This window comes from Streptomyces sp. NPDC086766 (genome assembly GCF_044746005.1).
Taxonomy (GTDB): domain Bacteria; phylum Actinomycetota; class Actinomycetes; order Streptomycetales; family Streptomycetaceae; genus Streptomyces.
Genome location: NZ_JBIVBI010000012.1, coordinates 169127 through 259319, shown reverse-complemented (window position 1 = coordinate 259319; position 90193 = coordinate 169127). Strand labels below are relative to the sequence as shown.

At 72.4% G+C, this 90193-nt stretch carries 91 protein-coding genes and 1 rRNA gene (1 of these 92 only partly in view); 61 read left to right on the top strand and 31 right to left on the bottom strand.

Translation table 11 applies throughout. From position 1 onward, the window contains the following. The 10 genes from rrf to ACIPM1_RS23065 all read left to right on the top strand — a co-directional run. A 5S ribosomal RNA gene (rrf, locus tag ACIPM1_RS23110) occupies nucleotides 1–87 on the top strand; the annotation flags it as partial. A 70-nt stretch (nucleotides 88–157) separates the two neighbouring features. Continuing rightward, the gene (locus tag ACIPM1_RS23105; RefSeq protein WP_402437501.1) at nucleotides 158–802 is read left to right on the top strand and encodes an HAD family hydrolase; all 645 of its coding nucleotides are present in this window, start codon (nucleotides 158–160) and stop codon (nucleotides 800–802) included. A gap of 92 nt (nucleotides 803–894) precedes the next feature. Further along, on the top strand, nucleotides 895–1671 hold the full coding sequence (locus tag ACIPM1_RS23100) for a VC0807 family protein (protein ID WP_402437499.1): 777 nt from the start codon (nucleotides 895–897) through the stop codon (nucleotides 1669–1671). 103 nt (nucleotides 1672–1774) lie between these two features. After that, nucleotides 1775–3004 carry an MFS transporter gene (locus tag ACIPM1_RS23095; RefSeq protein WP_402437497.1) on the top strand — a complete coding sequence of 410 codons (1230 nt, stop codon included), beginning with the start codon at nucleotides 1775–1777 and terminating at the stop codon, nucleotides 3002–3004. Beyond that, the gene (locus ACIPM1_RS23090; RefSeq protein ID WP_402437496.1) at nucleotides 2955–4127 is read left to right on the top strand and encodes an acetoin utilization protein AcuC; all 1173 of its coding nucleotides are present in this window, start codon (nucleotides 2955–2957) and stop codon (nucleotides 4125–4127) included. Before ACIPM1_RS23095 ends, ACIPM1_RS23090 begins: the two co-directional genes overlap by 50 nt. Nucleotides 4128–4329: 202 nt before the next feature. Next, nucleotides 4330–5145 carry a phosphatase gene (locus ACIPM1_RS23085; protein WP_356187245.1) on the top strand — a complete coding sequence of 272 codons (816 nt, stop codon included), beginning with the start codon at nucleotides 4330–4332 and terminating at the stop codon, nucleotides 5143–5145. Nucleotides 5146–5274: 129 nt separating this feature from the next. Then, nucleotides 5275–5487 carry a helix-turn-helix domain-containing protein gene (locus ACIPM1_RS23080; protein WP_004984898.1) on the top strand — a complete coding sequence of 71 codons (213 nt, stop codon included), beginning with the start codon at nucleotides 5275–5277 and terminating at the stop codon, nucleotides 5485–5487. A gap of 155 nt (nucleotides 5488–5642) precedes the next feature. After that, nucleotides 5643–5741 (top strand): 30S ribosomal protein bS22, encoded by a 99-nt coding sequence (locus ACIPM1_RS23075; protein ID WP_003948845.1) that lies wholly within the window; start codon nucleotides 5643–5645, stop codon nucleotides 5739–5741. 292 nt (nucleotides 5742–6033) lie between these two features. After that, complete coding sequence (locus tag ACIPM1_RS23070; RefSeq protein ID WP_402437493.1) at nucleotides 6034–7095, top strand: NAD-dependent epimerase/dehydratase family protein; 1062 nt, start codon at nucleotides 6034–6036, stop codon at nucleotides 7093–7095. A gap of 14 nt (nucleotides 7096–7109) precedes the next feature. Continuing rightward, a complete protein-coding gene (locus ACIPM1_RS23065; RefSeq protein ID WP_356187251.1) occupies nucleotides 7110–8171 on the top strand; it encodes a lysophospholipid acyltransferase family protein in 1062 nt (353 codons plus the stop codon). 82 nt (nucleotides 8172–8253) lie between these two features. On the opposite strand, the gene ACIPM1_RS23060 is transcribed toward ACIPM1_RS23065, so the two are convergent. The 3 genes from ACIPM1_RS23060 to ACIPM1_RS23050 all read right to left on the bottom strand — a co-directional run bounded on the left by ACIPM1_RS23060 (nucleotide 8254) and on the right by ACIPM1_RS23050 (nucleotide 11897). After that, nucleotides 8254–9489, bottom strand: coding sequence for a DUF5667 domain-containing protein (locus ACIPM1_RS23060; protein WP_402437491.1), 1236 nt, complete (start codon nucleotides 9487–9489; stop codon nucleotides 8254–8256). A 234-nt stretch (nucleotides 9490–9723) separates the two neighbouring features. Beyond that, nucleotides 9724–10548 carry an ECF subfamily RNA polymerase sigma factor, BldN family gene (locus ACIPM1_RS23055; protein ID WP_356187255.1) on the bottom strand — a complete coding sequence of 275 codons (825 nt, stop codon included), beginning with the start codon at nucleotides 10546–10548 and terminating at the stop codon, nucleotides 9724–9726. 425 nt (nucleotides 10549–10973) lie between these two features. After that, on the bottom strand, nucleotides 10974–11897 hold the full coding sequence (locus tag ACIPM1_RS23050; protein WP_356187257.1) for an HAD-IB family hydrolase: 924 nt from the start codon (nucleotides 11895–11897) through the stop codon (nucleotides 10974–10976). 184 nt (nucleotides 11898–12081) lie between these two features. On the opposite strand from ACIPM1_RS23050, the gene ACIPM1_RS23045 reads away from it, so the two are divergent. The 5 genes from ACIPM1_RS23045 to ACIPM1_RS23025 all read left to right on the top strand — a co-directional run bounded on the left by ACIPM1_RS23045 (nucleotide 12082) and on the right by ACIPM1_RS23025 (nucleotide 17884). Beyond that, nucleotides 12082–12366: a glutaredoxin family protein gene (locus ACIPM1_RS23045; RefSeq protein WP_356187260.1), complete on the top strand. Its 285-nt coding sequence runs from the start codon at nucleotides 12082–12084 to the stop codon at nucleotides 12364–12366. A gap of 280 nt (nucleotides 12367–12646) precedes the next feature. Beyond that, on the top strand, nucleotides 12647–13405 hold the full coding sequence (locus ACIPM1_RS23040) for a redox-sensing transcriptional repressor Rex (RefSeq protein WP_402437488.1): 759 nt from the start codon (nucleotides 12647–12649) through the stop codon (nucleotides 13403–13405). After that, nucleotides 13402–15216, top strand: coding sequence for a glutamyl-tRNA reductase (locus ACIPM1_RS23035; RefSeq protein ID WP_402437486.1), 1815 nt, complete (start codon nucleotides 13402–13404; stop codon nucleotides 15214–15216). Before ACIPM1_RS23040 ends, ACIPM1_RS23035 begins: the two co-directional genes overlap by 4 nt. Further along, nucleotides 15213–16181 carry a hydroxymethylbilane synthase gene (gene hemC, locus ACIPM1_RS23030; RefSeq protein WP_402437484.1) on the top strand — a complete coding sequence of 323 codons (969 nt, stop codon included), beginning with the start codon at nucleotides 15213–15215 and terminating at the stop codon, nucleotides 16179–16181. The genes ACIPM1_RS23035 and hemC overlap by 4 nt, the downstream gene beginning before the upstream one ends. Next, entirely contained in the window at nucleotides 16178–17884 is a 1707-nt protein-coding gene (locus ACIPM1_RS23025) for a uroporphyrinogen-III synthase (protein WP_402437482.1), read from the top strand. Before hemC ends, ACIPM1_RS23025 begins: the two co-directional genes overlap by 4 nt. Before the next feature lie 42 nt (nucleotides 17885–17926). Here the strand turns inward: ACIPM1_RS23025 and ACIPM1_RS23020 are convergent, their stop codons facing one another. Both ACIPM1_RS23020 and ACIPM1_RS23015 read right to left on the bottom strand, forming a co-directional pair. Continuing rightward, on the bottom strand, nucleotides 17927–18121 hold the full coding sequence (locus tag ACIPM1_RS23020; RefSeq protein ID WP_402437480.1) for a DUF397 domain-containing protein: 195 nt from the start codon (nucleotides 18119–18121) through the stop codon (nucleotides 17927–17929). Beyond that, nucleotides 18118–18951 (bottom strand): helix-turn-helix transcriptional regulator, encoded by an 834-nt coding sequence (locus ACIPM1_RS23015; protein WP_402437478.1) that lies wholly within the window; start codon nucleotides 18949–18951, stop codon nucleotides 18118–18120. The genes ACIPM1_RS23020 and ACIPM1_RS23015 overlap by 4 nt, the downstream gene beginning before the upstream one ends. A gap of 203 nt (nucleotides 18952–19154) precedes the next feature. On the opposite strand from ACIPM1_RS23015, the gene ACIPM1_RS23010 reads away from it, so the two are divergent. The 5 genes from ACIPM1_RS23010 to ACIPM1_RS22990 all read left to right on the top strand — a co-directional run bounded on the left by ACIPM1_RS23010 (nucleotide 19155) and on the right by ACIPM1_RS22990 (nucleotide 22989). Next, nucleotides 19155–19421 (top strand): putative ATP-grasp-modified RiPP, encoded by a 267-nt coding sequence (locus ACIPM1_RS23010; RefSeq protein WP_402437476.1) that lies wholly within the window; start codon nucleotides 19155–19157, stop codon nucleotides 19419–19421. Nucleotides 19422–19424: 3 nt separating this feature from the next. Continuing rightward, nucleotides 19425–20408 (top strand): ATP-grasp ribosomal peptide maturase, encoded by a 984-nt coding sequence (tgmB, locus tag ACIPM1_RS23005; protein WP_402437474.1) that lies wholly within the window; start codon nucleotides 19425–19427, stop codon nucleotides 20406–20408. Further along, nucleotides 20405–21607: an ATP-grasp peptide maturase system methyltransferase gene (gene tgmC / locus ACIPM1_RS23000; RefSeq protein ID WP_402437473.1), complete on the top strand. Its 1203-nt coding sequence runs from the start codon at nucleotides 20405–20407 to the stop codon at nucleotides 21605–21607. The genes tgmB and tgmC overlap by 4 nt, the downstream gene beginning before the upstream one ends. Before the next feature lie 166 nt (nucleotides 21608–21773). Then, the gene (locus tag ACIPM1_RS22995) at nucleotides 21774–22229 is read left to right on the top strand and encodes an ATP-binding protein (RefSeq protein ID WP_402437471.1); all 456 of its coding nucleotides are present in this window, start codon (nucleotides 21774–21776) and stop codon (nucleotides 22227–22229) included. 61 nt (nucleotides 22230–22290) lie between these two features. Continuing rightward, nucleotides 22291–22989 (top strand): hypothetical protein, encoded by a 699-nt coding sequence (locus ACIPM1_RS22990; protein ID WP_402437469.1) that lies wholly within the window; start codon nucleotides 22291–22293, stop codon nucleotides 22987–22989. A gap of 46 nt (nucleotides 22990–23035) precedes the next feature. On the opposite strand, the gene ACIPM1_RS22985 is transcribed toward ACIPM1_RS22990, so the two are convergent. Then, a complete protein-coding gene (locus ACIPM1_RS22985) occupies nucleotides 23036–24028 on the bottom strand; it encodes a phospholipase D-like domain-containing protein (protein WP_402437467.1) in 993 nt (330 codons plus the stop codon). Between the two features lie 208 nt (nucleotides 24029–24236). Here ACIPM1_RS22985 and hemB point away from each other — a divergent pair, with 208 nt between their 5' ends. Further along, nucleotides 24237–25229 (top strand): porphobilinogen synthase, encoded by a 993-nt coding sequence (hemB, locus tag ACIPM1_RS22980; protein ID WP_402437465.1) that lies wholly within the window; start codon nucleotides 24237–24239, stop codon nucleotides 25227–25229. Between the two features lie 163 nt (nucleotides 25230–25392). Then, nucleotides 25393–26295 carry an SAM-dependent methyltransferase gene (locus ACIPM1_RS22975; RefSeq protein ID WP_402437463.1) on the top strand — a complete coding sequence of 301 codons (903 nt, stop codon included), beginning with the start codon at nucleotides 25393–25395 and terminating at the stop codon, nucleotides 26293–26295. Nucleotides 26296–26382: 87 nt separating this feature from the next. Here the strand turns inward: ACIPM1_RS22975 and ACIPM1_RS22970 are convergent, their stop codons facing one another. The 4 genes from ACIPM1_RS22970 to argS all read right to left on the bottom strand — a co-directional run bounded on the left by ACIPM1_RS22970 (nucleotide 26383) and on the right by argS (nucleotide 30571). Beyond that, nucleotides 26383–27264 carry a DUF4253 domain-containing protein gene (locus ACIPM1_RS22970; protein ID WP_402437461.1) on the bottom strand — a complete coding sequence of 294 codons (882 nt, stop codon included), beginning with the start codon at nucleotides 27262–27264 and terminating at the stop codon, nucleotides 26383–26385. A 174-nt stretch (nucleotides 27265–27438) separates the two neighbouring features. Then, a complete protein-coding gene (locus tag ACIPM1_RS22965) occupies nucleotides 27439–27852 on the bottom strand; it encodes a hypothetical protein (protein ID WP_402437459.1) in 414 nt (137 codons plus the stop codon). 92 nt (nucleotides 27853–27944) lie between these two features. Further along, entirely contained in the window at nucleotides 27945–28457 is a 513-nt protein-coding gene (locus ACIPM1_RS22960; protein WP_402437457.1) for a hypothetical protein, read from the bottom strand. A 350-nt stretch (nucleotides 28458–28807) separates the two neighbouring features. Continuing rightward, a complete protein-coding gene (gene argS, locus ACIPM1_RS22955; protein ID WP_402437455.1) occupies nucleotides 28808–30571 on the bottom strand; it encodes an arginine--tRNA ligase in 1764 nt (587 codons plus the stop codon). Between the two features lie 290 nt (nucleotides 30572–30861). On the opposite strand from argS, the gene lysS reads away from it, so the two are divergent. Next, on the top strand, nucleotides 30862–32604 hold the full coding sequence (lysS, locus tag ACIPM1_RS22950; RefSeq protein WP_402437453.1) for a lysine--tRNA ligase: 1743 nt from the start codon (nucleotides 30862–30864) through the stop codon (nucleotides 32602–32604). A 68-nt stretch (nucleotides 32605–32672) separates the two neighbouring features. On the opposite strand, the gene ACIPM1_RS22945 is transcribed toward lysS, so the two are convergent. From ACIPM1_RS22945 to ACIPM1_RS22935, 3 genes are all read right to left on the bottom strand, one after another. After that, nucleotides 32673–34049 (bottom strand): DUF2637 domain-containing protein, encoded by a 1377-nt coding sequence (locus ACIPM1_RS22945; RefSeq protein ID WP_402437451.1) that lies wholly within the window; start codon nucleotides 34047–34049, stop codon nucleotides 32673–32675. A gap of 151 nt (nucleotides 34050–34200) precedes the next feature. Then, nucleotides 34201–35064, bottom strand: a complete 864-nt coding sequence (locus ACIPM1_RS22940) for a DUF3558 domain-containing protein (protein WP_402437449.1) — start codon at nucleotides 35062–35064, stop codon at nucleotides 34201–34203. Nucleotides 35065–35184: 120 nt separating this feature from the next. Next, nucleotides 35185–36066, bottom strand: a complete 882-nt coding sequence (locus tag ACIPM1_RS22935; RefSeq protein WP_402437447.1) for a DUF3558 domain-containing protein — start codon at nucleotides 36064–36066, stop codon at nucleotides 35185–35187. Between the two features lie 206 nt (nucleotides 36067–36272). Here ACIPM1_RS22935 and ACIPM1_RS22930 point away from each other — a divergent pair, with 206 nt between their 5' ends. Next, nucleotides 36273–37466: an RtcB family protein gene (locus ACIPM1_RS22930; protein ID WP_402437445.1), complete on the top strand. Its 1194-nt coding sequence runs from the start codon at nucleotides 36273–36275 to the stop codon at nucleotides 37464–37466. 72 nt (nucleotides 37467–37538) lie between these two features. Here the strand turns inward: ACIPM1_RS22930 and ACIPM1_RS22925 are convergent, their stop codons facing one another. From ACIPM1_RS22925 to ACIPM1_RS22915, 3 genes are all read right to left on the bottom strand, one after another. Then, nucleotides 37539–37691 carry a hypothetical protein gene (locus ACIPM1_RS22925; protein ID WP_402437443.1) on the bottom strand — a complete coding sequence of 51 codons (153 nt, stop codon included), beginning with the start codon at nucleotides 37689–37691 and terminating at the stop codon, nucleotides 37539–37541. Further along, a complete protein-coding gene (locus ACIPM1_RS22920; RefSeq protein ID WP_402437441.1) occupies nucleotides 37688–38467 on the bottom strand; it encodes an SDR family NAD(P)-dependent oxidoreductase in 780 nt (259 codons plus the stop codon). Before ACIPM1_RS22920 ends, ACIPM1_RS22925 begins: the two co-directional genes overlap by 4 nt. A gap of 98 nt (nucleotides 38468–38565) precedes the next feature. After that, nucleotides 38566–38904, bottom strand: coding sequence for a YnfA family protein (locus ACIPM1_RS22915; RefSeq protein ID WP_356187318.1), 339 nt, complete (start codon nucleotides 38902–38904; stop codon nucleotides 38566–38568). A 78-nt stretch (nucleotides 38905–38982) separates the two neighbouring features. On the opposite strand from ACIPM1_RS22915, the gene ACIPM1_RS22910 reads away from it, so the two are divergent. From ACIPM1_RS22910 to ACIPM1_RS22885, 6 genes are all read left to right on the top strand, one after another. Next, complete coding sequence (locus tag ACIPM1_RS22910) at nucleotides 38983–40308, top strand: MFS transporter (protein ID WP_402437438.1); 1326 nt, start codon at nucleotides 38983–38985, stop codon at nucleotides 40306–40308. 33 nt (nucleotides 40309–40341) lie between these two features. Beyond that, the gene (locus ACIPM1_RS22905; protein ID WP_402437437.1) at nucleotides 40342–41433 is read left to right on the top strand and encodes an LLM class flavin-dependent oxidoreductase; all 1092 of its coding nucleotides are present in this window, start codon (nucleotides 40342–40344) and stop codon (nucleotides 41431–41433) included. Continuing rightward, on the top strand, nucleotides 41430–42110 hold the full coding sequence (locus ACIPM1_RS22900) for a CE1759 family FMN reductase (protein WP_402437435.1): 681 nt from the start codon (nucleotides 41430–41432) through the stop codon (nucleotides 42108–42110). The genes ACIPM1_RS22905 and ACIPM1_RS22900 overlap by 4 nt, the downstream gene beginning before the upstream one ends. 201 nt (nucleotides 42111–42311) lie before the next feature. Next, nucleotides 42312–43025, top strand: a complete 714-nt coding sequence (locus ACIPM1_RS22895; RefSeq protein WP_402437518.1) for a response regulator transcription factor — start codon at nucleotides 42312–42314, stop codon at nucleotides 43023–43025. After that, nucleotides 43026–44501, top strand: coding sequence for an ATP-binding protein (locus ACIPM1_RS22890; protein ID WP_402437433.1), 1476 nt, complete (start codon nucleotides 43026–43028; stop codon nucleotides 44499–44501). Nucleotides 44502–44696: 195 nt separating this feature from the next. Then, complete coding sequence (locus tag ACIPM1_RS22885; protein ID WP_402437431.1) at nucleotides 44697–46100, top strand: ArgE/DapE family deacylase; 1404 nt, start codon at nucleotides 44697–44699, stop codon at nucleotides 46098–46100. Nucleotides 46101–46286: 186 nt separating this feature from the next. Here ACIPM1_RS22885 and ACIPM1_RS22880 read toward each other — a convergent pair whose 3' ends face one another. Together ACIPM1_RS22880 and ACIPM1_RS22875 are read right to left on the bottom strand one after the other, a co-directional pair. Next, nucleotides 46287–48104: a phosphatidylglycerol lysyltransferase domain-containing protein gene (locus tag ACIPM1_RS22880; protein ID WP_402437429.1), complete on the bottom strand. Its 1818-nt coding sequence runs from the start codon at nucleotides 48102–48104 to the stop codon at nucleotides 46287–46289. Nucleotides 48105–48325: 221 nt separating this feature from the next. Further along, entirely contained in the window at nucleotides 48326–48775 is a 450-nt protein-coding gene (locus ACIPM1_RS22875; RefSeq protein WP_402437427.1) for a hypothetical protein, read from the bottom strand. A gap of 239 nt (nucleotides 48776–49014) precedes the next feature. Between ACIPM1_RS22875 and ACIPM1_RS22870 the strand changes: the two genes are divergently transcribed. Then, complete coding sequence (locus tag ACIPM1_RS22870) at nucleotides 49015–50160, top strand: MFS transporter (RefSeq protein ID WP_402437516.1); 1146 nt, start codon at nucleotides 49015–49017, stop codon at nucleotides 50158–50160. Nucleotides 50161–50260: 100 nt separating this feature from the next. Here the strand turns inward: ACIPM1_RS22870 and ACIPM1_RS22865 are convergent, their stop codons facing one another. Next, complete coding sequence (locus tag ACIPM1_RS22865; protein WP_402437425.1) at nucleotides 50261–51631, bottom strand: ATP-binding protein; 1371 nt, start codon at nucleotides 51629–51631, stop codon at nucleotides 50261–50263. Next, nucleotides 51628–52299 carry a response regulator transcription factor gene (locus tag ACIPM1_RS22860; RefSeq protein ID WP_402437423.1) on the bottom strand — a complete coding sequence of 224 codons (672 nt, stop codon included), beginning with the start codon at nucleotides 52297–52299 and terminating at the stop codon, nucleotides 51628–51630. The genes ACIPM1_RS22865 and ACIPM1_RS22860 overlap by 4 nt, the downstream gene beginning before the upstream one ends. Nucleotides 52300–52534: 235 nt before the next feature. On the opposite strand from ACIPM1_RS22860, the gene ACIPM1_RS22855 reads away from it, so the two are divergent. Genes ACIPM1_RS22855 through ACIPM1_RS22845 form a run of 3 tightly spaced genes read left to right on the top strand, consistent with a single transcriptional unit; the run spans nucleotide 52535 to nucleotide 54959 of the window. Further along, nucleotides 52535–53203: a DUF4956 domain-containing protein gene (locus ACIPM1_RS22855; protein ID WP_402437421.1), complete on the top strand. Its 669-nt coding sequence runs from the start codon at nucleotides 52535–52537 to the stop codon at nucleotides 53201–53203. Further along, nucleotides 53200–54105 carry a polyphosphate polymerase domain-containing protein gene (locus ACIPM1_RS22850; RefSeq protein ID WP_402437419.1) on the top strand — a complete coding sequence of 302 codons (906 nt, stop codon included), beginning with the start codon at nucleotides 53200–53202 and terminating at the stop codon, nucleotides 54103–54105. Before ACIPM1_RS22855 ends, ACIPM1_RS22850 begins: the two co-directional genes overlap by 4 nt. Beyond that, nucleotides 54102–54959 (top strand): phosphatase PAP2 family protein, encoded by an 858-nt coding sequence (locus tag ACIPM1_RS22845; protein ID WP_402437417.1) that lies wholly within the window; start codon nucleotides 54102–54104, stop codon nucleotides 54957–54959. Before ACIPM1_RS22850 ends, ACIPM1_RS22845 begins: the two co-directional genes overlap by 4 nt. Before the next feature lie 131 nt (nucleotides 54960–55090). Here ACIPM1_RS22845 and ACIPM1_RS22840 read toward each other — a convergent pair whose 3' ends face one another. Both ACIPM1_RS22840 and ACIPM1_RS22835 read right to left on the bottom strand, forming a co-directional pair. Further along, complete coding sequence (locus tag ACIPM1_RS22840) at nucleotides 55091–56203, bottom strand: sensor histidine kinase (RefSeq protein ID WP_402437415.1); 1113 nt, start codon at nucleotides 56201–56203, stop codon at nucleotides 55091–55093. Continuing rightward, nucleotides 56200–56934 carry a response regulator gene (locus tag ACIPM1_RS22835; protein WP_402437413.1) on the bottom strand — a complete coding sequence of 245 codons (735 nt, stop codon included), beginning with the start codon at nucleotides 56932–56934 and terminating at the stop codon, nucleotides 56200–56202. Before ACIPM1_RS22835 ends, ACIPM1_RS22840 begins: the two co-directional genes overlap by 4 nt. Nucleotides 56935–57131: 197 nt before the next feature. Here ACIPM1_RS22835 and ACIPM1_RS22830 point away from each other — a divergent pair, with 197 nt between their 5' ends. Continuing rightward, nucleotides 57132–58556: a DUF418 domain-containing protein gene (locus tag ACIPM1_RS22830; RefSeq protein ID WP_402437411.1), complete on the top strand. Its 1425-nt coding sequence runs from the start codon at nucleotides 57132–57134 to the stop codon at nucleotides 58554–58556. Between the two features lie 9 nt (nucleotides 58557–58565). On the opposite strand, the gene ACIPM1_RS22825 is transcribed toward ACIPM1_RS22830, so the two are convergent. Continuing rightward, nucleotides 58566–59000, bottom strand: a complete 435-nt coding sequence (locus ACIPM1_RS22825; RefSeq protein WP_402437409.1) for an arsenate reductase ArsC — start codon at nucleotides 58998–59000, stop codon at nucleotides 58566–58568. A gap of 102 nt (nucleotides 59001–59102) precedes the next feature. Here ACIPM1_RS22825 and ACIPM1_RS22820 point away from each other — a divergent pair, with 102 nt between their 5' ends. Further along, entirely contained in the window at nucleotides 59103–59411 is a 309-nt protein-coding gene (locus ACIPM1_RS22820; RefSeq protein WP_402437407.1) for an ArsR/SmtB family transcription factor, read from the top strand. Then, nucleotides 59408–60517, top strand: coding sequence for an ACR3 family arsenite efflux transporter (gene arsB, locus ACIPM1_RS22815; RefSeq protein ID WP_402437405.1), 1110 nt, complete (start codon nucleotides 59408–59410; stop codon nucleotides 60515–60517). The genes ACIPM1_RS22820 and arsB overlap by 4 nt, the downstream gene beginning before the upstream one ends. A 33-nt stretch (nucleotides 60518–60550) precedes the next feature. On the opposite strand, the gene ACIPM1_RS22810 is transcribed toward arsB, so the two are convergent. Beyond that, nucleotides 60551–60931 carry an ArsR/SmtB family transcription factor gene (locus ACIPM1_RS22810; protein WP_402437403.1) on the bottom strand — a complete coding sequence of 127 codons (381 nt, stop codon included), beginning with the start codon at nucleotides 60929–60931 and terminating at the stop codon, nucleotides 60551–60553. A 154-nt stretch (nucleotides 60932–61085) separates the two neighbouring features. Between ACIPM1_RS22810 and ACIPM1_RS22805 the strand changes: the two genes are divergently transcribed. Together ACIPM1_RS22805 and ACIPM1_RS22800 are read left to right on the top strand one after the other, a co-directional pair. Then, nucleotides 61086–61607, top strand: coding sequence for a DinB family protein (locus ACIPM1_RS22805; protein ID WP_402437401.1), 522 nt, complete (start codon nucleotides 61086–61088; stop codon nucleotides 61605–61607). A 169-nt stretch (nucleotides 61608–61776) separates the two neighbouring features. Continuing rightward, nucleotides 61777–63138, top strand: a complete 1362-nt coding sequence (locus ACIPM1_RS22800; protein ID WP_402437399.1) for an FAD-dependent oxidoreductase — start codon at nucleotides 61777–61779, stop codon at nucleotides 63136–63138. A 135-nt stretch (nucleotides 63139–63273) separates the two neighbouring features. Here the strand turns inward: ACIPM1_RS22800 and ACIPM1_RS22795 are convergent, their stop codons facing one another. After that, nucleotides 63274–64227, bottom strand: coding sequence for an RNA polymerase sigma-70 factor (locus ACIPM1_RS22795; protein ID WP_402437397.1), 954 nt, complete (start codon nucleotides 64225–64227; stop codon nucleotides 63274–63276). A gap of 191 nt (nucleotides 64228–64418) precedes the next feature. Between ACIPM1_RS22795 and ACIPM1_RS22790 the strand changes: the two genes are divergently transcribed. Both ACIPM1_RS22790 and ACIPM1_RS22785 read left to right on the top strand, forming a co-directional pair. Beyond that, a complete protein-coding gene (locus ACIPM1_RS22790) occupies nucleotides 64419–64904 on the top strand; it encodes a carboxymuconolactone decarboxylase family protein (protein ID WP_402437395.1) in 486 nt (161 codons plus the stop codon). A 176-nt stretch (nucleotides 64905–65080) separates the two neighbouring features. Further along, nucleotides 65081–66025, top strand: a complete 945-nt coding sequence (locus tag ACIPM1_RS22785; RefSeq protein WP_402437393.1) for a hypothetical protein — start codon at nucleotides 65081–65083, stop codon at nucleotides 66023–66025. Here the strand turns inward: ACIPM1_RS22785 and ACIPM1_RS22780 are convergent. Continuing rightward, nucleotides 65970–66608 (bottom strand): hypothetical protein, encoded by a 639-nt coding sequence (locus tag ACIPM1_RS22780; protein WP_356187391.1) that lies wholly within the window; start codon nucleotides 66606–66608, stop codon nucleotides 65970–65972. The two genes, ACIPM1_RS22785 and ACIPM1_RS22780, sit on opposite strands and share 56 nt — an antisense overlap. Before the next feature lie 333 nt (nucleotides 66609–66941). Here ACIPM1_RS22780 and hemL point away from each other — a divergent pair, with 333 nt between their 5' ends. The 8 genes from hemL (at nucleotide 66942) to ACIPM1_RS22740 (ending at nucleotide 75296) form a co-directional block, all read left to right on the top strand. After that, entirely contained in the window at nucleotides 66942–68258 is a 1317-nt protein-coding gene (hemL, locus tag ACIPM1_RS22775; RefSeq protein ID WP_402437391.1) for a glutamate-1-semialdehyde 2,1-aminomutase, read from the top strand. A 56-nt stretch (nucleotides 68259–68314) separates the two neighbouring features. After that, complete coding sequence (locus ACIPM1_RS22770) at nucleotides 68315–69001, top strand: histidine phosphatase family protein (RefSeq protein ID WP_402437514.1); 687 nt, start codon at nucleotides 68315–68317, stop codon at nucleotides 68999–69001. Between the two features lie 110 nt (nucleotides 69002–69111). After that, complete coding sequence (locus ACIPM1_RS22765) at nucleotides 69112–70440, top strand: hypothetical protein (RefSeq protein ID WP_402437389.1); 1329 nt, start codon at nucleotides 69112–69114, stop codon at nucleotides 70438–70440. A 75-nt stretch (nucleotides 70441–70515) separates the two neighbouring features. Beyond that, nucleotides 70516–71145 carry a TlpA family protein disulfide reductase gene (locus ACIPM1_RS22760; protein WP_402437387.1) on the top strand — a complete coding sequence of 210 codons (630 nt, stop codon included), beginning with the start codon at nucleotides 70516–70518 and terminating at the stop codon, nucleotides 71143–71145. Nucleotide 71146: 1 nt separating this feature from the next. After that, nucleotides 71147–71920 carry a cytochrome c biogenesis CcdA family protein gene (locus tag ACIPM1_RS22755; RefSeq protein WP_402437385.1) on the top strand — a complete coding sequence of 258 codons (774 nt, stop codon included), beginning with the start codon at nucleotides 71147–71149 and terminating at the stop codon, nucleotides 71918–71920. 3 nt (nucleotides 71921–71923) lie between these two features. Beyond that, complete coding sequence (locus tag ACIPM1_RS22750) at nucleotides 71924–73702, top strand: cytochrome c biogenesis protein ResB (RefSeq protein WP_402437383.1); 1779 nt, start codon at nucleotides 71924–71926, stop codon at nucleotides 73700–73702. Beyond that, nucleotides 73699–74802 carry a c-type cytochrome biogenesis protein CcsB gene (gene ccsB / locus ACIPM1_RS22745; RefSeq protein WP_402437381.1) on the top strand — a complete coding sequence of 368 codons (1104 nt, stop codon included), beginning with the start codon at nucleotides 73699–73701 and terminating at the stop codon, nucleotides 74800–74802. Before ACIPM1_RS22750 ends, ccsB begins: the two co-directional genes overlap by 4 nt. Nucleotides 74803–74882: 80 nt before the next feature. Then, nucleotides 74883–75296: an SRPBCC domain-containing protein gene (locus ACIPM1_RS22740; RefSeq protein WP_402437379.1), complete on the top strand. Its 414-nt coding sequence runs from the start codon at nucleotides 74883–74885 to the stop codon at nucleotides 75294–75296. Here the strand turns inward: ACIPM1_RS22740 and ACIPM1_RS22735 are convergent. Next, the gene (locus ACIPM1_RS22735; RefSeq protein WP_402437377.1) at nucleotides 75293–75763 is read right to left on the bottom strand and encodes a nucleoside deaminase; all 471 of its coding nucleotides are present in this window, start codon (nucleotides 75761–75763) and stop codon (nucleotides 75293–75295) included. The genes ACIPM1_RS22740 and ACIPM1_RS22735 overlap by 4 nt on opposite strands. A gap of 154 nt (nucleotides 75764–75917) precedes the next feature. On the opposite strand from ACIPM1_RS22735, the gene ACIPM1_RS22730 reads away from it, so the two are divergent. Next, a complete protein-coding gene (locus tag ACIPM1_RS22730) occupies nucleotides 75918–76268 on the top strand; it encodes a hypothetical protein (RefSeq protein WP_356187416.1) in 351 nt (116 codons plus the stop codon). Between the two features lie 58 nt (nucleotides 76269–76326). Here ACIPM1_RS22730 and ACIPM1_RS22725 read toward each other — a convergent pair whose 3' ends face one another. Further along, on the bottom strand, nucleotides 76327–76719 hold the full coding sequence (locus ACIPM1_RS22725) for a PLD nuclease N-terminal domain-containing protein (RefSeq protein WP_392190594.1): 393 nt from the start codon (nucleotides 76717–76719) through the stop codon (nucleotides 76327–76329). Nucleotides 76720–76806: 87 nt separating this feature from the next. Here ACIPM1_RS22725 and ACIPM1_RS22720 point away from each other — a divergent pair, with 87 nt between their 5' ends. The 8 genes from ACIPM1_RS22720 to ACIPM1_RS22685 all read left to right on the top strand — a co-directional run bounded on the left by ACIPM1_RS22720 (nucleotide 76807) and on the right by ACIPM1_RS22685 (nucleotide 83539). Continuing rightward, nucleotides 76807–78264, top strand: coding sequence for a menaquinone biosynthesis decarboxylase (locus ACIPM1_RS22720; protein ID WP_402437374.1), 1458 nt, complete (start codon nucleotides 76807–76809; stop codon nucleotides 78262–78264). Then, nucleotides 78261–79163, top strand: coding sequence for a menaquinone biosynthesis prenyltransferase MqnP (mqnP, locus tag ACIPM1_RS22715; RefSeq protein ID WP_402437372.1), 903 nt, complete (start codon nucleotides 78261–78263; stop codon nucleotides 79161–79163). The genes ACIPM1_RS22720 and mqnP overlap by 4 nt, the downstream gene beginning before the upstream one ends. A 99-nt stretch (nucleotides 79164–79262) precedes the next feature. After that, the gene (locus ACIPM1_RS22710) at nucleotides 79263–79934 is read left to right on the top strand and encodes a UbiX family flavin prenyltransferase (RefSeq protein ID WP_356187426.1); all 672 of its coding nucleotides are present in this window, start codon (nucleotides 79263–79265) and stop codon (nucleotides 79932–79934) included. 115 nt (nucleotides 79935–80049) lie between these two features. After that, nucleotides 80050–80508, top strand: a complete 459-nt coding sequence (locus tag ACIPM1_RS22705) for an Lrp/AsnC family transcriptional regulator (RefSeq protein ID WP_356187536.1) — start codon at nucleotides 80050–80052, stop codon at nucleotides 80506–80508. A gap of 45 nt (nucleotides 80509–80553) precedes the next feature. Beyond that, complete coding sequence (gene mqnE / locus ACIPM1_RS22700) at nucleotides 80554–81717, top strand: aminofutalosine synthase MqnE (RefSeq protein ID WP_402437370.1); 1164 nt, start codon at nucleotides 80554–80556, stop codon at nucleotides 81715–81717. A 132-nt stretch (nucleotides 81718–81849) separates the two neighbouring features. Further along, entirely contained in the window at nucleotides 81850–82374 is a 525-nt protein-coding gene (locus tag ACIPM1_RS22695) for a GNAT family N-acetyltransferase (RefSeq protein WP_402437368.1), read from the top strand. 91 nt (nucleotides 82375–82465) lie between these two features. Next, on the top strand, nucleotides 82466–82765 hold the full coding sequence (locus tag ACIPM1_RS22690) for a DUF4229 domain-containing protein (protein ID WP_356187433.1): 300 nt from the start codon (nucleotides 82466–82468) through the stop codon (nucleotides 82763–82765). 72 nt (nucleotides 82766–82837) lie between these two features. Next, a complete protein-coding gene (locus tag ACIPM1_RS22685; RefSeq protein WP_402437365.1) occupies nucleotides 82838–83539 on the top strand; it encodes a TetR/AcrR family transcriptional regulator in 702 nt (233 codons plus the stop codon). Here the strand turns inward: ACIPM1_RS22685 and ACIPM1_RS22680 are convergent. Both ACIPM1_RS22680 and ACIPM1_RS22675 read right to left on the bottom strand, forming a co-directional pair. After that, the gene (locus ACIPM1_RS22680; protein WP_402437363.1) at nucleotides 83508–84383 is read right to left on the bottom strand and encodes a MaoC family dehydratase; all 876 of its coding nucleotides are present in this window, start codon (nucleotides 84381–84383) and stop codon (nucleotides 83508–83510) included. The genes ACIPM1_RS22685 and ACIPM1_RS22680 overlap by 32 nt on opposite strands. Before the next feature lie 2 nt (nucleotides 84384–84385). Next, complete coding sequence (locus ACIPM1_RS22675) at nucleotides 84386–85687, bottom strand: 3-oxoacyl-ACP reductase (protein WP_402437361.1); 1302 nt, start codon at nucleotides 85685–85687, stop codon at nucleotides 84386–84388. An 88-nt stretch (nucleotides 85688–85775) separates the two neighbouring features. Between ACIPM1_RS22675 and ACIPM1_RS22670 the strand changes: the two genes are divergently transcribed. Beyond that, nucleotides 85776–87062 (top strand): acetyl-CoA C-acetyltransferase, encoded by a 1287-nt coding sequence (locus ACIPM1_RS22670; protein ID WP_402437359.1) that lies wholly within the window; start codon nucleotides 85776–85778, stop codon nucleotides 87060–87062. Nucleotides 87063–87346: 284 nt separating this feature from the next. Continuing rightward, nucleotides 87347–89293 carry an AMP-dependent synthetase/ligase gene (locus ACIPM1_RS22665; protein ID WP_402437357.1) on the top strand — a complete coding sequence of 649 codons (1947 nt, stop codon included), beginning with the start codon at nucleotides 87347–87349 and terminating at the stop codon, nucleotides 89291–89293. A gap of 378 nt (nucleotides 89294–89671) precedes the next feature. Here ACIPM1_RS22665 and ACIPM1_RS22660 read toward each other — a convergent pair whose 3' ends face one another. Next, complete coding sequence (locus ACIPM1_RS22660; RefSeq protein WP_004984723.1) at nucleotides 89672–89875, bottom strand: cold-shock protein; 204 nt, start codon at nucleotides 89873–89875, stop codon at nucleotides 89672–89674. Between the two features lie 298 nt (nucleotides 89876–90173). On the opposite strand from ACIPM1_RS22660, the gene ACIPM1_RS22655 reads away from it, so the two are divergent. Further along, a protein-coding gene (locus ACIPM1_RS22655; RefSeq protein ID WP_356187449.1) for a menaquinone biosynthesis protein crosses the window boundary here: on the top strand, nucleotides 90174–90193 show its start. The gene runs 838 nt beyond the window's last position; the window shows 20 of its 858 coding nt (coding positions 1–20); the start codon lies at nucleotides 90174–90176; its stop codon lies beyond the right edge, outside the window.

The following is a 90193-nucleotide window of genomic DNA, read 5'->3' as shown; positions in this document are numbered from 1 at the left end:
GGTTACATTCCGAACCCGGAAGCTAAGCCTCACAGCGCCGATGGTACTGCAGGGGGGACCCTGTGGGAGAGTAGGACGCCGCCGAACAAATTTTGAAGAAAACCCCGCACCTCACGGTGCGGGGTTTTCTGCGTTGGGGATCGTCTAGGGTCGAGCCATGCGCTATGACCTCGTCATCTTCGACAACGACGGTGTCCTCGTCGACAGCGAGCCGATCTCGAACCGGCTGCTCGCCGCCCAGCTCACCGAGCTGGGTCACCCCACCTCGTACGAGGACTCCATCCGGGACTACATGGGCTCGGCGATGCACCGGATCCACGACCTCGTCCTGGAGCGCACGGGGAAGGCGCTGCCGGCCGACTTCGACGACGTCTTCCACGCCCGGGTCTTCGCCGCGTTCCAGCGGGAGTTGAAGCCGGTGGCAGGCGTCACCGGCGTACTGGAGAAGCTGACGGCGGACGGGACGCCGTACTGTGTCGCGTCCTCGGGCAGTCATGAGCGGATCCGGGTGGGGCACCGGACGACGGGGCTCGACCGGTGGTTCGACGAGACCCGGATCTTCAGCTCGCAGGACGTCGGGCGGGGCAAGCCGGCTCCCGACCTGTTCCTCTACGCGGCCGAGCGCATGGGAGTTCCGCCGGGGCGGTGCGTGGTGGTCGAGGACTCGCCGCTGGGCGTGCAGGCCGCCGTCGCGGCCGGGATGGACGTCTACGGGTTCACCGCCATGACGCCCGCGGACCGGCTGACGGGAGCCACGCAACTGTTCACCGGCTTCGACGAGTTGCTGGACCTGCTGATATGACACGGGCCGTCGTGCGGCACTGACATTTGTCATGCGGAGCTCCGGACGATCGTTTCTACTGCGGAGTGGGCGGCGGCCGCGAAGCTGAGGGCATGACGACGAACACGAGCAAGAGCCGGAGCAAGCTGAAGAACCTCGCGCCGCTGCTCATCGACGTCGCGGTGCCCGTCGGGGGCTACTACCTGCTCAAGAACGGGTTCGGCACGAGCACGCTCGCCGCCCTCGGCTGGAGCAGTGTGGTGCCGGCCCTGCGGACGGTGTGGGGCGCGGTCAAGGAGCGGCAGGTCAACGGGCTGGCCGCGCTCATCCTCTTCGTGAACGTCGTCGGGCTCCTGCTCACCTTCGTCTCCGGGGACCCGCGGCTGATGCTCGCGAAGGACAGCGGGGTGAGCAGCGCCATCGGGATCGGCATCCTGGTCTCGGTGGCGCTGGGCAAGCCGATGATGACCGTCGGCATGAAGCCGTGGCTGATCAAGGGACAGGCGAGCCGGGAGGCCGCCTGGGCCCGGCTGCGGCACGGGTCCGAGGCGTTCCGGCGGGCCGAGCGGCGCTTCTCGCTGGTGTGGGGCGTGGTGCTGCTCGGCGAGTGCGTGGCGCGGGTCGTGGGCGCCTTCACGCTGCCCGTCGACACGATGGTCTGGCTGGGCTCGGTGGTCATGGTGGCCGCGATGGTCCTCGGCTTCCTGGTCAGCGGCGCGGTGGCCGCCGGTCCGATGGCCCGCATGCTGATCGCCGAGGCGGAGGCCGGGACGAAGACCGGGACCGCGGCCACCGCGCCCACGGGTGCCGAAGCCGACTCTCCCGCCGCTCGCCCCACCCCCCTGGCGCCCCTGCCCGCCCCCGCGCCGGCCGTGACGCCCGCCCAGTGAGGCCCAGCCGCAGGACGGGCCGGGAACCCGGCCGAAAAACTGAGCCGAATTCATCTTTGGCCGGATCTACCCACAGGTAGCCCGGGGCCCTACGCTCGCCGCCATGACAGAAGTGCTGCGGCGCGGCAGGGCCTCGTTGGCGTTCAGCTTCTTCGCGCAGGGCGCCGCCTTCGCCCTTCTCGTGACGCGCATTCCCGCGATCCAGGACCGCTACGGCGTCTCGGACGCGCTGCTCCCCGCCTTCCTCGCGGCCGTTCCGGTCCTGGCGGGCGTCGGCAGCGTGACGACCGAGCACCTGGTGAAGCGGATCCGGCCCAGCCGGGTGCTGCGCTGGTCCCAGCCCGTCGTGCTGCTGGCCCTGCTCGGTGCCGGGGCCGGCGACCGGATCGCCGAACTGGCCGCCGCGCTGGCGGTCTTCGGGCTCGCCGTGGGGGCGCTGGACGCGTCGATGAACATGCTCGGGGTGAGCCTGCAGCGGACGTACGGCCGCAGCATCATGCTCGGCTTCCACGCGGCCTACAGCCTGGGCGGGATCGTGGGCGCCTCGCTGGCATGGGCGGGGGCGCACTGGCATCTGGCACTGGTCGTGTCGTACCTGCCGGTCGTGGTGGTGCTGCTGCCGGCGGCCTTCGTGGGGAGCCACTGGTACGTCGACGGCGACAGCACCGCCGTACCGGCCACGGGGGACGGGGCCGGGAGCCGCCCGGGCGGCGGGTCTCCCGTCTTCAGGCTGCTGCTGCCGCTGTGCCTGGTGATGACCTTCGCTTACATCGGCGACTCGACCGTCTCCAACTGGAGCGCGAAGTACCTCCAGGACGTGCTGGGCAGCTCGGAGCAGCTGGCGACCGTGCCGTACAACGTCTACATGGTCACCACGCTCCTGGGGCGGGCGATCGGGGACTTCGGGGTGCGGCGGTTCGGGGCCGTGGCCGTCGTACGGCTGGGCGCGCTGGTGGCGGCGGCGGGGTTCGCGGTCGTCGCCGGGGCGCCGGGCGCCTGGGCGGGGATGCTCGGGTTCACCCTGGTGGGCCTGGGACTGTGCGTGCTCGTGCCGCAGACCTTCGCGGCCGCCGGGCGGCTGTTCCCGGGGGCGTCGGACGCGGCCGTCGCCCGGCTGAACATCTTCAACTACGTGGGTTTCCTGGTCGGTTCGCCCTTGGTGGGGGCGCTCGGCGACGCCTGGAACTACCGCGGCGCCATGCTGGTGCCGATGGTGTTGGTGCTGGTGACGTTGGTGTACGCCCGGTCGTTCGCTCGTCAACCGGACCGATACGGTGACCACCATGAGCGGCCGCGCACAGCTGATGTGGGACGAGGCAGTAACGGGCTATGACTTCGGCCCGGACCATCCGATGGATCCGGTCCGGCTGGCCCTGACCCGGAAACTGGTCGACGCCCTCGGGCTCGACCGCGCGGCGCGGGTGGTCGCGGCCAAACCGGCCGGTGAGTCGACGTTGCGGCTCGTCCACCGGCAGGACTACATCGAGGCGGTGAAGGCCGCGTCGGCCGCCCCGCAGGCCTGCGACGGGTCGTACGGGCTCGGGACGCTGGACGACCCCGCCTTCGCCGGGATGCACGAGGTGTCCGCGCTGATCGCGGGGCAGTCGGTGGGGGCCGCGGAGGCCGTGTGGCGCGGGGAGGCGCTGCACGCGGTGAACTTCGCGGGCGGGCTGCACCACGCCATGCCGGGCAGCGCCTCCGGGTTCTGCGTCTACAACGACGCCGCGCTGGCGATCGCGCGCCTGCTGGAACTCGGGGCGGAGCGGGTCGCCTACGTCGACGTCGACGTGCACCACGGCGACGGCGTGCAGGCGGCGTTCTGGGAGGACCCCCGGGTGCTGACGATCTCGCTGCACGAGCATCCGCGGACGCTGTTCCCGCAGACCGGATGGCCGGAGGAGACCGGGGCGCCGTCCGCCGAGGGCTCGGCGGTGAACGTGGCGCTGCCGGCCGGCACCGGGGACGCGGGGTGGCTGCGGGCGTTCCACGCGGTGGTGCCGGAGCTGCTCGCCGGCTTCCGCCCGCAGGTCCTGGTGACCCAGCACGGCGCCGACACGCACTTCGAGGACCCGCTGGCGCACCTGGCGGTGTCGCTGGACGCGCAGCGGGCGGTACAGGTGGCCTGCCACGACCTGGCACACGAGCACGCCGACGGGCGCTGGGTGGCGCTGGGCGGGGGAGGGTACGCGGTGGTGGAGGTCGTCCCGCGGTCCTGGACGCACCTGGTGGGGATCGCGGCCGGGCGGCCGGTGGAGCCGGAGACGGTGATCCCGGAGAGCTGGCGGCAGGAAGTGTACGCCCGGACGCGGCAGTTGGGGCCGATGCGGATGACGGACGGGCGCTGGCCGGTGTCCTGGAGCGACTGGGAGGCGGGGTACGACCCGGCGGACCGGCTGGACCAGGCGGTCCTGGCGACCCGGCGGGCGGTGTTCCCGATGCGCGGGCTCCTGGCGTAGGCGGGGCGCTTCGACACGGCGCCGGGCCCGACGCCGTTCAGGTGCAAGCCTGTTCAGGCGCAACGCCTCTCGGGCTCAAAGCTCTTCATGCGCAACGCTCCTCGGGCCCACCGCTCTTCAGGCTCGCCGTTCTTTAGGCCAACTGTGCGGTGTTCCCCTGTTTTCGGGACGCCTGTGTCCGTGGTCCGTCACCATCGCTGGGGTGTTGAGCACCGCGGCGCTGCGCGCCCATCTGGTGGCGGCCCGTCTGGCCGGGACCGTGGCCACCTCGCGGGAGGAGAGTCTGCGGAGGTACCGCTTGTTCGCGGCTCGCGACCCCCGCGCGTTGATCGGCATCGATCCCGAACGCGTCTGGGCGCAGGGGGACTTGATCGCGTTGATGGCGGAGAAGTGCGGGGTCTCGGCGGATCCGGATCACATCTCCGGCCATGATGTGATCGACCCGGAGCTGACCCTCGCCGCCCTGGAGGCCTTCGCCGAGCGGCTCGCCACGGCCGCCCGGCGCGGCGCGCCGGTGCTGCTCGGCACCGGCCACCCTCATCGGCTGCTCGGTTTCTACGCCGCCTTGGCCGATGCCCTGTCGGCGGCCGGATGTACCGTCCTCACCCCGGCGCAGGGTCGCTGTGTCGACATAACGACCCGGTTCGGTCTACGCACGTACAACCTCGCCTACGTACGGGGAGTCGCCCTGGTCCGGCCGCCCGGGGCGGAACACCCCGGTTGTGAGCCCGGCGCGCACACGCACTCGCCGCTGCCGGTTCGGCTCGCCCTGGCGGCGGCCGCCGACGCCGGCGGTCCGCTGCCCGAGCTGGTGATCGGTGACCATGGATGGGTCTGCGGAGCAGGTCAGCTGGGGTTCGAGGCCATCGGCCTGGCCGACACGGACGACCCGGCGCCGTTCGTCGGGGAGGCGGAGGGGCGCGTGTCCGTCGTCGTTCCGCTCGACGACGCCGTTCGGCCCGCTTACTACCGCCCGCTCACCCGCTACGTGCTCAATCGAGCGTGTCTGTCACAGTAGGCCGCCGATGGGTGCACCTCTTCCCCACTCGCATCACACGCCCCTACATTGGGGAGTGAGCACGCAGCGACGAAGAGTCACCGGAAGGGGAAGCCGGTGGCCGTCGAGTGCGGAAGGTTCAGGTGTGTCATGGCTGCAGCTGGCGAGAGGCCTCTGAACGAGGTTCAGTTCCTTACCGTGGCGGAGGTCGCCTCGGTGATGCGAGTGTCGAAGATGACCGTGTACCGGCTGGTGCACAGCGGTCATCTGCCCGCGATTCGGGTGGGGCGGTCCTTCCGCGTCCCCGAGCAAGCGGTTCACGAGTACCTTCGCGAGAGCTATGTGGGGGTGGAAACCGCCTGACGGCGAACCGGCGGGATCCGGCACAGGGCACTTCCCGGGTCCCCCGGTCACCTCGATTACGACCTCAGCGCTCGGACGGGTAGGCTGGCCCCTCGTAGGTCGTATGGGCCCATGGCGCCCAAACACCGAGTGATGAGAAGTGAGCGAGGGTAGTCGTGGGCTCTGTAATCAAGAAGCGGCGCAAGCGGATGGCCAAGAAGAAGCACCGCAAGCTGCTCAAGCGCACCCGCGTCCAGCGTCGCAACAAGAAGTAGTGACGCCAGTCGCTACGAGGTAGCGCGACATCGCGAGAGCGTGTCCGTGGCCCCCCACCGGATCCGGTGGGGGGCCACGCGTTTGTCGGGGCCCGTCCGGAACGCCGCCCCGTCCGGCGCCCCGGTCCCGCCGCCGGCCGGCCCTCGTTCGGCGGCCGGGTCTGTTCGTATGTTCGTGCGTATCGTTACGTCACGCATCGGGTGGTCATCACAGCGCAACATCGACCCGATAGGTTGGCCGCAGACGGGGAACGCGGCGGGATACGGGGTCCTGGAGAGGAAGGCGCTGATCTTGGGACAGATCGTGCTCGTGACCGGAGTGGCCCGTCAGCTCGCGGGCCGGTTCGTACGGCGGATCCAGCGTGACCCGCAGGTGGACCGGGTCATCGGCGTGGACGCGGTCCCGCCCGAGCACCATCTGGGCGGTGCCGAGTTCATTCAGGCGGACATCCGGCAGCCCGGCATCGCGCGCGTGCTCGCCGAGACCTCCGCCGACACGGTGGTCCACATGGACGTCTCGGGCACCGCGCTCGGCAGCGGCAACCGGGCCACGGTCAAGGAGACCAACGTCATCGGGACCATGCAGCTGCTCGGCGCCTGCCAGAAGTCCCCGGGCGTCCAGCGGCTGGTGGTGAAGTCCAGCACCAACGTCTACGGGTCCGCGCCCCGGGACCCGGCCGTGTTCACCGAGAACACCCCGGCCAAGTCGCTGCCCAGCGGCGGCTTCGCCAAGGACGCGGTCGAGGTCGAGGGATACGTCCGGGGTTTCGCGCGACGGCGTCCTGACGTCGCCGTGTGCGTGCTCAGGTTCGCCAACATCCTCGGCCCGACAGCGGACGCGCCGCTGGCCTCGTACTTCTCGCTGCCGCTCCTGCCGACCGTGTTCGGCTACGACCCGCGGCTTCAGTTCGCGCACGAGGACGACGTGATCGAGGTGCTGCGGCTCGCCTCGCACGAGCCCCGCCGCGGCACGCTCAACAGCGGCACCTTCAACATCGCCGGGGAGGGCGTGCTGCTGCTCTCCCAGTGCGCGCGACGGCTCGGCCGCCCCACCGTGCCGCTGCTGCTGCCCGCGGTCACCTGGGCGGGCTCGCTGGTGCGTACTCTGGGCATGACGGACTTCTCACCCGAGCAGATCCGACTGCTCACTCACGGCCGGGTCGTGGCGACGGACCAGATGCGCGAGACCCTGGGTTTTGTGCCGAGGTACACGACCGCGGAGACCTTCGCGGACTTCGCCCGTAGCCGCGGTCCCGGACTCCTGCCGCCGGAGGTCCTCGCAAGGGCCGTCGACCGGATCGTCGCGCTGTCCCCCGGGGACAGCGGCCACCCCCCGACGCACAGCGCCAACTGAGGAGCGCAGCAACGATGGCGGACGCCAAGGTCATTCCGTTCGACGACGACCGGTCCCGCGGGGGCGCCGCGCAGCGGCCGCAGCGGCGCCGGAGCGCGGGGAGCCGGCGCACCGGGGGCGAACCGGCCCTGGTCCGGGAGGTCCAGCCCCTGCCCACCAGGGACGTTCCGCAGGATGATGTCCCGGTGACCCCGGAGGAAGAGCAGCCCCAGGAGCCCCACCCGCCGCAGTGGCACGGCGGGCTCGAACGGCGCATCGCGAGCGGCCTGTCGTTCCTGCGCCGCCGCCTCACCGGGGACTACGAGGTCGACGACTTCGGCTACGACGCCGAACTCACCGACCAGGTTCTGATGTCCCTGCTCCGGCCGGTGTACGAGAAGTACTTCCGGGTGGACGTGAAGGGCGTGGAGAACATCCCGGACAAGGGCGGGGCGCTGATCGTCGCCAACCACTCCGGGACACTCCCGCTGGACGGCCTGATGATGCAGGTCGCCGTGCACGACCACCATCCCGCCGGCCGGCATCTGCGGCTGCTGGCGGCCGACCTGGTCTTCGTGCTGCCGGTGGTCAACGAGCTGGCCCGCAAGCTCGGCCACACCCTCGCCTGCGCCGAGGACGCCGAACGGCTCCTGCGGCAGGGCGAACTGGTCGGGGTGATGCCGGAGGGCTTCAAGGGCATCGGCAAGCCCTTCGGCGAGCGCTACAAGCTCCAGCGGTTCGGCCGCGGCGGCTTCGTCTCCACCGCGCTGCGCCAGGGCACCCCGATCATCCCCTGCTCGATCGTCGGGGCCGAGGAGATCTACCCGATGATCGGCAACGCCAAGACGGTCGCGCGGCTGCTGGGCTTCCCGTACTTCCCGCTCACGCCGACCTTCCCGTGGCTGGGCCCGCTGGGCGCGATCCCGCTGCCGACGAAGTGGACCATCCAGTTCGGGGAGCCGATCCCGACGGACGGCTATCCGCCGGAGGCGGCCGAGGACCCGATGCTGATGTTCAACCTGACCGACCAGGTCCGGGAGCAGATCCAGCACACGCTCTACAAGCTGCTGGTGCAGCGCCGGTCGGTCTTCTTCTGACCTCTACGCGCCCTGTACGGCCCGCCACGACGACGGGGGCGCCCTCTGGGGAAAGAGGGCGCCCCCGTCGTCGTACGCCTGTCTACGGCGCGCTCTCCCCCTCGATGCCGAGGCCGGGCAGCAGGCCCGGGAGCAGCGGCGGGATGGTGACGTCCGGGGCGCTGCTGGGCGACGTGCCGGTGGACGGCGAGGCGCTGCCGGTCTTCGGCGGGTCGAGCAGGCCGCCGGTGCTGCCGCCGATCAGTCCGTCGCTCTCGCTGCCGGAGCCGGCCGACTTGCTGGGGCTGCCGCTGCCGGACTGCCGGCCGCCCGCGGTGGGGCCGGTGGTGGGCCGCGCGGAGTGGCCGGAGCCGGACGAGGCACCGCCGGACGAGGACGGGGCGGTGCCCTGCCGCCGGCCGTCGCTTCCCCCCTGGCTCGGGGACGGGGGGAGCAGCGACTGCAGCGGGGCCACCTCTTCGTCTATGGCGGCGAACACCGACGACACCTGCTGACTGACGTCCCCGAGCTGCACGGGCAGCCGGTCGCGCAGTGCCCCCCAGGCCTCGCGGTGGGACCGGGAGAAGGCGGAGAGGGCCTGGATGGGGCCCAGGGAGTCGGGGTCGCGCTCGTACGCCTCGTGCAGCAGGCGGTGGCCCTCCGCCGCGTCGTGCTGCATGCCCAGCAGGGTGCGCCGGATCTCGCCGAGGGACTCGTGGTCGAGCGCGCCGCTGCGGCCGCGCTCCATCAGCCGGCGGGCCTCGTTCAGCCGGGTGGAGGCCAGGTCGAGGTAGGCCTGGCCCTGCTCGTCGGCGTTCTCGGTCAGGTAGTTGAGCTTGAAGTCCTCGATGCCGCGTTTGAGGCCGTAGAGCGAGTCACCGGGCAGGGCGTCGGAGCTGGCGGCGGCCACTCCGCCGAAGGCGCTCGCCGCCACACCCATACTGAGCCCGCCCGCTGCCAGGCCCTTGGTCAGCCGGGTACGCGGCCGCAGTTTCCCCAGGCCGCTCGCCCGGTGGGCACCCCGCGCCCGATGACCTCGCTGCTCGGGGACCAGCTCGCCCGCTTCGCCGTTCGCGGTGCCCTCCTGCAGCATGGCCTCCATCGCGGCCACCAGTTGGGCCCGCTGGACGACCTTGACCTCAGGGTCCAGCTCCGGCCGGGGCAGTGCGCCGAGACCGGTGGCGAGGGCCAGCAGACGGCCCCGCTCGGTCTGTTCCGCATCAGCCGGGGCCGGTGCCGGTCCTTCGGACTGCTCGGCCGCTGTGCCCTGGTCGGACAGCTCCTCCAGGGCCTGGGCGAAGGCGTTCGCCCGCCGGTGCGCCGATACGTTCGCGATCACTGGCGGCACCTCCTCTCGTCATGACGGTCGACTCCCCAGGGGACCTGAGGGTTGCACGTCCACACCCGCGCCCACACGATCGGGTGACCAGCGTGGGCCAGGACGTGACCACAGGGAGCCTGTATCCCGCACAACGAGCGGCTCGGCACTTGGGTTACGGACGAACGAGGATCAGGTCGGGAAGTCAACAGGGTGCAACAGAACGTGAGTTGAACGTCGCTGAGCGTGTGCGGCTCAGCGGGCGTCTTCGGGCAGGAGGCGGGCGAGGGTGCGCACGGCCCGGTACTGGAGGGTCTTGATGGCGCCCTCGTTCTTTCCCATCACGCGCGCGGTCTCCGCTACGGACAGGCCCTGCAGGAAGCGGAGCGTCACGCACTCCTGCTGCTGGGGGTTGAGCCGTCGTACGGCGTCCAGCAGGGCGGCGTTGGACAGGGACTCCAGGACGGAGTCCTCCGGGGAGCGCTCGACCTCGTTGGCGTCGAGCATCTCGCCGGTGGTGACCTCCAGCCGGAAGCGGCTGGACTTGAAGTGGTCGGCGACGAGGTTGCGCGCGATGGTGACCAGCCAGGCGCCGAAGTCGCGGCCCTGCCAGGTGAAGGTGCCGATGCGGCGCAGGGCCCGCAGAAAGGTCTCACTGGTGAGGTCCTCGGCCGTGGCCTTCCCGCCCACCCGGTAGTAGATGTAGCGGTACACCGTGTCGCTGTACTGGTCGTAGAGGCGGCCGAAGGCCTCGGCCTCGCCGGCCTGGGCGCGCTCCACGAGGTCCATCATCCGGGCGCTGTCGCTGTCCGCGGCCGGGCGGCGGACGGTGGTCGCGCCGGCCGGGCGCCCTCGCCTGCCGGGCGCACGCCCGTCCCCCGAGCGGCGTCCGTCGACCACGGCGCTGCGCGCCTGAGCCTGCTCCATGCCGTCGGCCAGCGCGTAGCGCGGGCCCACGGGGGCGGCAGTGGCGAATGCGGGACCGGCGTACGCGGTGGGGACGAGACCGCGCAGCAGGTCCAGGACCGTAGCGCGGAGCGTTGCCAGGCCCGAGGCGTCAACCCCGACGTTTGCGTACACGGGACTCCCAGAGGCAGAGCTTCCATCACGTGCAGTGCGGAACCGTTCACCCGTCGTAGCGACGGAGGGGTACCGGTTTGCGTCTGAGGAGAATAACGCTTCGTATAGGTGCTGCTACACCGAGTTGCTCAAATCGTCGATTACGTCGCTTCCGTAACCGATTGACGCCCGATCAAGTGCAACAGAGTGACCGTTTGTTGATCGATCGAGTTCGCGTTCCGGTGACTCCGGGGCATGTTGTGGCGGTGTACGGCCAACAGGAATGGCCAGGCCAGTGCGTGGGTACGTTCGACAGCTTGCCCCGGGATCCGGGTGTGGCGCGGCCCGATCAGAGGCGTCGCCCGGGAAAACTCCGTCAACGGAGCCATCCGGCCACCTGGGGGACGGCAGTGGTCCCGGCGGCGGGGTGCCGGCGGCCGTGCCGGTTACCGGCGTCGCCGGTGCAGGGCGATCGCGGCCGCCGTGCCGCCGGCCACCGCGCCCACGCCCGCCGCCGCGGGGATGCCGACCTTGGCCGCCTTGCGGCCCGTGCGGTAGTCGCGCAGCCGCCAGTCCATCTCGCGGGCGTGCCGGCGGAGCTTGCTGTCGGGGTTGATGGCGTAGGGGTGGCCGACCAGGGACAGCATGGGGATGTCGTTGTGGGAGTCGCTGTACGCGGCGCACCGGGACAGGTGCAGCCCCTCCGCCGCCGCCAGGGCGCGTACCGCCTCCGCCTTCGCCGGGCCGTGCAGGGGCTCGCCGACCAGTCGGCCGGTGTAGACGCCGTCGATCGACTCGGCCACCGTGCCGAGCGCGCCGGTCAGTCCCAGGCGGCGGGCGATCACCTGGGCGATCTCCACCGGCGCGGCCGTGACGAGCCACACCTTCTGGCCCGCGTCCAGGTGGGCCTGCGCCAGCGCGCGCGTGCCGGGCCAGATCCGCTCGGCCATGTACTCGTCGTAGATCTCCTCGCCGATCGACTGCAGTTCGGCGACGCGGTGGCCCTGGACGATGGACAGCGCCGAGTCGCGCGCCTCCTGCATGTGCTCGGGGTCCTCGACGCCGGCCAGCCGGAACCACGCCTGCTGCCAGGCGAACCGGGCCAGCTCGCGGGTCTCGAAGAACTTCCGCTTGTACAGGCCCCGGCCGAAGTGGAACAGCGCGGCGCCCTGCATGACGGTGTTGTCCAGGTCGAAGAAGGCGGCTGCCTTGTCGTCCCCCTGGACCGGGAACGGCGTGTCCTCCGGCGTGGAGGGCACGCCCTGTTCTTGGGTGGACTTGCGCGCTGCCTCCGCCGAGGCCTCGCCTGCCAACACGCTCCGCGCCGTGGCGGAGCGCCTACGGGGAGTGAGCCATCCGAGAGCGGCCATGGCGTGAGCATAGCCAGTACGCGGGGTGGTTCCGGACGCGAGAGGTTCGCGGCTCGTGAACTCTCTGCGACGGTGTCGTTAAAGAAGTCGCGCGCCCGGCGCGTCGGCGCGCGGATCGGGCAGGCCGGGCGCTCGCGGCCCGGCTCGCGCGGGCGGGGTTCCGCACCGCCGCGACGGCGCGAGAATGGCCGACATGAGTCCCATCTTCCGCCGCAAGTCCCCGGCCCCCCGGGACCGGCTCGTCACGCTGATCCGCAAGCCGGGCTGCCATCTGTGCGACGACGCGCAGGCCGTCGTGGAGAAGGTCTGCGCCGACCTCGGCGTCCCCTGGGAGGCGAAGGACATCACCCAGGACCAGCGGTTGCACGACGCGTACTGGGAGCAGATCCCGGTGGTCCTCGTCGACGGCGCCCAGCACACCTTCTGGCGCGTGAACGAGGAGCGTCTGCGCAAGGCACTGACCGACTAGTACAAACGGCGGGAAATTCGCTTAGGATCGACGGCGTCTTGGTCTCGGGGGCGGGGATCGTAGAGGAGAGTGTGCGGTTTTGCCCCCAACAACGAAGGAGCGCGGGTGCGTGTGCGCCGGTTCCTCACCGGTGCGCCGGGGGCGCGTGACCCCGGTCACGTTGGCCGGGCAAATCGGACACCATCTTTGTGCACGCGTTCACAAAGACATAGCCTGCATTCGACGGGGCGGTCCGGGGACGTACGACCGCCCACAGCCCCGCTCTACCCGCAGGAGCACCGTGGCAACTGGCCGAACTCACCGACCGGCGACCCGCAGCCGAGGGATTCCCGAGGCCACCGTCGCCAGGCTTCCGCTGTACCTCCGAGCCCTGACCGCGCTGTCGGAGCGCTCGGTCCCCACGGTCTCCTCCGAGGAGCTCGCGGCGGCGGCGGGAGTCAACTCCGCCAAGCTGCGCAAGGACTTCTCCTACCTCGGCTCCTACGGGACGCGCGGCGTGGGCTACGACGTCGAGTATCTCGTGTACCAGATCTCCCGCGAACTGGGCCTGACCCAGGACTGGCCGGTTGTGATCGTCGGTATCGGTAACCTCGGCGCCGCACTCGCCAACTACGGCGGCTTCGCCTCCCGCGGTTTCCGGGTCGCCGCCCTCATCGACGCCGACCCCGCGATGGCCGGAAAGCCGGTCGCCGGCATCCCGGTCCAGCACACCGACGAGCTCGAGAAGATCATCCAGGACAACGGCGTGTCGATCGGCGTGATCGCGACCCCCGCGGGTGCCGCCCAGCAGGTCTGCGACCGCCTGGTGGCCGCCGGGGTCACCTCCATCCTGAACTTCGCCCCGACCGTGCTGTCCGTCCCCGACGGCGTCGACGTGCGCAAGGTCGACCTCTCCATCGAGCTGCAGATCCTCGCCTTCCACGAGCAGCGCAAGGCCGGCGAGGAGGCCGCCGCCGGCGCGCTGCCCGCCACCGCCGCCCGCGGCGAGTCCGCCGACCAGGGACCCGACGGGGACGTGCCCGCCGTGATGCCGGCATGAGTCTCCTCGTCGTCGGGCTGAGCCACCGCAGCGCCCCGGTCAGCGTCCTGGAGCGGGCCTCGCTGAACCAGGACGCGCAGTTCAAGCTGTTGCAGGACACCGTCGCCGCCGAGCCGGCCGCCGAGGCCGCCCTGCTGGCCACCTGCAACCGCATCGAGCTGTACGCCGACGTGGACAAGTTCCACGCCGGTGTCGCCGAGCTGTCCACGCTGCTCGCCCAGCACAGCGGGGTCGGCCTGGAGGAGCTCACGCCCTACCTGTACGTGCACTACGAGGACCGGGCCGTCCACCACCTGTTCTCGGTGGCCTGCGGCCTGGACTCGATGGTCGTCGGCGAGGGCCAGATCCTCGGCCAGATAAAGGACTCGCTGGCCAGGGCGCAGGAGCTGCACACCGCCGGACGCCTGCTGAACGACCTGTTCCAGCAGGCGCTCAGGGTCGGCAAGCGGGCCCACTCCGAGACCGGCATCGACCGCGCCGGACAGTCCCTGGTCACCTTCGGACTGGAGCAGCTGTCCGCGGGCGCGGACGTGCAGACCTGGGCCGCCGGCAAGAAGGCCCTGGTCATCGGCGCCGGGTCGATGTCCTCGCTGGCCGCCGCGACGCTCGCGCGCGCCGGGGTCGCCGAGATCGTCGTCGCCAACCGCACCCCCGACCGCGCCGAGCGTCTCGCCCGGATCCTCACCGAGGGCGACGACACGGACGTGCTGGCCCGCGCGGTACCGATGGACGCGGTGCCGTTCGAGCTGACACGTGCCGATGTCGCCGTCTCCTGCACCGGCGCGACCGGGCTGGTCCTGCCGGCCGGGACGATCGCCGCCGCGGTCGAGGGCCGCACCGGACGGCCGGTCGCGGACGTCGGCGGCCGGCACCGGGCCGAGGTCGCCGAGGACCGCCGTACGCCGGCCGGGAAGGACGTCCGGGACACGCCGCTGCCGCCCACCGGCGTGGGCGGCGAGGAGAACTGCCCCCTGGACCTGACCGCCGTGCAGGCAGGTTTCTCCGTGGCCGGTGAGGCCGCCGTGGCCGGCATGGACGCGGCCACCCTGGAGCAGCACGCCACCTGGGTGGACAACGGCACCGTGGACCGCCGGGAGTCCGCCCGCCGCAGCGCCGAGGCCGACGCCGAGCTGATCACCGCGCTCGCCGCGACCGTCGCGACCGTCGGCCGCATCCCCGAGCGTCGCAAGCCCGAGCAGGTCACCGAGGCCCCGCGGCCGGAGCCGGTGCTGTTCCTCCTCGACCTCGCCATGCCGCGCGACGTCGACGCGGCCGTGCACCGGCTGACCGGGGTGCGCCTGGTCGACATCGAGTCCCTCGCCGAGGCCTCCGCGGACGCGCCGATGGCGGCCGACGTCGACGCCGTACGGCGCATCGTCTCCGACGAGGTCGCGGCCTTCGGCGCGGCGCTGCGGGCGGCGCACATCACGCCCACCGTGGTCGCGCTGCGCAGCATGGCCGCCGACGTGGTGGCCGGTGAGATCGCCCGCCTGGAAGGGCGGCTGCCCGGCCTCGACGACAAGCACCGCGCGGAGATCACCCAGACCGTGCGGCGCGTCGTGGACAAGCTGCTGCACGCGCCGACCGTCCGGGTCAAGCAGCTCGCGGCCGAGCCCGGCGGCGCCGGGTACGCGGACGCGCTGCGCACCCTGTTCGACCTCGATGCCGAGACGGTTGCCTCCGTCTCCCGGGCGGACGGCGAAAAGAACATCGACGACAAAGTCGACACGAGCGTCAAGAGCGTCGACTCGAGCGTCAGGAACGTCGGCGCGAACGTCGACACGAACGGCAGGAACCGAGGGCCGGCATGAGTGACAAGGCACGTGAGGCCCTGCGGCTGGGGACGAGGCGGAGCAAGCTCGCCATGGCCCAGTCCGGGCAGGTGGCGGACGCCGTGAGCCAGGTGACCGGACGGCCCGTCGAGCTCGTCGAGATCACCACCTACGGTGACACCTCGCGCGAGCACCTCGCGCAGATCGGCGGCACGGGCGTGTTCGTCACGGCGCTGCGTGACGCGCTGCTGCGGGGCGAGGTCGACTTCGCGGTTCATTCGCTCAAGGACCTGCCGACCGCGCAGCCCGAGGACCTGGCCCTGGCCGCCATACCGGAGCGCGAGGACCCGCGCGACGTGATCGTCGCCCGGGACGCGCTGAAGTTCACCGACCTGCCCCGCGGGGCGCGCATAGGCACCGGCTCGCCGCGCCGCATGGCGCAGCTGAACGCGTACGCGCGCAGCCACGGGCTGGACATCGAGACGGTCCCGATACGCGGCAACGTCGACACGCGCATCGGCTTCGTCCGCGGCGGCGAGCTGGACGCGGTCGTGCTGGCCGCGGCCGGCCTGAACCGCATCGGCCGCGGCGACGAGGTGACCGACTTCCTGTCGGTCGACACGGTTCTGCCCGCCCCCGGCCAGGGGGCACTGGCGATCGAGTGCGCCGCGGACAACGCGGACCTGATCGCCGCGCTCGCCGAGCTCGACGACCCGTTCACCCGGGCCGCCGTGACCGCCGAGCGGTCACTGCTCGCCGCCCTGGAGGCCGGTTGCAGCGCCCCTGTGGGCGCGCTGGCCGACCTTCTGGCCGACGGGCAGATTGTCAAGGAAATGCGCCTGCGCGGCGTCGTCGGCACGACCGACGGCACCTCGCTGGTGCAGCTGTCCACCACCGGTCCCGTACCCCGGACGCATGAGCAGGCGATGGCGCTCGGTCGCGAACTCGCCACCGAGATGCTTGCCCAGGGCGCGGCCGGTCTGATGGGGGAGCGAGCACATTGAGCCCCACCACCCTTCCCGCCGGTCCTGAACACGGGCACGTCACCTTCCTCGGTGCCGGACCCGGAGATCCGGGACTGCTCACACTGCGCGCCGTCGAGGCGCTGGCGAACGCGGACGTCCTCGTCGCCGAGCACGAGGTGCTCGACGTCGTGCGCACGCACGCCAGGCAGGGCGTCACCGTCGTGCACACGGACGGCGGTCCTTCCTCGGACCAGTCTCCGGGCACGGGCACGCCCCAGCTGACGGTCGTTGACGGCACGTCAACATCCGCTGGGATTCCCGCAGTGCGGGATGCCGCACATCTTGTCATGGAGGCCGCGCGGGGCGGCAGGCGGGTCGTCCGTGCGGTGTCCGGGGACCCGGGACTCGATACGTACGCCGCCGAGGAAATGCTCGCCTGCGCCGCCGCGGGTGTGCCCTTCGAGGTCGTCCCCGGCATCGCCAGCGCCGTCGGCGTGCCCGCGTACGCCGGTGTACCGCTGCGCGACGCGCAGGGTGCCGACGTGCGGTTCGTGGACGCCCGTACGGCCTCCGACCGCTGCTGGACCGAGGTCGGCGCCTCGGACGGCACGGTCGTGGTGTCGACCACGCTCGACTCGGTCGCCGCGGCGGCCGGGGAGCTGGTGTCGGCGGGCCGCAAGCCGGACACCCCGCTGAGCGTCACGGTCGCCGGTACGACCACCCGCCAGCGCACCTGGACGGCGACCCTCGGCACCATCGCGCAGACCCTGAAGCAGGCGAAGGTCCTGCCGTCCCCGGACGGCGGGCGGCCGGTGATAGCCGTGGTCGGTGAGCGTTCCGCCGCCGCGCAGCGCGACCAGCTCTCGTGGTTCGAGTCCAAGCCGCTGTTCGGCTGGAAGGTGCTCGTGCCGCGCACCAAGGAGCAGGCGGCCTCGCTCTCCGACCAGCTGGTGTCCTACGGGGCGGTGCCGCACGAGGTCCCGACCATCGCCGTGGAGCCGCCGCGCACGCCGCAGCAGATGGAGCGCGCGGTCAAGGGCCTGGTGACGGGCCGCTACGAGTGGATCGCGTTCACGTCGGTCAACGCGGTCAAGGCGGTCCGCGAGAAGTTCGAGGAGTACGGCCTCGACGCCCGCGCCTTCGCCGGCATCAAGGTCGCGGCGGTGGGCGAGCAGACCGCGAAGGCGCTGATCGCCTTCGGCGTGAAGCCGGACCTGGTGCCGAGCGGGGAGCAGTCCGCCGCCGGTCTGCTCGAGGACTGGCCGCCGTACGACCCGGTCTTCGACCCGATCGACCGTGTCTTCCTGCCGCGCGCGGACATCGCCACCGAGACGCTCGTCGCCGGGCTGATCGAGCTGGGCTGGGAGGTCGACGACGTCACGGCCTACCGGACCGTGCGCGCCTCGCCGCCCCCGGCGGAGACCCGTGAGGCGATCAAGGGCGGCGGCTTCGACGCCGTGCTGTTCACCTCCTCCTCCACGGTGCGCAACCTGGTGGGTATCGCGGGCAAGCCGCACAACGTGACGGTGATCGCGTGCATCGGCCCCGCCACGGCCAAGACCGCCGAGGAGCACGGGCTGCGGGTCGACGTCATGGCCCCGGAGCCGTCGGTGCTCAAGCTGGCCGAGGCCCTGGCCGACTTCGGCGCCCGGCGCCGCGCGGCCGCGCTGGAGGCCGGGGACCCGGTGACCCGTCCGAGCGAGCGCCGTCCGGGGGCGCGCAGGCGCCGGTCGACGACCTGATCCGAGGCGGAGCACCCCTGACGGGTGCTCCGCCTCGCCCGTTCACCGCCCGCAGGCGTACGGCAGGAAGGTCGCCCAGGCGGCGGGGGTGAAGGTGAGGCGGGGGCCGGTCGGGTTCTTGGAGTCGCGGACGAGGATGTGGGTCTCGTCCGGGGTTGCCACTTCGACGCAGTCGGGGCCTTCGTCCGTGCTGTAGCTGCTCTTTATCCACTCCGCGTCGTGGGACTTGAGGGTCATGTCTCTCCCAGCACGTTCTCGATGAGGGCCGTCGACTCCCGTGGGCTGAGAGCCTGCGCCCGGATGATTCCATAACGCATGTCGAGGAGTTGCACCTCTTTCGGGTCGGAGATCACACGGCTGATGTGCTGCACTTCGACGTGCCCGACCGTGGTGCCGTCCTTGAGCCTGAGCAACCTGAACGAACCGGCGAGGCCGGAGTTCTCCACGCGTCCCAGCGGGAGCACTTGGAGGTCGACGTTGAGGAACTCGGCGACCTCCAGCAGCCGTTCGAGTTGAGCGCGCATGACCATCTTGCCTCCGATGGGGCGGCGCAGCGTCGACTCGCACTGGACAAAGCTGAAGACAGGTCGGGCATTCGCAGCGTCGACGATCTCCTGACGGGCGACGCGAGCGGCTACCCGCTGCTCCATCTCGTCCCCGGTGAACGGCGGCCGACGAGCGCTGAAGACGGCTTTGGCGTACTCCATGGTCTGCAACAACCCATGGATGACGGAGTTGTTGTAGGCGCACAGCTCGACCGCTTCCGCCTCCAGCCTCTTCAGATCCCGCACCTTCTTCGGGTACCGGACCTCCGCCACGTCCTGCTTGAGCGCCGCGATCTTCCCGCCCGCGCCCAAAACCTCATCCGCCGCGTCCAGATACTCCGGTCGGGGAATCCGTCGCCCCCTCTCCACCGAGGACACCAGCTCCTCCCCGTACCCGATGGCCGCCCCGAACTCGGCCTGGGTGAGGCCGGCCGCCTCCCGCCACAGCTTCAGTTGCCGTACGACGGTCCGCATCACGGCCCCGGCCTCGTCGTCGTCCGGCCCCGCTTCCCACTCGCTCACGTCCGCCGCCCTCCTGCCGCGCGCCCTTCCCCGGACCAACTCCCTGCGCCCGCGTCCGGTCACCCCGGGCAGCCCGGACAGAACCGGACCCCGCACGTACAGCCACCGGCCGTACGAGCCCTCCGCCTTCGCTAAGTGCTCGCGAGTGGACACAGTGTGTGACGGGAATGGAGAACGCCCCCACCGCAGAGAAGGGATGTCGCATGACGCCGATCGCACCCGAGGCCCCCTGGGCGATGCGCCTGGTCACTGACCGGCTTCCGGCCGGGTTGCCGCCGTACGCGGCGGTGACGCTCGACCCCGTCACGCAGACCGCCCGCTACACCGACACCGCCGGGCGGCCGGTCGAGATGGGCAAGCACGGGACGTCTAAGACGACCAGCACGGCCTCCGTGTCCGGGGGCGGTGACGGGAACGGTCCGCAGCCCCAGACGCAGGACGACAGCACCACCGACTACGAGTCGGACTGACCGATGGCCTCCACCGTCCTGGTCGTCACCGCGCTGGAGGACGTCACCGCGGACTGGGTCGTCAGCGCGCTGAACGAGCGTGGGGTGCCTGTCGTGCGCGTCGATCCCGCCGACATCGGGGCCGCCCTGACGTTCGGCTTCCGTATCGACGGGGGCCGTCCGGTGTGGAGCGGGCGGTTGCGTACGGCGAGCCGGGAGGTGGAACCGGGGGAGGTGGCGGCGGTCTACCACCGCCGCCCCACTCCGTACGGCGCCCGGTTCGCGCACCTGCCCCGGCAGCAGGGGGACTTCGCCGCCACCGAGGCGAGGCACGGGCTCGGCGGCGTCCTGAACGACCTGCCCGGTGCCCTGTACGTCAACCACCCGGCCGCCGTGGCTCGTGCGGATTTCAAGCCCGCCCAGCTCCGCAAGTTCGCCCGACTCGGCCTGAAGATCCCTCCGACGCTGATCACCAACGACGTGAGGGCCGCGCAGGAGTCCGCCGCCGAGCACGGCCCCGTCGTCTGCAAGACGTTCCGCGGCCTCCCCGCCGCCGACGACGGGCACACCGGGGCGATCTGGACCCAGCGGTTGGACCCGCAGACCTTCGACGAGACGCTCGCCGTGACCGCGCACCTCTTCCAGGCCGAGATCCCCAAGACCGGTGACGTGCGGGTGACCGTGATCGGCCGCCGTGTGTTCGCCCAGCAGGTCGCCGCACCGGACGGCGCGCTGGACTGGCGCCGGGGCGACTGGGATGCCCTGCTCCACGCCTCCATCACCGTGCCGCCGCGCGAGGCGGCGCTGCACGCCTATCTGGCTTCGTTCGGCCTGGTCTTCGGCTGTTTCGACTTCGCGCTCACCGGCGACGGTGACGACCCGGAACACTGGACCGCGATCGAGTGCAACCCGAACGGACAGTGGGGCTGGCTTCCCGACGCCCCGGCCATCACCGAGGCGTTCGCCGACGTCCTGACCATGGAAACGGAAGGAAAGGGCAGGCCATGACGATGCCCCTCGACCCCGAGGCCGACGCCGCGCGGCTGCGCGGGGCGATGGCGGAGGACCTCACCGCACGCGGGTTCCTGGACGATCCGGCCTGGCGTGCGCCGGTGGAGACGGTGCCCCGGCACCGGTTCGTGCCCGGCTTCTACCTGCCCGGCGGCGAACGGGGCGGGCGGGGGCTGACCGTATGGCAGCCCGTCACTGCCGCGCTCGATTACGGGCGTTGGCTGGCGGCCGCGTACTCCGACACCACGCTCATCACCCAGTTCGACGGTAACGAACCCGACTGGAAGGTCCCGGCCGAGCGCCACGGTGGTGCCCCGACCTCGTCCTCCACCCTGCCGTCGCTCGTGCTGCGGATGTGGGCCGACGCCGATGTCCGGGAGGGGCACACCGTGCTGGAGATCGGCACGGGGACGGGCTACTCGACCGCGCTGGCCTGCGAACGTCTCGGTTCCGGCGGCGTCACGAGCATCGAGGTGGACGGGCGCCGGCTCGAACAGGCCGCGAGTGCGCTGCACGCCTGTGGTTACACGCCGACGCTCGCGGTCGCGGACGGACTGTACGGGTACTGGCCCGAGGCCCCGTTCGACCGGATCGTGTCCGCCTGCTCCTTCCGGGCCGTGCCGCCGGCCCTGGTCGCCCAGACCCGGCCGGGCGGAAAGATTCTGCTGACGCTCTCGGGCTGGCTCTACGGGTGCGCCCGTGTGCTGCTCACAGTCGCCGAGGACGGCACCGCCGAGGGCCGCCTGCTGGGCGGTACGGTCTCCTTCATGTCGGCGCGTACACACGCGGCGCCGGCCTTCGGCAACCCCGCCCACTGGGCCGCTGAGCTGACGGGGGAGCCGCGGGCCGCTCGACATGCCCCTGAGCGGATCACTGCCGCCACCGAGGAGGCCTTCCACCTGCGCTTTCTCGCGCAGAGCGCCGTACGCGACGCGCAACTGGTCACCGTCGGCGATGTCGTGCACCTGGTCGACGTGGTGAGCGGGTCGGCCGCCACGCTGACCCCGGACGGCGACGGTGGCCGGGAGGTGCGGGAGGGTGGGCCGGTGAGGCTGTGGGAAGGCGTCGAGCGGGTTCTCGACGCCTACGACGCGGCCGGAGGGCCGGGACCGGAGACCTTCACCCTGTGCGTCCACGAAGACGGACAGCATCTGCGGCACCCGCGGCTGCCCTGTCTGTCGCTGCCGTCGCCCTGACGGGTCCAGACCCCGCCGCTCGCGGCGCCCTCCCCGGGGCCTACCCGAACGCCCGCGCCAGGTCACCCCGTACAGCCCGGACGGAACCGGACCCGCTACGGACAGCCACCGGTCGCACGGGGTCATTGTCTTCACGGAATAGGCGTACGCGAACACGCTGAGTGATGTGAACCAGGAAATCGCCGCACCGAGCACCCCGCTGCACCAGTTCTCCGTGCCGTTGTCCGCCACTCGTCGAGGCGCCCGTCTTGCCCGCCTGCTCGCCACCGAGCAACTGAAAGCCTGGGGGATGCCGTTGGACCCCGCCCGGTTGATCGTTTCCGAACTGGCGGCGAACGCCGCACTGCACGGCCGCGTCCCCGGCCGCAGCTTCCGCCTCACCCTCTCCGTGTTCCGGTCCGCCGTACTCCGCATCGAGTTGGCGGACACGCGAGGTGACCGACTGCCCGTCAGCCCTCGGGCGACCGTCGGCACGCCCGCCGAGTCGGGGTACGGGCTGCTGCTCGTCGAGGAACTGTCGGACCGCTGGGGCGTGCAGTGCGGGCCGGTTCCCTGCAAGACGGTGTGGGCGGAACTGGATCTCCCCGCCGTCGCTGTCTGCGATGCTGACCCGCATGGGTGAGGGAGATCGCGAACGGCGCGTGGGTGGGGCTCACTGGTTACGGCGTCGTGCAGGTGCCGTGGTGTTGACGTGCGTCGGTACGGGACTCGCCGTCGTGCACGTGCCGGCGCCGGACCTGCGGATCGACGGTGTGACGGTGATGCTGCTCGTGGTGGCCGTCGTGCCGTGGCTCGGGGAACTGTTCCGCAGCATCGAGGTGCCGGGTATCGGGAGGATCGAGTTCCGGGACATCGAGCGCAGGATCGAGGCCGTCCAGCGGACCGCGAACGCGGCGCTCGTCGGTGACGGTCCCGAGGGCGGGGGCGTGGACGACACCGCCGCCATGGGAGCCGTCCGGGAACTGGCCGCCGAGTACGTGAACGTACGGCTGCAGCAGCGCAGCGGCCCGGCGCGGAACCACCGGATGGACCAGGTCTTCACCCGCATGGTGCGCGCGACGCAGCGGGTGCGGGTCTTCGACGCCGGTGAGTGGCTCGGTTCCGAGAACGCCGGCCTGCGTCTGGCGGCCTACGCGCGCCTGTACGCGATGCCCGAGCCGGAGGCGCTGGAGGCGCTGGTGGTAGCGGTGACCGGCGAGCCGCTTCCCTTCAGCCAGTACTGGGGGCTTCAGGCGGTCGGCCGGTGCGTGGACGACATGGCGGCGGAGCAGGTGCCGCTCAGTGTGGTCCGCCGCCTGGAGGAGTTCCGGTCCGGGCTGTTCCGGGCCAACGACCGCAAGGAGATCGTCGATCGGGTGCTCGCTGGGTTCGGCCGGCGCTGAGCGTGAGGGGCGGGTGCCGGGTCGGCACCCGCCCGCCGCGCTTCGGTTACGCCGCCGTGCCGCCCGCGTAGTCACCGTTGAACGTCGTTTCGACCGTCTGTGCCACCGGCTGGGCCACGCCCGTGCCGGTGAGGATGATGCCCAGTTCCCGGTTGTTGCTGAGCGAGTTGCTGCTGATGTTCATCGAGCCCGCCTCGACCTCCTGGGTCGCCAGGCCGTAGTCGCCGACCATGGCCTTGGCGTGGATGTAGAAGCCGTTGGGGTCGGAGTAGCCGACGACGGTGCCGCCGGCGGCTTTGACGGCGGAGACCTCGCTGGCGTAGTTGGAGGGGTTCTCCAGAACGACCCGCACCTTCACGCCGGCCTTCGCGCGGGCCACGATGGCGTTGACCACCGTGCTGTCGCTGAACTCCAGTTCCTCCACGTCGAGGGTCTTGGTGGCGGCGTTGACGAAGGAGACCAGGCGGTTGCGGGAGTCGGTCGGGGACCACAGGAGGTGGTCGCCGTCGGTGGGGGTGATCGAGGTGGCCGTGTAGTCGGCGTCGAAGACCTTCTCGATGGAGGCGACGTCGCGGGTGTCGTCGGTGAACACGCCGTAGTCCCTGCTGGTCGTGTAGTACTGGGAGGTCAGGTTCCCCGTCATGACCAGGGATTTCACGCCGTCCACCGTGATCGTCTTCTGGTGGGTGTAGACGAAGGCGGAGGAGGACCAGACGACGCCTATCCCCGCGTTCGTCAGGGACGTGTACGCCGAGTTGTTGGCGCTCTGGTGCTGTCTGTCCAGGATGACGCGGACGGTGACGCCCTTGTTCTTCAGGGCTATGAGGTCGTTGACGGCCGTCGTGTCCTCCAGCTCGTACATGGTCATGTCGAGCTTGCTGGTGGCCGAGTTGATGAAGTCGTAGATGGTGGGCTGGCTGCCGCTCTGGGAGAAGGCGAACGCGGAGTAGCTCGCGGCGTTCGCGGGGACGGCGGTGGCGATGATCGCGGCGCCGGCGGCCAGGGCGACGCCCGCCCGGCCGAGGACCTTCCACAGCATGCGTGACTCCTGTAGGGAGGAGGGGAAGTGCTAGTGGCGCGTGCATGACACCACGCGCGTAGAACGCTGGGGAGGCCTGCGGCTCCAGGGACGGCCAGGGGAGCGCAAAGACTTGGTATCGGCGTACCGCTATGCCGGGCTTGGGGCCTCTCGTGCGGCCGACAGGGCGTCGGCAAAGGCACGGGAGTGACGGGCGTAGCTTAGAGGTATGACGAAGTACGGATCCTTTCCCGGTACGCGTCCTCGTCGGCTGCGGACCTCGCCCGTCATGCGGCGAATGGTCGCCGAGACACGACTGCACCCCGCCGACTTCATCCTCCCGGCGTTCATCAGGGAGGGCGTGAGCGAGCCGGTGCCGATCTCGGCGATGCCCGGGGTCGTGCAGCACACGCGGGACAGCCTGAAGAAGGCGGCCGCGGAGGCCGTCGAGGCCGGGGTCTCCGGGATCATGCTCTTCGGGGTGCCGGAGGACGCGAAGAAGGACGCGGCCGGGACGTGCGGGACCGATCCGGACGGGATCCTCCAGGTCGCCCTGCGGGACGTGCGCGCCGAGGTGGGGGACGACCTGCTCGTCATGTCCGACCTGTGCCTGGACGAGTTCACCGACCACGGGCACTGCGGCGTCCTCGACACCGAGGGGCGGGTCGACAACGACGCCACCCTCGAGCGGTACGCCGAGATGGCGCAGGTGCAGGCCGACGCGGGCGCCCACGTCGTCGGGCCCAGCGGGATGATGGACGGCCAGATCGGCGTCGTCCGGGACGCGCTCGACCAGATCGGGCGTGAGGACGTCGCCATCCTCGCCTACACCGCCAAGTACTCCTCCGCCTTCTACGGGCCCTTCCGCGAGGCGGTCGGTTCCTCGCTGCAGGGCGACCGGAAGACCTACCAGCAGGACCCGGCGAACCTGCGCGAGTCGCTGCGGGAGCTGGCGCTCGACCTGGAGGAGGGCGCGGACATGGTCATGGTCAAGCCGGCCGGGCCCTACCTGGACATCGTGGCCCGCGTCGCCGACGCCGTGGACGTGCCCGTCGCCGCCTACCAGATCTCCGGCGAGTACTCGATGATCGAGGCCGCCGCCGAGAAGGGCTGGCTCGACCGCGACCGGGCGATCCTGGAGACCCTGACCGGCATCAAGCGGGCCGGCGCGCGCACCATCCTCACCTACTGGGCGACGGAGGCCGCGCGGAAGCTGCGCTGAGCCCCCGCCGCCCCGGCGGCCACCGTCGTCCGGCGGTGGCCGCCGGGGCTCGCGCGCGAATGTGGGTCACCGGGGTGTGGAAAGCATCAAGTCCCCCCGGAACTTGGGTGGTTGACTAGTAGTTGCTCGTTGAAGAGACTGACCACCTCACCAGGAGACCCCCATGTCCGGTGACGCTCTCAGCCAGGATCCCGTCGCGCTCCAAAGAAGAATCGACACCACGAAGGCGCATCCGGCCCGGGTGTACGACGTCTTCCTCGGCGGCAAGGACCACTACCCCGTCGACCGCCGGGCGGCCGCCGCCGCGCTCGCCGCCAACCCGCGCGGCTATCTCGACGTACGACACAACCGCGACTTCCTGCGCCGCGCCGTGACCGAACTGGCGGCCGGCGACGGCATCCGGCAGTTCCTCGACATCGGCACCGGTCTGCCCACGGCCGAGAACGTCCACCAGATCGCCCAGCGGATCCACCCGGACTCCCGGGTGGTCTACGTCGACAACGACCCCGTCGTCCTCGCCCACGCCCGCGCCCTGCTCACCAGCGGCCCCGAGGGCCGTACCGACTACCTCGACGCCGACCTGACGGACCCGGCACGCATCCTCCAAGAGGCCGCCGGGCTCCTCGACTTCGACCGGCCGATCGCCCTCTGCCTGGTCGCCGTGCTGCACTTCGTCGAGGACGCGGAGGCGCACGCCATCGTGCGCGAGCTGCTCGACGCCCTGCCCTCCGGCAGCCGTCTGGTCGTCAGCCACCTCACCGAGGACCTCAACCCGGAGAACGTCCGCGCCGTCCAACGCACCTACACCGAGCGCGGCTTCACCTTCGTGCTGCGCTCGAAGGCGGAGGTGGAGCGCTTCTTCACGGACAACGCCCTCGACCTCGCCGACCCCGGCGTCGTCCCCGCCCACCGCTGGCGCCCCGACCACGCGGCCCCCGTCCCGGAGCAGCCGGACGCGACGTACCTCGCGACCCTCGACGACATCGACAAGGTCCGCTACCGCGACATCGACGACGCGACCGACGCCGACATCAACGTGTACGCGGCGCTGGGCGCCAAGCCCTGACGGCGGGAACCCCGGACCCGCCCCGCCCGGCTCCGGTCGGCCGGCGCTCGCCCCGCCCGGCCGGAGCCGCGGTCAAGCGGTCAGCGGTCAGTCCCACCAGAACGACCACACCCGCTCCCCGACCAGCTCCTCGGCATAGGCGCGCAGGGTCTCCGCCGCGCCCTGGGCGACGTTGTCCGGGCAGAACGCGAAGTGCTCCGCCGCCACCGCCTCCGCCTCCGCGAGGGTGGTCGGCGGGGCCGCCACGGAGACGACGAGGATGTCGAAGCCGAGCGCCACGACCCGTATCCCGAAGCGGTCCTCCCAGGAGCGGAGCACCGCGCACAGCCGGGCCACGTCGTTCTCGTGGTTGACCGGGCCGCTCCAGCCGATCGCGGCGGGGATGTCGGCGGAGCGACGGGCCGGGACCAGGGCCAGACGGGGCTGCTTGAACCAGTCGCCGCGGCCGTCGCTGAGCGCGTCGGCGACGTCGGCGGCCCTGACGTCGGGGTCGGCGGCGAGCACGGCGGCGGGGGCGAGGCCGGGCCAGTCCGGGCCGAAGGGGGCGGCCTTCTCCTCGTACGTCGCCGGCTCACCGAACAGCTCCACGACCTTGTCCCGGCCGGGGTGGTCCTCACCGGCGCCGGCCTCGTACGCCGCGTACTCGTCCCAGTAGGAGGCCAGTACCTCCTCGGCGTCGTGGTCCCCCGGATACGACGTCTGACGGGGCCGCAGGTGCCAGTGCTCCAACCCGCCCTGGGTGCTCCCCACGTCCACGAGGAGCGGCAGCAGGCCCACGCGCGCCGCCGGAGCGCCGAGCGCCGCCCAGTTGCCGGGCGACGCGTCCCGGCCCGCGTGCCACAGCAGCGGTTCGTCCGCCGGGCCGTCGTACGTCGTGTCGAGCAGGACACCGGGCGGGAGTTGCAGTCCGAGGGAACGCCCGCTCGGGTCGGACGCCAGCTTGGGCAGCGGGTTCGGAAGAGTCGCCATGCCGGTGACTGTAGGGGCGGCCACTGACAACCGGCCTCGGCAGGGGAGCGGTTGCCCCTCCGTGGGCACGGCCGCCCGCCTGGGGTTCAGCGGGAGGCGTGCGAGCCGGAAGGCGGACGTCCGCGCGAGACGCTCATCCGCAACCGGCTCGCACCTCCGCCGTCCGCCCCGGGCTCAGGAGCTGCTCTGGGGGGCTCCGCCGGAGCCCCGGCGGTTGCGGCCCGTCGGACCCGTCGCACCGACGGACTGATGCGTCCCGCCGGTGTGCGGGACTCCGTGGTGGGTCAGGACCTTCATGATCTCCGAGGCCAGAGACTCCGCCAGGGCGGGGGCGAGGGACTCGGCCAGTGCCTTCGCGAGGGTCTGCGCGAACAGCACCCTCTCCAGTTCCGAGGACCGGGAGGACGGCGGTTGGGACAGTGACGCCATGGCCGCTTCCACCAGGGCGGCCGCCATCGGGTCCCTTCCGTACCTCATACCGGTGGTGCCGTGCGGGCCTCCGGCCTCGCGCACCATTTCCTCGAAGACCTCGTCGATGAAGGTCTCCAGGGGATCCCGTTCCGATTCTCCGCCGGACTCAGCTGCCATTGTGTGGTTCCTTCGATTCCTCGGTTGCCGTACGGGGCCTGCCCTCCGAAGGCGACGCTCGCCGCCTTCGGAGGGCAGGGTGTTGCCATGTCCTAGCGGCGCATCAGCGCGGCGAGGAGCAGCGGGTGCTCGACCAGGGGCTCGCCCCCGCGCTCCTCGCGGCGGCGGCGCATCAGCGCGGCGAGGAGGAGGGGGTGCTCGATGATCGATTCCTCCCCGCGCTCTTCGCGGCGGCGGCGCATCAGCGCGGCGAGGAGGAGGGGGTGCTCGATGATCGATTCCTCCCCGCGCTCTTCGCGGCGGCGGCGCATCAGCATGGCGAGGAGGAGGGGGTGCTCGATCCCCGGCTCTTCGCGCTCCTCGCGGCGGCGCATCAGCGAGGCGAGGAGGAGAGGGTGCTGGATCAGCGCTTCGCCGCGCTCCTCGCGGCCGCGCATGAGCGCGGCGAGGAGGAGCGGGTGCTCGACGATCGACTCTTCCCCGCGCTCCTCACGACGGGCCAGCATGGCCGCCAGCAGGATGGGGCCGATGCCGGTTTCCTCTCCGACCTCTTCCGCGCCGACCTCTGTCTTCTCCCGCGTGGGGGTCTCCGTCGTTGCCGTCATGTTTTCCTCTTTCCGTGGCGCATGACTCGGCGGAGTGCTCGGCCTTCAGCGGCCGGCCGCTCCGCCCTTCACCGTCATCGTGGAGGGGGGCGGGGCCGGTCGCATTTCGATCTTGCGCCTCAGGTCCAAGGCCGTCGCGGGGGCGCGGGGGAGCCGACCCACCTGTTCGCCAAGGGGGCCAAGGCCGCCCCCTTGCCCCGGAGATATGCCCGTACCCTCCCCCAAGCGGGTGACGAACTCACCGTCGCCGGGTCGCCGAGGAGGGCCCCCGCACGAGGAAGACCCGAGCACGAGGAAGGCCCCGGCCTGTTGTGATCAACAGGCCGGGGCCTTCCGGCGGAGCGAGCCGGTCAGAGCCGCTCGGGTGTCCTGATGCCCAGCAGGGCCATGCCCTGGTGCAGGGTGCGGGCCGTGACGTCGCACAGGAACAGGCGGTTCCGCACCTGCTCCGGCGTCTCGGCCTTCAGCACCGGGCACTTGTCGTAGAACGTCGTGTACAGCGACGCCAACTGGTACAGGTACGCGGCCAGCTTGTGCGGGGCGTACTCCGCGGCCGCCTCCGCGACCGTCTCCGCGAAGGCGTCGGCGTGCAGGCCCAGCGCCCGCTCCGCCTCCGTCAGCTCCAGCTCCGGGTGGGCCGCCGGACGGACCTCCCCGGCCTTGCGGAGGATCGACTGGATACGGGCGTACGCGTACTGGAGGTAGACGGACGTGTCGCCGTTCAGCGAGACCATCTGGTCCAGGTCGAACTTGTAGTCCCGGTTCGCCGACGTCGACAGGTCCGCGTACTTCACCGCGCCGATGCCCACCTGGGCACCCCGCTCGGCGATCTCCTCCTCGGACAGGTCCTGGGCCTTCTCCCGCACCACGGCCGACGCCCGGTCGATCGCCTCGTCGAGCAGATCGACCAGCTTGACCGTCTCGCCCTCACGCGTCTTGAACGGCTTGCCGTCCTTGCCGAGGACCGTGCCGAAGGCGAGGTGGAGCGCCTTCACGCCGTCGTTCAGCCAGCCGGCCCGGCGCGCGGTCTCGAAGACCATCCGGAAGTGCAGGGCCTGGCGGGCGTCCACGACGTAGAGCAGCGTGTCCGCCTTCAGGTTGAAGACGCGGTCGCGGATCGCGGACAGGTCGGTGGCCGCGTAGCCGAAGCCGCCGTCGGACTTCTGCACGATCAGCGGGACCGGCCGGCCGTCCGCGCCCTTGATGTCGTCGAAGAAGACGCACAGCGCGCCCTCGGAGCGGACCGCGACGCCGGACTCCTCCAGAAGGCGGCAGGTCTCGGTCAGCATGTCGTTGTAACCGGACTCGCCGACGATGTCCGTGTCCTGGATCTCCATGTCCAGCTTCTCGAAGACGGAGAAGAAGTAGATCTTCGACTCGTCGACGAACTTCTGCCACATGGCGAGCGTGTGCGGGTCCCCGGCCTGGAGGTCCACCACCCGGCGCCGCGCCCGCGTCTTGAACTCCTCGTCGGAGTCGAAGAGCCTGCGCGCCGCCTTGTAGAGGCGGTCGAGGTTCGACATCGCCTCCTCGCCGCTGATCTCGGCGGCCTTGTGGTCCAGCTCGTGCGGGTGCTCGTCCAGGTACTGGATGAGCATGCCGAACTGGGTGCCCCAGTCGCCGATGTGGTGCCGGCGGACCACGTTCTCCCCGGTGAACTCCAGGAGCCGGGTCACCGAGTCGCCGATCACGGCGGACCGCAGGTGGCCGACGTGCATCTCCTTCGCCACGTTCGGCTGGGCGTAGTCGATGACCGTCGTGCCGGGGTGCTCCGCGTACGGCACGCCCAGCCGGCCCTCGGGGTCGGCGGCGCGCGCGGCGAGGTTCCCGGTGATCGCCCGGTCGGCGACCGTGATGTTGAGGAAGCCCGGCCCGGAGACCTCGATGTCCTCGATCAGGTCACCCGTGGTCACCTGGGAGACGACCTGCGTGGCCAGCTCCCGGGGGTTCGCCTTGGTCCTCTTCGCCAGCGCCAGGATGCCGTTGGCCTGGAAGTCAGCCCGGTCGCTTCGTCGCAGCAGCGGGTCCGCGCCGGCGGCCTCCGGCAGGGTGGCCGAGAGGGCGGACGCGAGGTGCTGGTGGACGGAGGCGGTGAGGGACGTGACCGAGGCCATAGGAGTGGGTGCCGTTCTCCTCGACGAATGGATAGACCCGGCCAGTATCCCATGCGGGGTAAAGCGAATTTTCCGGTCGGCGGGTGAACGCCGGGCCTCTCCCACCCGTCCCACGGGGTGGGCGCGGCGGCACGGCGGCGGACGCGGCGACACGACGGGGGCGGGCGCGGCACGGCCCCGAAAAGGCGTTTTCGTGGAAGTGGTCCCGCCTGGGACAATGGAGCGGTCAGCCGTGCGACCGTACCGGCTGCTCGCGGAGAAACCTCCAGAGAACTCTTCAGAAAGAGGACGTGCCGATCGTGGCTCAGAGCACCGAGACCACCGACTGGGTCTCCCGTTTCGCGGATGAGGTCATCGAGGAGTCGGAGCGTCGGGCCCCGGGCAAACCGGTCGTCGTCGCGTCCGGGCTGTCGCCGTCCGGGCCCATCCACCTGGGGAACCTGCGCGAGGTCATGACCCCGCACCTCGTCGCCGACGAGATCCGCCGCCGTGGGCACCAGGTACGGCACCTGATCTCCTGGGACGACTACGACCGGTACCGCAAGGTGCCGGCCGGCGTCGCCGGCGTGGACGAGTCGTGGGCCGAGCACATCGGCAAGCCACTGACCTCGGTCCCCGCCCCCAAGGGCTCGCCGCACCCGAACTGGGCGGAGCACTTCAAGGCGGCCATGGTCGCCTCGCTCGCCGAACTGGGCGTGGAGTTCGACGGCATCAGCCAGACCGAGCAGTACACCACCGGCGTCTACCGCGAGCAGATCCTGCACGCGATGCGGCACCGCGGCGACATCGACGCGATCCTCGCCCAGTACCGGACCAAGAAGGCCCCCGCCAAGAAGCAGCAGCAGAAGGCGGTCGACGAGGCCGAGCTGGAGGCCGAGGAGGGCTCGGGCGCCGCGTCCGAGGACGACGGCAGCTCCGGCTCCGCCGGGTACTTCCCGTACAAGCCGTACTGCGGCAACTGCGAGAAGGACCTCACCACCGTCACCGTCTACGACGACGAGTCGACGGAGCTGACGTACGGCTGCACGGCGTGCGGCTTCTCCGAGACGGTCCGGCTCAGCGAGTTCAACCGCGGCAAGCTGGTCTGGAAGGTCGACTGGCCGATGCGCTGGGCCTACGAGGGCGTGATCTTCGAGCCGAGCGGTGTCGACCACTCGTCCCCGGGGTCCTCCTTCCAGGTCGGCGGGCAGATCGTCGGGATCTTCGGCGGCAAGCAGCCCATCGGTCCCATGTACGCCTTCGTCGGCATCTCCGGCATGGCGAAGATGTCGTCGTCCCGCGGTGGCGTGCCCACCCCGGCCGACGCGCTGCAGATCATGGAGCCGCAGCTGCTGCGCTGGCTGTACGCCCGGCGCCGGCCGAACCAGTCCTTCAAGATCGCCTTCGACCAGGAGATCCAGCGGCTCTACGACGAGTGGGACAAGCTCGCCGCCAAGGTCGCCGAGGGCTCCGCGCTTCCGGCCGACGTCGCCGCGTACACCCGCGCGGTGGGCACCGCCGCCGGTGACCTGCCGAAGACGCCCCACCCGCTGCCGTACCGCACGCTGGCGTCCGTCGCCGACATCACCGCCGGCCACCAGGACCAGGCCCTGCGCATCCTGTCCGAGCTGGACCCGGCCGACCCGCTCGCCTCGCTCGACGAGGCCCGGCCCCGGTACGACAGGGCCGAGGCGTGGATCAACACCCACGTCCCCGCCGACCAGCGCACCATCGTCCGCGAGGAGCCCGACGCCGAGCTGCTGAAGTCGCTCGACGAGCAGGCCCAGCAGTCGCTGCGCCTGCTGCTCGACGGACTGGAGGAGCACTGGTCCCTCGACGGCCTGACCCACCTCGTCTACGGCGTGCCCAAGGTCCAGGCCGGGTTCGCCGCCGACGCGACGCCCAAGGAGCTGCCCCCGGAGATCAAGACCGCCCAGCGGACCTTCTTCGCGCTCCTCTACCACCTGCTCGTGGGCCGCGACACCGGCCCCCGGCTGCCCACCCTGCTCCTGGCGGTCGGCCAGGAGCGGGTGCGGGCCCTGCTGGGCGAGTAGCACCGCTGCACGACGAAGGGGGCTCCCGGCGCACACCGGGAGCCCCCTTCGTCGTACCGCGTGGTCGTCTACGCGATGTGGTCGTCCTCCAGCTCCGCGGTGTGGCGGTTCTGGAAGCGCATGACCATCTTCTTGGCCTCGGCGTCCAGGACGGGCACGCCGTACGTCGCCTCGACGTTGTCGCTGAACTCGCGCGGCGTCGGGTAGCCGCTGCCGTTGATCGACTGCTTGAACACCTGGTAGTACCCCTCCTCGTCCGGCTCGACGGGCGGGGTGCCGCCGCCCTCACCGAGCTGGCGGGTGCGGTTCGGGCCGGACGGGATCGGGAAGCTGCCGGTCTCCTCCGGGCCCGGCTCCGCGAACTCCCGGGCGGAGGGGTCCTCGTACCGGACGGCGGCCTGGTACTGGTCGGCCCGGTACTGGTCGGCCTGGTACTGCTCGGCCTGCTGCTGCTCCGCGTACCACTGGGCGTACCGCTCCGGGTCGTACGTGGGGTCGTAGTCGCCCTGGTAGTCGACCGCCGCCGGGGTCTGGAACCAGGGACTCTGGTCGTCCGGCGGCTGCTGCGCGTACTCCGGCTCCGGCTCGGGGCCGGCGGGCTGCCGCTGCTGCGGCTGCTGCTGGGCGAACAGCTCCGGGCGCGACGACTCGCCCGCCCGCGCCGGCCGCTGCGCCGCGGACGCGGGACCGGCCGTGCGCGCGTCCGCGGCCACGGCGTCGAGCTCCTGCCGCGGCGCCGGGGGTATCAGCGCCGGCTCGATGCCCGCCGCCGCCAGGCCCGACGGAGCCGTCTCCGCCAGCGGAACGCCGTAGCGGGCCAGCCGCAGCGGCATCAGGGACTCCACCGGAGCCTTACGGCGCCAGGCCCGGCCGAAGCGCGAGCGCAGCCGCGCCTGGTAGACCAGACGCTCCTGCTCCAGCTTGATGACCTGCTCGTAGGAGCGCAGCTCCCACAGCTTCATACGGCGCCACAGCAGGAAGGTCGGGACCGGGGAGAGCAGCCAGCGGGTGAGCCGGACGCCCTCCATGTGCTTGTCGGCGGTGATGTCGGCGATCCGCCCGATCGCGTGGCGGGCCGCCTCCACCGAGACCACGAACAGGATGGGGATCACCGCGTGCATGCCGACGCCCAGCGGGTCGGGCCACGCGGCGGCGCCGTTGAACGCGATCGTCGCCGCCGTCAGCAGCCACGCGGTCTGGCGCAGCAGCGGGAAGGGGATGCGGATCCAGGTCAGGAGCAGATCGAGGGCGAGCAGGACGCAGATGCCCGCGTCGATGCCCACCGGCAGGACGTAACTGAAGTTCCCGAAGCCCTTTTTGAAGGCGAGTTCGCGGACGGCCGCGTACGAACCGGCGAAGCCGATCCCGGCGATGATCACGGCACCGGTCACGACCACGCCGATGAGAACGCGGTGCATCCGAGTCAGCTGCAGTGGCGCGGCCACCCGTACTCCCTCCCCATTGCGTGTTGTTGCGCGCAACAGGGTGGCACATCCGTACGAGGAACGGGTGGCCGGATCCGATTGCTCGGCTCTGTCCGCCTGCCGACCTGTCAGTTCATCGCGCGCTGACCCCCGGTTCCCGGAGGGCGACGTCTCAGTTCTTCGAGGCCGACGGGGACGCCGACTTGGCGGGCGACTTCGAGGCCGACGGGGACGCCTGCTTCGAGGGCGACCCGGACGCCGAGCCGGACGGGGACTTGCCCGGCTTCGAGGCACCGGAGTGGCCGTTGGCTTCGGCCACCGCGGCCACCACTTCCCGGGCCGCCTTCTCCGCGTCCTTGGCCAGTTCGGCGGCGTCCGGCGCCCCGTCCCCGGCCAGACCCGCGCCGTTGTAGTCGAGGGTGACGACCACGTTCTCCACCCGCGCCACGACCGTCTGCTGCTTGAAGGTGCCTTCCTTCTTCTTCAGGTCGTAGCGGATCGCCGTCGCCTCGTCGCCCGTTCCGGACAGCGGCTGCGACTTGCTGTTCTTCGCGCCCGTCACCGACCCCGCGTCACGCACCTGCTTCTGGTAGTACGCTCCCGCCTGCTTGTCGCCCGCGCCGCGCGAGGGGTCGGACTCGAAGCGCAGCAGGGAGACATTCAGCCAGCGGAACTGCGAACCCTTCACGCCGTTGTTGTCCAGGCTGTTCCAGGAGCAGCTGCCACGCGTGGAGACGTCGCTCGACGTGCCCCCCTTGCCCGATTTCGCACCCTTCGGAACCAGTTCGCCCAGTGTCTTCCCCGACAGGGCCTTGCACGCCTCCGGGAGCTTGCCGTACGCGGCCGCCTGCACCGTCGGCGAGGCGCTCGCGCTCGTGGACCCCTTCGCGTCCCCCGCCGGGGTCTCCGCGGCCCCGTCGGAGGAGCCGGAGCCGGAGGAGCAGGCCGCGGCCAGGAACATCACGGGGACGGCGGCCGCGCAGACGACGGCACGGTTCAGACGCTTCACTGCTCGCTGCATGGTTCCTTCACTCATGACGCTCGGTGATTCCTTGCGGTCGGATCGGTTCCGAGGGGCCACGGTACGCGGTGAGACAGCCGGGCGTTCTCGGTTCGCGTGCGGTGCGCCGGGGCGTGAAGGCGTGCGGAACGGCGGTCAGCCGCCGAGTGAATCGGCCAGTTGCGCCGCCAGTTTCCGGGCCCTGTCCTGCATTTCCTTGCTGTCCGGGACCATCCCGACGGTCGCCGGCTGCTCCTCGTACTCGATGGTCACCACCACGTTGGACGTGCGGAACACCACAGTCACCGTCCGCTGTTTCGCCGTCGAGCCGGAGCTGCTGAGCGCGTCGTCGAGGAACGCCTCGTCGCCGAGGTCGCTCAGGACGCGGGGCTGGAGGTCGGCCGACGCGGCGCTGCCGGAAGGGGACGCCGACGCGGAGGACGAGGAGGCGGGGGAGGAGGACGGGGCGGAGGCGGCGGGCGAGGACGGGGCGGCGGAGGACGAGGGCGGGCCGCCGGCGGCGCCGGTGCCGCTGCTCGGGCTGCCGGTGCCGGTGCCGGTGCTGGTGCCGGATGTGGTGGCGGTGGGCTCGGGGAGGTCGGCGGCCGCCTGCTTCGCCGCGAAGACCGACTGGGCCTGGCTGTCGTCGCTCACGCTGTTGTCGTAGGAGACGACCCGCTCGAAGTCGACCGACAGATGGTCGGTGGCGTCCGGGCCGTCGACCTTCCAGCGGCAGCCCACCCTGCGGTCGGTGTCGTAGGTGAGCGCGGCCTCGCCCTCGTACGCCTTGGTGCGCTGGTCCAGGTCCGTGAGCTGCTTGATGCCGGGCAGCATCGCGTCGAGGGTGCCGTGGCCGACCGCGCCGCAGGGCTCCGGCAGCGTGCGGTACTTGCCCGGCTGGGCCGCCACCGTCGCCGTCCCGGCGTCACCCTGGTTGGCGTCGTCCGTGTTGGCGCTGCCCGGCGAGCCCGAGGTGCAGCCGGCCAGCAGCGCCACGAGAAGCGCGGCCGACCCGGATAGGTACGCCTTCCGCAGCACGGGCGGGCTCCTCTCGACGATGTCCGTCCACTGGGTGGTCTCGGCGGTCCCCGCTGCTTATTCGCTTGCCGGGCGGGGGCGCCCCCTGGAGACAATGTGTATCGCACGCACTGCCGTGGACGCCGGTCCGTAGTCCTGTTTCATCGACCTTGGCGCCGGTATTGCGATTCAAGGCTTCTGTAGTCATCCGGGGGAATGAGGACGATATGTCGTACGTGGAAATGCCGGGCGCGAAGGTGCCCATCCGTATGTGGGCCGACCCCGCGACGGTCGAGGGCGCGGCGATGCAGCAGCTCCAGAACGTGGCGACCCTGCCGTGGATCAAGGGCCTCGCGGTCATGCCGGACGTCCACTACGGCAAGGGCGCAACGGTCGGTTCGGTGATCGCGATGCGGGGCGCGGTGTGCCCGGCGGCGGTCGGGGTCGACATCGGCTGCGGGATGTCCGCGGTCCGCACCTCCCTGACGGCGAACGACCTTCCGGGCGACCTCTCCCGGCTGCGCTCGAAGATCGAGCAGGCGATCCCGGTGGGCCGCGGGATGCACGACAGCCCGGTGGACCCGGGCCACTTCCACGGCTTCGCCACCTCGGGGTGGGGGGACTTCTGGGGGCGGTTCGACGGGGTGGCCGACTCGGTCAAGTTCCGTCAGGAACGGGCGACAAAGCAGATGGGAACGCTCGGTAGCGGCAACCACTTCGTTGAAGTTTGCACTGATTCGACCGGTTTCGTTTGGCTGATGCTCCACTCCGGTTCCCGGAACATCGGCAAGGAGCTGGCCGAGCACCACATCGGCGTCGCGCAGAAGCTCCCGCACAACCAGGGTCTGGTCGACCGTGACCTCGCGGTCTTCGTCGCGGACACCCCGCAGATGGCCGCGTACGAGCACGACCTCTACTGGGCCCAGGAATACGCCAGGTACAACCGGTCGATCATGATGGCGCTTCTCAAGGACGTGGTCCGCAAGGAGTTCAAGAAGGCCAAGGTCGCCTTCGAGCCCGAGGTGAGCTGCCATCACAACTACGTCAGCCGTGAGCGGTACGAGGGCATGGACCTGCTCGTCACCCGCAAGGGCGCGATCCGCGCGGGCTCGGGCGAGTACGGGATCATCCCGGGTTCGATGGGCACCGGCTCGTACATCGTGAAGGGCCTCGGCAACGACAAGTCCTTCAACTCCGCGTCGCACGGCGCCGGTCGGCGCATGAGCCGCAACGCCGCCAAGCGGCGCTTCTCCACCAAGGACCTCGAGGAGCAGACCCGGGGTGTGGAGTGCCGCAAGGACTCCGGCGTCGTCGACGAGATCCCCGGCGCCTACAAGCCGATCGAGCAGGTCATCGACCAGCAGCGCGACCTGGTGGAGGTCGTGGCGAAGCTGAAGCAGGTCGTGTGCGTGAAGGGCTGACGCACCTGGCTCCCGGCGCCGGCCGGGAGCCGCGCGGCGCGTGCGGCCGGGTCGCTTTCGTGGGGGCTGGGGCTACTTCGCGTGGCGGACGGCGTAGATCATGACGAAGGCCACGATGTGGATGCCGAAGAGGAAGTAGGCGAGGTAGTACCAGACCTGGCGTTCGCGCCTGGTCTCCAGGGCCAGGCGTTCGCGCTCCGCCTCGCGGTCGGGGGTGTCGGTCACGACCGCTCCCGGTACACCTTGGTGTTGGACGCCTGGGCACGCGGGCGCACGATCAGCAGGTCGATGTTGACGTGGCTGGGGCGGGTCACCGCCCAGGTGATGGTCTCGGCGACGTCGTCGGCGGTGAGCGGTTCGGCGACGCCCTCGTAGACCTTCTCCGCCTTCTCCTTGTCGCCGCCGAAGCGGGTCAGCGCGAACTCCTCCGTCTTCACCATGCCGGGCGCGATCTCGATGACGCGGACGGGTGTGCCGAGGATCTCCAGGCGGAGGGTCTCGGCGAGGACGTGGGCGCCGTGCTTGGCGGCGACGTAGCCCGCGCCGCCCTCGTAGGTGGCGTGTCCCGCGGTGGAGGACACCACGACGACGGTGCCGTCGCCGCCGGCCTCCAGCTTGGGCAGCAGGGCCTGGGTGAGGTTCAGGGTGCCGAGGACGTTCGTCTCGTACATCGCGCGCCAGTCGGCCGGGTCGCCGGTGGCGACCGGGTCGGCGCCGAGCGCGCCGCCCGCGTTGTTGACCAGGACGGCGACCGTCTTGAACGCGGTGGCGAACTCGTCGACCGCGGTGCGGTCGGTGACGTCCAGCTGGTACGCCGTCGCCGCGTGGCCGGCGGCCTTGATCTCCTCGGCGAGCGCCTCGATGCGGTCCTTGCGGCGGGCGGTCAGCACGACGCGGTAGCCGGCCGCGGCGAGCTGCCGGGCCGTGGCGGCGCCGATGCCGCTGCTCGCACCGGTGACGACGGCGATGCGGGAGGCGGCGGACGGTGCGGCGGTGGCCATGGACTGCTCCTCGGGCTGCGGCGGTTCCTGCTGCCCAGGGTAGGCGACGGGGGCGGGCGTCCGGGTGGGCCTTCCGGCCCCGGCGCGCTGGTCGCCGGTCAGCTGCCGCCGCGCGGAGCCCACATGATCACCGCCATGCCGGCGAGGCAGATCAGGGCGCCCGCGAGGTCCCAGCGGTCGGGCCGGTAGCCGTCCGCGACCGCGCCCCACAGGAGCGAACCGGCGACGAAGACCCCGCCGTACGCGGCGAGGACGCGGCCGAAGTGGGCGTCCGGCTGGAAGGTGGCGACGAAGCCGTACGCGCCGAGGGCGAGGACGCCGCCGCCGGCCCACAGCCAGCCGCGGTGTTCGCGCACACCCTGCCAGACCAGCCAGGCACCGCCGATCTCGAACAGTGCGGCGACGGCGAAGAGGGCGGCGGAGCGGAGGATCGGCATGCGGGCAGCCTCGCACGGAGCCCGCGGCCGTTTCTGCTTGGATGCCGGTGGTCGTGATGCGGAGGAGGTGTGGCCGGGGTGGCGAGCCGGGGGCTGGGGCGGCGGTTCGGGTGGCTGTGGGCGGCATACGGGGTCAGTACGTTCGGGTCGTGGCTGGCCTTCGACGCCTTCCCGATGATCGCGGTGCTGGTGCTGCACGCCGGGTCGGCCGAGGTGTCGCTCCTGGCGGCGGTGGGCCTGGCGGTGGGCGCGGTGGTGGCGGTGCCGCTCGGGCCGTGGATGGAGTTCCGCCGCAAGCGGCCGGTGATGATCGCGACGGACCTGGTCCGGTGCGCGGCGCTGCTCAGCGTGCCCGTGGCGTTCGCGTTCGGCGGGCTCGGCTTCGCCCAGCTGCTGGTCGTGTCGGTGGTCGTGGCGGCGGCCGACATCGCCTTCGGCGCGGCGAGCGGCGCGTATCTGAAGACCCTCGTGGCTCCTGAGGACCTGCTGGCCGCGAACGGCAGGTTCGAGTCGACGACCTGGACGTCCAGCGTCCTCGGGCCGCCGGCCGGGGGCGCGGCGATCGGGCTGTTCGGGCCGGTGGTGACGGTGGGGGCCGACGCGGTCAGCTTTCTGCTGTCGGCCGCCGGGATCCGGGCGATCGGCGGGAGGGAGCCGCGCCCCGGGCGCGCGGCGGCACCGGCGCGGCCGCGGGCGGGCGATCTGCTCCAGGGGTGGCGGTTCATCCTTTCCCACCCGGTGCTGCGCCCGCTGTTCTTCAACACGGTTCTGAACAACGGCCTGATCATGGCGGTCTCGCCGCTGCTCGCGGTGCTGATGCTCGGCCCGCTGGGGTTCGCGCCGTGGCAGTACGGGCTGGCCTTCGCGGTGCCGTGCCTCGGGGGTCTGGTCGGCTCCCGGCTGGCCCGGCCGCTGGTCGCGCGGTTCGGGCAGGGCCGGGTGCTGCGCGCCGCCGGGGTGCTGCGCGCGTGCTGGCCGGTGGGGCTGGTGCTGGTCCGGCCGGGTGTGCCCGGGCTGGCGCTGGTGATGGCGGTGGAGCTGATGCTGATCACCTGCTGCGCCGTGTTCAACCCGGTGTTCGCGACGTACCGGCTGGAGCGGACGCCCCCGGACCGGGTCGCCCGTGTGCTGTCGGCGTGGTCGGTGACCGGCAAGGCGACCGTCGCGGCCCTGACCGCGCTGTGGGGCCTGCTGGGCGCTCTGGCCGGTCCGCGGACCGCGATCGGTGTCGCGGGTCTGCTGCTCCTGGCGACTCCGCTGCTGTTGCCGGGGCGGCGCGAGCTGGCGTCCGAACCGGCCTCGGGGCGGGCGTCGAACGCCTCGGGTCAGCCCACCGAAGCCTCCGGTCGGCCCACCGGCGGGGAAGGGAATACCGCCGGTGGGGCACCCGTTGCAGGGATATAGTTGAAAAATCAACAACCTGGAGGGTGAGCGACCATGCAGTTCGGGATCTTCAGCGTCGGCGACGTCACGCCGGACCCCACCACGGGCCGTACGCCGACCGAGCGCGAGCGCATCAAGGCCATGGTCGCCATCGCGCTGAAGGCCGAGGAGGCCGGCCTGGACGTCTTCGCGACCGGCGAGCACCACAACCCGCCGTTCGTGCCGTCGTCGCCGACCACGATGCTCGGCTACATCGCCGCGCGGACGGAGCGGCTGATCCTGTCCACCTCCACCACCCTCATCACCACCAACGACCCGGTGAAGATCGCCGAGGACTACGCGATGCTCCAGCACCTCGCGGACGGCCGGGTCGACCTGATGACGGGCCGCGGCAACACCGGGCCGGTCTACCCGTGGTTCGGCCAGGACATCCGCCAGGGCATCAACCTCGCCGTCGAGAACTACGCGCTGCTGCACCGGCTGTGGCGCGAGGACGTGGTCGACTGGGAGGGGAAGTTCCGCACCCCGCTGCAGGGCTTCACCTCCACCCCGCGCCCGCTGGACGGCATACCCCCGTTCGTCTGGCACGGCTCCATCCGCTCCCCGGAGATCGCCGAGCAGGCCGCGTACTACGGCGACGGCTTCTTCCACAACAACATCTTCTGGCCCGCCGACCACACCAAGCGGATGATCGAGCTGTACCGCTCCCGCTACGCCCACTACGGGCACGGCACGGCCGAGCAGGCGATCGTCGGCCTCGGCGGCCAGGTGTTCATGCGGCGCAACTCCCAGGACGCGGTGCGCGAGTTCCGCCCCTACTTCGACAACGCCCCGGTCTACGGTCACGGGCCCTCCCTGGAGGACTTCACCGACCAGACCCCGCTGACCGTCGGCTCCCCGCAGCAGGTGATCGAGAAGACCCTGTCCTTCCGCGAGTACGCCGGCGACTACCAGCGCCAGTTGTTCCTGATGGACCACGCGGGACTGCCGCTGAAGACCGTGCTGGAGCAGATCGACATGCTCGGCGAGGAGGTCGTGCCGGTGCTGCGCAAGGAGTTCGCGGCGGGCCGCCCGGCGGGCGTGCCGGACGCGCCCACGCACCTGTCCCTGCTGGCGGACCGGACGTCGCGGGAGGCCGCCGCATGAAGCTCGTCGTCGTCTCCGCGGGACTGAGCGTCCCGTCCTCCACCCGGCTGCTGGCCGACCGACTGGCCGCCGCGGCGCGGCGGCGGGCCCCGGCCGGCGCGCTGGACCTGCGGGTGGTCGAGCTGCGGGACCTCGCCGTCGAGATCGCCCACCACCTCACCAGTGGTTTCCCCGGCAAGGCGCTGGCCGGCGCGCTGGACGCGGTGGCGGCCGCCGACGGGCTGATCGTGGTCACCCCGGTGTTCGCGGCGTCGTACAGCGGACTGTTCAAGTCCTTCTTCGACGTGCTGGACAAGGACGCCCTGGCGGGCAGGCCGGTGCTGATCGCGGCGACCGGCGGTACGGCCCGCCACTCGCTGGTGCTGGACCACGCCCTGCGTCCGCTCTTCGCCCATCTGCGGGCGGTGGTCGTCCCGACCGGCGTCTACGCGGCCTCGGAGGACTGGGGCGCCGAGGGCCTGCCCGAGCGGATCGAACGGGCGGCGGGCGAGCTGGTCGCGCTGATGACCGGCCTGCCGGGTACGCCGGGCCCCTCGGCCGGTCCCGGGGCCGGTCTCCCGGCGGCCGCCCCGGCGGGGGCCGCGGCGCGGGAATCCGCGGCCGGGACCGCGCCCGAGGAGGCCGGTGGCTTCCGGGTGGTGCCGTTCGAGGAGCGGCTCGCGGCCCTGCGGACGTGACGGGGCCCGGGCCGGGCCGGGGCCCGGAGGCGCGGTCACCGGGGTCCCGCGGGCCGCGCGGCGCGCGGTGAGAGGACGGCGGGCGCCTTGCCCCGGGTTGCGTCCGGGACGGTGAGAGCCGGGTAAAAAGGGTGATCGTAGACCTGTTCGCCCCGGCCACGGCGTCGTGGGCCTTGGCAGACTGGACGCGTGCCTCAGACTGTGCTGCTCGCCGAAGACGACCGCGCCATCCGCCACGCCCTGGAACGGGCCCTGACCCTGGAGGGCTACGCGGTGACGGCGGTCGCCGACGGCGTCGAGGCACTCGCCCAGGCCCACAGGACCCCGCCGGACGTCCTCGTCCTGGACGTGATGATGCCGGGCATCGACGGCCTCCAGGTCTGCCGGGTGCTGCGCGCCGAGGGCGACCGCACACCGATCCTCATGCTCACCGCCCTCGTGGAGACCGCCGACCGCATCGCCGGTCTGGACGCGGGCGCCGACGACTACGTGGTCAAGCCGTTCGACGTCGAGGAGGTCTTCGCCCGCCTGCGCGCCCTGCTGCGCCGCACCAGCCCCAACGGCGGCGGCGCCCCCGCGGGCGACGCGCCGGTGAGGGAACCGCAGCTGCCCGAGCGGCAGGTCGAGGCGGCCGGCATCCGCATGGACCCGCAGGCCCGCCGCGTGTGGCGGGGCGACCGGGAGCTGGAGCTGACCCGCACCGAGTTCGAACTGCTGGAACTGCTGGTCCGCAACGCCGGCATCGTCCTCGACCACTCGACCATCTACGACCGCATCTGGGGCTACGACTTCGGCCCCGGCTCCAAGAACCTCGCCGTGTACGTCGGCTATCTGCGCCGCAAGCTCGACCAGCCGGACGCGCCGCAGCTGATCCACACCGTCCGCGGCGTGGGTTACGTGCTGCGGGAGGACTAGGTGGGCCGTCTCGCGCGGCTGCTGGACCTGCCCCGGCCCCGGCTGTCGTCGCTGCGCACCACCTTCGCGGTGTCGTTCGCCGCGGTCACCGCCGCCGTCACCATCCTCGTCGGCATCGTGTCGTACAGCTCCGCGGCCCGGCTGGTGCGGGTCGACCAGCAGTCCGTGTTCACCCAGGTCGTGCAGGACGTGCAGGACGAGGTGCGGCGCTACGACCGCACGCCCGAGGACTTCTCCTCCTCCCGCCCCGGGCACGAGGTCGTCCGGCCCAGCCGCACCGACGTGCAGGTGCTCGGCCCGCACGGTCAGATCGTCGACCACGGCAGCCCCGTGCTGCCGGTCACCGCGAAGGACCGCGCGCTGGCCGCGAGCCGGACCGAGGGCAGGACGGCGGAGTACAAGGACGTCGTCGTCGCCTCGGACGTCTACCGCATCGCCACCGTGGCGCTCGGCGACGGGCGCGGCGCCGTGCAGGTCGCGCAGGAGTTCAGCGACACCGAGGACCTGCTGCGGGCCCTCCAGCAGCGCACCCTCGTCCTGATGGGCGTCGTGGTGATCGCCGCAGGCCTGTGCGGCTGGTGGCTGGCCCGCCGCATCACGCGCCGGCTGGTGATCCTCACCTCCGCCGCCGAGGACGTCGCCCGCACCCGGCAGCTCGGCATCGAGGTCCCGGTCACGGGCTACGACGAGGTGGGCCGCCTCGGCCGCTCCTTCGACCACATGCTCGGCCGGCTCGCCCAGTCCGAGGAGGACCAGCGGCGGCTGGTCCAGGACGCGGGCCACGAACTGCGAACCCCGCTCACCTCCCTGCGGACCAACATCTCCCTGCTGCGCCGCATCGACGAACTCCCGCCCGCCACCCGCGAGGAACTGGTCGCCGACCTCACCCAGGAGGCCCGCGAACTGACCGACCTGGTCAACGAGCTCGTCGACCTCGCCGCCGGGCAGTCCGACACCGAGCCGCCGCAGCGGGTCGACCTCGCCGACATCGCGGAGGACGTCGCGGGCGCCGCCCGCCGCCGTACCGGGCGCACCGTCGTGGTCCGCGCGAGCGGCGACACGACGGCCGAGGGGCGCCCGGCGATGCTCCAGCGCGCGCTGTCCAACCTCGTCGAGAACGCCGCGAAGTTCGACCGCGGCGGCAGGGAGCCCATCGAGATCAGCGTGGCCGGTCCGGCCCGGCCGGGTCCGGTCCGCGTCGAGGTCCTCGACCGTGGGCCGGGCATCTCCGAGGGGGACCTGATCCGCATCTTCGACCGCTTCTACCGCGCCGCCGACGCCCGCTCCCTGCCCGGCTCCGGCCTCGGCCTGTCCATCGTGCGGGAGGTGGCCCTGGCCCACGGCGGCGCGCCGTTCGCCTTCCGGCGCAACGGGGGCGGTTCCGTGATCGGGTTCACGGTGGGCGTGGACCGGGACCGGGACCGCGGCCATCACGACACCGGCGGCGCCCCGAACGGGGCACGCGGGGGGAGCTGAGGCCCGGAGGGGTGCGGCGGGGACGGCGGGCCGGGCGGCGGACGGGGGCGCGCCGGCTTTCCCTCGCGCCGGCACCCGCAGGCACGGACTTCCGTGTGTACGGGCTTGCGCGGGCATTCACCTGCGCAGGCATCTGTTCGAGGCGGCCGGGATGGCCCGATGATCGGGGGCACCGGCCGACCACGAGGAGCGCCCATGACCATCACCGGCGACGAGCTGAACAGCGAGGGCCTGGGCCAGGAGGACCCGGCCCCCTCGGAGCCGGGCCGGGAGAGCCGGAGCCGGAACGGCCTGGGCCGCGAGGAGCCGGGTGGGGACGCGCGGGGCCGTGCCGGGCTCGGTCGTGCCGAGGCCGCCGCGCTGGACGAGGTCGACGAGGCGGCCGTGGCCCGGGCGCTGCAGGAGCTCATCGCGATTCCGAGTGTGACCGGGAGTGCCGCAGAGTCGGAGATTCAGCACCACTTGGCCGGGCGCCTGGAGCGGCTCGGGATGGACGTCGACCTCTGGTCCATGGACCTGCCCGCGCTGCGCGCCCACCCCGGCTTCCCCGGCGCGGAGGCACCGCGCGAGGAGGCGTGGGGCCTGGTCGGCACGACCCCGGACGGCGGCGACGGGCCGGTGCTCGTCCTCCAGGGGCACGTCGACGTCGTACCGCCCGGTGACCATGCCGCATGGGACGGCGACCCGTTCGTGCCGAGGGTGAGCGGGGACCTGGTGCACGGGCGCGGCGCCTGCGACATGAAGGCCGGGCTGGTCGCGCACCTCGCCGCGCTGGCGGCGATCCGCGCGGCCGGGGTGCGGCTGCGCGGCCGGGTCGCCGCGCACTTCGTGGTCGGCGAGGAGGACGGCGGCCTCGGCGCGTTCGGCACGCTGCGCCGCGGCCACGGCGGGGACGCGTGCGTGATCACCGAGCCCACCGGCGGCACGCTGATCACCGCCAACGCGGGCGCGCTGACCTTCCGCCTCACCGTGCCCGGTAAGGCGGCGCACGCCAGCTCGCGGGACGCGGGGGTCAGCGCGATCGACGCCTACCTGCCGCTGCACCGGGCCCTGGCCGAGCTGGAGCGGGCCCGCAACGCGGACCCCGCACCGCTCATGGCGGAGTACCCGATCCCGTACGCGCTGTCGGTCGGCACGCTGCGCGCGGGCGACTGGGCGAGCAGCGTGCCGGACCTGCTGGTCGCCGAGGGACGCCTGGGCGTAAGGCTGGGCGAGGACCCGGCGCACGCCCGCGCCGAGCTGGAGCGGTGCGTGGCCGACGCGTGCGCGGCCGACCCGTGGCTGCGGGACCGTCCGGCGAGCGTGAGCTGGCCCGGCGGGCAGTTCGCCAGCGGGCGGCTGCCGGAGGGGCACCCGCTGCGGGACGTGGTGCGCGGCGCGCACGCGGACGCGGTCGGGGGCCCGCCGGTGCGCGAGCGCGGGGCGCCGTACGGCAGCGACCTCCGGCTGTACGCGACGGCGGGGATTCCGACGCTCCAGTTCGGGCCGGGCGACGTGCGGGTGGCGCACAGTGAGCGGGAGCACGTGTCCGTGCGCGAGGTGGTGGCGGTGGCGCGGGCGCTGGTGCTGACGGTGCTGCGGACGGTGGGGACCAGGTGACGACGTGATGAGGTGACCGGGTCACGCCTCGGCCGCAGGAGGCCGTGCGAGCGGGGGCGAGCGAGGCGGGCGATGCCTGCGGGACGGCCGGAGTCCCGGAGCGGGGTGCCCCGGAGGGAGCGCTCGCCCGGGCGGGGTGACCCCTCGGTCACGGGGGAGTCCGTGTCCGCCCGGGCGGCGTGAGCCTCAGCCGCGGCCGTCCGCCCCCGCGCCTGCCTGGGCGGGCGCGGGGGACTCCTTGCGGCGGGTGAAGGACGGCAGGGCCGGCGGGGTGAGGAAGCCCTCGGCGCGGGCGCTGGCCAGGCCGATGCGCGGGATGTCGCTGCTCTTGGCGAACAGCAGGAACCGGGGCTCCCAGACGGGCCGGTACTTGGCGTTGGCGCGGTAGAGGGACTCGATCTGCCACCAGCGGGAGAAGAAGGTGAGCACCGACCGCCACAGCCGCAGCACCGGACCGGCGCCGAGACGGGCACCGCGCTCGAAGACCGAGCGGAACATCGCGAAGTTCAGCGACACCCGGCGCACCCCGATCTCCCCGGCGCGCAGCAGCAGTTCGACGACCATGAACTCCATCAGGCCGTTCTCGCAGGAGCGGTCCCGGCGCATCAGGTCCAGCGACAGGCCTTGCTCGCCCCAGGGCACGAAGCTGAGCAGCGCCCGCGGCACGTCGTCGGCGTCCCGGCACTCCAGCATCACGCAGCGGCCGTCGGCCGCGTCGCCCAGGCGGCCCAGCGCCATGGAGAAGCCGCGCTCGGTGGCGCCGTCGCGCCAGGCGTCGGCCCGCTCCACCAGCATCGCCATCTCGTCGTCGGAGATGTCCTCGTGGCGGCGGATGCGTACGGTGTACCCGGCCCGGCGGACCCGGTTGTGCGCCTGCCGCACGACCCGCATGGCCCGCCCCTCCAGGCTGAAGTCGGCGACCTCCACGATGGCCTCGTCGCCCAGTTCCAGCGCGTCCAGGCCGTGCCGGGCGTAGATCGTGCCGGCCTCCTCGCTCGCGCCCATGACGGCGGGCGTCCAGGCGTGCCGGCGGGCCTCGGCGAGCCAGGCGTCGATGGCGCCGGGCCATGCCTCGGGGTCGCCGATGGGGTCGCCGGAGGCGAGGCTGACCCCGTTGACGACGCGGTAGGTGACGGCCGCCTTGCCGGTGGGGGAGAAGATCGCGGCCTTGTCGCGGCGCAGCGCGAAGTAGCCGAGGGAGTCCCGGTCGCCGTGCCGGTCGAGCAGCTCGCGCAGCCGCTTCTCGTCCTCCGCGCCGAGCAGGGCGAGGCCGCGGGGCGAGCGGAAGCAGGCGTACAGGACGAGGACGAAGGTCGCCGCCATCAGGACGTTGATCGTGACGTCCGTCCAGCGGGGGGCGTGCACGGCGGCGACGCGGTCGGCGAGCGGGCCGACGCTGACCCCGCGCAGCATCGTGTACGCGATCTTGTCGGTCAGGGAGGCGTCGGGCACCGTGTTGGTGGCGTCGACGAGGAGGGTGCCCAGGGCGCCGCTGACCAGCAGTCCGCCGGCGCCCACGGCGAGGGCGAGCCGGGGGTTCGAGCGGTCGCCGATGGCGTTGAACTCACGGCGGCCGATCAGCAGGGCGGCCACGAACAGGCCGGTGAGCGCGGCGGAGAGCCAGTTGAAGACGTGGTCGCGGTAGCGCTCCTGGGTCAGCGCGAGGACGTAGAGCGCGAAGAGGGGCCCGGCGAGCAGCAGGTTGGACAGCCAGGCGGCGCGCTTGCGGCGCCGCATCACCACGGCCAGGAACAGCGCGAGCGCCGCCGAGACCAGGCCGGCCGTGGCCAGGTACGGCGTGAAGAACTCGCCCGCGTTGTGCTCGTGGACCTCCTCGCGGAAGGGCAGCGAGAGCACCGCGACGATGTTGAGGACCGCGAGCAGCCGCAGGTACCAGACCGTGGCGGTGGCGGCACGCCTGCGCAGGCACGGGCCCGGCCAGGGGCGTGCCGATTCGCGGGGGCCGCGCTGCGGGGGGATGGGGACCGACTGCTGTGCAGGCATGGTGACACGTCACCTTGGGACTGGGAGCGGGCCGGCGAACCGGCGGGGACGGAGCGGGCGGACGGACGCGCGGCCCGCCGCACGCCCTTGTCGCTGACCCTACAGCTCGTAGGGTAACGGAGGCGCGCCGGACTGTCGGCGGCCGATGCCGAGGAAAATCGGTGAGGATCCGGGGCGTGCAGGGTAAGACCCCGCGCAGGCCTACCCGCGTAGCGCGACGGTTACTCGGCCGGAGCGGGCACGGGGTCGACTTCGCCCGGCTCCGGCTCGGCGCAGCCCGGGCTGGGGCGGCGCGGGCCGGCGTCACCGGCCCCTCGCTCGCCGGTCCGCCCCTCGGGCCGGTCCCCGGTCCGTCTCCCGCCGGTCGGCCGGTCGCCGGTCCGTCCGCCGCCCGCTGCCGCGCGGCGGCGGGGTGCCGTCAGGATCCAGGCCAGGTTGCCCACCGCCGCGCCCGCCGCCACCGTCGCCGCGATGACCCCCGCCGTGGCGAAGCCGTCGCTGAACAGGTGGGGCCGTCGGTCGAGGCTGTGCAGCCCGAAGCCGCACAGCTGGTACACGCCGACGGCGGCGATGGTGAGACTCACGACGAGCAGCGCGACGGTCGGACCGAGCGCGCCCTCCGTGTCCTCCCCGGCCGGGGCGCCCGGCCCCGGGCTACGTGCTTCCTGCATGGGTCCCCCGTCGACGGATGGATGGCGAGCCGGACCCTACAGTACGTAGGGACATCCCCGGAGGAAAACCGGCGGCCCCGCGGGGCGTCGATCCGCCCATCCGCACCGCCCTGGCCCGAAGGGGGCGGATACGACACGATCGGGCAGACCCAGGACCCGCCGCGAACGGGTCGGCACCCGAGCCCGGAGCAGGACCAGTGAGCACACCCACGACCGCGCGGACCGCCCCGGACGGCCGGATGCCGCCGTTGTACGCGGCCGGGTTCACCACCGCCTTCGGCGCGCACGGCATCGCCGCCAGCCTCGGCGCCCGCTCCGCGCACGCGGTCACCTCACTGCTCGTGCTCGGCGGACTGCTCGCCCTGTACGACGGCGCCGAGGTGCTCCTCAAGCCGCTGTTCGGCGCCCTCGCCGACCGGGTCGGCGCCCGCCCGGTCCTGCTCGGCGGGCTCGTCGCCTTCGCCGCCGCCTCGGCCGTCTACGGGGTGGCGGACAGCCCCGGATGGCTGTGGCCCGCCCGTCTCGGCCAGGGCGCGGCGGCCTCCGCCTTCTCCCCGGCGGCCTCCGCCCTGGTCGCCCGTCTCAATCCCGCGGCCCGGCACGGCCGCGCCTTCGGGTCGTACGGCTTCTACAAGTCCGTCGGCTACACCCTGGGCCCGCTGCTCGGCGGAGTGCTCGTGTGGGCGGGCGGCCTGCGGCTGCTGTTCGCGGTGACGGCGGTGCTCGGCGCGGCGGTCGCGGTGTGGGCCGCGCTCGCCGTGCCCGTCGTACCGCCGCTGCCCAGGGCGCGGCAGACGGGGCTCGACCTGGCCCGGCGCCTGGCCGACCCGGCGTTCCTCGCCCCGACCGCCGCGCTGGCCGCCGCGACCGCCGCCCTCGCGGCCGGTGTGGGCTTCCTGCCGGTCTCGGGCCGGACGGCCGGGCTGGGCACGGTGGCCACGGGCGCCGCCGTGTCGGTGCTGGCCGCCTGCGCGGCCGTCGCCCAGCCGCGCGCCGGGCGCGCCCTGGACGCCGGGCGGCTGACGACCCGCTCCGGTCTCACCGCCGGACTGCTGATCGGCGCCGCCGGACTGGGCTGCGCCACGCTGCCCGGCCTGCCCGGCATCCTGGCCGGCGCCGCCCTGATCGGCGTGGGCGCGGGCCTGATCACCCCGCTCGGCTTCGCGGCGCTGGCCGCCGCCACCCCGGCCGAACGCCTGGGCCGGACCATGGGCGCCGCCGAACTCGGCCGCGAGCTCGGCGACGCGGGCGGCCCGTTGCTCGTCGCCGCGGTCGCCACGGCGACCACCCTGGCCCTCGGCTTCGCGGCCCTCGCGGCGCTGCTCGCCCTCGGCCCCGCGGTCGGCCTCGCCATCGGGCTCGTACGCCGTCGCCGCAGCGGGTGACGCCGTACGCCGTCGTGTCGGCCGCCGGTGCCGTACGACGTGCCGTCAGCGGGTGGAGCCCCGCGCCGTCGCCTCGGGGGAGGTGTCGTACGCCGTGGCCTCAGCAGGTGATGTCGAGCGTGACGACCGCGCCCGGTGAGGTGTTCTCGGCGCGGGCGGTGCCGTCGTGGGAGGCGGCGACGGCGGCGACGAGGGCGAGTCCGAGGCCGGTGCCGGGGGTGGTGCGACTCGTCTCGGCGCGGGTGAAGCGCTCGAAGGCGTGCGGGAGGAAGTCGCCGGGGAAGCCGGAGCCCGCGTCGGCGACGGACAGGCTCAGCCGTCCGTCCCGGACCGTCGCGCGCAGGGCGATCGCACCGGCGCCGTGCCGCAGGGCGTTGTCCAGCAGGGTTCCGATGGCCGGATGCAGCCAGTGCGGATCGACCCGTACGGTCGCGTCGTCGCAGGTGACGGTGAGGGTGCGTCCGTCCCGTCCGGCGGCCGCCCGATAGGGGGCCGACGCGTCGTCCAGGAGGCGGTCCAGCGCCACGGGGGAGCGCTGGATGCGTTCGCCGCTGTCGAGCTGTTCCAGGTCGAGCAGGGTGTTGGCCAGAGTGACCAGCCGGCGGACCTCGGTGTCGACGGAGCGCAGGGTGTCGGTCAGCTCCCCGGCGGTGCGCGGGCGGTGCAGGGCGACGTCGAGTTCGGCGCGCATCAGGGTGAGCGGGGTGCGCAGTTCGTGGCTGGCGTCCGCGATGAACTGGTGCTCCCGGGCGGCGGAGGCGGCCAGCCGGTCGAGCATCCGGTTGAGGGTGTGGCCGAGCCGGGTGATCTCGTCGTCGCGGTCGGCGGGCACGTCCAGGCGCAGGTCCTGGCCGCCGTCGGCCAGCTTGGCCGCGCCGCGCCGGTAGCGCTCCACGGGGCGCAGGGCCGCCCGCGCGGTGCGGTAGCCGACGTAGGAGGCGGCGATGAGCGTCAGGCCCGAGGCGAAGGCGAGCTGGGCCAGCAGTTCGCGCAGCGCCTCGTCGCGGTGGCCGCGCCGCACCGCGGCGACCACCAGGCGCACGTGGCCGCCGGCGGTGACCCGCGCGGCCTGGACCCGCAGGGTGTCGGCGGTGATCGGCAGCAGCGAGCCGACGTCGCGCCGGACCGTGTGCCCGCGCGCGGCGGCGCCGCGTTCGGCGGCGGTGAGCAGCGGCCTGCCGCGTACGGCGGGGTCGGCGTCCAGGATCCGCCCCCGGGCGTCGAGGACCTGGTGGAGGCTGCCGCTGGGGCCGGGCGGGAGCGCGGCGCCCGCGCGTACGGCCCGGTCGAGGGTGTGCTGGTACGTGGCCAGGTCGTCGTCGAGCTGCTGGTCCAGGGCGGTCTGGACCCGCCAGTACACCAGGCCCGCCGTCCCCGTCAGGACGAGGGACATGGTGACGGCCACGGCCAGCACCAGGCGGGTGACCACGGGCAGCCGCTGGGCGCGCGCCCGCAGACCGGGCCTGGTCACGGCGCGGTCTCCAGGCGGTAGCCGCGTCCGCGCAGGGTGGTGATCGTCGTACGGCCGAAGGCCCGGTCGACCTTGGCGCGCACCTTGGAGACGTGGACGTCTATGGCGTTGCTGCGCAGGTCGGTCTCGCCGTCCCAGACCTCGTCGAGCAGCTGGAGGCGGGAGACCACCCGGCCGGCGTTCTCCATGAGCACGCGCAGTACGGCGAACTCCCGGCGGGACAGGTCGAGTTCGGTGTCCGCCCGCCATGCGCGCTGCTGCTCCGGGTCGAGCACGAGGTCGCCGACCCGGAGGCGGCCGGCGGCGTCGGGGCGGCGCCGGGATATCGCGCGCAGCCGGGCGAGCAGCTCCTCCATCGCGAAGGGCTTCACGAGGTAGTCGTCGGCGCCGGCGTCCAGCCCGGCCACCCGCTCGCTGATCGCCCCGCGCGCGGTCAGCAGGACGATGGGGACGTCGACGCCCTCGTCGCGCAGGGTCCGGCACACCTCCACGCCGTCCAGGCCCGGCAGCATCACGTCCAGGACCACGGCGTCGACCCGCGGGTCGCGCGCGGCGGCCAGGCCGGCGGGACCGTCGTAGCGGCCCTCGGCGGTGTGGCCGGACTCGCCCAGGTAGCGGACGACCAGGTCGGTCAGGCGGGACTCGTCGTCGACGACCAGGCAGTGCATGGCCGCCAGGCTAGCCCTCGCGCGGACGGCACCCGCCGGGCCCCCGGCCGGGACGCCGGTCCACCGGCCGGTTCCACGCTCGGGCGGTCCGGGCGGTCCGGGCACCGGGACGGGAGCAGGGCCCTCAAGCCTTCATGGTCTGTTCATGCGTCGTCCCTAGCGTTCTTCACGCCGCGGTGCTCCGTGGGCCGGGAGCCGGTCCGCCGTCCGACGCGCCGCCGGAGAAGGGACCTTCATGCACACAGCGATACCGGTGCTGCTCTCCGCCAAGGGCATCACCGACCACATCGCCCCCGCCGACCTGATCACCCGCGGCGGCCTCGACGTCGTCGCGCTGATGATCCTGGTCGGCGGACTTCACCGGCGTCGCGGCAGCGCGCCCGGAATCCCGCTCGTCCTGGTCGCGCTGAACCTCGGCCTGTTCGCCGCGATGAGCACGATCAGCTCCGGCAAGTTCCCGGCCGGGGTCGGCTTCGGCCTGTTCGGCATTCTCTCCCTGGTCCGGCTGCGCAGTGCGGCGTTCACCCTCCGGGACGTCGCCTACACCTTCGTGACCCTGGTCGTCGCCCTGTGCACCGGGCTGCCGCAACGGCAGCACTGGCTGGTCATCGCCCTGGTCGCGGCGGTCCTGCTCGCCGTGCTGCTGGTCGACGCCCCGGGGACGGAGACCCGCACCCGCACGGTCAGGCTCACCCTCGACCGCATCTACCCGACCCCCGACCTGATCGCCCAGGACGTCGCCCTCCGCTTCGGGCAGGCCCCCCTCTCCGTGGCCGTCGACGAGGTCGACTACGTCCGCGAGACCACCCGGGTCTCCGCCCGCTACCCCGTCACCGAGCAGACCGGGCCGGCGCCGACGGAACCGGAACTCGCCGCCGCCGCGGACTCCGGGACCGCCCTGTGACGCCGGGCGCCACCGTCACCTCCGGCGGCCCCTCCTCCGGCGCCTCCGCCGATCTGGCCTCCGGCCCCGCCGCGGACCCCTCCTCGTCCCTGTCCTCCTCCGTCTCCACCTCCCTCGCCGCCGCCCTCGGCCTCGTCCGGCTCCCCGGTGCCACGCTCGCCGAGGTCGACGCGGCCGCCGCCCTCCAGCACCGCACCGACCGCAAGTACCTCGTCCCGCTCGAGAGCGCCCGCGCCTTCGTCGACCGCCTCGCGGACAGCCACCGCGTCCTCGACCTGGACGGCCGCCGTACGACGACGTACCTGAGCACCTACTTCGACACCCCGCGGCTGGGCGCCTGGCACGCCCATGTGCAGGGCCGCCGCCGGCGCTGGAAGGTCCGCACCCGCCTGTACGCGGAGGACGGACTGTGCCGGGTGGAGGTGAAGACCAAGGACGGCCGCGGCGCCACCGTCAAGCACGCGCTGCGCGCCACCGCGCGGTCTTACGGCCGGCTCGACGCGCCGTCGGCCGAGTTCGTCGACGACGTCCTGCGGCGCGCCGGGATCCCCGTCACCACCGCCGACCTGGCCCCGGCCGCCGAGATCCGCTACGTCCGCGTGGCCCTCGCCGACCTGCGCCTCGGCACCCGCGTCACCCTGGACGGCGGCCTCAGCTGCCATCGGGACGCCCGCACGGCCGGCCTCGCCCCGGACGTCGTCCTCGTCGAGACCAAGGGCACCGCCCGGCCCGCCCCCGCCGACCGGCTGCTGCTGGGCCTCGGCGCCCGGCCCGTGTCCCTCAGCAAGTACATCGTGGGCCAGTCCCTGCTCACCCCGGGCCTGCCCGACAACGACGTACGCCGCCTCGCCCGCACCCACTTCCGACCGGGTTCCCCCACCGAAAGGTCCACCGCCGCATGAACGCCCTGCGCAGCATCAAGTGGCCGTACGCCCTCATCGCCCTGCTCGCCGTCGCGGCCGCCACCGTCGGCCTGCTGCGGCCCCAGCTGATCCCGGCCGGCGCGGCCACCGGCAAGAAGAAGCCCGGCGCGACGGCGCGGATCAAGCAGAACCCGCCCCCCGAGCTGTTCACCGACGCCGAGATCGCCGCCATCGGCAAGCTGGCCGAGGCCCAGCGCAAGAAGGCCGACGCCCTCTTCGCGCACTGGAAGGCCCAGCACGGCACCGCCCGCGACGACACGGCGTTCGCCGCCTGGGCCGCGCGCCAGGTCCCCGCGCCGCCCGCCGCGAGCGCCCGCACCGCCGAACTCCACCAGGTCCAGCAGCTCGCCAAGACCCGGACGGCCGCCGGGAAGAAGGCGGCCACCTGGCTGGAGGCCTACGGCAAGAAGGACATCTGGAAGCTCTACCTCCACGACCAGCGCGAACTGATCCCCGCCCCGCAGGGCACGGCCGAGAAGGCCGAGCTCAAGGCCGCCCTGAAGCTGGGCAAGACGATCAGCGACCAGCTCGCCGCCAAGGACAAGCAGCCCGCCCCCTTCGTCCTCGACCCGACCCTGCGCCCCGAGAAGCACATCCAGCCCGGCGCCAAGGGCCCGTACTCCTACCCCTCCCGTCACGCCACCCGCGCCGCCGCCGCGGTCACCTTCCTCAGCGCCCTGTCCCCGCACCGCGCCCCGGAGTACGCGTGGATGCGCGCCGAGGTCCTCTACTCCCGCCTCTACATGGCCGGCCACGTCACCAGCGACCTGACCGCCGGCACCCTGCTCGGCGACCTGATCGGCGACTACGAACTCATGGTCAGCGGCCACTGACCACCCGCCCCCACGGACCGGCGGACACCGGCTGTCCGGCCTCCGTGAACCGGCTGCCCGCCCTCCACGAACCGGCGGCCCGTCCCCACCCGGGGCCGGGCCGCCGCGGTGTGCCCGGCCTGCCCGGCCGCTCACCGACGCGGCTCGTCGGGCAGTTCCAGGTGCAGGGCGTATCCGCCGTCGGGCGTCGGGCCGGAGGTGACGGCCCCGCCGAGGAGTTCGGCGCGCTGGCGCAGGCCGGCGAGACCGTACTGGGCGCTGGGCAGGGCGAGTGCGTGGCGGGTGGGGGCGGTGTTGGTGATCGTGGTGTGGACGGTGCGGCCCCTGTGGTCGATGCGGACGGTGGCCGTGGCGCCGGGCGCGTGCTTGCGGACGTTCGTCAGGGCCTCCTGGACGGTCCGGTAGACGGCGCGCTGGATGGTGGGCGGGAGGTCCGCCGGGAGCCCGGACTCCAGTTTCGCCTCGATACCGCTGGTCTCCACCAGGCGCCGCAGGTCGGCGAGGGAGGGCTGGGGGGTGAGTTCGGTGGGACGGCTGCCGGAGGCGCGCAGCACGCTGACCATGTGCCGCAGCTCGTCGAGGGTCTGCACGCTGAGCCGGCGGATCGTGGCCGCGGCCTCCCTCGTCTCGGGGTCGCCGCTGCCCACCTGGAGCGCTCCGGCCTGGACGGCGATCAGGCTGACCTGGTGGGAGACCACGTCGTGCATCTCGCGGGCGAGCTGCGCGCGTTCCTTCGCGAGGACGCTCTGAGCGGTCAGCAGTTTCTCGTGCTCGCGGGCCTCGGAGATCTCGGTGAGCCGCAGCGACAGGTCGCGCCGGGCCTGTACGAGCTGGCCCAGGAAGACGGGGGCGGCCGCGGTGGCCAGCGTGTAGCTGAGGTGGAAGAGGTTGCCGCTCTGGGTGAACTCGGTGGCCCGCACGGTCGACCACGGCCAGGGCAGGAAGTCGCCGGCGGCGAAGAGCAGCGCGCAGCCGGCCAGCAGCACGCGGTGGCGGCTGAGCGAGGCCAGGGTGTACAGCGCGGCCGTGGTGGCGACCGCCGCGTCGGAGATCATGGCGGTGGGGAGGGTGAGCGCGAAGGTGGTCAGCGGCAGCCGGCGCCGCAGCAGCAGCGCGAAGGCGGCCAGCAGCGACACGGCCAGCGCCGCCCGGTCCGCGGCGTCGACGTGCACCCACGCGTCGGCCAGCGAGACCCCGACGAGCGCGACGTCCACCAGCGGGGCGGGCGGTCTGCGGGCCCTCATCCGGCGTCCTTCCCCTCGCCTGCCCCTGCCCCTGCCCCTGCGCCTGCCCCTCCACCCTCGCCCGCGCCGTCGGCCTCGTCCTGGGGCCGGACCAGGAGGCCCGCTCGCTCGGCGATCAGCGCCGCCTGGACCCGGCTGCCGACCCGCAGCTTGCCGAACACCGCGCTGACGTGGCCTTTCACGGTGCCCGTGCTCAGATGCAGCCGGTCGCCGATGTCGTTGTTGGCCAGCCCCTCCGCCATCAGCACGAGCACGGCGCGCTCGCGCTCGGTCAGCCGGTCGGTGAGGCGGACGGCGGACGGCTCGCGGACATCGGTGTCGAGGTAGCCGTTCACCACGGTCCGGGCGACCTTGGACGACAGCACGGGGCCGCCCTCGGCCAGCGTGCGCACGAGATGGGGCAGATGCTCGGGGTCGGTGTCCTTGAGCAGGAATCCGGCGGCGCCCGAGCGCAGCGCGGAGGCGACGTACTCGTCGGTGTCGAAGGTGGTGAGCATGGCCACCACCGGCGGCTCCCGCAGACGGCGGAGCTCGGCCAGGACGGTGAGCCCGTCCACGTCCGGCATCCGGATGTCCAGCAGGACGACGTCGGGCCGCAGCTCCCGCACCGTGGGGACGGCCCGGCCGCCCGGAACCGCGCCCACGACCTCGATGCCGTCCGCCGCGTTGAGGATGTGGGTGAAGCCCCTGCGGATCAGGGCTTCGTCGTCCACCACCAGGACCCGGATCACGTGCGCTCCACTCGTCGCAGGGCCGCCGGTCGATCCGTACCCCCCGGACGCCGGCCGATCGGTGGGCCGTGCGCGATTCCCACCGGTTGGCGGGGTGGTCCCAGCCGGTCGGCCGGGGTGAGTCCGGCCGACCGGCGGGGTGCCTTCGGAAACCCGCCCCGGTGGCCGGGGGCGGTCCGCCGGTCATACCTCGGAGCATGACGCCGAACGCACCCTCGCCCGCGCCGACGCACGAGCCGCCGAGCAATCCGACGCACGAGCCGCCGAGCAAGCCGCCGAGCAAGACGGTGGACCAGGCGCGGGGCAGGCCGCCGAGCAAGGCGGTGGGCAAGCCGCTGAGCAGGCCGCTCAGCCAGACGGTGAGCAAGCCGCTGGACAAGCCCCCCGAGACTCCGAGCGAGCGCGCGGGGAACCGCTCCTCCCCTCCCTCCGACCCGCCGTCCACGTCCACCGGGCGGCTCGTCGGCATCGACCTGGCCCGTGGGCTCGCCGTCTTCGGCATGTACGCCGCCCACGTCGGCCCCGATGTGACGGTCGGCGGCCCGGTGGGCTTCCTGATGGAGGCGGCCCGCGGACGCTCCTCCGCGCTCTTCGCCGTGCTCGCCGGCTTCTCGCTGGTCATCATCACCGGCCGGCCGCGTCCGCGCACCGGGCGCTCCGGCCGCCAGGCCGTGGCGAGGGTCGTGATCCGGTCCGCCGTCCTGATGGTGCTCGGCTACGCCCTGACGGCCCTGGGCACCGACGTGGCCGTGATCCTCAGCTTCTACGCGGTGCTCTTCGTGGCCGTGCTCCCGCTGTACCGGCTGCGCGCACGGACGCTCGCGCTGATCGCCGCCGCGGGCGCGCTGGTCATGCCCCTCTCGCTCCACGCGATCCGAGGGGCGATCGAGACGGGGGGCTGGGCGGACGCCGTCACCGCCTGGGACCCGCTGGCCCGGATCAGCGGCACGGACGGCGTCCTGGAACTCCTCTTCACCGGGGAGTACCCGGTGCTCACGTGGATGCCGTTCCTGGTCGCGGGGATGGCGGTGGCCCGGCTCGACCTCACGCGGCCGGGCGTACGGTCCCGGCTGGCCCTCGCGGGCGGCACGCTCGCCCTGCTCGGCTACGGCGGTTCCTGGCTGGCCCTGCGCCTGGTGCCGCACGCCCTGTCCACCGTCGCGGCCGCCACGGGCGCCGGCTCGGCGTCGTCCGCCTGGTGGTCCGACACCGTGGGCGAACCCGAGACCCACACCCCGCTCGCCTGGCTGCTGGTGGCGGCGCCGCACAGCCAGACGACCTTCTCCGTCCTCGGCAACACGGGCGTCGCTCTCCTGGTGACGGCGGCGTGCCTGACCGTGGCCGACCGGATGCCGCGACTCACGGCCCTGGCCGGACCGGTCACGGCGGTCGGCACGATGGCCCTGACCACGTACGTCCTGCACATCGTCGCCCTCTGGTTCTTCGCCGACGTCTGGCACGTGAAGGCGGTCGGCACCGACACCATGTCGGCGCTGCCGGTCCTGCTCGCCTTCATCGCGTCGGCGACGCTCCTGGCGACCGCATGGACCCGCCGATTCCGCCGCGGCCCCCTGGAACACCTGCTCCACCTCGCCACCGGGCCCGCGCGGCACGTCAGATAGAGCGGCACGTCAGAGGGAGGGGGCCGCGTCCTCCCGCCCGGCGTCGATCTCGGCGATCAGGGCCTCGACCCGCTTCCGGATCTCGTCGCGGATGGGACGCACGGACTCCACGCCCTTGCCGGCCGGGTCCGCCAGGGCCCAGTCGAGGTACTCCTTGCCCGGGAAGACCGGGCAGGCGTCACCGCAGCCCATGGTGATGACGTAGTCGGACGCCTGGACGGCCTCGGCGGTGAGGATCTTCGGCCTGGCCGCGGAGATGTCGATGCCGGCCTCGCGCATCGCCTCGACCGCGGCCGGGTTGACCTGGTCGCCGGGGGCGGAACCGGCGGAGCGGACCTCGATCCGGTCGCCCGCGAGGTGGGAGAGGAAGCCGGCGGCCATCTGCGAACGCCCGGCGTTGTGGACGCAGACGAACAGCACGGAGGCGAGCGGGCGGGAGGCCATGGGGTGTTCCTTCGGGTCGGTGGAGTGGGCGACGTGCAGGTGCGGGCCCCGAGGGTCAGCCCAGGCTGGTATCAGTCCAGACTGATGTGACAGTATCAGTCCATGCTGACGTCAGTCGACGCTGATCTGATCCGGGTGCTGGCCGACCCGCTCAGGCTCCGGATCGTCACCCTGCTCGCCGAGGAGACGCTCTGCACCACGCACCTGGTCGAGGAGACCGGCGCGAAGCAGACGAACCTCTCCAACCATCTGAAGGTGTTGCGCGAGGCGGGCGTCGTCGAGACGGAGCCGTGCGGCCGGTACACCTACTACAGGCTGCGCCCGGACGTGATCGCCCAGCTCGCCGGCCGGTTCGCGGAACTGGCCGACTCCGCCCGGAACGCCGCCGACAACAAGAGGGCCTGCCCGTGACCCGCACCGAAGCACCAGCGACGGCCCAAGAGGCGTCGATCGTCGCGAAGCTGTCGACGCTCGACCGCTTCCTCGCCGTCTGGATCCTGCTCGCCATGGCCGTCGGCCTCGGCCTCGGCCGGCTCGTCCCCGGCCTGAACGGCGCCCTGGCCGAGGTCGAGATCGGCGGCATCTCCCTGCCGATCGCCATCGGCCTGCTGGTCATGATGTACCCGGTCCTGGCCAAGGTCCGCTACGACCGGCTCGACGCGGTCACCGGCGACCGGAGGCTCATGGTCTCCTCGCTGGTCGTCAACTGGCTCGTCGGCCCGGCCGTCATGTTCGCGCTGGCGTGGACCTTCCTGCCGGACCTGCCGGAGTACCGCACCGGCCTGATCGTCGTCGGCCTCGCCCGATGCATCGCCATGGTCGTCATCTGGAACGACCTGGCGTGCGGCGACCGCGAGGCCGCCGCCGTCCTGGTCGCCCTGAACTCGGTCTTCCAGGTCCTCGCGTTCGGCCTGCTCGGCTGGTTCTACCTCGACCTGCTGCCCGGCTGGCTCGGCCTGGGCGACGGCGAACACCTGAACATCTCCATGGTGAAGATCGCCCTGAACGTCGTCGTCTTCCTGGGCGTCCCCCTGCTCGCCGGGTTCCTCACCCGCCGCGTCGGCGAGAAGAAGCTGGGCCGCGAGACGTACGAGACGGGGTTCCTGCCGAAGATCGGCCCCTGGGCGCTGTACGGCCTGCTGTTCACGATCGTCGTCCTGTTCGCCCTCCAGGGGAGGACGATCACGTCCCGGCCGCTGGACGTGGTCCGCATCGCCCTTCCGCTGCTGGCCTACTTCGCGGTGATGTGGTTCGGCGTCTTCGCCCTCGGCAAGGCGATCGGCCTGGCCTACGACCGGACCGCGACGCTCGCCTTCACCGCCGCCGGCAACAACTTCGAGCTGGCCATCGCGGTCGCCGTCGCCACCTTCGGCGTCACCTCCGGCCAGGCCCTGTCCGGCGTGGTCGGCCCGCTGATCGAGGTTCCGGTCCTGGTCGCGCTGGTGTACGTCTCCCTGGCCTGGCGGCGGAGGTTCAGCGCCGCGCGGCAGCTCACGCCCGCACCACAGGAGCGCTGAGGCACCCCCGGACCGCTCCGGCGTCCCCGGCGCTCACCGCGCCGCGGTCGCCGGGGCGGCCAGCAGGCTGCCCATGGTGGCCAGCACGGACGGCTCGACGCGGTAGTAGACCCAGGTGCCGCGCCGCTCGGAGGTGAGCAACCCGGCCTCCTTGAGCTTCTTCAGGTGATGGGACACCGTCGGCTGGGAGACACCGACGTCGGAGATGTCGCACACGCACGCCTCGCCGCCCTCGTGCGAGGCCACCGCGGAGAACAGCCGCAGCCGCACCGGGTCGCCGAGCGCCTTGAACATGCGTGCGGCCCGCTCCGCCTCCTCCGCGCTGAACGGACGCTCGGTGAGCGGCGGGCAGCACGCCTCCGCGGCCTGGCCGGGGGCGGGGGCCGTCGGCGGAAGCACCTCAGCATTCGACATGCGTCTATGTTGACACGCGTCGAACCAGAATGCCGAGGGGCGGAGCGCCCCGGAGCCGGGCCCGCCGGGAAGTGCCGTGCAGGCCGGGTGCCGAGGGGCGCGGTGAGCCCCATCATGGGGCGGCAACCTCACCTTCTCCCACCGGGCGGGACCCATGGACAGGGAAGTCATCCACGAAGAGATGCGGCGGGCCGGTGCGATGTTCCACCGGCTCCTGGACTCGGCCACGGCGGAGGACCTGCGCCGCCCGAGCGACGGAACCCGCTGGAACAACGAACAGCTGCTCTACCACATGCTGTTCGGCTACATGGTCGTACGGGCGCTGCTCCCGATGGTGCGCCTCTTCGGCCGTCTTCCGCCGGGCGCGAGCCGGGTGTGGGCGCGTGCGCTGGACGCCGCGACCCGGCCGTTCGACGTCGTCAACCATCTCGGTTCCGTGGCCGGCGCCCGGGTCTACGACCGGCGGCGCATGGGGGCGAAGCTCGATCGCACGCTCGCGGTCCTGCACCGCCGTCTGGAGGCCGAGCCGGACGCGGCCCTCGCGCGCACGATGGCCTTTCCGACCCGGTGGGATCCGTTCTTCAAGGACGTGATGACCCTCGAAGAGGTCTACCGGTACCCGACGCGGCACTTCGACTTCCACCGTGCCCAGCTCACCCTCGGCGGGCGGTCGTGACCTGAGCCCCCGCCGCCCGCCCCGCGGTGGCCGTGCGGGCGACTCCGCGGGGCGAGGCGTATGCCGGGGAGCCCCTGATTCGGTGAATGTCTATGTTGACGCATGTCGAACCAGGTGCCATGCTGGCCGGGCAGTTCATCGACGAACGTCGAAGCAAAGGGGAAGCCTCGTGAACGCGCCCACCAACGACCAGTCGCCCGTCGTCGTCATCGGCGCCGGCCCCGTCGGACTGGCCGCCGCCGCCCGCCTCGTCGAGCGCGGTCTCGACCCGCTGGTCCTGGAGGCCGGCCCCTCCGCCGGCACCGCGGTACGCGACTGGGCGCACGTGCGCCTGTTCTCCACGTGGGCCGAGGTCACCGACCCGGCCGCCGAGAAGCTCCTCGCCCCCACCGGCTGGACCCGTCCCGACGGCGCCGCCTGTCCCACCGGCGGCGACTGGGCCGAGCGGTACCTTCAGCCGCTCGCGGACGTCCTCGGCGACAAGGTCCGCTACGGCGCCACGGTGACCGGCGTCGCCCGCGCGGGCCGCGACCGCATCGTCGACGCCGACCGCGACGAGCAGCCCTTCACCGTGCACGTCCGGTCGGCCGACGGCCGCGAGGAGCGGATCGGCGCCCGCGCCGTCATCGACGCCTCCGGCACCTGGGGCGCCCCCGGCCCGATGGGCGCCGACGGCCTGCCCGCCCTCGGCGAGAAGGCCGCCTCCGACCGCGTCACGTACCACGTCCCGGACCTGAGGGACCCGGCCGTCCGCGCCCGGTACGCGGGCAGGCGCACCGCGGTCGTCGGCTCCGGCGCCTCCGCCTTCACCGCGCTCGCCGAACTCGCCGGTCTCGCCCGGGAACAGCCGGGCACGCACACGACGTGGGTCCTGCGCCGCGGCATCGGCGCGAGCACCTTCGGCGGCGGCGACGCCGACCAGCTCCCGGCCCGCGGCGCCCTGGGCCTGCGCGCCAAGGCCGCCGTCGAGGCGGGCCACGCGAGCGCCGTCACCGGGTTCCGCACGCGGGCGGTGGAACGCGACGGCGACCGGCTCGTCCTCGTCGCCGAGGACGGCCGCCGCCTGGAGCCGGTCGACGAGGTCGTCGTGCTCACCGGCTTCCGCCCGGACCTGTCCTTCCTCTCCGAGGTCCGCCTCGGCCTCGACGAGCGTCTCCAGGCCCCGGCCGCGCTGGCCCCGCTCATCGACCCCAACGTCCACTCCTGCGGCACGGTCTACCCGCACGGCGTGAACGAGCTGTCCCACCCCGAGAAGGACATCTACCTGGTCGGCATGAAGTCCTACGGCCGTGCTCCCACGTTCCTGGCGATGACCGGCTACGAGCAGGTCCGCTCCGTCACGGCCGCGATCGCCGGCGACCGCGAGGCCGCCGAGCGCGTCGAGCTGACCCTGCCCGAGACCGGCGTGTGCGGCGGCGCGGGCCTCTACGACGACCCCGAGGCCGCGGAGGGCACCGAGGGCGGCGGTTGCTGCGCGGCCCCGGCCACCCTCCGGATCGGCGTCGGCGCGCCGCCCGTCGGCGGCTGCTGACCCGGTGCGGCCGCCGCGACTCGGCGGCCGCACCGCCCTCCCCCCTCACCCTCTCGGCGCTCTCGCCCGCAGCGGCCCGGCGTAACGGCGGCGGGATCGGGAGGCGCGGGTGGACGTCCCGGGCGGGGAGCGGGCTCACCGCCGCAGGGTGGTCTCCCGCCCCATGTGCGCCAGCTTCTCGGGGTTGCGCACGGCGTAGAGCCCGCTGACGCGGCCGTCGTCGATGCGTACCGCCACGACCGTGTCGACCGCGCCGTCGATCCTGAGCACCAGCGCCGGGCAGGCGTTGACCTGGGCGGGCCGCAGCGACGCCGCGGTGACCCGGCCCAGCCCGGCGGCCAGCAGGCGGCCCACCTTGTCGGCCCCCACCACGGGCCGCAGGACGGCCTGCCGGACTCCGCCGCCGTCGCCGAGGAGGACGACGTCCGGGGCGAGGATGTCGAGAAAGCCCTGCAGATCGCCCGTCTCGACGGCCTGCTGGAACGCCTGCAGCGCGTCCCGGGTCTCGGCCGGGGAGGCGCCCCCGCGCGGCCGGCGCGCCGCGACGTGGGCCCGGGCCCGGTGCGCGATCTGGCGGACCGCGGCCGCGCTCTTGCCGACGGCCTCGGCGATCTCGTCGTACTCCACGTCGAACACCTCGCGCAGCACGAACACCGCCCGCTCGGTGGGTGTGAGCGTCTCCAGCACCAGCAGCATCGCCATCGAGACGCTGTCTGCCAGTTCGACGTCCTCGGCCACGTCCGGGGTGGTCAGCAAGGGCTCGGGCAGCCAGGTGCCGACGTAGGACTCCTTGCGGCGGCCGAGCGTGCGCAGCCGGGTCAGCGCCTGGCGCGTGGTGATCCGGACCAGGTACGCCCGCTCGTTCCGCACCGTGCCGAGATCGACACCCGCCCAGCGCAGCCAGGTCTCCTGCAGGACGTCCTCCGCGTCGGCGGCCGAGCCGAGCATCTCGTAGGCGACGGTGAACAGCAGATTGCGGTGCGCGACGAACGCCTCGGTGGCGGGGTCCGTGCGTCCGCCGGCGGGGGGCCGCCCGGTCGTTCCCCCCGCGTCCTCCGCGTCCTGCGCGCGCCTGCCGTGCTCGCTCATCACCACTGCTCCCGCCTGTCCGCTCCCGACGTCACCCTGCGCACAAGACGCCCGCCGCCGGGGGCTTGTGACACCCGTGAGCGGTGGCGCACGTCACACGGCACGTCCTGTCACGCGGAGCGGGCGGCCGGCATCTCGTGGTCGTCCGGTGCGAGACCACGAGTTGCGACACCACGAGTGAGGACGAGGTCATGGAAACCCGTTTCAACCTGTTCGACAACGAGATCGCCACCAGGTTCGCCAAGAGGTTCGCCAGCACCGGCCTGGTGATCGACCAGTCGCCGCTGGCGAAGTCCACGCGGGAGCTGGTGTCGCTGCGCGCCAGCCAGATCAACGGCTGCGGCTGGTGCGTCGACCTGCACACCAAGGAGGCCGCGGCCGCCGGTGAGACCGCGGTCCGGCTCAACCTGGTCGCCGCCTGGCGCGAGTCCACCGTGTTCACCGAGGCCGAGCGGGCCGCGTTGGCGCTCGCGGAGGAGGGCACCCGGCTCGCCGACGCCCACGCGGGCGTGTCCGACGAGACCTGGGCCGAGGTGCGCAAGCACTACGACGACGACGAGATCGCCGGGCTGGTCTGCCTGGTCGCCCTGATCAACGCGGCCAACCGGCTCGCCGTGATCGTGCACCAGCGGGGCGGCTCCTACGAACCCGGCATGTTCGCCGCCGCGTTCGACTGACCCACCAGCGCCCGACACGCGGCCTGACCTGCCACACGGTGCGCGTTCAGGATGAGTCGGGGCCCTCTGTGCCACGGTCGGAGATCACGGCCGCCCGGCGGCCGGCTCATCTCACAGGGCGCTCGTCCCGCTTCCTGGGGCGAGCGCCCTGTCGTCGACCGGACAGGGGAGTCGCATTGGAGAAATCGGAGGTCCTCACCGACCTCGACGTGGCGGGCACGTCGCGTACGGCCGGGTCGGTGATGAAGAAGCTGCCCGAGGTCACGCTGGCGTTCTGGATCATGAAGATCGCCGCGACGACCCTGGGCGAGACGGCGGGCGACCTCTTCGCGCAGACCCTGAGGCTGGGCTACTTCCTCACCACGGTCGCGCTGTTCCTGATCTTCGTGGTGACGCTGGTCGTACAGCTGCGGTCCAGCCGCTACAACCCGTTCTGCTACTGGACCGTGATCCTGTCGACCAGCATGGCCGGGACCACGATGTCCGACTTCATGAACCGCGACGCCAGTGCGCGGTACCTCTCGGACGGCGCGACCAGGCTGGGCTGGGGCCCGCAGGGCCTCGGCCTGGGCTATCCCGCGGGAGCGGCCATCCTGATCTCGATCCTCCTGGCGATCTTCCTCGCCTGGAAGCTGAGCGGGATGACGTTCCAGATCCGCGACATCGTCACCTTCAGGGGAGAGGCCCTGTTCTGGTCGGCGATCCTCGTGTCGAACACCCTCGGAACCTCCATGGGCGACTTCCTCTCCGACAGCTCCGGCCTCGGCTACGCCGGGGGTGCGCTGCTCGTGACCGGGCTGCTCGCCGTGCTCGTGGCGCTCATGAAGGTGCCCGTGGTGCCGAACGTCCTGCTGTTCTGGATCGCCTTCGTCCTCACCCGTCCGCTGGGCGCCACGGCGGGCGACTTCCTCACCAAGCCGGTCGCCAAGGGCGGCCTGGATCTGGGCACGGCGGGGTCGTCCGCCGTCCTCCTCGCCGTCCTGTGCGGAATGATGACGTACGCCCAGGTTCAGGAGCGCCGGTCCGCCGCCCGAAGGCGCCGCCCCGAACCACTGGAACCCCGGCTCAGGGCCACACCAGGCAGTACGGCTGATGCCCCGCCTCGTGCAGCCGATGGCTGAAGTCCTGCCACTCGTGCAGCAGCTGGTACACGTTGAAGGCGTCGCGGGGGCCGCCGCGGTCCGGGACCGTGGACCAGATGAAGGCGGCGGCGCCGACCGCTTCCTCGCCGATGTCGCGCAGGGGGTCGACGACGGTCATGGGGAGCTTCACGACCGCGTAGTCGGGGTGGAGGACGACCAGCTCCAGGGGCGGCACCTTGTGCAGCGGGACGCCTTCGATGCCGGTCAGCACCATCGCGGCCATCGTCTCCGGCTTGATCTTGGTGAACATGCCGTTCATGCCGAGCTCGTCGCCGCCGAGTTCCTCGGGGCGCATCGAGATCGGGACGCGGGCCGCGGTCGCGCCGTCGGGCGCGCCGAAGTACTTGTACGTCACCCCCACCCGACCACCATTCCTGCTCCCGGCCCGGAGCCGGTCGATCCCGCGCTCCACGCGCCGGTCCGTCCGCTCGGGCTCACTCGGTACACCGTGCGTCTGCCGTGTTTCGGTGGCTTCCTCCACCTCGCGTCGGTGCCTTCCCCGCCGGGCACGTCGAGGACCCAGGTCGTCAGTCCCCTCGCCCAGTCCGCCACCGCGATGCATATCTCCACCCGAGTGCTTTTCTAGGACGCGTGGCCCCCGCCGCGCAACCCGATCATCGTGTCAGTGACCTCCCCCACGCCCGCCCGCCGAAACGTGCGGTGAAACATCAGTCCCCGGGGATCTTCGCGGCCCTCGACACGTGCTTTCGCCATGTTCATACGTACGCGGAGACCAGTTTCGCAGATGGGCGGCGAGGAAAACCGCGGGTTGCCCCTGTGTCCGGTGCCGAGATCGGCCCGGCCCCCTCACCGCCCCCGGCCCGTCCGGCCCGCTGGCCTACCCTGAGGAGGTCACTTCCCACCGGATTCCGAGAAGTCGGAGAAGTCGCAGGTCATGAGCGAACTGCCATATCCATACGAAGCCCCCGTCTCGCAGGCGCTGTTCGACCGTGCGGCGGCCGTCACGCCCGGCGGCGTGAACTCGCCGGTGCGTGCCTTCCGCGCCGTGGGCGGCACGCCCCGGTTCATGGTGTCCGGCAGCGGCGCGTACCTGACCGACGCCGACGGGCGGGAGTACGTCGACCTGGTGTGCTCCTGGGGGCCCATGATCCTCGGGCACGCGCACCCCGAGGTGATCGCCGCCGTGCGGGAGGCGGTCGCGCACGGCACGTCCTTCGGCACACCCGGCGAGGGCGAGGTCGCGCTCGCCGAGGAGATGGTCGGCCGGGTCGCGCCCCTGGAGCAGGTCCGGCTCGTCTCCAGCGGCACCGAGGCCACGATGTCGGCGATCCGGCTGGCCCGCGGCTTCACGGGCCGCACCAAGGTGATCAAGTTCGCCGGCTGCTACCACGGGCACGTCGACGCCTTGCTCGCCTCCGCGGGCTCCGGCCTGGCCACCTTCGCGCTGCCCGACACCCCGGGCGTCACCGGCGCCCAGGCCGGCGACACGATCGTCCTGCCGTACAACGACCTCGACGCGGTGCACGCCGCCTTCGCCGCGCACCCCGGCGAGATCGCCTGCGTGATCACCGAGGCCTCGCCCGGCAACATGGGCGTGGTGCCGCCGCTGCCCGGCTTCAACCAGGGGCTCAAGGACGCCTGCGCGCACCACGGCGCCCTCTACATCTCCGACGAGGTGATGACGGGCTTCCGCACCAGCCGCGCCGGCTGGTACGGCGTGGACGGCGTCCGGCCCGACCTGATGACCTTCGGCAAGGTGATGGGCGGCGGCTTCCCGGCCGCGGCCTTCGGCGGCCGCGCCGACGTCATGGCGCACCTCGCCCCGGCCGGCCCCGTCTACCAGGCCGGCACCCTGTCCGGGAACCCGGTGGCCACGGCCGCCGGACTCGCGCAGCTGCGCCTGCTGGACGACGCCGCCTACACCAGGGTCGACGACGTCTCGCGGCAGATCCAGGCGCTCGTGTCCGAGGCGCTGAGCAAGGAAGGCGTCGCGCACACCCTGCAGAACGCCTCCAACATGTTCTCGGTGTTCTTCACCGACCGTCCGGTCCGCTCCTACGAGGACGCCAAGGCGCAGGAGTCGTACCGCTTCACCGCGTTCTTCCACGCGATGCTGGCGAACGGCGTGTACCTGCCGCCGTCCTCCTTCGAGTCCTGGTTCGTCTCCACCGCGCACGACGACCGGGCCCTCCAGCGGATCGCCGACGCCCTTCCGGCGGCGGCCCGGGCGGCGGCGGAGGCCACGGCATGAGCGAGGCGCAGGACGTGAGCGGGACGCAGGACATGAGCGAGAGCCGGGGCGCGAGCATGACGCGGGGCGACACGGACATCACCGTCGTCCACCTCATGCGGCACGGCGAGGTCGAGAACCCGGACGGCATCCTCTACGGCCGGCTGCCGGGCTACCACCTCTCCGAGCTGGGCCGGCAGATGGCCGAACGGGTCGCCGAGCACCTCGCCTCCCGCGACGTCACCCATGTCGTGGCCTCCCCGCTGGAGCGGGCGCAGGAGACGGCGACGCCGATCGCCAAGGCGCACGGGCTGGACCTGGCGACCGACGAGCGGCTGATCGAGGCCGAGAACGTCTTCCAGGGCAAGAGCTTCGGCGTCGGCGACGGAGCGCTGCGCAAGCCGGGCAACTGGAAGCACCTGGTCAACCCGCTGAAGCCGTCGTGGGGCGAGCCCTACGTCGACCAGGTGGTGCGCATGATGGGCGCGTTGGACGCGGCCCGCGACCAGGCGCGCGGCCACGAAGCGGTGCTGGTGAGCCACCAGTTGCCGATCTGGATCGTCCGCTCCTACGTCGAGCGGCGGCGGCTGTGGCACGACCCGCGCAAGCGGCAGTGCACGCTCGCGTCGCTGACGTCGTTCACGTACCGGGGCGACCGGATCGTCTCCGTCGGCTACACCGAGCCGGCCCGCGATCTGGTGCCGGCTCATCTCCTCGCGGGCGCCAGGCCGGTGAAGGGTCAGGGCAAGGCGTTCGGAGCCTGACAGTCTTCTTACATTTATTACAAAATATGTAATGAAGTGAGGAACCCCCCGGTTCGTCGCTGCCTCTCAGTGGGTGACCACCAGAGGACGTGACGGATCGGGGATCTTTCATGCGCACCTTCAGCCGGAGGGGAATGCTCGGCCTCGGCGCGGGCACCGCGGCCGCCGTCGGGCTCGCGGGCTGCGGCACCCTCAAGTCTTCGGACGGCACGGACCCCGCGGGCGGTTCCGGAGGCGGGCGTTCACGCGGTACGGAGCATCCGGCCCGTCCCCTCGGTGACGGTTCGACCTCGTTCACCGGCAAGCAGCCGTACCAGCCCGCGCGGCCGGTGCCGCTCGAGCCGGGCCAGACCCCGCCCCAGTTCGTCGTCTTCTCCTGGGACGGGGCCGGCGAGGTCGGCAACGGCCTGTTCCCGCGCTTCCTGGACCTCGCCAAGGAGCACGGCGCGCACATGACCTTCTTCCTCTCCGGGCTGTACCTGCTGCCGGAGTCGAAGAAGCGCCTCTACGACCCGCCGAACAACCCGCGCGGCGCCTCCGCCATCGGCTACCTGACCGACGGGCACATCAAGTCGACGCTGGCGAACGTCCGCCGCGCCTGGCTCGAGGGCCACGAGATCGGCACCCACTTCAACGGCCACTTCTGCTCCGGCCGCGGCACGGTCGGCAACTGGACGCCGCGGCAGTGGCGCAGCGAGATCGACCAGGCCAAGTCCTTCGTGAAGCAGTGGCGGACCCACACCGGCTGGCACGACCTGCCGTCCCTGCCCTTCGACTACGACAAGGAACTCGTCGGCGGCCGCACCCCCTGCCTGCTCGGCCAGAACAACCTGCTGCCCACCGCCCGCGAGCTCGGCTGGCGCTACGACGCCTCCTCGCCCGGCGGCCGGCAGATGTGGCCGGGGAAGAAAAGCGGCATATGGGACCTGCCGTTGCAGCAGATACCTTTTCCCGGACGCCGGTTCGAGGTCCTCTCCATGGACTACAACATGCTCGCCAACCAGTCCGTGAACTCCACCAAGGCCCCCGCCCACAACTACCCGGGCTGGCGGCGGCAGTCCGCCCAGGCCTACATCCAGGGCTTCCGGCGGGCGTACGAGTCGAACCGGGCGCCCTTCTTCATAGGCAACCACTTCGAGCAGTGGAACGGCGGCATCTACATGGACGCCGTCGAAGAGGCCTTCAAGCACATCGCGCGGGAGAAGGAGAAGGGCGCCGACGTGCGCATGGTCTCCTTCCGGCAGTTCGTCGACTGGATGGACGTCCAGAAGCCGGAGGTGCTGGCCAAGCTGCGCACCCTGGAGGTGGGGCAGCGGCCGGCGGGTGGCTGGAAGGACTTCCTCGGGGACGTCGGCGCCACCTCCGGCGCCCCGTCCGCCACCACCGGCACGCGGCACGCGAAAGGCGCGTCGAACGGAACCCCGAAAGGCACCCCGTAAGACGCTTGACGTGCGGTTTTCTCGCCGCCAGGGGGGTGGGCAAGATCCCCGGAACGGACATGCGAAACTTTTCACATGAGTGCCGCCAGCCGCGCCCCCCTGCGCTCGAAACGGTCGAACCGCACCCGCCGCGCCGCCCTGACCGCCACGGGCGCCGCCGTCGCCGCGCTGGTGCTGTCCGCGTGCGGCTCCGGAGGCACCTCCGGAGGCGGGAACAACACCAACTTCGTCATGGGCAAGGACGGCATCGCCACCGTCGACCCGGGCAAGCGCACCGCCGCCCCCGACCTGTCCGGGAAGACCGTCGACGGGCAGCGGCTCGACGTCGCCTCCTTCAAGGGCAAGGTCGTCGTCCTCAACGTCTGGGGCTCCTGGTGCCCGCCGTGCCGCGCCGAGGCCCCCGGTTTCGAGAAGGTCTTCCAGAGCCTCAAGGGCCGGGGCGTGCAGTTCGTCGGCATCAACACCCGTGACACCAGCACGGCCCCCGCCGTCGCCTTCGAGAAGCAGCAGGGCGTCACCTACCCCAGCCTGTACGACCCCACGGGCCGGCTGATGCTCCGCTTCAAGAAGGGCACGCTCAACCCGCAGACCATCCCCTCCACGCTCGTACTGGACCGGCAGGGCAAGGTCGCCGCCCGCTCGCTGTCCCCGCTGAGCGAGGAGAAGCTGCGCACCATGATCGACCCGGTCCTCGCGGAGAAGTGACGTGACCGGAGTGACCCTGCTCGCCGCGGTTCCCGGCCAGAACGCGACGGTTCTCAACGGAGCCCTGCTGCTCGCCCTCCCGGTGGCCGTGCTCGGCGGCCTCGTCTCCTTCTTCTCCCCGTGCGTCCTGCCGCTGGTGCCGGGATACCTCTCCTATGTGACCGGGGTCACCGGCACCGACCTGGCGGAGGCCCGGCGCGGCCGGATGGCCGCCGGCGCCGCTCTCTTCGTCCTCGGCTTCACCGTCGTCTTCGTCTCCGGCGGAGCGCTCTTCGGCTACTTCGGGCAGACCCTCCAGGAGCACCGGGACACCCTGTCCGTCGTGCTCGGCGTGCTGATGATCCTGCTGGGCCTGTTCTTCATGGGCCTGATGCCGTGGCTGACCCAGCGCGAGTTCCGCTTCCACACCCGGCCCACCGCCGGGCTGGTCGGCGCGCCGCTGCTCGGCGCGCTGTTCGGGATCGGCTGGACCCCGTGCATCGGCCCGACCCTCGGCTCCGTGCTGGCCCTGTCCTCCCAGCAGTCGAGCGCGGGCCGCGGGGCCCTGCTCACCGTGGCGTACTGCGTCGGCCTCGGCCTGCCGTTCGTCCTCGCCGCGATCGCCTTCCGCAAGGCACTCGGCGCCTTCGGCTGGATCAAGCGCCACTATGTCTGGGTGATGCGCATCGGCGGCACGATGATGATCGTGACCGGTGTGCTGCTGCTGACCGGTGCCTGGGACCGCCTGGTGCAGGAGATGCAGACCTGGTCCGACGGCTTCACTGTGGGGATCTGATCGATGAGCAAGACCACGCACCCCGACGAGACGCCGGCCACCGAGTCCCCCGGCGACGAGGACCTGGGCGCCGCCGGCTCCCAGCTGTCCACCGCCCCCGAGGAGACCGCCGTCCCCGGCTCCTTCGGCGGCAACCGCGCCCCCGGCCTCGGCGGCCGGCTCGCCTGGACCGCCCGGGAGACCCTCGGCTGGGCCCGCTGGTTCTGGCGGCAGCTGACCTCCATGCGGGTCGCGCTGCTGCTGCTGTTCCTGCTCTCGCTCGGCGCCGTCCCCGGCTCGCTGATCCCGCAGGAGGGCAGCGACGCGCTGAAGGTCCAGGACTTCAGGACCACCCACTCCGTGCTGGGGCCGATCTACGACCGTCTCGGCCTGTTCCACGTCTACAGCTCGGTGTGGTTCTCCGCGATCTACATCCTGCTGTTCGTCTCGCTCATCGGCTGCATCGTGCCGCGCACCTGGCAGTTCACCGGCCAGCTGCGCAGCCGCCCGCCGGGCGCCCCGAAGCGGCTCACCCGGCTGCCCGCCCACGCCGCCTGGCGCACCGCCGCCTCCCCGCAGGAGGTCCGCGAGGCCGCGCTGAAGGTGCTGGGGCAGCGCCGCTTCCGCGCGCACGTGCTCGGTGACGCGGTCGCCGCCGAGAAGGGCTATCTGCGCGAGGCCGGCAACCTGCTCTTCCACGTCGCGCTCATCGTCATGCTGGTCGCCTTCGCCTGGGGCCAGCTCTACAAGACGGAGGGCAACAAGCTGGTGGTCGAGGGCGACGGGTTCTCCAACACCCTCACCCAGTACGACGACTTCAAGTCCGGCAACCTCTTCGACGACGACAACCTCGTACCGTTCAGCTTCAACCTGAACAGCTTCACCGGCACGTACGAGCGCACCGGCCCGCAGAAGGGGACGCCGCGCGTGTACCGGGCGGACGTCGACTACAGCGTGGGCGCCGACGGCAAGCAGCGGACGGGCGCCATCTCGCCCAACCACCCGCTGGAGGTCGGCGACGCCCGGGTCTACCTCGTCAGCCACGGCTACGCCCCCACCGTCACCGTCCGGGACGGCAAGGGCGCCGTGGTCTACCGCCAGGCCGTGCCCCTGCTGCCCATGGACCCCAACGTCACCTCGCAGGGCGCGATCAAGGTCCTCGACGGATACCGGAACGCGCAGGGCAAGAGCGAACAGCTCGGCTTCGAGGCCTTCTTCGTGCCGACCTTCGCCGGAGCCGGCAAGGGCACGATGTTCTCCCAGTTCCCGGCGCTGGACCGCCCGGTGCTCGCGGTGACCGGCTACCACGGCGACCTCGGCGTCGACGCGGGCGTCCCGCAGAACGTCTACCAGCTGAACACCAAGAACCTGAAGCAGTTCAAGGACGCCAAGGGCGCCATCCTCAAGGCCCGCCTGGCGCCCGGCCAGACCATGCGGCTGCCGAACGGCGCCGGGTCGATCACCTTCGACAAGGACATCAAGGAGTGGGCGGGCTTCCAGATCGTCCAGCAGCCCGGCACCGGCTGGGCGCTGGGCGGCTCGGTCGCCGCGATCCTCGGTCTGGCCGCCTCCCTGTTCATCCGGCGCCGCCGCGTCTGGGTGCGTGCCGTCGAGGGCGCCGACGGCGTGACCGTCGTGGAGATCGCGGGCCTGGGCCGCAGCGAGTCCGCGAAACTCCCCGAGGAGATCGGCCATCTGGCCGCCCTCGTGCACGACCGGGCACCCACACAGACCGACGCCGACCCCGACCGGGAGCCGGACGCCGACACCTCCGTATCTGCCGAAGGGGCTGAGAAGAAGTGACTCTCGCCGCCGCAACCGAGCTCGCCACGGCGACCAACGAACACCTCGCGAACATCAGCAACACGCTGATCTACTCCGCGATGGCCGTCTACACCCTGGCCTTCTTCGCGTACATCGCCGAATGGCTCTTCGGCAGCCGCAGCAAGGTCGCCCGCACGGCCGCCGCGCTCACCGCCAGGACCGAGGGCGCACAGTCCGAGGCGCCCGCGGTGACCGTGAAGTCGGCGGGCGGCACCGCCGTCCTGGAGCGCCCCAAGGTCGTCGTCCGGTCCGCCGCCGGCGCCCGTGACGTGCCCGACGGGCCCGGCGCGCACGGTGGCGACGAGCAGGGCGACCTGTACGGCCGGATCGCCGTGTCCCTCACCGTGCTCGCCTTCCTCGTCGAGCTGTGCGGCGTCCTCGCCCGCGCGGCCTCCGTGGAGCGGGCGCCGTGGGGCAACATGTACGAGTTCAACATCACCTTCTCCACGGTCGCCGTCGGCGTCTACGTCGCGCTGCTGGCGCTGAGGAAGAACGTGCGCTGGCTCGGTCTCTTCCTGACCACCACGGTCCTGCTCGACCTCGGCCTCGCCGTCACGGTGCTCTACACCGCCAGCGACCAGCTCGTGCCCGCGCTGCACTCGTACTGGCTCTACATCCACGTCTCCACCGCGATCTTCTGCGGTGCGGTCCTCTACGTCGGCGCGGTCTCCACGCTGCTGTACCTGTTCAAGGACTCCTACGAGAACAAGCTGGTCGCCGGCGGCAAGCCCGGCACCTTCGCCACCTCCGTCCTGGAGCGGCTGCCCGCCTCGGCGTCCCTGGACAAGTTCGCCTACCGGGTGAACGCGGCCGTCTTCCCGCTGTGGACGTTCACGATCATCGCGGGCGCCATCTGGGCGGAGTCCGCCTGGGGCCGCTACTGGGGCTGGGACCCCAAGGAGACCTGGGCCTTCATCACCTGGGTCGCCTACGCCTGCTATCTGCACGCCCGTTCCACGGCCGGCTGGAAGGGCCGCAAGGCCGCCTACATCGCGCTGATCGCGTTCGGCTGCTGGCTGTTCAACTACTACGGCGTCAACCTCTTCGTCGGCGGCAAGCACTCCTACGCGGGCGTCTGAGCCGCGAGGGACTCTCCCGCCTGGCCCGAGGCCACCGGCAATCGCGTGCGAAAGCCGGGGGTCCGGGCCAGGCTGGTGTCATGACCGGATCCGTCGAACAGGGCACCAGCCAGACCCACGGGAACACGCACATCCTGCACTTCCTGGTGCGGCTGCCCCGGCCGATGGAGACGGTCTGGCCGGCCCTGTCCACACCGGACGGCCTCGCGGGCTGGTTCACGCCGGCCGACGTCCTCCAGCCCCGGCTCGGCGGCGCGGTCACCCTGCGCGGCCTCGGCTCCGGGCAGGTCACCGCGTGGGACGTGGACCGGATGGCCGAGTACACGGTGGGGGAGGGCGGGCGGATCCGCTTCCACCTGGAGCGGGACGGCGCGGACGCCTGCGTCCTGCGCTTCACGCACGAGTTCCGGGGCGAGACCGAGTCCGAGCGCCGCTGGCGGGACCGGTTCGAGCACCTGATCCAGCGGGTCGAGGCCGGCCGGGGCACACCCTAGGCGGGCCGTTCCGGCGGCGCGGCCCCGATGTCCTCGTGCCACACGTCGGGGTGCTCCCGGACGAAGCCGCGCATCAGCGCGAGGCACTCGGGGTCGTCGAGGAGCACGATCTCCACCCCGTGCTCCGCGAGCCAGTCGTGTCCGCCGCGGAAGGTGGCCGCCTCCCCGATCACCACCCGCGCGATGCCGAACTGGCGGACCAGACCGCTGCAGTACCAGCAGGGCGACAGGGTGGTCACCATCGTCGTACCGCGGTACGAGCGCTGCCGTCCCGCCGCCCGGAACGCGGCCGTCTCCGCGTGCGCCGACGGGTCGCCGTCCTGCACCCGCCGGTTGCGGCCGCGGCCGAGCAGGGTGCCGTCGGCGCCGTAGAGCGCCGCGCCGATCGGGACACCGCCCTCGGCGAGCCCGGCGCGGGCCTCGGCGACCGCGATGGCGAGCCATGCGCGCGCCTGTGCCTGGTCCATGCCCTCACTGTGCGGGCGGCGCGGCGCCTGGGCAACGGGGGCGGCGGGGCCGCCCGGTGCCGCGCAGGTCGTGGTCGTGGCCCCCCTGCCGGGCGTGATCGCGTACGGTCCGGGAAGAGCGGCACGTACGAGGGCACGAGGGCAGGAGAGCGCCATGGCCGAGAACAGGGGCGAACCCCGGGGCGGCGACGAGGGCACGACGGACCGGGACGAGGACGGCGCCTCCGACGCGGCGATGGCCCCGGACATCGTCGAGATCTCGATGAGCCTGCTGCGCCGGGTGGCCGGGGCCTACCCGGAGGAGCGCATCCCCCAGGAGGCCCAGGCCGTCACCGACGAGGTCCTGGAGAAGTACGGCATAGAGGGGCTGCGCATCCTCGTCATGTGCCTCACCGCCTACGCGGCGGTCGAGGTCGAGCGCAACGCGCAGACGTCCGGCCGCAGCCTGGAGTCGATCCTGGACGAGATGGACGTGACCCGCTTCGAGATCGACTACGGCGACTGAACCGGCCACGGCGACCGACGGGGACGAACGTCCGCGGCGGCCGGGGCGGGTGCGGAACTCAGCCCCCGGCCTCCTCGCCGCTCTCGCGGCGGCGCAGCTCCTCCTCGCGGCGGCGCAGGTCGGCCTCCCAGTCCTTGAGGAGGGCCTCGTCCTTCCTGTTCTCCGCCTTCAGCGACTTGAGGAACTCCGGGTCGTCGTCGGGGGCGACCCAGGTGCTGCGGTGGTTGCGGTGCCACTCGGAGGGGGTGGAGCCGCCCGCGGGGGCGTGGCGCACCTTGCCGGCGGCCAGCCACGCGATCGGGCCGACCAGCACCTCGCCGAAGAGCAGGATGACGAGCACCCAGCCGACCTTCGGCAGCCCCCGTATCTCCTCCTCGGGGGTGTTCAGGCAGTCGATGAACGCGTAGATCCACAGTGCCAGGACCAGCAGGAACGGCAGATACCTGAACATGGTCGTGCGATCCCCCCACAGACGGCGACGGGCGTGATGCGGCCCCGGTGACGGGGTCAGGGTAGCGGGTGGCAGATACTGGGACGCATGGCTTACGACGATCTTCGCTCCCTGCTCAGGGCGCTGGAGCGCGAGGGCGACCTCAAGCGCATCAAGGCCGAGGTCGACCCGTATCTGGAGGTCGGTGAGATCGTCGACCGGGTGCAGAAGTCGGGCGGTCCCGCGCTGCTCTTCGAGAACGTGCGCGGGTCGAGCATGCCGCTCGCCATGAACGTCTTCGGGACGGACCGGCGGCTGCTGAAGGCGCTGGGCCTGAAGTCGTACGCGGAGATCTCCGACCGGATCGGCGGGCTGCTGAAGCCCGAACTGCCGCACGGGTTCGTCGGAGTGCGCGAGGCGTTCGGCAAGCTCGGCGCGATGACGCACGTGCCGCCGAAGAAGGTCAAGTCCGACAACGCGCCGGTGCACGAGGTCGTCCTGCACGGCGACGACGTGGACCTCGACCGGCTGCCCGCGCTGTTCACCTGGCCCCAGGACGGCGGGTCCTTCTTCAACCTGGGGCTGACGCACACCAAGGACCCCGAGTCCGGGGTCCGCAACCTCGGGCTCTACCGCCTCCAGCGCCACGACCGGCGCACCATCGGCATGCACTGGCAGATCCACAAGGACAGCCGCAACCACTACCAGGTGGCGGCCCGGCGCGGCGAGAGGCTGCCCGTCGCCATCGCCTTCGGCTGCCCGCCGGCCGTGACCTACGCGTCCACGGCGCCGCTGCCCGGCGACATCGACGAGTACCTCTTCGCCGGGTTCGTCGCGGGCCGGCGGATCGAGATGGTCGACTGCAAGACCGTGCCGCTCCAGGTGCCGGCCAACGCCGAGGTGGTCCTGGAGGGCTGGCTGGAGCCCGGGAAGATGCTCCCCGAGGGGCCCTTCGGCGACCACACCGGCTTCTACACCCCGCAGGAGCCCTTCCCGGCCCTGACCATCGACTGCGTGACGATGCGCAGGCGGCCCCTGCTCCAGTCGATCGTCGTGGGCCGCCCGCCGACCGAGGACGGGCCGCTCGGCCGGGCGACCGAGCGCTTCTTCCTCCCCCTGCTGAAGATCATCGTCCCCGACATCGTGGACTACCACCTGCCCGAGGCGGGCGGCTTCCACAACTGCGCGATCGTCTCGATCGACAAGAAGTACCCCAAGCACGCCCAGAAGGTGATGCACGCCATCTGGGGGGCGCACATGATGTCGCTCACCAAGCTGATCGTGGTCGTCGACGCCGACTGCGACGTGCACGACCTGCACGAGGTCGCCTGGCGGGCGCTCGGCAACACGGACTACTCCCGCGACCTCACCGTCGTCGAAGGCCCCGTCGACCATCTCGACCACGCCTCCTACCAGCAGTTCTGGGGCGGCAAGGCGGGCATCGACGCGACGCGGAAGCTGCCCGAGGAGGGGTACACGAGGGACGGGGGATGGCCGGAGATGGTGCTGTCCGACCCCGAGACGGCGGCGAAGGTCGACCGCCGCTGGAAGGAGTACGGGCTGTGACTTCCGCTTCCGCCGCGATCCCGCAGCCGGGGCGCACCAAGGCCTTCCTGCGCCTGGTCATGATCGAGCACTCGGTGTTCGCGCTGCCCTTCGCGTACATCGCCGCGCTGACCGCCATGTACCAGTGGGACCGGAACATCCACTGGGGACGGCTGCTGCTGGTCACCGTCTGCATGGTCGGCCTGCGCACCTTCGCCATGGCGGTCAACCGGATCATCGACCGCGAGATCGACGCCCGCAATCCGCGCACCGCCCACCGCGAACTGGTGACCGGCGCGATGTCGGTCCGGCACGCCTGGACCGGTGCGCTGATCGCCCTGGCCGTCTTCCTGGGCGCGGCCGCCCTGCTCAACCCGCTGTGCCTGGCGCTGGCCCCCATCGCGGTGATCCCGATGGTGGTCTACCCCTACGGCAAGCGGTTCACGAACTTCCCGCAGGCCATCCTCGGCCTGGCCCAGGCGATGGGCCCGGTCGGCGGCTGGCTGGCGGTCACCGGCTCCTGGTCCTGGGACGCGGTGATCCTCGGCCTGGCCGTCGGCATCTGGATCGGCGGCTTCGACCTGATCTACGCCTGCCAGGACGTCGAGACCGACCGTGAGATCGGCGTGATGTCGGTCCCGGCCCGCTTCGGCGTCCCGGCGGCGATCTGGGGCGCCCGCGGCTGCCACGCCGTGACCACGGCCCTGTTCGTCTGGTACGCGCTCGCCACCGGCGCGGGCGCCTTCATCTGGTTCGGCCTGCTGATCGTCGCCGCCGCCTTCGTCTACGAGCACACCATCGTGCGCCCCCACGACCTGTCCCGCCTCAACCGCGCGTTCTTCAGCGTCAACGGCTTCATCGGCATCGCCCTGTTCGCGTGCGCCCTGCTGGACCTGCTGGTCCGGGGTCTGAGCGTGTGAGTGTCCTCGGGTGCCCGCCGCAGCCCTCCAGCGCCGCGGTGGACCCCAAGGGGCCCGGCCGGTCCTGAGCGTGGGGCGGTGCGCCGGTAGGCTCAAGATGTGAACGCAGGAGAAACGCAGCGCACGCCTTGGATCGTGGGGGTGTCCGGAGCCTCCGGTACGCCGTATGCGGCCGCGGTGCTGCGCGCGCTCCTCGATGCGGGAGAGAGCGTCGACCTGGTGGTCAGCCGGGCCTCGCGGCTCACCCTGCTCGACGAGACCGGCATCGCCTTCCGGGACGCCCACTGGCGGGACGACCTGCGGGAATGGCTGTCGATGGGCGCCGACGGCAAGCCCGGCACCTTCGAGGTGGACCTCGCGGACGTGCGGTACTGGAGCGCCGGGGACCTGGCGGCCGGACCGTCCTCGGGGTCGTACCCGGCGAAGGGCATGGTGATCGTGCCCGCCTCCACGGCGTGCGTGGCGGGCGTGGCGCTCGGGCTGTCGAAGGACCTGCTGCAGCGGACCGCGAGCGTGACCCTCAAGGAGCGCCGCCCGCTGGCCGTGGCCGTGCGGGAGACGCCGCTGAACGGGCAGACGCTGCGGCACCTGGTGACGCTGGACGACGCGGGCGCGGCCGTCGTGCCCGCCTCGCCGGCCTTCTACGCCGGGGCGACGCACATCCAGCACCTGGTGGACTTCGTCGCCGGCCGGGTCCTCGACGCGGTGGGCGTGCCCCACCGGCTCTACCGCCGCTGGGAGGGCGAACTGGGCGGCGCGCGGCCCGCGTGAGCACCAGCCGGCACCCGCGGCGCCCGGCACTGCCGGGAACACCACTTTCAGGAACACCAGTTTCAGGAACTCTGCAGATCCTCATCGGATCTCTCCAGTGGAAGGCTTCGATCGCATGGACGCGGTGGACAGGCAGCTCATCCAGGCCCTGAGGGAGAACGGCCGGGCCTCCTACGCGGAGCTGGGGCGCCTCGTCGGCCTGTCGGGACCGAGCGTCACCGACCGCATCAACCGGCTGGAGGCGGCCGGTGTCATCACCGGCTACCGCGCCACGGTGGACGCCGCCTCCCTCGGCCTCGGCGTCATCGCCCTGATCGGCATCTCGCTCTCCGACGCCGCCGACCACGAGGACGTGGCGCAGCGGCTGAAGGACCTGCAGGAGATCGAGGACTGCTGGTTCATCGCCGGTGACGACTCCTTCATGCTCAAGGTCCGCGCCACGGACGTGGACGGCCTGGAGAAGATCATCCGGCGGCTCAGCGGCACCAAGGGCGTCTCCCGCACCCGGACCACGATCGTGCTCTCCACGAAGTGGGAGAACCGGGTGGGCGAGCTGCCCGAAGAGGTCCAGTAGGCCAGGCGTACGGTGGTCGGAGTCTTCCAGGAAAGAGGTAAGGGCATGGACGTCGGGCTCAAGCGCGAGCTGGAGGAGAAGGTCCGCTCCGGCGAGCGGCTGACCCGCGAGGACGGCATCGCGCTGTACGAGTCGGACGACCTGGCGTGGCTCGGCGGCCTCGCGCACGAGGTGCGCACGCGCAAGAACGGCGACGTCGTCCACTTCAACGTCAACCGTCACCTCAACATGACGAACGTGTGCACCGCGTCCTGCGCCTACTGCTCCTTCCAGCGCAAGCCGGGCGAGAAGGACGCGTACACGATGCGCATCGAGGAGGCCGTGAAGCTCGCCAAGGCGATGGAGTCGGAGAACCTCACCGAGCTGCACATCGTCAACGGCCTGCACCCGAACCTGCCGTGGCGCTACTACCCGCGTTCGCTGCGCGAGCTGAAGGCGGCCCTGCCGAACGTCTCGCTGAAGGCGTTCACGGCGACGGAGATCCACCACTTCGAGACGATCTCCGGTCTGTCGGCCTCGGAGATCCTGGACGAGCTGATCGACGCCGGTCTGGAGTCGCTGACCGGCGGCGGCGCGGAGATCTTCGACTGGGAGGTGCGGCAGCACATCGTCGACCACCGCACCCACTGGGAGGACTGGTCGCGCATCCACCGGCTGGCGCACGAGAAGGGCCTGAAGACCCCGAGCACCATGCTCTACGGCCACATCGAGGAGCCCCGCCACCGGGTCGACCACGTGCTGCGGCTGCGTGAGCTCCAGGACGAGACGAACGGCTTCCAGGTCTTCATCCCGCTGCGCTACCAGCACGACTTCGTCGACGTGAAGGACGGCAAGGTCCGCAACCGCCTCCAGGCCCGCACGACCATGGCGAGCGGGGCCGAGGCCCTGAAGACCTTCGCGGTCTCCCGCCTGCTCTTCGACAACGTCCCGCACGTCAAGGTCTTCTGGGTGATGCACGGCGTGCAGACCGCGCAGCTCGCGCTCCAGTACGGCGCCGACGACATGGACGGCTCGGTCGTGGAGTACAAGATCACGCACGACGCGGACAACTTCGGCACCCCGAACAAGCTGACCCGCGAGGACCTGCTGGAACTCATCCGGGACGCGGGCTTCCGCCCGGTGGAGCGCAACACCCGCTACGAGGTCATCCGCGAGTACGACGGCCCGGACCCGGCGCGGCGCGAGTCGCCCCAGCCGATGCGCGTCTGACCCGCCGGCCCGCCCGCGCGGCGGGCGCTCCGCGCCGCGGGCGGCCGGACGGAACCCGTCCGGCCGCCCGGCCACCCGGCACAGCGACCGGCGCGAGCACGGCCGTACCGTCGTGAGAGAGACGATGCCTCCATGCCCCTCACCTTCACCCTCGACCCCTCCTTGGACCGCGCCCTGCGCGACGGCATCCTCGATCTGTGGACCGACGTGACGGACGCGGGCGGGGCGGTCGGCTTCGTACGGCCGGCCTCGCGGGAGGCGATACGCCCCGAGCTCGTCAAGCACCTCGCGGCGATGGCCGAGGGCCGCGCCCGGCTGCTGGTCGGCCACGACGAGGAGGGCCGGGTCGCCGCCACCGCCTTCCTCACCCTCAACACCCACCGCCTGATGACCCACTGGCTGTGGCTCTACACCGTGATGGTGCACCCGCGGCACCAGGGCAGGGGCTACGGGCGGGACCTGCTGGACGCCGCGGCGGACGCGGCCCGCGGCATCGGCGGCATCGAGTCGATACGGCTCACCTGCCGGGGCGGGATCGGCCTGGAGCGGTTCTACGGCTCCTGCGGCTACAAGGAGGTCGGACGGGTGCCCGGCGCCATCCGGGTCGGACCGGGCGACGACCGCGACGACGTGATCATGCTCCTGCCACTGACCTGAGCCGCCGCGGCCCCCCTGCAAGATCGGGTCCCGGTCGTGCTTCACTGGATGAGCCGTTTGGGATTCTTCGGAGACGAAAGAGTGGATTGAGATGCTCCGCTACACGCTGATGCGCCTCGGGATCTTCGTGGGCTGCTTCGTGGTCGTCTGGGGCCTCGTCTACTCCGGGATCGCCCCGCGCGGCCTCGGCGCCTCCAACGGCCTGTGGATGATCCTGCTCGCCATGGTCGTCTCGGCCCCCATCAGCTTCGTCGTCCTGCGCAAGGAGCGGGACCGGGCGTCGGTCCAGGTCGCCGGCCGGGTGGACCGTATGAAGGCGAACATCGACGCCAACCGCGCCGTGGAGGACGGGGCCGACGACGCGGCCCGCGCCCAGAGCCGGACGTCGTGATCCGGCCGCTGTAGCCGCGCGGGTCCCGCACGGCCGGGCGGCCGCCGGTTCCCGAACCGTAGGCTTGCCCCCATGGGTGCCGTGAAGACCAAGCGGATGCCGCGGGCCGTGCGGGAACAGCAGATGCTGGACGCCGCCGTCCGGACCTTCGGCCGGCGCGGCTACATGGCCGCCTCGATGGACGAGATCGCCGAACTCGCCGGTGTCTCCAAGCCGTTGGTGTACCTGTACCTGAACTCCAAGGAAGACCTCTTCACCGCGTGCATCCGCCGCGAGGCCGCCGCGCTGACCGAGGCGGTGCGCGCCGGGGCGCGTCCCGGGCTGCCCGCCGACCGCCAACTCTGGGAAGGGCTGTGCGCGTTCTTCACGCACACCGCGCGCCATCCGGACGGCTGGGCGGTGCTGCACCTGCAGGCCCGTACGCACGGTGAGCCTTTCGCGGCCGAGGTCGCCGCGATGCGCGCGGAGATGGTCGCGTTCGTCACGCAGCTGATCGTCGTCGCCGCCCGTGAGGCGCACCGCGATCCGGACCTGCCCGAGCGGGAGGTCGCCGGTCTCGCCGAGGCCCTCGTCGGCGCCGCCGAGTCCCTCGCCGACTGGGCCAACGCCACCCCGGGCGTCACCGCCCGCCAGGCGGCGGCCACCCTGATGAACTTCGCCTGGGCCGGCCTGGGCAGCCTCATGCGGGGCCGCCCCTGGACCCCGCCGGCCGCCCCCGCGGCCGGGAGCGCGGAGGGGGAGGTCACCGGGCCGCGGGACGCACCTCGCCCGTGAGGTGCACCCGGCCGCCGTCCGCGGAACGCAGTTCGAAGCGGCCGTCGCGGTCCGCGGCGTAGGAGACGGTGGCGGGCAGCAGCACCGGCGCCCTGAACTCCGCGCGGACCAGGGCGGCCTGCGGTGTGCCGTGGGCGGCGACGCAGCGGGCCACGGTCCACATGCCGTGCGCGATGGCCCGGGGGAAGCCGAACAGGCGGGAGGTCAGCGCGGACAGGTGGATGGGGTTGCGGTCCCCGGACGCGGCGCCGTACCGCCGTCCGACGTCCGCCGCGATCCGCCACTCGGCGACGGCGGGCAGCGGCACACGCTCGTCGCGGGGCGGCTCGGCCGCGGGGCCGTCGGTCCGGTGGCGCGCCAGATAGGTGCTCGTCGACTCCCACACCACGTCCCCGCCCGAGCGCACCTCGGTCACGACGGTGGCCTCGGTGCCGCGTCGGTGCGGGGCCAACCCGGCCACGTGCACGGCCAGTTCGTAGGTGCCGGTCGCGGTCAGGCCGGTGTGCCGGGTGACGGCGAAGGACGTGTGCACCAGCCCGAGCAGCGGCAGCGGGAAGTCCCGGCCGCTCATCAGGCGCATGGCCAAGGGGAAGCCGAGCACGTGCGGATAGGTGATCGGGAGGGCGTCGTCGCCGGTGGCGAAGCCGCACACCCGCTCGTAGGCGGCGAGCCGCGCGAGGTCCACGCGGACGGCGGGCAGCACCAGCGGGGCCCGGGGGAAGGGCGCGTCGGGCCGGGGCCGCTTGCCGGGGGAGCGCAGGGCGCCGCGGGCGAGCAGGGGCGCCAGGGCGGGGGAGCGGGTGAGGACGACCGGAGCCGGGTCGCCCGCGCGTGAGAGGGTCATGGTCAGGCCCCCAGCAGACTCTGGCCGCAGACCCGGACCACCTGGCCGTTGACCGCGCCGGAGGCCGGGTGGGCGAGCCAGGCCGTCGTCTCGGCGACGTCGACGGGCAGGCCGCCCTGGGCCAGGGAGTTCATGCGGCGGCCCGCCTCGCGGAGGAGCAGGGGGACCGCGGCGGTCATCTTCGTCTCGATGAAGCCCGGCGCCACCGCGTTGACCGTCACCCCGTGCTCGGTCAGCGCGCGGGGCGCGAGGGAGCGGACCAGGCCGGCGACGCCCGCCTTGCTCGCGCCGTAGTTGGTCTGGCCCGCGTTCCCGGCGAGGCCCGCGATCGAGGCGGTGGCGACGATCCGGCCGCCGGGCCGCAGCGTGCCCGCGCCCAGCAGTGCGTCGGTGGTGCGCAGCACGCTCGCCAGGTTGACCTCCAGCACCGAACTCCAGCGTTCGGCGGGCATGTTGACCAGGCGGCGGTCCCGGGTGACGCCCGCGTTGTGGATCAGGACGTCCAGACCGCCGGGCAGCGCGGCGGCGATCCGCTCGCCCGCGTCCGAGGCCGTGATGTCGAGGGCGAGCGCGGTGCCGCCGAGCCGCTCGGCGACCTTCCGGGCGTCCTCCTCGGCCGCCGGCACGTCCAGTACGACGATCCGGGCGCCGTCGCGGGCCAGCCTCTCGGCGACCGCCGCGCCGATGCCGCGGGCGGCGCCGGTGACGAGGGCGGTGCGTCCGGACAGCGGGGTGTCCCAGTCGCCGGGGGCGGTGACCTCGTGCGCGTCGACGTGGACGACCTGGCCGCTGACGTAGGCGGACCCGGGGGAGAGCAGGAAGCGCAGGGTGGACTCGGCGGCGGCCGCGTCGGTGAGCCGTACGAGGTTCACCGTCCTGCCCCGGCCGATCTCCTTGCCCAGCGAGCGCACGAAGCCCTCCAGCGCCTGCTGCGCGGCCGCCTGGTGGTGGTCGGCCGGGTCGAGCGGGGCGCCCAGCACCACCACGCGGCCGCTCGCCGCGACCGACCGCACGACGGGGTGGAGGGCGGCGTGCACCTCGCCGAGCGCGTCGATGTCCCGGACCCCGGTCGCGTCCAGGACGACCGCGGCGGGTTCCCGGTCTCCCGGGGCGAGTCCGGTGCGGTCCAGGACCGGGGCGAGGTCCAGGTCCGACGTGCCCGCGGTGAGCCGGAGCAAGGGGCCGTCCAGGGAGGGCTGTCGTGCCGACCAGCGCTTCAGGGCGGCGGGCTGGGGCAGACCCAGCCGGCGGGTCAGGAAGCGGCCGGGCGCGGTGCCGGTGAAGCTCAGATAGCGGTCGGCCATGGGGTGTCTCCCGATCGGCTCACTTTTGCTTACTCTGGAGTAAGGTTACCGCCGGTAAGTCTATGTCACGGAGGAGGAGCAGGTCGAGATGAACCCCCTTGAGCCCCCGCGGGCCCGCCGGGTCGCCGTCCTCGGCGGCGCGCGCATCCCCTTCGCCCGCTCCGACGGCCCCTACGCCACCGCCTCCGACCAGGAGATGCTCACCGCGGCTTTGGACGGCCTCGTCGAGCGGTACGGCCTCCAGGGTCCGGGCGAGGTGGGCGAGTTCGTCGCCGGAGCCGTCCTCAAGCACAGCCGCGACTTCAACCTCGCCCGCGAGACGGTCCTCGGCTCCCGGCTCGACGCCCGCACCCCCGCGTACGACGTCCAGCAGGCCTGCGGCACCGGCCTCCAGGCCGTCGTCGCCGCCGCCAACAAGATCGCCCTCGGCCAGACCGAGTCCGCGATCGCCGGCGGCGCGGACACGGCGAGCGACGCCCCACTGGGCGTGAACGACGCCCTGCGCCGCATCCTGCTCCAGGCCCGCCGGGCGACGACCCTGACCGGCCGCCTCAAGGCCCTCTGCCGGGTGCGCCCGTCCCACCTCGTCCCCGACATCCCCCGCAACGCCGAGCCGCGCACCGGACTCTCGATGGGCGAGCACGCGGCCGTCACCGCCCGCGCCTGGGGCATCACCCGCGAGGCCCAGGACGAACTGGCCGCGGCCAGTCACCACAGGCTCGCCGCGGCCTACGAACGGGGCTTCTTCCAGGACCTGGTGGTGCCCTTCCGGGGCCTGGACCGCGACCAGAACCTGCGCCCCGGCTCCACGGTCGAGCGACTTGCCGCCCTCAAGCCGGTGTTCGGGCTCGCCGGGCCGAACCCGACCATGACGGCGGGCAATTCGACACCGCTGACCGACGGCGCGGCGACCGTGCTGCTGGCCTCCGAGGAGTGGGCGGCGCGACGGGGCCTGGAACCGCTCGCGTACCTGACGGCATACGAGACGGCGGCCGTGGACTTCGTCAACGGCGACGTGGCGGACGGCGAGGACGGGCTGCTGATGGCGCCCGCCCACGCCGTCCCGCGAATGCTGGAGCGCACCGGGCTGGGCATCGAGGACTTCGACCTGGTCGAGATCCACGAGGCGTTCGCGTCCCAGGTGCTGGCGACCCTGGCGGCCTGGGAGAAGCGCGGCCTGGCCCCGGTGGACCGCGCCCGGCTGAACACGGCCGGGTCCTCGCTGGCCACCGGCCACCCCTTCGCCGCCACCGGCGCCCGGATCGTGGCGACCCTGGCCCGGCTGCTCGCCGAGCGCGGCGGCCCGGGGCGCGGGCTGATCTCGGTCTGCGCGGCGGGCGGACAGGGCGTGACGGCGATCCTGGAGCGTGCCTGAGACGCCACCGGGGGAACGGGGCCCGCAGGTCCCGCGGCCGTGCCCCGCCGGAGAGCGAAGACTGCACAGCCCCGGCTCCGGACCAACTCGGGTCCCTCTCCGAACCCGCACGGCCTCCCCACAGGCGAGCCGTACGATCGCGCTTCTGACCGGCGGTAACACCCCTGTCGGACGCCGCAGTTGACGGCGCCGGGCGCCACGGTGAACGACTCCGTACGTCCAGCACGTACCTCATGCGGCACAGCGGTGCGCAGCCGCTGCCGCCGCAGTCCCCAGGAGCTGCCATGCCCATCTCGTACTCGTCCCCCTCCTCCGTGCCGCCGGCCGTGCCGGAGTTCGACTACGACCCCGACGGCGGGCCGGTGCTGACCGCGCCGTTCACGCGCCGGCTGGACGGCGAGGTGCGGGAGGCCTATGTGCCCCCGCTGGTGCGGGCGGTGACCCACGGTTCGCTGGCCGACCTGCCGTTCGAGAACGCGGCCGCCGAACCCGGCAAGCCGGTGCTCAGCCGGCGCGGCCCGGACGGCGGCTGGACGGACGTGACGGCGGCTCAGTTCGCCCACCAGGTCCAGGCGGTGGCGAAGGGACTGATCGCGGGCGGCCTGATGCCGGGCGACCGGATCGCGGTCATGTCCCGTACGCGGTACGAGTGGACGCTCCTCGACTTCGCCGCGTGGGCCGCCGGCCTGGTCACCGTCCCCGTCTACCCCACCTCCTCGCTCTTTCAGACCCGCTGGATCCTCCAGGACTCCGGCGCCGTGGCCCTGATCACCGAGACGACGGCCGAGGCGGCCGCGCTCGGTCCCGAACGGCAGCACCTCTTCGGCCTGCGGCACCTCTGGGCCATCGAAGCCGGCCACGTGGACCAGCTGGCCGAGGCGGGCGCGGGAGTCCACGACCAGGAGATCGACGTACGCCGGGGCGTCCTCGGCCCCGACACCCTGGCTACCCTGATCTACACCTCCGGCACCACCGGCCGCCCGAAGGGCTGCGCGCTGACCCACGGCAACTTCCTCGCCGAGGTCGACAACGCGGTCGAGCTGCTCCACCCGGTCTTCCGGGCGAAGACGAAGGAAGAGCCCTCGACGCTGCTCTTCCTGCCGCTCTCCCACGTCTTCGGCCGCATGGTGGCGGTCGCCTGCGTGCGCGCCCGGGTCCGCCTCGGCCACGCGCCGAGCCTGCAGGCCGAGGACCTGCTGGCCGACCTGGCGAGCTTCAGGCCGTCGTTCCTGCTCGCCATCCCGTACATGCTGGAGAAGATCTACAACAACGCGCGGGCGACCGCCGAGCGCGCCGGCCGGGCCTCCTCCTTCGACCGCGCGGCGGAGGTGGCCCGCCGCTTCGGCGAGGCGACGGAGGCCCGCCAGCACGGCCAGGGCCCGGGCCCGACCCGCGCCCTGAAGACCGCGCGAGCCTTCTACGACCCGCTGGTCTACCGCCGTATCCGCAACGCCCTGGGCGGCCGCCTGCGCCACGTCATCTGCGGCGGCTCCCCGCTCGGCCGCCGCCTCGGCGCGTTCTTCGCCGGGGCGGGCGTCGAGATCTACGAGGGCTACGGCCTGACCGAGACGACCGGCGCGGCCACGGTGACGCCCCCGCAGAGACCGCGACTGGGCACGGTGGGCTGGCCGCTGCCGGGCACGAGGGTGCGCATCGCGGCGGACGGCGAGGTGCTCCTCTCCGGGGGCCAGGTCCTGCGCGGCTACTGGGACCCGAACGCGGGCGGGGTGGTGCCGGCCACCCAGGACGGCTGGTTCCCGACCGGCGACATCGGCCGCCTCGACGACGAGGGCTATCTGACGATCACGGGCCGGAAGAAGGAGATCCTGATCACGGCGGGCGGCAAGAACGTGGCGCCGGCCCCGCTGGAGAACTGGCTCCGCTCCCACCCCCTGGTCTCCCAGTGCATGGTCCTCGGCGACGGCCGCCCCTACGTCTCCGCCCTGATCACCCTGGACCCCGAGGGCATCACGCACTGGCGCCAGATGCACGGCAAGCACCCGGTGCCCGCCGAGTTCCTCGTCGACGACGCCGATCTGGCCGCGGTGCTCCAGCGGGCGGTGGACGAGGCGAACAAGCTGGTCTCCCGCCCGGAGTCGATCCGCCGCTTCGCCGTCCTTCCCGTCGAGTTCACCGAGGAGGCCGGCCACCTGACCCCGTCCATGAAGCTCCGCCGCGAGGCGATCATGCGGGACTTCGCACGCGAGGTGGAGCGTCTGTACGGCAGGTGACCCGGAGCGGCCGGTCCCGGCCCGACCGCGGCCTCTCGAAGCGCGGCCCCGGCCTGGCCGTCGGCGCGTCGCGGAAGTGGTCGGCTCAGCCGTCCGCCACGGTGTCGCAGAACTCACGGGTCACGGTCGGAAGGCCGCGGTCGGTGATGGCGCCGGACCCTACCGGCGGCCGCCCACGACAGGGCCTCGCCGGACGCGCCGGACGGAGACCGGTGGGCCGTTCGGAACGCCGTCCGGCGGACGCGAGGAGTTCGCCGGGAATTCACCCGCCCACGGGCCGGGCGGGGGAAGCGGGCGGGAAAAGGCAGGAGCCCCGTCGCCGGAAGGCGCGGAGCTCCTTGGGTACTGCAATCAGAATGGTTACTGCGCGTCGACCGCTCAGACCGGGGTGACGTTCTCCGCCTGCGGGCCCTTCGGACCCTGGGTCACGTCAAAGCTCACCTGCTGGTTCTCTTCGAGGGAACGGAAGCCGGTCGCGTTGATCGCGGAGTAGTGGACGAAGACGTCGGGGCCGCCGCCTTCCTGGGCGATGAAACCAAAGCCCTTTTCGGCGTTGAACCACTTCACGGTTCCGGTAGCCATAAGCCCTCCTTGGGCTCAAAGGGTCGCCCTGCTCCAGAACCTGCAAGTGATAACGGCACGGCCGCACAACTGCATGCGTCTGAAAACGATCAGAGCCCGCGGTTACATGCTCCGCAGGCTCTGTACTGCAAGGGAAACCAAACTGCAACTTGCTGGTGAGCCTAGCATGAGGGCAGCCGAATGCAATAGAGGTCAAGATCACGTCACCCGGACGTTTGAAGGCCCTGGTGAGAGGTTGACGCAAAGGGTTGCTGGGGGTCCGCGTCGGAGCCCGCCGGGCAGGGTCTAGCCTCACGATGTGGACAATTCTCGCACCCG

Coding starts and splice junctions, on each gene's coding strand:
- ACIPM1_RS23050 (WP_356187257.1), bottom strand. CDS start 11,897: ATGGCCGCTCTCGGATGGCTCACTCCCCGTAGGCGCTCCGCCACGGCG.
- ACIPM1_RS22765 (WP_402437389.1), top strand. CDS start 69,112: ATGCGCACCTTCAGCCGGAGGGGAATGCTCGGCCTCGGCGCGGGCACC.
- ACIPM1_RS22900 (WP_402437435.1), top strand. CDS start 41,430: ATGAAGCTCGTCGTCGTCTCCGCGGGACTGAGCGTCCCGTCCTCCACC.
- ACIPM1_RS22820 (WP_402437407.1), top strand. CDS start 59,103: ATGCTGACGTCAGTCGACGCTGATCTGATCCGGGTGCTGGCCGACCCG.
- ACIPM1_RS22975 (WP_402437463.1), top strand. CDS start 25,393: ATGTCCGGTGACGCTCTCAGCCAGGATCCCGTCGCGCTCCAAAGAAGA.
- ACIPM1_RS22885 (WP_402437431.1), top strand. CDS start 44,697: ATGACCATCACCGGCGACGAGCTGAACAGCGAGGGCCTGGGCCAGGAG.
- ACIPM1_RS22725 (WP_392190594.1), bottom strand. CDS start 76,719: ATGTTCAGGTATCTGCCGTTCCTGCTGGTCCTGGCACTGTGGATCTAC.
- ACIPM1_RS22780 (WP_356187391.1), bottom strand. CDS start 66,608: ATGCATCGCGGTGGCGGACTGGGCGAGGGGACTGACGACCTGGGTCCT.
- ACIPM1_RS22805 (WP_402437401.1), top strand. CDS start 61,086: ATGGACAGGGAAGTCATCCACGAAGAGATGCGGCGGGCCGGTGCGATG.
- ACIPM1_RS22675 (WP_402437361.1), bottom strand. CDS start 85,687: ATGGCCGACCGCTATCTGAGCTTCACCGGCACCGCGCCCGGCCGCTTC.
- ACIPM1_RS22860 (WP_402437423.1), bottom strand. CDS start 52,299: ATGCACTGCCTGGTCGTCGACGACGAGTCCCGCCTGACCGACCTGGTC.
- hemC (WP_402437484.1), top strand. CDS start 15,213: ATGAGTGACAAGGCACGTGAGGCCCTGCGGCTGGGGACGAGGCGGAGC.
- ACIPM1_RS22665 (WP_402437357.1), top strand. CDS start 87,347: ATGCCCATCTCGTACTCGTCCCCCTCCTCCGTGCCGCCGGCCGTGCCG.
- ACIPM1_RS22870 (WP_402437516.1), top strand. CDS start 49,015: ATGCCGCCGTTGTACGCGGCCGGGTTCACCACCGCCTTCGGCGCGCAC.
- argS (WP_402437455.1), bottom strand. CDS start 30,571: ATGGCCTCGGTCACGTCCCTCACCGCCTCCGTCCACCAGCACCTCGCG.
- ACIPM1_RS22905 (WP_402437437.1), top strand. CDS start 40,342: ATGCAGTTCGGGATCTTCAGCGTCGGCGACGTCACGCCGGACCCCACC.
- ACIPM1_RS22670 (WP_402437359.1), top strand. CDS start 85,776: ATGAACCCCCTTGAGCCCCCGCGGGCCCGCCGGGTCGCCGTCCTCGGC.
- ACIPM1_RS22840 (WP_402437415.1), bottom strand. CDS start 56,203: ATGAGGGCCCGCAGACCGCCCGCCCCGCTGGTGGACGTCGCGCTCGTC.
- ACIPM1_RS22965 (WP_402437459.1), bottom strand. CDS start 27,852: ATGGCAGCTGAGTCCGGCGGAGAATCGGAACGGGATCCCCTGGAGACC.
- tgmC (WP_402437473.1), top strand. CDS start 20,405: ATGACGATGCCCCTCGACCCCGAGGCCGACGCCGCGCGGCTGCGCGGG.
- ACIPM1_RS22875 (WP_402437427.1), bottom strand. CDS start 48,775: ATGCAGGAAGCACGTAGCCCGGGGCCGGGCGCCCCGGCCGGGGAGGAC.
- ACIPM1_RS22770 (WP_402437514.1), top strand. CDS start 68,315: ATGACGCGGGGCGACACGGACATCACCGTCGTCCACCTCATGCGGCAC.
- ACIPM1_RS22735 (WP_402437377.1), bottom strand. CDS start 75,763: ATGGACCAGGCACAGGCGCGCGCATGGCTCGCCATCGCGGTCGCCGAG.
- ACIPM1_RS22855 (WP_402437421.1), top strand. CDS start 52,535: ATGCACACAGCGATACCGGTGCTGCTCTCCGCCAAGGGCATCACCGAC.
- ACIPM1_RS22795 (WP_402437397.1), bottom strand. CDS start 64,227: ATGAGCGAGCACGGCAGGCGCGCGCAGGACGCGGAGGACGCGGGGGGA.
- ACIPM1_RS23065 (WP_356187251.1), top strand. CDS start 7,110: ATGGCGGACGCCAAGGTCATTCCGTTCGACGACGACCGGTCCCGCGGG.
- ACIPM1_RS22720 (WP_402437374.1), top strand. CDS start 76,807: ATGGCTTACGACGATCTTCGCTCCCTGCTCAGGGCGCTGGAGCGCGAG.
- ACIPM1_RS22750 (WP_402437383.1), top strand. CDS start 71,924: ATGAGCAAGACCACGCACCCCGACGAGACGCCGGCCACCGAGTCCCCC.
- ACIPM1_RS22660 (WP_004984723.1), bottom strand. CDS start 89,875: ATGGCTACCGGAACCGTGAAGTGGTTCAACGCCGAAAAGGGCTTTGGT.
- hemL (WP_402437391.1), top strand. CDS start 66,942: ATGAGCGAACTGCCATATCCATACGAAGCCCCCGTCTCGCAGGCGCTG.
- ACIPM1_RS23090 (WP_402437496.1), top strand. CDS start 2,955: ATGAGCGGCCGCGCACAGCTGATGTGGGACGAGGCAGTAACGGGCTAT.
- ACIPM1_RS22920 (WP_402437441.1), bottom strand. CDS start 38,467: ATGGCCACCGCCGCACCGTCCGCCGCCTCCCGCATCGCCGTCGTCACC.
- ACIPM1_RS22690 (WP_356187433.1), top strand. CDS start 82,466: ATGCTCCGCTACACGCTGATGCGCCTCGGGATCTTCGTGGGCTGCTTC.
- tgmB (WP_402437474.1), top strand. CDS start 19,425: ATGGCCTCCACCGTCCTGGTCGTCACCGCGCTGGAGGACGTCACCGCG.
- ACIPM1_RS22790 (WP_402437395.1), top strand. CDS start 64,419: ATGGAAACCCGTTTCAACCTGTTCGACAACGAGATCGCCACCAGGTTC.
- ACIPM1_RS22685 (WP_402437365.1), top strand. CDS start 82,838: ATGGGTGCCGTGAAGACCAAGCGGATGCCGCGGGCCGTGCGGGAACAG.
- ACIPM1_RS23045 (WP_356187260.1), top strand. CDS start 12,082: ATGGCCGACATGAGTCCCATCTTCCGCCGCAAGTCCCCGGCCCCCCGG.
- ACIPM1_RS22960 (WP_402437457.1), bottom strand. CDS start 28,457: ATGACGGCAACGACGGAGACCCCCACGCGGGAGAAGACAGAGGTCGGC.
- ACIPM1_RS22845 (WP_402437417.1), top strand. CDS start 54,102: ATGAACGCCCTGCGCAGCATCAAGTGGCCGTACGCCCTCATCGCCCTG.
- ACIPM1_RS23080 (WP_004984898.1), top strand. CDS start 5,275: ATGGCTGCAGCTGGCGAGAGGCCTCTGAACGAGGTTCAGTTCCTTACC.
- ACIPM1_RS23095 (WP_402437497.1), top strand. CDS start 1,775: ATGACAGAAGTGCTGCGGCGCGGCAGGGCCTCGTTGGCGTTCAGCTTC.
- ACIPM1_RS23105 (WP_402437501.1), top strand. CDS start 158: ATGCGCTATGACCTCGTCATCTTCGACAACGACGGTGTCCTCGTCGAC.
- ACIPM1_RS22705 (WP_356187536.1), top strand. CDS start 80,050: ATGGACGCGGTGGACAGGCAGCTCATCCAGGCCCTGAGGGAGAACGGC.
- ACIPM1_RS22760 (WP_402437387.1), top strand. CDS start 70,516: ATGAGTGCCGCCAGCCGCGCCCCCCTGCGCTCGAAACGGTCGAACCGC.
- ACIPM1_RS22830 (WP_402437411.1), top strand. CDS start 57,132: ATGACGCCGAACGCACCCTCGCCCGCGCCGACGCACGAGCCGCCGAGC.
- ACIPM1_RS22810 (WP_402437403.1), bottom strand. CDS start 60,931: ATGTCGAATGCTGAGGTGCTTCCGCCGACGGCCCCCGCCCCCGGCCAG.
- ACIPM1_RS22985 (WP_402437467.1), bottom strand. CDS start 24,028: ATGCTGTGGAAGGTCCTCGGCCGGGCGGGCGTCGCCCTGGCCGCCGGC.
- ACIPM1_RS22880 (WP_402437429.1), bottom strand. CDS start 48,104: ATGCCTGCACAGCAGTCGGTCCCCATCCCCCCGCAGCGCGGCCCCCGC.
- ACIPM1_RS22695 (WP_402437368.1), top strand. CDS start 81,850: ATGCCCCTCACCTTCACCCTCGACCCCTCCTTGGACCGCGCCCTGCGC.
- ACIPM1_RS22930 (WP_402437445.1), top strand. CDS start 36,273: ATGTCGTACGTGGAAATGCCGGGCGCGAAGGTGCCCATCCGTATGTGG.
- hemB (WP_402437465.1), top strand. CDS start 24,237: ATGACGAAGTACGGATCCTTTCCCGGTACGCGTCCTCGTCGGCTGCGG.
- ACIPM1_RS23010 (WP_402437476.1), top strand. CDS start 19,155: ATGACGCCGATCGCACCCGAGGCCCCCTGGGCGATGCGCCTGGTCACT.
- ACIPM1_RS22825 (WP_402437409.1), bottom strand. CDS start 59,000: ATGGCCTCCCGCCCGCTCGCCTCCGTGCTGTTCGTCTGCGTCCACAAC.
- ACIPM1_RS22970 (WP_402437461.1), bottom strand. CDS start 27,264: ATGGCGACTCTTCCGAACCCGCTGCCCAAGCTGGCGTCCGACCCGAGC.
- ACIPM1_RS23035 (WP_402437486.1), top strand. CDS start 13,402: ATGAGTCTCCTCGTCGTCGGGCTGAGCCACCGCAGCGCCCCGGTCAGC.
- ACIPM1_RS22730 (WP_356187416.1), top strand. CDS start 75,918: ATGGCCGAGAACAGGGGCGAACCCCGGGGCGGCGACGAGGGCACGACG.
- ACIPM1_RS22915 (WP_356187318.1), bottom strand. CDS start 38,904: ATGCCGATCCTCCGCTCCGCCGCCCTCTTCGCCGTCGCCGCACTGTTC.
- ACIPM1_RS23100 (WP_402437499.1), top strand. CDS start 895: ATGACGACGAACACGAGCAAGAGCCGGAGCAAGCTGAAGAACCTCGCG.
- ACIPM1_RS22940 (WP_402437449.1), bottom strand. CDS start 35,064: ATGAGTGAAGGAACCATGCAGCGAGCAGTGAAGCGTCTGAACCGTGCC.
- ACIPM1_RS23020 (WP_402437480.1), bottom strand. CDS start 18,121: ATGACCCTCAAGTCCCACGACGCGGAGTGGATAAAGAGCAGCTACAGC.
- ACIPM1_RS22740 (WP_402437379.1), top strand. CDS start 74,883: ATGACCGGATCCGTCGAACAGGGCACCAGCCAGACCCACGGGAACACG.
- ACIPM1_RS22680 (WP_402437363.1), bottom strand. CDS start 84,383: ATGACCCTCTCACGCGCGGGCGACCCGGCTCCGGTCGTCCTCACCCGC.
- mqnE (WP_402437370.1), top strand. CDS start 80,554: ATGGACGTCGGGCTCAAGCGCGAGCTGGAGGAGAAGGTCCGCTCCGGC.